Source organism: Rheinheimera oceanensis (assembly GCF_018831085.1).
Taxonomy (GTDB): domain Bacteria; phylum Pseudomonadota; class Gammaproteobacteria; order Enterobacterales; family Alteromonadaceae; genus Alishewanella; species Alishewanella oceanensis.
This window is the reverse complement of sequence record NZ_JAGPNM010000005.1, coordinates 1-115343: the sequence shown is the minus strand read 5'-3', so window position 1 is coordinate 115343 and position 115343 is coordinate 1. Positions and strand designations below refer to the sequence as shown.

General features: G+C 48.0%; 99 protein-coding genes and 2 tRNA genes (1 of these 101 running past the window's edge). 24 read left to right on the top strand and 77 right to left on the bottom strand.

Going from position 1 to position 115343, the window contains the following annotated elements:
* From J3B89_RS12400 to J3B89_RS12285, 24 genes are all read right to left on the bottom strand, one after another.
* Positions 1-805, bottom strand: the start of a protein-coding gene (locus J3B89_RS12400; RefSeq protein ID WP_215397884.1) for a hypothetical protein. Its footprint begins 1109 nt before the window's first position; the window shows 805 of its 1914 coding nt (coding positions 1-805); it begins with the start codon at positions 803-805; its stop codon lies off the left edge, out of view.
* Positions 806-961: 156 nt separating this feature from the next.
* On the bottom strand, positions 962-3778 hold the full coding sequence (locus J3B89_RS12395) for a motility associated factor glycosyltransferase family protein (protein ID WP_215397883.1): 2817 nt from the start codon (positions 3776-3778) through the stop codon (positions 962-964).
* A gap of 21 nt (positions 3779-3799) precedes the next feature.
* Entirely contained in the window at positions 3800-4108 is a 309-nt protein-coding gene (locus J3B89_RS12390) for a hypothetical protein (protein ID WP_215397881.1), read from the bottom strand.
* Positions 4108-4542 (bottom strand): flagellar export chaperone FliS, encoded by a 435-nt coding sequence (gene fliS / locus J3B89_RS12385; protein ID WP_065954835.1) that lies wholly within the window; start codon positions 4540-4542, stop codon positions 4108-4110. Before fliS ends, J3B89_RS12390 begins: the two co-directional genes overlap by 1 nt.
* An 11-nt stretch (positions 4543-4553) precedes the next feature.
* Positions 4554-6017 carry a flagellar filament capping protein FliD gene (gene fliD, locus J3B89_RS12380; protein WP_215397880.1) on the bottom strand — a complete coding sequence of 488 codons (1464 nt, stop codon included), beginning with the start codon at positions 6015-6017 and terminating at the stop codon, positions 4554-4556.
* A gap of 9 nt (positions 6018-6026) precedes the next feature.
* Positions 6027-6413, bottom strand: a complete 387-nt coding sequence (locus J3B89_RS12375; protein WP_215397879.1) for a flagellar protein FlaG — start codon at positions 6411-6413, stop codon at positions 6027-6029.
* Between the two features lie 71 nt (positions 6414-6484).
* A complete protein-coding gene (locus J3B89_RS12370) occupies positions 6485-7309 on the bottom strand; it encodes a flagellin N-terminal helical domain-containing protein (protein WP_215397878.1) in 825 nt (274 codons plus the stop codon).
* Between the two features lie 221 nt (positions 7310-7530).
* The gene (locus J3B89_RS12365; protein ID WP_215397877.1) at positions 7531-8358 is read right to left on the bottom strand and encodes a flagellin N-terminal helical domain-containing protein; all 828 of its coding nucleotides are present in this window, start codon (positions 8356-8358) and stop codon (positions 7531-7533) included.
* A gap of 148 nt (positions 8359-8506) precedes the next feature.
* Positions 8507-9331 carry a flagellin N-terminal helical domain-containing protein gene (locus J3B89_RS12360; protein WP_215397876.1) on the bottom strand — a complete coding sequence of 275 codons (825 nt, stop codon included), beginning with the start codon at positions 9329-9331 and terminating at the stop codon, positions 8507-8509.
* 196 nt (positions 9332-9527) lie between these two features.
* Positions 9528-10355 (bottom strand): flagellin N-terminal helical domain-containing protein, encoded by an 828-nt coding sequence (locus tag J3B89_RS12355; protein ID WP_215397875.1) that lies wholly within the window; start codon positions 10353-10355, stop codon positions 9528-9530.
* A 163-nt stretch (positions 10356-10518) separates the two neighbouring features.
* Positions 10519-11754 (bottom strand): flagellar hook-associated protein FlgL, encoded by a 1236-nt coding sequence (gene flgL, locus J3B89_RS12350; protein WP_215397874.1) that lies wholly within the window; start codon positions 11752-11754, stop codon positions 10519-10521.
* 2 nt (positions 11755-11756) lie between these two features.
* Positions 11757-13775: a flagellar hook-associated protein FlgK gene (gene flgK, locus J3B89_RS12345; protein ID WP_215397873.1), complete on the bottom strand. Its 2019-nt coding sequence runs from the start codon at positions 13773-13775 to the stop codon at positions 11757-11759.
* A gap of 38 nt (positions 13776-13813) precedes the next feature.
* Complete coding sequence (gene flgJ, locus J3B89_RS12340; RefSeq protein ID WP_215397872.1) at positions 13814-14845, bottom strand: flagellar assembly peptidoglycan hydrolase FlgJ; 1032 nt, start codon at positions 14843-14845, stop codon at positions 13814-13816.
* 1 nt (position 14846) lies between these two features.
* Positions 14847-15944, bottom strand: coding sequence for a flagellar basal body P-ring protein FlgI (locus tag J3B89_RS12335; protein ID WP_251372397.1), 1098 nt, complete (start codon positions 15942-15944; stop codon positions 14847-14849).
* A 10-nt stretch (positions 15945-15954) separates the two neighbouring features.
* The gene (gene flgH / locus J3B89_RS12330; protein ID WP_215397871.1) at positions 15955-16632 is read right to left on the bottom strand and encodes a flagellar basal body L-ring protein FlgH; all 678 of its coding nucleotides are present in this window, start codon (positions 16630-16632) and stop codon (positions 15955-15957) included.
* A gap of 12 nt (positions 16633-16644) precedes the next feature.
* Positions 16645-17433 carry a flagellar basal-body rod protein FlgG gene (gene flgG, locus J3B89_RS12325; protein WP_215397870.1) on the bottom strand — a complete coding sequence of 263 codons (789 nt, stop codon included), beginning with the start codon at positions 17431-17433 and terminating at the stop codon, positions 16645-16647.
* A 40-nt stretch (positions 17434-17473) separates the two neighbouring features.
* Entirely contained in the window at positions 17474-18220 is a 747-nt protein-coding gene (locus J3B89_RS12320) for a flagellar basal body rod protein FlgF (RefSeq protein ID WP_215397869.1), read from the bottom strand.
* A gap of 116 nt (positions 18221-18336) precedes the next feature.
* Positions 18337-19368, bottom strand: coding sequence for a thrombospondin type 3 repeat-containing protein (locus J3B89_RS12315; RefSeq protein WP_215397868.1), 1032 nt, complete (start codon positions 19366-19368; stop codon positions 18337-18339).
* A gap of 76 nt (positions 19369-19444) precedes the next feature.
* Positions 19445-20746 carry a flagellar hook protein FlgE gene (gene flgE, locus J3B89_RS12310; RefSeq protein ID WP_215397867.1) on the bottom strand — a complete coding sequence of 434 codons (1302 nt, stop codon included), beginning with the start codon at positions 20744-20746 and terminating at the stop codon, positions 19445-19447.
* Between the two features lie 19 nt (positions 20747-20765).
* Positions 20766-21494 carry a flagellar hook assembly protein FlgD gene (locus J3B89_RS12305; protein WP_215397866.1) on the bottom strand — a complete coding sequence of 243 codons (729 nt, stop codon included), beginning with the start codon at positions 21492-21494 and terminating at the stop codon, positions 20766-20768.
* An 11-nt stretch (positions 21495-21505) separates the two neighbouring features.
* Positions 21506-21931, bottom strand: a complete 426-nt coding sequence (flgC, locus tag J3B89_RS12300) for a flagellar basal body rod protein FlgC (protein ID WP_092794261.1) — start codon at positions 21929-21931, stop codon at positions 21506-21508.
* A gap of 2 nt (positions 21932-21933) precedes the next feature.
* Entirely contained in the window at positions 21934-22335 is a 402-nt protein-coding gene (gene flgB, locus J3B89_RS12295) for a flagellar basal body rod protein FlgB (protein ID WP_068234463.1), read from the bottom strand.
* Positions 22336-22407: 72 nt separating this feature from the next.
* A complete protein-coding gene (locus tag J3B89_RS12290) occupies positions 22408-23241 on the bottom strand; it encodes a CheR family methyltransferase (protein WP_349814218.1) in 834 nt (277 codons plus the stop codon).
* Between the two features lie 14 nt (positions 23242-23255).
* The gene (locus J3B89_RS12285; RefSeq protein WP_215397865.1) at positions 23256-24185 is read right to left on the bottom strand and encodes a chemotaxis protein CheV; all 930 of its coding nucleotides are present in this window, start codon (positions 24183-24185) and stop codon (positions 23256-23258) included.
* Positions 24186-24313: 128 nt separating this feature from the next.
* On the opposite strand from J3B89_RS12285, the gene flgA reads away from it, so the two are divergent.
* The 3 genes from flgA (at position 24314) to flgN (ending at position 25852) form a co-directional block, all read left to right on the top strand.
* Complete coding sequence (gene flgA, locus J3B89_RS12280; protein WP_215397864.1) at positions 24314-25024, top strand: flagellar basal body P-ring formation chaperone FlgA; 711 nt, start codon at positions 24314-24316, stop codon at positions 25022-25024.
* 76 nt (positions 25025-25100) lie between these two features.
* The gene (flgM, locus tag J3B89_RS12275) at positions 25101-25421 is read left to right on the top strand and encodes a flagellar biosynthesis anti-sigma factor FlgM (RefSeq protein ID WP_215397863.1); all 321 of its coding nucleotides are present in this window, start codon (positions 25101-25103) and stop codon (positions 25419-25421) included.
* A complete protein-coding gene (gene flgN, locus J3B89_RS12270) occupies positions 25418-25852 on the top strand; it encodes a flagellar export chaperone FlgN (protein WP_215397862.1) in 435 nt (144 codons plus the stop codon). The genes flgM and flgN overlap by 4 nt, the downstream gene beginning before the upstream one ends.
* A gap of 76 nt (positions 25853-25928) precedes the next feature.
* On the opposite strand, the gene J3B89_RS12265 is transcribed toward flgN, so the two are convergent.
* Positions 25929-26387, bottom strand: coding sequence for an LPP20 family lipoprotein (locus tag J3B89_RS12265; RefSeq protein ID WP_215397861.1), 459 nt, complete (start codon positions 26385-26387; stop codon positions 25929-25931).
* A 155-nt stretch (positions 26388-26542) separates the two neighbouring features.
* Here J3B89_RS12265 and J3B89_RS12260 point away from each other — a divergent pair, with 155 nt between their 5' ends.
* The 3 genes from J3B89_RS12260 to J3B89_RS12250 all read left to right on the top strand — a co-directional run bounded on the left by J3B89_RS12260 (position 26543) and on the right by J3B89_RS12250 (position 28839).
* Positions 26543-27682: a flagellar assembly protein T N-terminal domain-containing protein gene (locus tag J3B89_RS12260; protein ID WP_215397860.1), complete on the top strand. Its 1140-nt coding sequence runs from the start codon at positions 26543-26545 to the stop codon at positions 27680-27682.
* Between the two features lie 48 nt (positions 27683-27730).
* A tRNA-Arg gene (locus tag J3B89_RS12255) sits at positions 27731-27805 on the top strand.
* A gap of 119 nt (positions 27806-27924) precedes the next feature.
* A complete protein-coding gene (locus J3B89_RS12250; protein WP_215397859.1) occupies positions 27925-28839 on the top strand; it encodes a pirin family protein in 915 nt (304 codons plus the stop codon).
* A 67-nt stretch (positions 28840-28906) separates the two neighbouring features.
* Here the strand turns inward: J3B89_RS12250 and J3B89_RS12245 are convergent, their stop codons facing one another.
* The 9 genes from J3B89_RS12245 to rppH all read right to left on the bottom strand — a co-directional run bounded on the left by J3B89_RS12245 (position 28907) and on the right by rppH (position 38338).
* Positions 28907-30937, bottom strand: a complete 2031-nt coding sequence (locus J3B89_RS12245) for a site-specific recombinase (protein ID WP_215397858.1) — start codon at positions 30935-30937, stop codon at positions 28907-28909.
* Positions 30938-31012: 75 nt separating this feature from the next.
* Positions 31013-31636 (bottom strand): FlgO family outer membrane protein, encoded by a 624-nt coding sequence (locus J3B89_RS12240; RefSeq protein WP_215397857.1) that lies wholly within the window; start codon positions 31634-31636, stop codon positions 31013-31015.
* A 70-nt stretch (positions 31637-31706) separates the two neighbouring features.
* Positions 31707-32345, bottom strand: coding sequence for a FlgO family outer membrane protein (locus tag J3B89_RS12235; RefSeq protein ID WP_215397856.1), 639 nt, complete (start codon positions 32343-32345; stop codon positions 31707-31709).
* Positions 32342-32953, bottom strand: a complete 612-nt coding sequence (locus tag J3B89_RS12230; protein ID WP_215397855.1) for a FlgO family outer membrane protein — start codon at positions 32951-32953, stop codon at positions 32342-32344. Before J3B89_RS12230 ends, J3B89_RS12235 begins: the two co-directional genes overlap by 4 nt.
* A gap of 72 nt (positions 32954-33025) precedes the next feature.
* Positions 33026-33859 (bottom strand): thymidylate synthase, encoded by an 834-nt coding sequence (locus J3B89_RS12225; protein WP_215397854.1) that lies wholly within the window; start codon positions 33857-33859, stop codon positions 33026-33028.
* Positions 33856-34674: a prolipoprotein diacylglyceryl transferase gene (gene lgt / locus J3B89_RS12220; protein WP_215397853.1), complete on the bottom strand. Its 819-nt coding sequence runs from the start codon at positions 34672-34674 to the stop codon at positions 33856-33858. Before lgt ends, J3B89_RS12225 begins: the two co-directional genes overlap by 4 nt.
* Before the next feature lie 8 nt (positions 34675-34682).
* Positions 34683-35477 carry a sulfite exporter TauE/SafE family protein gene (locus J3B89_RS12215; protein ID WP_215397852.1) on the bottom strand — a complete coding sequence of 265 codons (795 nt, stop codon included), beginning with the start codon at positions 35475-35477 and terminating at the stop codon, positions 34683-34685.
* A gap of 63 nt (positions 35478-35540) precedes the next feature.
* On the bottom strand, positions 35541-37799 hold the full coding sequence (gene ptsP, locus J3B89_RS12210) for a phosphoenolpyruvate--protein phosphotransferase (RefSeq protein WP_215397851.1): 2259 nt from the start codon (positions 37797-37799) through the stop codon (positions 35541-35543).
* A gap of 35 nt (positions 37800-37834) precedes the next feature.
* The gene (gene rppH / locus J3B89_RS12205; RefSeq protein ID WP_215397850.1) at positions 37835-38338 is read right to left on the bottom strand and encodes an RNA pyrophosphohydrolase; all 504 of its coding nucleotides are present in this window, start codon (positions 38336-38338) and stop codon (positions 37835-37837) included.
* Positions 38339-38718: 380 nt separating this feature from the next.
* Here rppH and mutH point away from each other — a divergent pair, with 380 nt between their 5' ends.
* Positions 38719-39396 carry a DNA mismatch repair endonuclease MutH gene (mutH, locus tag J3B89_RS12200; protein ID WP_215397849.1) on the top strand — a complete coding sequence of 226 codons (678 nt, stop codon included), beginning with the start codon at positions 38719-38721 and terminating at the stop codon, positions 39394-39396.
* On the opposite strand, the gene J3B89_RS12195 is transcribed toward mutH, so the two are convergent.
* The gene (locus J3B89_RS12195; protein WP_215397848.1) at positions 39393-40202 is read right to left on the bottom strand and encodes a substrate-binding periplasmic protein; all 810 of its coding nucleotides are present in this window, start codon (positions 40200-40202) and stop codon (positions 39393-39395) included. The genes mutH and J3B89_RS12195 overlap by 4 nt on opposite strands.
* Before the next feature lie 184 nt (positions 40203-40386).
* Positions 40387-41364 carry an HTH-type transcriptional regulator CysB gene (cysB, locus tag J3B89_RS12190; RefSeq protein ID WP_092795461.1) on the bottom strand — a complete coding sequence of 326 codons (978 nt, stop codon included), beginning with the start codon at positions 41362-41364 and terminating at the stop codon, positions 40387-40389.
* Positions 41365-41514: 150 nt separating this feature from the next.
* Between cysB and J3B89_RS12185 the strand changes: the two genes are divergently transcribed.
* Together J3B89_RS12185 and J3B89_RS12180 are read left to right on the top strand one after the other, a co-directional pair.
* A complete protein-coding gene (locus tag J3B89_RS12185; RefSeq protein ID WP_215397847.1) occupies positions 41515-42207 on the top strand; it encodes a sensor histidine kinase in 693 nt (230 codons plus the stop codon).
* A 75-nt stretch (positions 42208-42282) separates the two neighbouring features.
* Positions 42283-43050 (top strand): hypothetical protein, encoded by a 768-nt coding sequence (locus tag J3B89_RS12180; RefSeq protein WP_215397846.1) that lies wholly within the window; start codon positions 42283-42285, stop codon positions 43048-43050.
* Between the two features lie 82 nt (positions 43051-43132).
* Here J3B89_RS12180 and topA read toward each other — a convergent pair whose 3' ends face one another.
* The gene (gene topA / locus J3B89_RS12175) at positions 43133-45715 is read right to left on the bottom strand and encodes a type I DNA topoisomerase (protein ID WP_215397845.1); all 2583 of its coding nucleotides are present in this window, start codon (positions 45713-45715) and stop codon (positions 43133-43135) included.
* A gap of 224 nt (positions 45716-45939) precedes the next feature.
* Between topA and astB the strand changes: the two genes are divergently transcribed.
* The gene (astB, locus tag J3B89_RS12170; RefSeq protein ID WP_215397844.1) at positions 45940-47283 is read left to right on the top strand and encodes an N-succinylarginine dihydrolase; all 1344 of its coding nucleotides are present in this window, start codon (positions 45940-45942) and stop codon (positions 47281-47283) included.
* 53 nt (positions 47284-47336) lie between these two features.
* Here astB and J3B89_RS12165 read toward each other — a convergent pair whose 3' ends face one another.
* Positions 47337-49703 (bottom strand): beta strand repeat-containing protein, encoded by a 2367-nt coding sequence (locus J3B89_RS12165; protein ID WP_251372395.1) that lies wholly within the window; start codon positions 49701-49703, stop codon positions 47337-47339.
* A 66-nt stretch (positions 49704-49769) separates the two neighbouring features.
* On the opposite strand from J3B89_RS12165, the gene J3B89_RS12160 reads away from it, so the two are divergent.
* On the top strand, positions 49770-51104 hold the full coding sequence (locus J3B89_RS12160; protein WP_215397843.1) for a dicarboxylate/amino acid:cation symporter: 1335 nt from the start codon (positions 49770-49772) through the stop codon (positions 51102-51104).
* Between the two features lie 52 nt (positions 51105-51156).
* Here the strand turns inward: J3B89_RS12160 and sohB are convergent, their stop codons facing one another.
* Both sohB and J3B89_RS12150 read right to left on the bottom strand, forming a co-directional pair.
* Positions 51157-52152 carry a protease SohB gene (sohB, locus tag J3B89_RS12155; RefSeq protein WP_215397842.1) on the bottom strand — a complete coding sequence of 332 codons (996 nt, stop codon included), beginning with the start codon at positions 52150-52152 and terminating at the stop codon, positions 51157-51159.
* Between the two features lie 95 nt (positions 52153-52247).
* A complete protein-coding gene (locus J3B89_RS12150) occupies positions 52248-54728 on the bottom strand; it encodes a VolA/Pla-1 family phospholipase (protein WP_215397841.1) in 2481 nt (826 codons plus the stop codon).
* Between the two features lie 225 nt (positions 54729-54953).
* On the opposite strand from J3B89_RS12150, the gene J3B89_RS12145 reads away from it, so the two are divergent.
* Positions 54954-55697 carry a YciK family oxidoreductase gene (locus tag J3B89_RS12145; RefSeq protein ID WP_215397840.1) on the top strand — a complete coding sequence of 248 codons (744 nt, stop codon included), beginning with the start codon at positions 54954-54956 and terminating at the stop codon, positions 55695-55697.
* Positions 55698-55768: 71 nt separating this feature from the next.
* Here the strand turns inward: J3B89_RS12145 and J3B89_RS12140 are convergent, their stop codons facing one another.
* Both J3B89_RS12140 and J3B89_RS12135 read right to left on the bottom strand, forming a co-directional pair.
* Positions 55769-56965 (bottom strand): amino acid aminotransferase, encoded by a 1197-nt coding sequence (locus J3B89_RS12140; RefSeq protein ID WP_215397839.1) that lies wholly within the window; start codon positions 56963-56965, stop codon positions 55769-55771.
* A 41-nt stretch (positions 56966-57006) separates the two neighbouring features.
* A complete protein-coding gene (locus J3B89_RS12135) occupies positions 57007-57717 on the bottom strand; it encodes a GAF domain-containing protein (RefSeq protein ID WP_215397837.1) in 711 nt (236 codons plus the stop codon).
* Between the two features lie 162 nt (positions 57718-57879).
* Here J3B89_RS12135 and J3B89_RS12130 point away from each other — a divergent pair, with 162 nt between their 5' ends.
* Positions 57880-58278 carry an SUI1 family translation initiation factor gene (locus J3B89_RS12130; RefSeq protein WP_215397836.1) on the top strand — a complete coding sequence of 133 codons (399 nt, stop codon included), beginning with the start codon at positions 57880-57882 and terminating at the stop codon, positions 58276-58278.
* A 167-nt stretch (positions 58279-58445) separates the two neighbouring features.
* Here J3B89_RS12130 and J3B89_RS12125 read toward each other — a convergent pair whose 3' ends face one another.
* The 4 genes from J3B89_RS12125 to J3B89_RS12110 all read right to left on the bottom strand — a co-directional run bounded on the left by J3B89_RS12125 (position 58446) and on the right by J3B89_RS12110 (position 67594).
* Positions 58446-60125: a M28 family metallopeptidase gene (locus J3B89_RS12125; protein ID WP_215397835.1), complete on the bottom strand. Its 1680-nt coding sequence runs from the start codon at positions 60123-60125 to the stop codon at positions 58446-58448.
* Positions 60126-60191: 66 nt separating this feature from the next.
* Positions 60192-61496 carry an amidohydrolase family protein gene (locus tag J3B89_RS12120; RefSeq protein WP_215397834.1) on the bottom strand — a complete coding sequence of 435 codons (1305 nt, stop codon included), beginning with the start codon at positions 61494-61496 and terminating at the stop codon, positions 60192-60194.
* An 11-nt stretch (positions 61497-61507) separates the two neighbouring features.
* Positions 61508-64621, bottom strand: coding sequence for an amidohydrolase family protein (locus J3B89_RS12115; protein ID WP_215397832.1), 3114 nt, complete (start codon positions 64619-64621; stop codon positions 61508-61510).
* Positions 64622-64642: 21 nt separating this feature from the next.
* The gene (locus J3B89_RS12110; protein ID WP_215397830.1) at positions 64643-67594 is read right to left on the bottom strand and encodes a bifunctional diguanylate cyclase/phosphodiesterase; all 2952 of its coding nucleotides are present in this window, start codon (positions 67592-67594) and stop codon (positions 64643-64645) included.
* Between the two features lie 110 nt (positions 67595-67704).
* On the opposite strand from J3B89_RS12110, the gene J3B89_RS12105 reads away from it, so the two are divergent.
* The gene (locus tag J3B89_RS12105) at positions 67705-68157 is read left to right on the top strand and encodes a c-type cytochrome (protein ID WP_215397827.1); all 453 of its coding nucleotides are present in this window, start codon (positions 67705-67707) and stop codon (positions 68155-68157) included.
* 17 nt (positions 68158-68174) lie between these two features.
* On the opposite strand, the gene J3B89_RS12100 is transcribed toward J3B89_RS12105, so the two are convergent.
* Entirely contained in the window at positions 68175-68825 is a 651-nt protein-coding gene (locus J3B89_RS12100) for a cytochrome b/b6 domain-containing protein (RefSeq protein WP_215397826.1), read from the bottom strand.
* 55 nt (positions 68826-68880) lie between these two features.
* Between J3B89_RS12100 and J3B89_RS12095 the strand changes: the two genes are divergently transcribed.
* From J3B89_RS12095 to J3B89_RS12085, 3 genes are all read left to right on the top strand, one after another.
* Positions 68881-71232 (top strand): penicillin acylase family protein, encoded by a 2352-nt coding sequence (locus tag J3B89_RS12095; protein ID WP_215397824.1) that lies wholly within the window; start codon positions 68881-68883, stop codon positions 71230-71232.
* A 183-nt stretch (positions 71233-71415) separates the two neighbouring features.
* The gene (locus J3B89_RS12090) at positions 71416-72570 is read left to right on the top strand and encodes a chorismate mutase (RefSeq protein WP_092795497.1); all 1155 of its coding nucleotides are present in this window, start codon (positions 71416-71418) and stop codon (positions 72568-72570) included.
* A gap of 114 nt (positions 72571-72684) precedes the next feature.
* A complete protein-coding gene (locus J3B89_RS12085; protein WP_251372393.1) occupies positions 72685-73404 on the top strand; it encodes a substrate-binding periplasmic protein in 720 nt (239 codons plus the stop codon).
* A gap of 15 nt (positions 73405-73419) precedes the next feature.
* Here J3B89_RS12085 and J3B89_RS21495 read toward each other — a convergent pair whose 3' ends face one another.
* From J3B89_RS21495 to J3B89_RS12060, 5 genes are all read right to left on the bottom strand, one after another.
* The gene (locus J3B89_RS21495) at positions 73420-75468 is read right to left on the bottom strand and encodes a tetratricopeptide repeat-containing diguanylate cyclase (RefSeq protein ID WP_215397823.1); all 2049 of its coding nucleotides are present in this window, start codon (positions 75466-75468) and stop codon (positions 73420-73422) included.
* 177 nt (positions 75469-75645) lie between these two features.
* Positions 75646-76041 (bottom strand): SMU1112c/YaeR family gloxylase I-like metalloprotein, encoded by a 396-nt coding sequence (gene gloA2 / locus J3B89_RS12075; RefSeq protein ID WP_215397821.1) that lies wholly within the window; start codon positions 76039-76041, stop codon positions 75646-75648.
* A 48-nt stretch (positions 76042-76089) separates the two neighbouring features.
* Positions 76090-77070, bottom strand: a complete 981-nt coding sequence (locus J3B89_RS12070; RefSeq protein ID WP_215397820.1) for a tetratricopeptide repeat protein — start codon at positions 77068-77070, stop codon at positions 76090-76092.
* Between the two features lie 104 nt (positions 77071-77174).
* Positions 77175-78581 (bottom strand): MBL fold metallo-hydrolase RNA specificity domain-containing protein, encoded by a 1407-nt coding sequence (locus tag J3B89_RS12065; protein WP_215397819.1) that lies wholly within the window; start codon positions 78579-78581, stop codon positions 77175-77177.
* Positions 78571-80166 (bottom strand): Na/Pi cotransporter family protein, encoded by a 1596-nt coding sequence (locus tag J3B89_RS12060; RefSeq protein WP_215397817.1) that lies wholly within the window; start codon positions 80164-80166, stop codon positions 78571-78573. The genes J3B89_RS12065 and J3B89_RS12060 overlap by 11 nt, the downstream gene beginning before the upstream one ends.
* Positions 80167-80297: 131 nt before the next feature.
* On the opposite strand from J3B89_RS12060, the gene J3B89_RS12055 reads away from it, so the two are divergent.
* Positions 80298-81179, top strand: a complete 882-nt coding sequence (locus J3B89_RS12055; protein ID WP_215397816.1) for an LOG family protein — start codon at positions 80298-80300, stop codon at positions 81177-81179.
* Between the two features lie 24 nt (positions 81180-81203).
* Here the strand turns inward: J3B89_RS12055 and tyrA are convergent, their stop codons facing one another.
* The 8 genes from tyrA to ffh form a co-directional block, all read right to left on the bottom strand.
* Positions 81204-82337, bottom strand: a complete 1134-nt coding sequence (gene tyrA / locus J3B89_RS12050; protein WP_215397815.1) for a bifunctional chorismate mutase/prephenate dehydrogenase — start codon at positions 82335-82337, stop codon at positions 81204-81206.
* Position 82338: 1 nt separating this feature from the next.
* Positions 82339-83397, bottom strand: a complete 1059-nt coding sequence (locus J3B89_RS12045) for a 3-deoxy-7-phosphoheptulonate synthase (RefSeq protein WP_215397813.1) — start codon at positions 83395-83397, stop codon at positions 82339-82341.
* A gap of 234 nt (positions 83398-83631) precedes the next feature.
* Entirely contained in the window at positions 83632-84246 is a 615-nt protein-coding gene (locus J3B89_RS12040; protein ID WP_251372392.1) for a DNA-J related domain-containing protein, read from the bottom strand.
* A gap of 60 nt (positions 84247-84306) precedes the next feature.
* Positions 84307-84666 (bottom strand): 50S ribosomal protein L19, encoded by a 360-nt coding sequence (rplS, locus tag J3B89_RS12035; RefSeq protein ID WP_068234280.1) that lies wholly within the window; start codon positions 84664-84666, stop codon positions 84307-84309.
* 22 nt (positions 84667-84688) lie between these two features.
* Positions 84689-85477 (bottom strand): tRNA (guanosine(37)-N1)-methyltransferase TrmD, encoded by a 789-nt coding sequence (gene trmD / locus J3B89_RS12030; protein ID WP_433915368.1) that lies wholly within the window; start codon positions 85475-85477, stop codon positions 84689-84691.
* Positions 85477-86004: a ribosome maturation factor RimM gene (gene rimM / locus J3B89_RS12025; RefSeq protein ID WP_215397811.1), complete on the bottom strand. Its 528-nt coding sequence runs from the start codon at positions 86002-86004 to the stop codon at positions 85477-85479. Before rimM ends, trmD begins: the two co-directional genes overlap by 1 nt.
* A 29-nt stretch (positions 86005-86033) precedes the next feature.
* Positions 86034-86285, bottom strand: coding sequence for a 30S ribosomal protein S16 (rpsP, locus tag J3B89_RS12020; protein WP_166835971.1), 252 nt, complete (start codon positions 86283-86285; stop codon positions 86034-86036).
* A gap of 192 nt (positions 86286-86477) precedes the next feature.
* Entirely contained in the window at positions 86478-87845 is a 1368-nt protein-coding gene (ffh, locus tag J3B89_RS12015; RefSeq protein ID WP_215397810.1) for a signal recognition particle protein, read from the bottom strand.
* A 149-nt stretch (positions 87846-87994) separates the two neighbouring features.
* Here ffh and J3B89_RS12010 point away from each other — a divergent pair, with 149 nt between their 5' ends.
* Both J3B89_RS12010 and J3B89_RS12005 read left to right on the top strand, forming a co-directional pair.
* Entirely contained in the window at positions 87995-88801 is an 807-nt protein-coding gene (locus J3B89_RS12010) for a cytochrome C assembly family protein (RefSeq protein WP_215397808.1), read from the top strand.
* A gap of 65 nt (positions 88802-88866) precedes the next feature.
* Positions 88867-90135: an HlyC/CorC family transporter gene (locus tag J3B89_RS12005; RefSeq protein WP_215397804.1), complete on the top strand. Its 1269-nt coding sequence runs from the start codon at positions 88867-88869 to the stop codon at positions 90133-90135.
* 54 nt (positions 90136-90189) lie between these two features.
* Here the strand turns inward: J3B89_RS12005 and J3B89_RS12000 are convergent, their stop codons facing one another.
* Positions 90190-90822, bottom strand: coding sequence for a transglycosylase SLT domain-containing protein (locus J3B89_RS12000; RefSeq protein WP_215397803.1), 633 nt, complete (start codon positions 90820-90822; stop codon positions 90190-90192).
* A gap of 70 nt (positions 90823-90892) precedes the next feature.
* Positions 90893-92497 (bottom strand): glutamate--cysteine ligase, encoded by a 1605-nt coding sequence (gene gshA / locus J3B89_RS11995; RefSeq protein ID WP_215397801.1) that lies wholly within the window; start codon positions 92495-92497, stop codon positions 90893-90895.
* Positions 92498-92723: 226 nt separating this feature from the next.
* Between gshA and J3B89_RS11990 the strand changes: the two genes are divergently transcribed.
* Positions 92724-94358: a methyl-accepting chemotaxis protein gene (locus tag J3B89_RS11990; protein WP_215397800.1), complete on the top strand. Its 1635-nt coding sequence runs from the start codon at positions 92724-92726 to the stop codon at positions 94356-94358.
* On the opposite strand, the gene pssA is transcribed toward J3B89_RS11990, so the two are convergent.
* The 4 genes from pssA to rluD all read right to left on the bottom strand — a co-directional run bounded on the left by pssA (position 94327) and on the right by rluD (position 99661).
* Positions 94327-95166, bottom strand: a complete 840-nt coding sequence (pssA, locus tag J3B89_RS11985) for a CDP-diacylglycerol--serine O-phosphatidyltransferase (RefSeq protein WP_251372390.1) — start codon at positions 95164-95166, stop codon at positions 94327-94329. The two genes, J3B89_RS11990 and pssA, sit on opposite strands and share 32 nt — an antisense overlap.
* Positions 95167-95283: 117 nt before the next feature.
* A complete protein-coding gene (gene clpB, locus J3B89_RS11980; protein WP_215397799.1) occupies positions 95284-97863 on the bottom strand; it encodes an ATP-dependent chaperone ClpB in 2580 nt (859 codons plus the stop codon).
* Positions 97864-97956: 93 nt separating this feature from the next.
* Entirely contained in the window at positions 97957-98694 is a 738-nt protein-coding gene (gene pgeF, locus J3B89_RS11975) for a peptidoglycan editing factor PgeF (RefSeq protein ID WP_215397797.1), read from the bottom strand.
* Positions 98687-99661, bottom strand: a complete 975-nt coding sequence (rluD, locus tag J3B89_RS11970; protein ID WP_215397796.1) for a 23S rRNA pseudouridine(1911/1915/1917) synthase RluD — start codon at positions 99659-99661, stop codon at positions 98687-98689. The genes pgeF and rluD overlap by 8 nt, the downstream gene beginning before the upstream one ends.
* Before the next feature lie 123 nt (positions 99662-99784).
* Here rluD and J3B89_RS11965 point away from each other — a divergent pair, with 123 nt between their 5' ends.
* On the top strand, positions 99785-100534 hold the full coding sequence (locus J3B89_RS11965; RefSeq protein WP_215397795.1) for an outer membrane protein assembly factor BamD: 750 nt from the start codon (positions 99785-99787) through the stop codon (positions 100532-100534).
* Positions 100535-100570: 36 nt separating this feature from the next.
* Here the strand turns inward: J3B89_RS11965 and radA are convergent, their stop codons facing one another.
* Positions 100571-101932 (bottom strand): DNA repair protein RadA, encoded by a 1362-nt coding sequence (gene radA, locus J3B89_RS11960; RefSeq protein ID WP_215397794.1) that lies wholly within the window; start codon positions 101930-101932, stop codon positions 100571-100573.
* A 120-nt stretch (positions 101933-102052) separates the two neighbouring features.
* On the opposite strand from radA, the gene J3B89_RS11955 reads away from it, so the two are divergent.
* Positions 102053-104572: a PilZ domain-containing protein gene (locus J3B89_RS11955; RefSeq protein WP_215397793.1), complete on the top strand. Its 2520-nt coding sequence runs from the start codon at positions 102053-102055 to the stop codon at positions 104570-104572.
* Here J3B89_RS11955 and J3B89_RS11950 read toward each other — a convergent pair.
* Both J3B89_RS11950 and serB read right to left on the bottom strand, forming a co-directional pair.
* A complete protein-coding gene (locus tag J3B89_RS11950) occupies positions 104540-105436 on the bottom strand; it encodes an alpha/beta fold hydrolase (RefSeq protein WP_215397792.1) in 897 nt (298 codons plus the stop codon). The genes J3B89_RS11955 and J3B89_RS11950 overlap by 33 nt on opposite strands.
* A 4-nt stretch (positions 105437-105440) precedes the next feature.
* Positions 105441-106484, bottom strand: coding sequence for a phosphoserine phosphatase SerB (gene serB, locus J3B89_RS21215; RefSeq protein WP_349814217.1), 1044 nt, complete (start codon positions 106482-106484; stop codon positions 105441-105443).
* 71 nt (positions 106485-106555) lie between these two features.
* Here serB and J3B89_RS11940 point away from each other — a divergent pair, with 71 nt between their 5' ends.
* Entirely contained in the window at positions 106556-107158 is a 603-nt protein-coding gene (locus J3B89_RS11940) for an AhpA/YtjB family protein (protein ID WP_215397791.1), read from the top strand.
* On the opposite strand, the gene J3B89_RS11935 is transcribed toward J3B89_RS11940, so the two are convergent.
* The 8 genes from J3B89_RS11935 to J3B89_RS11900 all read right to left on the bottom strand — a co-directional run bounded on the left by J3B89_RS11935 (position 107138) and on the right by J3B89_RS11900 (position 115118).
* Complete coding sequence (locus tag J3B89_RS11935) at positions 107138-107947, bottom strand: TatD family hydrolase (protein ID WP_215397790.1); 810 nt, start codon at positions 107945-107947, stop codon at positions 107138-107140. The two genes, J3B89_RS11940 and J3B89_RS11935, sit on opposite strands and share 21 nt — an antisense overlap.
* The gene (pdxH, locus tag J3B89_RS11930; RefSeq protein ID WP_215397789.1) at positions 107938-108576 is read right to left on the bottom strand and encodes a pyridoxamine 5'-phosphate oxidase; all 639 of its coding nucleotides are present in this window, start codon (positions 108574-108576) and stop codon (positions 107938-107940) included. The genes J3B89_RS11935 and pdxH overlap by 10 nt, the downstream gene beginning before the upstream one ends.
* Positions 108577-108578: 2 nt before the next feature.
* Positions 108579-110318 carry an arginine--tRNA ligase gene (argS, locus tag J3B89_RS11925; protein ID WP_215397788.1) on the bottom strand — a complete coding sequence of 580 codons (1740 nt, stop codon included), beginning with the start codon at positions 110316-110318 and terminating at the stop codon, positions 108579-108581.
* 12 nt (positions 110319-110330) lie between these two features.
* A complete protein-coding gene (gene prfC, locus J3B89_RS11920; protein WP_215397787.1) occupies positions 110331-111917 on the bottom strand; it encodes a peptide chain release factor 3 in 1587 nt (528 codons plus the stop codon).
* 128 nt (positions 111918-112045) lie between these two features.
* Positions 112046-112489 (bottom strand): ribosomal protein S18-alanine N-acetyltransferase, encoded by a 444-nt coding sequence (gene rimI / locus J3B89_RS11915; protein WP_215397786.1) that lies wholly within the window; start codon positions 112487-112489, stop codon positions 112046-112048.
* On the bottom strand, positions 112476-112841 hold the full coding sequence (locus J3B89_RS11910; RefSeq protein WP_215397785.1) for a hypothetical protein: 366 nt from the start codon (positions 112839-112841) through the stop codon (positions 112476-112478). Before J3B89_RS11910 ends, rimI begins: the two co-directional genes overlap by 14 nt.
* Positions 112842-112850: 9 nt before the next feature.
* Positions 112851-112927: transfer RNA gene (locus J3B89_RS11905), tRNA-Trp, on the bottom strand.
* 154 nt (positions 112928-113081) lie between these two features.
* The gene (locus J3B89_RS11900; protein WP_215397784.1) at positions 113082-115118 is read right to left on the bottom strand and encodes an alpha/beta hydrolase family protein; all 2037 of its coding nucleotides are present in this window, start codon (positions 115116-115118) and stop codon (positions 113082-113084) included.
* Positions 115119-115343 lie beyond the last annotated feature (225 nt).

Here is a 115343-nt window from a genome sequence, read left to right as displayed (position 1 = left end):
TAAAAGGTTGTTGCAAATTAATAGCATGGCACATCGCACGTACTATGCTCTGATAGCCCGCCAGGCGCATGGCAAAATCAGATTTGTCTTTGGTTTTACCGTTAAAATCCAGCGACGCTATCTGGTTGTAGATAAAGAACTGCTCTGTGACTGAGAATCGCCGGTCAGACACCAGCGCCCACAGCGCCTGAAGATCACAATGTTGGTCGCCAAGGCCCAATGCCAGGCTTTTAAAATAAGCATTGCCGTAATGATTTAGCTGCTCTGAGTAGTAACTTAACAACCTTATCTGTACAAAAGCCGAAAACGCACACTGCTGTACCGACAGCTGCTGTATCAGTTCATCGGTTAAGCTGCTGATGGTATCAATATCGGCAATATCAGTAATACGGGCATCAAGCATAAAGTAGTCTTTGAACCGCGCTAATGCCGGGCTAAGCAGCGGCTCCTGCAGTGCAATGGCAAAAGCCGGCAACGCTGTGCCACAGGCCGCCAGCTGCGCGGCATCAGTCACAGTTAACTGCTGCGGGTTCTGTTCGCTGTATTGTACCCTGCGGCATAACTCAGGAAAGAATTGCTCCAATTGCGTTTTAACCAGCATGCTGTTGGTGGCAATACTTAAGCTGGTAAAACTCTGATAATGCTGGCGTAACGCGCTAAGTACAGGTTCAATGTAGTTATCAAGCTGCAACTGCAGCCATATTACTGTCCGGGCGGGGAAAACGATTTCTGTTTCAACGCAGGGTAACTCTTGCTGTTGAATGTCGATAAAAAAAATACCATGCGTTACATTTGCTGCGACCATCTGTCGGATCCCGTTTAATCAACCGGCTAAAATATCCTGTAGCTATGCAAAGATAGAGCCACAATTAGCACTGGCTGTAGACACTTAGCAAACCGGAGTCCACATTATTATCAGGCCGGCGTGATGTTGCCGGCGTCAAAAAAATAGCACCCGCAGCTATTTAAATAAATGCTGTACATCCACATCGTCAAACTTTAACGGTTGCTGTGCAAACTGCTCGCCGGCGTTTTGCACATAATCACGCCATACCTGCATAACCTGGTTAAACACCGGCAAGATCTCCGGCGTATCATCGCTGATGCAGGAAGCGATTTTTGTCATCAGGCCGCCAAAGTAATTGGTGCTGCCGTAAAACAAATAAAAGGTTGGGTCTGACGGGTCGCGCGCAGCAGTTTGCAACAAGCGCCATTGTCCGGCAATAAAGGCTTTGGCCTGTTCTTGTGTGGTGATCTCTTCGTCAAACAGTGCCAGCCAGGCAGCAATAGTACGGCGAAAAGCAGCAAAGTCGATTTGGGCAAATATCGGCTTGGCATAGGGTGATAAATCGGCGTAGTACGCCGTATCGATCAGCTGTTGCAGCACCTGGTCTTTGTGCTTGGGTAAGTCACTGAATAAAATGTTATCCGGCTGCAGCGGCACGGCACCATCAATCTTCACGCCGTTACTGCAGTTGTAGATCTCGACTTTGCGTCCGGCTTTACTGATAGCCTGTTCCAGCAGTTTGCGCGACATATCAAATTCAGGTTTGGTAAACACATAAGGCAAAAAGTTACCCTTTGCCGGCATGCCGCCACCATGAGCTTTCTGGTAGTCATACACTTCTGAGCCGTCGTTGCGGTAATAGGCCGATGCCTGAGAATGATGCTGGCGTACATCGGCGTAACCCAGGTCGACACCAAACAGATAAAATACTTTAAAGCCCAGCCTTAGCGCGTAATTAAGCACCAGATTGGTTACCGTAGGATAGGCATAACTCAGCGACGCTACCTGCACGCCCTGCTTTTTCAGCCGGACATCAAAGAAATTCGTCGATGACTCGCCGTCTTTAAAACACAGCAAGGTTTCTTTAAACAGATCTGCCGTATCAGGATGAATACCGTTAACACTGATCAGCCGGATATCCTTTAAATAATCCGCATCTTTCACTTGCCCTATCCAGCAGAAAGTAGAGCGGTTTTGCTCCACCTCTGCATGAAAGTCCGGCTTAATGCCTTTTTTATACAATGAATATAAAGCGGTACCGCAACTGATTAACACCACTTTGTCGCGATGTTCCTGCAAATAGCTAAAGCTGTTGTCTAACGACGGCCCATTACCCACCACAAATACCGGCAGGTTCAGTGCCGGCAAATTACGGTAACTGCTGTTGTCGTACTGTAAAAACTTATGCTGCTTTGCCACACTGTTGTAGGTATGCGCAATACCGTAACGGCAATGATCATAGTATTCGCCCAGCGCCAGCACGACCTTTAATTCGGCGCGTAAATCGGCAATCGCCTTATGCATTTTCTGGTTGAAGTAAGAGCAAAACATATAGGTATTGGCGATGGAATAAGCACCGACCTGGTAAAATTGTGCCATCAGATCATAAAAATAGGTTGAGCCATCGCCGCCCAGGTTCAGGTATATCCGCAGGCCATTTTGCTCGGCGCGGTCAAATATAGCGGCCCAATCAGTCACCTTAAGGCTGGCAGCAAAAAAATCTAAATTAGGCTCACAAATGTACAGGTTGCTGATCTGATACTGTTCGGTCAGTAACTGAATATGTTTACCCAAACCCACACCGAAGATAATCAGTGAATCGACTTCCTGCGGCAGCTGAATTTTTTGCTGCAGTTGTTTATTAATCAGCGGCTGGGTTTGCGCAATATGCGAGTAATGAATGTAGTGGCTGAATTTATCAACAGAGGTCTGGCCTAACAACACATCATCTTTATACGGCTGCCGGGTAAAATGCTCCAGCAAACGGGCAGACTCTGCATCAAGATCCTGATAAAAAAACGCTTTGCGCTGCGGATGATATAAATTGCTTTTGCCATTGTCATCGGTTACCGCTTGCCAATGCCGGCTTTGGTGCTTGTCAATTTCAGCATGTACTTTGGGGTAAAACTTTTGCAGTGCCGCCATATTACGCCGGTATAACTCATCAGCCGGCGCCGCGGCATGCGGCTGTTGGTTACCCAACACGTTAACGCTGCGCTCAGCGACATAATCATTAAAATCTTCGTAGGCCAAAAACTGTGCCGTACTACCCAGCAACTGCTCCGGCTGGCCGCTGTGAGCAAATAAATATTCGGCTACTTTATCCATCACCGGATGGCAGTAATGCCGGTATACATAAACACGGCTAAAACCTGCTACGCTGCGCAGTTCTGCCAGGTCTTCTGCCACTGAGCTGCCGTCATTTTCCAATTGCAGAAAAATCTGCGTACCTGCCGCTTCTGCCGCAGCAAATAACTGCTGCCAATCATTAGCCTGCACTGAGCAAATCAACGTATCTACATTGGGCTCGTACACAATAAGGTACTTAACCCTGGCTTTTTGCAACAAAGCATTTATCTGATAACCCAGCCCCAAGCCCAGCATAACCACCACATCAGGCTGTTGCGGTAAAGCCTCTACCGGCCATGGTTGATCTGCCTGCGTTGGTAAGGCTGCAGTATCAAATTCAACATAAGGCGCGTTGCGGCAAAAGCTGTCGACTTCGTGCGAGACTTCGGCAGCGGGCGTCTCGCTGTACCAGACACGGCCGGTAGCAAAATCGACAATATTCAGCTCTGCAGCACGGGTACAAAATACCGAATACTGCTGCATACTGTGTTGCTGAATTATCGGCACCAGGGAGGGAATATACTGAGATAGCGCCTGAAGATTGTTGTTAAAACGCTGTCTGATGCCGGCAGCGACTTTTTGTTCAGATGCCGCCTGAGCAGCATCATCGGAGTCCAGCTGGTAATTAATGTACTTCAGCATGCAAGTGCCTGATATTAATTGTTAGTTATGTTGGCCGTAGCTATGCCGGGCGCGTTGGCCCTTTTTTATTTCTAACATATTGCCAGCTACAGCATTTTTATCTGCTGACAGTTTTGCCATTGTTGCCTGTAGCCAGTCAAGGTTTTGCTGCAGAAACAAGGCAAAAGACTCAATATTGTCCTGCGGGGGAACACTTTGGCATAAGTGTTGATTTAATTGCTCAACTAAATCAGCAACCCTGGCTACATCGTAGTCGGGTTGCTGTATCAGGCTATCGATGTCGGCGCGCAGGGCTGCGCACTGTTGTTTAACGGTTTGGGTTGCCGGCATCAGGCACCAACAGCTAACTGCTGATTTTTCTGCGCCTGCAACTGGTAACCCTTCTCACGATCACTTACCGGAATTTGATCCCAGGCACTTTTAATGGTTAGTAAAATTTCCATGACTTCATCCAGCTTGCTGATGCTTTTATCCCGGCTGGCCTGAATAAGGTGATTGAGCATAAAGTCGTACAGGGAAAACAGGTTGTCTGAGATTTCACCGGCGCTCATATCCAAACACCCCTGCAAGGCAGAAATAATATTGATAGCTTTAGAAATGGCTTCTGACTTACCGGCGAAGTCTTTGCGATCAATACAGCCTTTCGCTTTGGCCATATTTTCCAGCGCACCTTGCATTAGCAGTTGAATAACACGATGTGGATCGGCTACCGCCAGATCATCTTTAATTCCCACTGCTTTATAGGCTTTAATTCCGTAACTCATAAGATGCTCCACTAATTCGATTTATTGGTTCCAAATCCAGGCAAACTTGCCAGTTGCGAAGTTACTGTTGATGCCATGTTCTGCATCGAGCCCAATAACGAATCCAGGGCGGTGTACCTTTTACGCAGCGTTTGCTCGAAGCTTTCTATATATCGGTTAGCAGCTTCCAAATCTTTAGTGTTTTTATCTAATTGTATTTTCAGTGAACTCTCTTTGCCGGCAATAATACCGCCGGCTTCGGTAAATTGAGACACAAATTGGTCCAATTTAGCGCTCAGGCCAGTGTCGCCGCCAAAAATAGCTGCAACACCGTCATAATTCTCAGCTAAAGCTCTGTCAAACCGGACTCGGCCGGAATCGGCACCAAAGGCGGATGTTGCCGCAATCTCCAGCTTGCCGTCTTTATCAAAGGTTATACCCATAGAATAGAGGGTAGCCAGTTCAGAGCCAGACTCACCTACCACGCCACCCAGCATGCCTTTGAGCTGATTCATAATAGAGCGCGGTAACGAGTCGGCCGCCAGCGCCCCACCCTCTGCCGTTACGGTTTTACCGTCAGAGCCTAAGGTGCGCATTTTGGTTAGATCAGCGATTTGGTCAACCAGCACATTGTAATTATTAATAAAATTCTGAATATTCTCTTCAGCCGCTTCTCGATCAGTGGCGATATCGACAGTGGCATTATTGCCATCCGGCGTAACGGCTTTTACCGTCAAGCTGACATCCTGAATAACGTTGGTAAAGGTATTACTGCTGTTAGTAGCAATAATGCCGTCAATTTCTATGATGGCATCCTGCGCTACCTGGCTTGCTGTCAGGCCCGCTGTAGCACCGGTAGGCACCGTTGAGATGGCATCCAGCTCAGCATTGTTATTGGTAATCACTAAGTCATTACCGGCACCGGTTTCATTGGAGGTTAACACCAGCTTAGTGCCCACTGTGCCACCGGCATTAATAATATTGGCGTTAATGCCGAAGTTATCACTTTGGGCATTAATTTGTTGGCGCAATTCATTAAGGGTCATACCTGCAGTTACTGCAACTTCAAAACTTTTGCTGCCAGCAGTGAATGTTAAAGTGCCGTCGGAGGTTGAGATAACATCATTCGCAGAGCTATAAGCCAAATTAGCGCTTTCAAGCCGGCTACCTGTTGCCAGCTGGTTTACCTTTATATCAAAACTGCCGGCCACAGCAGAGTTAGATGCCGACGCTTCAAGATAGGTTTTATTCTCAGTGGGTTGCGTTACCGTGGCAACGCGGGCGTTTAAATTGTTACCGCCAAGCTTTTTTATCGCATCCTGAAACGCTGATAGCGCAGATTTAAGCTGCCCTACACCAGACAGCGAGGCATCCAGTGTCTTTTTAGTCGTATTAATCCGGTTAAGCTTACTGTCACGCTCTACCTTTACCAGCGTACTGACAAGTTCTTCGAGCGGTAAACCTGAGGCCGAACCTAAGAAATTAATACCCGACATAATAAACCTCTAAACTTTGTTATCAATTAACAGGCCAATAGACTGCCCCATTTCTTCCTGCAACCGCTTAATATCCTGTGCAACCTTTAACAGCTCTTCTGAGGGGATCTGTTTTATCAGTTCGTCTGTTTCATAGTCTATCACTTTAATAACAGAACGACCTGATACTTCATCTATTGAGAAACTTAACGACCGCTGCTCCAGTGCTACAGCCTGATTCACCACATCAACTGCCTGTTGTAATTCAGTATTACTAATCTCAGCAATGGGCTTAACCGCCTCTGCTGGCTCTACTGGTTTCACCAGCTCAGGCTCAGCCTGTGCAGGCCGCGCTGATTTATCGGCAGCGGGTGCATAGCCAGCTACTGACACATTACTTACACTAATGCTGCTCATCTTCTTCAGCCTCCTTATCGGCACGCAGGGTGAGAACTTTATCGTAAATTCTCACCACTACGTGTATTAGTTTAACCCAATAAAGATAAAGCTGCCTGTGGCCGCTGATTTGCCTGCGCCAATACCGTAGTACTGGTTTGTTGCAGGATCTGCTGACGCGTCAGCTCTGCAGTTTCACGGGCGAAATCAGTATCACGGATCCGGCTGCGGGCGCCTGATACGTTCTCTGAAATATTGGTTAAGTTACGGATAGTTGACTGGAAGCGGTTTTGGATCGCACCCAGATCAGCACGGGTACCGTCAATTACACCAATAGCGGTATCGATCAGTGCCAGAGCCGCTGAAGCGCCACCAACAGAAGATACACTCAGAGCACTTAAGCCCAGTGCATTAGTGCCATAACCACCGGTACGGGATAATCTGATCTCAATGTTCTGACCAGCATTAGCACCTACCAGGAAAGACGCAGAGTAAGTACCGTTCAACAGGTTTTGCGTACCAAACTGCGTTACAGAAGCAACCCGGCTCATTTCCGCTTTTAATGCTGTTACCTCTTTTTGCAGTGCAGCGCGGTCAGTTGAGCTGTTGATACCATTTTGTGATTGAATTGCCAGAGTACGGATACGCTGTAAAGAGTTAGTGATCTCTTCCATTGCACCTTCAGCCACCTGAGCTACTGAAATACCATCATTGGCATTACGTGCAGCTTGATCAAGACCATTTACCTGGCTGGTCAAGCGGTTTGAAATTTGTAAACCAGCAGCATCGTCAGCTGCGCTGTTAATACGAAAACCTGAAGATAAACGCTTAAAAGCGGTATCCAGATTATTGCCCGAGTTAAACAGCTGACGCTGAGCATTCAGCGACGAGGTGTTGGTATTTACGTATAAAGCCATGAGTCACTCCTTAGTTGGCGGTAGCTTTGCTACGTTCAACTGATGTTTAAAATACGGTTATCCCGTTAACTGAGCCAAGCTGCAACTTGGCTTAACCAGTATTTCGGCCGCGACTTCATATACTTTAGAAAAAAAATCACTTTTTTCATATATTTGTATATATTCAAAAAAAGTCTATATATATCATAAAGATAAAAACCACCTGAATGGTGGTTTTTATCTTAGGCAGTTAATACACTTAAGGCAGCTTGTGGCCTCTGGTTGGCTTGCGCCAGCACTGTGGTGCTACTTTGCTGAATAATCTGTGTCCGGGTCAGCTCTGTTGTTTCTCTGGCATAATCTGTATCCCGTATGCGGCCCCGTGATGATGACACATTTTCACTAACATTAGTCAGGTTACGAATAGTAGAACCCAGTGCATTCTGCCAGGCACCAAGTTCTGTACGCCCCACATCAATAGCTAAAATAGCCTGGTCCAACGCTAATAGAGAGTCAGCAACATCATCGACACCCAGTTGCACTGCTGCAACATTTAACCCGGCCGCACCACTGCCATAACCGGCAGATAAATCAATTTCAATCTTCTGCCCAGCGTTGGCACCAATCTGAAACACCACTGCAGGTGTACTACCATCAAGCAACTTAATGCCGCCAAATTCGGTGTTATCTGCAATATTTTGAATGGAAGCAGCCAACTGATTATATTCCTGCTGAATCGCCGCAATATCGGCGGCGGTATGAATGCCATTTTCAGATTGAATGGTCAGTACACGCATACGTTGCAGGCTGGTGGCAATTTCGTCCATGGCACCTTCAGTAACCTGCACCAGTGACACCGCATCATTGGCATTACGCACCGCCTGATCCAGGCCATTAACCTGACCGGTTAACACATTAGAAATAACTAAACCTGCAGCGTCATCTGCAGCTCGGTTAATCCGAAACCCTGATGACAGGCGTTCAAAGCTGGTGCTCAGACCGACAGTCGCATTTCCCAGTAACCGCTGCGAGGTTAACGACGATTGATTAGTATTAACAACTAAAGGCATGCAGCAATTCCTTCCACGTTTAACACCATTATTGCGGTGCTTACTTACTGTTAGTTATATATCGGCACACTGGTGAAACTCTTGACTATTTTCTTTCTTTTCAAAAAGATAAGCCGCCAAAAAGGCGGCTTATCTTTTAACGTGGGATTTACTGTAATAAGCTCAGTGCTGCCTGCGGCCGCTGATTCGCCTGTGCCAGTACAGTAGTACTGGTTTGCTGCAGAATTTGCGTACGGGTTAGCTCTGCGGTTTCTTTGGCAAAGTCGGTATCGCGAATACGGCTGCGCGCACCGGACACGTTCTCGGAAATATTGGTTAAGTTACGGATAGTCGCCTGAAACCGGTTTTGAATCGCACCCAAATCGGCACGGGTGCCGTCAATTATACCGATTGCGGTATCAATCAGTGCCAAGGCAGCTGATGCACCACCTACTGAGGAGACACTCAGCGCACTTAAACCCAATGCATTGGTACCGTAGCCACCGGTACGTGACAGTTTAATGTCGATATTCTGCCCGGCATTAGCGCCCACCAAAAATGACGCAGAGAAGCCGCCGGCTAACAGATTTGTTACGCCAAACTGAGTAGTTGAAGCCACCCGGCTCATTTCGGCTTTTAACGCCGTCACTTCTTTTTGCAGTGCAGCACGATCGGTTGAACTGTTGATGCCGTTTTGTGACTGAATAGCCAGAGTACGGATACGCTGCAAGGAGTTGGTGATCTCTTCCATCGCGCCTTCTGCTACCTGCGCCAGTGAGATACCATCGTTGGCATTACGTGCAGCCTGATCCAGACCGTTAATCTGGCTGGTTAAGCGGTTAGAAATTTGTAAGCCGGCGGCATCATCAGCAGCGCTGTTAATACGAAAACCGGATGATAAACGTTTAAATGCCGTATCCAGCGAGTTGCCGGAATTAAACAGCTGGCGCTGGGCATTTAATGATGAAGTATTGGTATTTACATATAAAGCCATGTTAACTCTCCTGATACCTGATTAAACACTAACAGCAGCCATCTCAATGATGATTTTTGCTATATCTTCGTGCTATTTATGTATCGGAAAATAAACAGAAAACTTTAGATAATTTATACAAATAAATTCTTAATGACAAAAAATGATTGAAAACAAGAAAAGCCACCATAAGGTGGCTTTTTCAAACTCTGCTTTATTAACCTTGCAGTAAACTTAATGCTGCCTGTGGCCGCTGATTCGCCTGCGCCAACACTGTGGTACTGGTTTGTTGCAATATCTGCGTGCGGGTTAACTCTGCGGTTTCTTTGGCAAAGTCGGTATCGCGAATACGGCTGCGCGCACCGGACACGTTCTCGGAAATATTGGTTAAGTTACGGATAGTCGCCTGAAACCGGTTTTGAATCGCACCCAAATCGGCACGGGTGCCGTCAATTACACCGATTGCGGTATCAATCAGTGCCAAAGCAGCTGATGCACCACCTACTGAGGAGACACTCAGTGCACTTAAACCCAATGCATTGGTACCGTAGCCACCGGTACGTGACAGTTTAATGTCGATATTCTGCCCGGCATTGGCGCCTACCAGGAAAGTAGCTGAGAAGCCACCAGCCAGCAGATTCTGTGTGCCAAACTGAGTGGTTGAAGCCACCCGGCTCATTTCGGCTTTTAACGCCGTCACTTCTTTTTGCAGTGCAGCACGATCGGCTGAACTGTTGATGCCGTTTTGTGACTGAATAGCCAGAGTACGGATACGCTGTAAGGAGTTGGTGATCTCTTCCATCGCGCCTTCTGCTACCTGCGCCAGTGAGATACCATCGTTGGCATTACGTGCAGCCTGGTCCAGGCCGTTAATCTGGCTGGTTAAGCGGTTAGAAATCTGCAAACCTGCGGCATCGTCAGCGGCACTGTTAATACGAAAGCCCGATGATAATCGTTTAAATGCAGTATCCAGGGCATTACCAGAGTTAAATAACTGACGCTGTGCATTCAGTGATGAAATATTGGTATTAACGTATAAAGACATAGCATTGCTCCTGCTGATTTAATCGTATCTGAAACAACAGCTTTATAATTTGCTGTATTTCGTCTGATACTTATTTATCGGAGCAACGGATAAAAACTTGAGGATTTTTTTGCTAATACTAAAAATATCATACAAGCCAGACATTTAATGCCTGGCTTGGGTTTTAACGCACATAATCAAACAGGCTAACACCTGACACTTTGACAAAAGTGCTGGAAATAGCCTGAAGTGCAATTTCCTGTTTGGTGATTTCTGTCAGCGCAGCTGCATAGTCAACCTCAGACAAGTCTGCACGATAGGCTTTATTATTAATCGTTAAATCTTCATTGGTACCAAACACACTATCAAGGACATTCACCCTACCGCCAATGGAAGATAAAAAGCTGTCAATATTAGATGCTGCAGAAGTAATCTGAGTAAGCGCATCGCTAATAGCGTCGTCAAACTCAAAACTTGGCAAACCCGGATTTTCTAACGCAGTAATAAACTCGCCTATCGTTGTCAGTATATTTTTCTTTTCCGGCGCCTGTAAGGAAAAATCAACCTGCCCAGGCACAGCAGCGGCACCGCTTACTGTAATGGTTAAACCATTAAACTGAATAGGAGCATCAGGCGTAAAAGCACCTGTTACCGGGGGCACTAAAGCAGCACCGTTTTGCAGGATTTCATAGGTTGATGGTGCTGTCAGCACTACGCTGAAATCATTGTTTGCCGGCGTCAGACTGTCATAAGTTTGCTTGTAATATGCATCAAACTGACTCTGATCTGTCACTGATACCGTAGCCCCGGTTGCACCTCCGGCATTAATCACTGCAGGTGTGGTTTTAAAGCGGGCATCAACATTTTCAAACACAAACTTACCGCTATCATTACCTGCCAGGGCGATGGAGGGTGAAATTTGCAGAGCCTTTTTACCATCATCGCCCTGAAACTCATAAATACCAGTCGCGTTATTCAGGCTGTAAGCTTGTTTTTTGTCCTGATAACCAGAAAAGATGTAACCACCTTCGGCATTACGGGTATTCATCAGGTCCAGCAATTCAACCTGAATATTTCGAAGTTCCTGCGCCACCGCTTTTTTATCATTTTCCGTATAAGCACCATTACCTGATGCAACAGCCAACACCCGCGCTTTATCTATAGACAGACGCATATTGGTAAGGACCGTTTCTTCCAGCGCCAAGTTATTTTTCAATAACACGCTGTTATTCTGAAACTGCGCCACTTGCTCAAGATTCTGATCAAGCCCCAGCACTTTTGCTGATGCGGCAGGGTCATCAGCCGGTGTCAGAATACGGGTCTGCTTGGTTAACTGATCCTGCGCCCGGTTCATTTTTTGCTGAGTATTTAAAATGCCGTCTAAGCCGGCATTAAATTTCATATTAAAAGATAATCTCATCACTACCTCACTGCCGCTAACAGGGTGTCAAATACGGTTTGCGATGTGGAAATAATTTGTGCCGCTGCCGCATAGGTTTGCTGGAACCGGATCAGGTTAGATGCTTCTTCATCCAGACTGACACCGGATAACGATTCATACCAGGCGGTGGTTTGTTCTAATAAAGCTTTACCTGCCGCTTCGTTGTTACGCCCCTGGCTGGTGCGCTCACCAATCAGACTAACCATATCGGCATAAGACTGATTAAAGTTTACAGCATTCGCGCTATCAGGAGCTGACAACGGGTTTAATCTGGTTGTTTGTGCAGTTTGTAATGCAGATAAAGCCAGGCCGTTACGGTTGTCGCTAAAACCACCATCATTAAAGCTGATGCTAAAGGTATCACCCACACTTGGGATACCTGTAACGGAAAAGTCAAAGCCAACGTCAACACCGGCCTGAGCAAAAATATCCTGATACTGGCTTGAGCCAAAAGCTGCCGTTGCCACCGGGTTACCGAAGTTATCTACAATTTCAAAGGTATCCCCGCCGACATACGTCATCGTCCAGGGGCCATTGATTAAGCCAGAAGGTGTATCAAAGCCATAGTCCGGCAACGTAGCCGGGGTAGTATCGCTCACCTTCAACGCTTCTATCTGGGCATTACCTAAATTATTTACGGTAAAACCGGTGCGCACTGGCGATGCCAGAGCAATATCTTCCGGCCGGGTAGTTGCCAGCGTCAGGGTTCTTGATGCGGTACTCAGAGGCTTCAGTTCAAATCTGTCCCCCACGGCGGGCGCACCGGTCAGCGTAATTTCCAAACCGTATAAATCACCACCGGCATCGGCAGAGCTGATCGTTGCCGGAAAGCCGCCTACAGGCACCACTTTGTCGGAGCCAATTATCACTTCGCCCTTTGCATCCAAAGCCTGGATCCGCACGGCACCTGCTTCAACTGTCAGCAGAAAATCATTGGGCGGCAAGTTTTTGCCTTGCCCTGCCTCTATAGTCACATTAACAGCACCGGCTCCGGTATTGCCCGGAAAGGCAAAACCGCTGCTGGTTGGCAGGTTGAATAAGTCACCACCAATTTCACCGTTTAAATTCATGCCCAAACGGTTTTGTGTGTTCATCGCGTCGGTCATTGATAACGCTAACTGCCCAAGCCGGTTTTGCGTGGGGATCAGAATTTCTTCACGAAAGGCCAGCAAACCGCCAATTTTCCCACCAAGCTTTTCAATATCAATATCACGCTCCACAGTGGTTCGGCCGGATAGCTGCAGCTTTAAGTCACGCTCGGATGGGTCCGGGCTGCCGCGCAGTGCTACCAGATTAAACTCACCACGCTCAACCACTAACGATTGGCCGGTAGCCAGAAACACCATTTTTTCACCGTTGTCTGAGTCCAGTGTGCGGATTTCAACCATTTCAGACAGTTTTTGAATAGCAAGATCACGTTTATCCAGTAAATCCAGTGGCACAGGCCGGCTGTTGCCGGTACCGTAGGAAGCAATTTCCTGATTCAGACTCGCGATTTGTTTAATGTAAGCATTGGTTTCGCTGGTGTAGATATCCAGTTGCTGATTAACAAAGTTATCCTGATCCAACACCAGGCTGGATAAGGTATTAAATTTATCCAGCAAAGCCTGCGAACTGCCGATGATCAACTGACGGTTTGCCAGTGTGGCAGGCTCGTTGTTTGCCACCTGAAACTGTTTGAATAAGTCATTAATACCGGTAGCGATACTATTGGCGGGGTTTGAGAACAACGCATCTACCCGGTTGGCTTCGGCAACATATTGCTGGGCAAAGCTGTAGTTAGAGGTATCACGGCGCAATTGCTTCAGCGTAAACTCACTGATTAAACGCTCTGTTGTGCCTTTGCCTACGCCCAACCCCAGCATCTGCGACTGAAACTCTGTACGCTGACGCACATAGCCTTCAGTATTAATATTAGCAATGTTATTACTGGTTGTACTGAGCAAAGTACTGCTGGCAAGTACTGCCGAGGTACCAATCTTAAGTAAGTTATCTGACATTGCTCTCTCCACCAACGCTACCGACAGCGCTTAGTTTGTTATTCATCGGCGCTATCGCCAAAATCTTGAGTAGCGCCTTGCTCCTGACGCACCTTGTCAAAGGCAGTGCTTTGATATACCGCCATAATTTTTTGTGCATAGGCAGGATCTGTGGCATAACCCGCCGCCTGTAACTGTTCAAAATACGCTTTAGTGTCCCCGGTAGCCTGCACCGCATCCTGATAACGCGGATTTTGCTTAATAAAATTGGCATAATCCTGCAGGCTATGTTCCGCTGAACTATAAGAACGGAATTTTGCCTGTTCTTTTTTGGCAATACCGCCCCGGTATTCCAGGGTATCTACTACTGCAGTTTCCCCCTGCCAGCCATTGTTGGCTTTAATGCCAAATAAATTAAAGCTGCTGTCACCTTTCGCGGTTTTTATCACCCGCTGGCCCCAGCCAGTTTCCAGTGCCGCTTGTGCTATCAGGGCTAATGGGTCTAACCCCAGAGTTTTGGCGGTTTCGCGTGCTGCCGGTAACAAAGTACGGACAAACTGCTCGGGGGTTGCCACCTGCCATGCTGGTTTTACCGTCTCTGGCTGCGCAGTTGCAATATTATTACCAGCGGCTAATCCAGTTGCTGAAGCCGTTACAATGGCAGCATCTGCTTGCGCTGCGGCCGGCATTGCAACCTTAACGGCCGGTAAAATATAACGCGGCATTTGCAGCGCTTTGGACTCACTAAACGTTGAAGTGTTATCTGGTGAGGATTTTTTGCCCAGTGCCGGGCTGAGTTGCTCAACCAACAAATCAGCCAGCCCCAGCGCACCTTTTTGTGCCAGTTCTGTTGCCATTTGGCTGTCGTGCATGTCGCGGTAGAACTTGGTGGTCTGGCTGTTCATCATGCCATCCACTTCAAACGCTTCATTGGCTTTGCGCATACTGCTTAACAACATGCCAAAGAAAATTGACTCAAACTGCTCAGCAGCCTGACGCAGCGCTGCCTTTTCGTCCTTACCGGAATTACTGCGAATTTGCTGCAGGCTGGTAAGGTCATGATAAGACACATTGTTTGGCGTCAGGCTCATGTCAGATCACCACCAGTTCGCCATGAATGGCACCGGCTTCTTTTAATGCTTCAAGAATCGCCATTAAGTCACCGGGAGCAGCGCCCACCGCATTGACGGTGCGCACCAGGTCATCCAGCGTTACGCCGGGGTCAAATTTAAACATGCGGGATTGCTCAGGGCGCACGTCAATAATGGTATTTTCCTCAATTGCAGTCTGGCCTTCACCAAACGGATTGGGCTGCACTACTCTGGGGTTTTCAGCAATGGTTACCGTTAAACCGCCATGGGTCACGGCCGCCGGAAATAAACGCACGTCTTTACCAATAACAATAGTGCCGGTACGGGAGTTAATAATAATTTTTGCCGCATAGTCACCTGGCTCAAAGCTGAGGTTTTCCAATGTTGATAAGTAAGATACCCGCTGGCTGATATCACGTGGCGCACGTACCTGTACTGACGTTGCATCCAGCGAGTGCGCAGTATCCGGGCCCATAAAGTTATTAATGGCTTCAGCTAAACGCTTTGATGTCGTAAAATCAGAGCGTTTCAGATTAAAGGTAATAAAATCGCCCTGAGCAAAGGGGGTAATAACTTCGCGCTCAACAACAGCCCCGTTGGGAATACTGCCTACTGTGGGTGTATTAACTAATATACGTGAGCCATCCAGGCCTTCAGCACCAAGACCACTGACAATTAAACTGCCTTGCGCTACGGCATAAACGTTGCCGTCCAGCCCGACCAGAAACGTTTGCATCAGGGTACCACCGCGCAAGCTCTTGGCACTGCCAACTGACGATACCGTGATATTAAGTGACTGCCCCGGTTTGGCAAAGGCTGGCAACTCCGCATGCACGGCCACCGCAGCGACATTTTTAATTTGCGCTTTCATATTGGCCGGTAAAGTAATACCAAAATTACTTAACATGGTGCGAAAGCTCTGCTCGGTAAACGGGCTTTGCTCTCCGGTACCGGGCAAGCCCACCACCAAACCATAACCCACCAGTTGGTTAGAACGCACCCCTTCCACATCAGCAACATCTTTAATACGGGCAGCACTGGCTGTCGCGCTTAGCAACAACAGCGCTATTAGCAGGCTGGTGTGTAAAATACGGCTCATAGCTGTGCTCCTAGAAAGGCCATAACGGGCCATTAAAGAACCGGCTTAACCAGCCCGGAGACTGACCATTGTGATGCGCGCCTGTGCCACTGTACTCAATACGGGCATTGGCAATTTTGGTCGATTCAACAGTGTTGTTGACATCAACATCCTGTGAGCGGATAACCCCTGTTAAACGGATATATTCTTTACCGGTATTCAGTGTCAGCCACTTTTCACCGCGGATCACCAGGTTGCCATTATTCAGCACCTGCAACACGTTAACCGAAATATCCCCCACCAAACTGTTGCTTTGGTCTGCTTTTGAATCGCCTTTGTAGTCAGATGTTGAATCAGCGCCAAACTGCAACACATTACCGGCAACCGACACATTGCGTCCGCCCAACCCAATCATCGGCTCAAACGAAGTAGAGCTGTCTTTTTGCATCTCAGTTTTAGCTTTTTTACTGGCCTGAGTCCGCTCTTTTAATACCACAGTAATAATATCGCCTTCGTGGCGGGCCTTATTATCTGAATACAGCGAGTTCGAGTAGTACTGCGCAAATAGCGAGCCGTTTTGTACCAGCGGCCGTGACGCAGGCTCCGGTGCCAGCGGCGCAAAGTATGGATCGTCAGCCTGAGGTACTTCAAGTGAGGCACAGCCGCCAAACAACAACACACAAGCGGAAACAAAAATAAGCCGTTGCATAAATACCTCCGCTTACAGTTGCTGAATGGCAAAGCCAAGCATCTGATCTACCGAAGAAATAACTTTAGAGTTCATCTCGTAGACCCGCTGGCTTTCAATCAGGCTTACCAGTTCTTCAGTAACGTTAACGTTGGATGTTTCCAGCGCGCCCTGCACTATAATGCCAAGACCTTCCAGGCCGGGAATACCCTGCACCGGATCGCCACTTGCGCCAGTCTCGCGGAACAAATTCTGGCCAATAGGCTCCAGGCCAGCCGGGTTGATAAAGTTAGTTACTGTTAACTGCCCAAGCACAGCAGGCTCCCCTTCGCCGGGCAACTGCACCGACACCTGGCCATCCTGCGACACGGTAATACTTTGCGCATCCGGCGGTATCACTATATTGGGTTGTACCTGATAACCGGCACCAGACGTTACCAGGTTGCCTTCATCATCAACAGTAAACTGGCCATTTCGGCTGTAGGAAATCGTGCCATCCGGCATCAGAATTTCAAAAAAACCATGGCCCTGGATCATCATATCCAGGCTATTGTCGGTGGTGATCATATTGCCCTGAGTAAAGTTTTTCTGCGTTGCAACCACTTTAGTACCGGCACCTATCATCAGACCATTTGGCAATTCAGAGTTTTGCGACGAAGCGCCACCAGGCTGATTAATATTCTGATATAGCAAGTCTTCAAAAATAGCCCGGCTTTTTTTAAAGCCTACAGTGCTAGCATTAGCCAGGTTATTTGAGATCACCGAAATATCGCGCTGCTTAGCGTCTAAACCGGTTTTACTGATCCATAAAGCTGGATGCATTTGTGCCTCCCGGGCCTCAGCCCATTATTGATTCAGGCCCTTAGCCCATTATTCTCAGTAACTGATTTTGCTGCTGATCCATCTCTTCAGCACTTTTCATCATTTTCACCTGCAGCTCAAACTGGCGCTGCAAACTAATCATATAAGTCATCTCGCCGACGGCATTAACGTTGCTGGTTTCGGTTGCACCTTTAAGCAGGCTGACATTAATATCCGCTTCTGCCAGTTGGCCATCCTTACGGCGGAATAAGCCATCATTGCCTTTTTCCATCTCGCTGTTCAGCGGCCGTACCAGCTTGATTCTGCCAGCTGCCACCATGGCGTCGGCAGGAGCCCCTTGCGGCAATACACTGACAGTACCATCCTGCGCAATTTCGACTTTAGCCAGGGGTATTGGCAGTTGAATAGGGCCATCGTCTCCCATTACTGCTAAGCCATTTGCTGTCTCAAGCATGCCAAAAGCATTAATCTGCAAATTGCCGGCTCTGGTGTAAGCTTCGTTACCATCCGGTGCCTGAACCGCTAACCAGCCCTCACCCTGAATAGCAACATCAAGCTCACGCTCTGTCATGATGATCGCGCCGGCGTCAAAGTTTTGACCTGGCCGTTCAGTTAATGAAAATACCCGGGTGGGTAAACCTTCACCAAAAGCCTGCATAGCACGGGCTTGCTCAAAATCGGCTTTAAAGCCAACAGTGCCGGTATTAGCCAGATTGTTTGCCCGCACGGCAATGCCATTCATATTTTCTTTGGCACCGCTCATAGCGATATATAACAAGTGATCCATAACAAGCTCCGCTTACTTTACTTTCGATTACTTAAGCAAAATTGATGCCACAAGATAAATTAAAAACAAAAAAGCCAGCTAAGTCAGCAGCTGGCTTTTTTAGAGAGTAAAGGGAATTAGCTTCCCGGGAAGCTTGTTGGATCTGTAGGATCGGTGCCGCCTAAATATTCATCAATATTACTGAATCCGTCACCATCGCTATCTATAGATGCATCGTTATAATCATTATCGGATAAATTGAAATATTCTTCATACCAAGCAGGCAAGCCGTCAGCATCTGAATCGTCAATAGCGCCTTTTATAAGCTCAAACGTACTTTGCGTAAAAGCAGAGTTTCTTACATGCCGGTTCTGGAATCTCACCCTTACATTGATTTGCTCAAAATCTGTCGGATTATCAGGTGTTTTTACCAAAAATAATTTGCGATTATGGTTAATGCAATTGTCCGATAATAGCGCCTCTCCAACCCGGATACCATCAACTGTTTTGTAACCTATAACCTGAAGCGAACAAGTAACCACAGTAGAGGTATAACTACTTGATAGTTTAAACCCAACTAAAGCTGGGTAGGCTTCATCGCGCCGGAACATAAAGGTCTGGTCCGCATAGCTGCTTGGTCCTATAGAACTACTTTTTAGCTGAGCGTCTGTCAGAAAAGCAGGAGGAGTAGGTTCCACCGGCTCTTCAGGCTCCTCAGGCTCAACAACTTCTCCGGGATCTACGGTATCGGAAAAACGAAACCGGCTTCTGAAGCTGTAATTTTTTGTCACGTTAGCCGGCAGCTCACTATCAAGGTACTTGAGTGCAACTTCTACCCTTAATCCGCTACTGGCATCAACAGACGGCGATAAAATACGGGTATCATCGCCCTCGCCCTGGCAGAATAAATCTTTAATCCGCCGACCATCGGGATGAAAAACCCGTATTTCACAGATAATAAACTTACTATCTGACCACGGTGTAGCACTGGCAATAGTGAGGTTAGCAAACCCCGGCTGCGGGGCAATATTAAACTCTCTGGTTATCGTAGCAGCCTTATTGTATAAGGTGTAACTATGAGTATTAACAATGTCAATAATCTCTTCAGATTTAACTACTGAAACAATAAAAAAAGAAACAACTAATATTAAGTATCTAATAAATTGCATAAAACCCCCCATTTAAAGAAACAGGAGGTTAACCAAAAAAGAAACAAATAACAATTAAATAAATATTAAAATTTAATTATCGGATCTGTAGTACAGTTTGCTGCAAGGTACTGTTAACTTCCAACGCCCGTGAGTTAGCCTGGAAGTTACGCTGCGCACTGATCAAATCAACCAGCTCGGTAGTCAGGTTAACGTTAGATTGCTCCAGTGCCGACGAGTTTATGGCACCAAAGGTAGTAGTATTCGCCTGCCCGGCGATAGGTTCACCAGATGCTATGGTCTGCTTCCATGAGGTATTACCAACCTGCTTTAAACCCTGCACATTGGCAAAACGCACTAAAGCTACCTGTGCCAGATAAGCAGAATCACCATTGCTGTAACTGGCCAGCACCCGGCCAAAGGCGTCAATATCTACCCCTGTCAAACTACCAACATAAGTACCATCCTGGTTTAAAGCCGAAGGAGCAAAAATATCAGCAACTTGTGTTGGTGTTTTAGTACCGGCAGCATCACGGAAGTTAACCACAACATCCGCCTGATATTGGGCACCATTATTCAGATAACCGTTAGCCGGGTCATTCAAAACGGCAAAAGGTATTCTTAATGTCGGCTCGGGCGTAGTAATCATATTACCACTGGAGTCAAATTCTAAATTGTCGCCCTGAAACGGCGCTGCGGTTACATTATCCCATACCACAAAAGTTTCCCACTCAGAGTTTGCCGGCGGTGTGGTGGATGTACGGCGGAAATACATGCTTACAGTATGCGGTGACCCCAAACTATCATATACCGTTATTGAGGTAGAATGGTTATAGGTTGCCCTATTAGTTGCATCAAATGGCAAGGCATCCGTTGCAACTTCACGCGAGTCCAGGTTCATATTAATAAAGACATTACTTGTTGCCCGCGGTGCACCGGCCGTAGTCGGTATATTAATCGGTGCTGATGTGTTTAAACTGATTGACTGGTTTTCACCATCAATCGGATTTACTGCAAAACCCTGCAAAAAATTGCCGTTATTATCAACAATAAAATTGTCTTTATTTAACTTAAATGCACCGGCACGGGTATAGGTTAAATCCCGCGATTGCATATCCGGCGTTAAAGCAAAAAAACCTTCACCGGTAATCGCTAAATCAAGGGAGTTATTGGTAAATTGCAGTGAGCCCTGGCTAAACTGCTGCGCCACCATTGAAGTTGTTACACCATCACCCACTTTAGTGCGGCCAGAGGCAAAAATAGATGTCGCATATACATCAGCAAATTCGGCCCGCGACTCTTTAAAACCCGTAGTATTAACGTTAGCGATGTTATTCGCTGTTACATCCAAATCTTTTTGTGCTGCGGCAAGGCCGCTTAGTGCGATATTAAAACTCATAATTCACCTCAGCTCACTGTTAACCGTAAGAAACTTCTAACACATCACCTAATTTCACGGCGCCAAGGCCAATCAGGTTTAACATAATTCCACCACCTTTACCGTTCATACTGACACTGGCCACCGGGGTATAAACATTAACCGGCAAGCTGGCAGTTTTACCGTCGTTGTAGCTAACGTCCACTTTTACCTTGTATACACCCGCTTTCACCCGCTCAGATAACTCACCGTCAACTATCGCCGCACTGCCAGAGCCAGACTCGCGATAAGTGCCATCCCAGATAAATTCGTTTTTACCAATTTTGGGATTATCGACACTAAAAGATTGCACCAGCTCACCTTTGTCATTCTCAATCCGCACTTCCATTCTGGTCGCTGCTTTATCCAGCTCAATATTACCGCGCGCTAAGGTGTCACCGGTAAAGACAATTTCATCCGATTGCGTCAACACACTGCGGCCAACAAGAGACGATGCCTGCAAGGCCTGGTTTGACGACATACTTTCGGCAAAGCCTTTAAAGCTTTCATTTAACTGCCCAATACCGTCTGCCATAGTAAAATTGGTCATTTGAGCAATCATCTGGTCGTTTTCTACCGGCTTGGTTGGGTCCTGATATGCCAGTTGCTGGGTAAGCAAAGCAAAGAAATCAGATTGCGTTAAAGCACCGTTATTTCTTTCCGGTGTTTTACCGGTGTTATCCCAATACATGCCATCCAGTGCAGTGTTGTTATTTACATTAGTTGTCATTTGCTAAGCCCCTATTGCTGCTGGCCCAGTCTGAGCGTGCGCATAACCATTTGTTTTGCCGCCTCAGCTGTCTGCACATTCGTTTCATAAGAGCGCGACGCCGAAATCATGTTCGCCATCTCTTCCATAATATTGACATTGGGTTTGTATATATAACCGTTCTCATCTGCCAAAGGATGGTTAGGCGAATACTCCACGTTCAGTGGTGCATCAGACTCAACAATGCCAAGCACTTTGACCCCGACACTGTCATCACCCTGCTGGCGCTTTGCCTCTGATAGCTCAGCAGCGAATACCGCATGCCTGCCACGATAAGTTTGCTCTACACTGCTGCTGACACTGTTAGCATTGGCAATATTGCTGGCGGTGGTGTTCATTCGCACAGCCTGAGCGGTCATACCACTGCCGGTAATATCAAAAATTTTGTATGAACTCATGGTTATTGCCCTCCGCCGGTAATAGCTTTTTTCAAACCACTGATCCGTGAATTCAAAAATGTCATGCTGGCCTGATATTCCAGGCTGTTTTGCATAAACGCATTACGTTCACGGTGAATATCGACACTGTTACCGTCGCCGGTATCAGGCTGATCCGGATTACGAAACTTAGTTTCATGCCGGGCTGCAGTAGAAATAGTAAAGTGCTGCTCGTGGGTGCGGGCCATAGCGCCAGACTGGCGGGACTTTGCGTTATTCAAAGCCTGTTGGAAATCCAAGTCACGGGCTTTATAGCCCGGTGTATCAGCATTAGCGATATTTTCGGCCAGCACCTGAGCACGCTGATCGCGGACCAGCATGGCTTCAGGGTGCATACCAAATGCTTTTTCAAAACTGATTGCCATTTTTTTGCCACCTCTGATTAAGCGATAGCAAATGAAATGCAAAACTCAGGCCAAATATTAATTTTCTGTGGGTTAAGTTTTCTTGCGGTAGATAATACCGGGGTTGCAGCGGATCATTTCAAAATCAGCATTAAGGCTGGACAAAGATTCCGACGCGCCAAGAAATAAATAGCCGCGAGGGTTAAGAGATTGGGCAAACTGGCGGATAATTTTTGCCTTCACATCGGCAGAAAAATAAATCAGCACATTGCGACAAAAAATAATGTCGAATTTACCAAGTAACGTATAGCTATCCAGCAGGTTGAGGTGGCGAAAGCTAACATTTTTGCGCACATTGTCTTTCACACGCATCATACCTTTGCCGCTGTCTTCAAAAAACTTGCTGCGCCGCTCCGGCGATAGCCCCCGTGACAAAGCTAAACCGTCATACTCTGCGCGCTGGCAGTGCTCCAGCATGGTGTTAGAGATATCCGTACCCATTATATGCACGCCCAGACTAAAGGCACCGGGCCGGCTTTGTTGATATTCTAATGCTGTCATAGCGATAGAGTATGGCTCCTGCCCACTTGAGCTAGCAGCTGACCATATTTTGACAGTGCGGCAAGTTTTTTCCAGCTCAGGGAAAATCTGCTTTTTTAACAGCTCATAAGGGTAGGTGTCACGAAACCACAAGGTTTCGTTTGTTGTCATAGCGTCTATTACCGCAGAACGTAACTGCCGTTCAAACGGACTGAGGGTTTTATTTACCAACTCAGACAATGTAGCCAAACCAAAGCGTTGCATTAACGGCGCTAAGCGGCTTTTTACCAGATATTGTTTATTGTCGCCCAGCACAATGCCACACTGCTGCTCAAGGAAATCCCTGAACAGCATATACTCTTTGTCGTGTAAGTCTTTATTTGGCACTATTAATCCTTAACTCAGTCGGTATGCAGCCATTTCTGTACAGACTCTGCCAGCTCATCCGGATTAAATTTCGCAATAAAATCATCTGCCCCCACTTTTTGTACCATCTGTTGGTTAAAAACGCCGCTAAGTGAAGTATGCAATATTACGTGCAGCTTTTTCAGTTTAGGATCAAGTTTAATTTCTGCCGTCAGGGTATAGCCATCCATTTCAGGCATTTCAATATCAGAAATCAGTAACCCAATTTTTTCAGTAACTGACTCATTACAACTTTTTGCTACATCCTGCAAATATTGCAGGGCTTCGCGCCCATTCATTACCAGGTGCATCTTAACACCCAATCCTTCCAGGGCCCGCTTTACCTGATTACGCGCAACGGCTGAATCATCGGCAATCAGAATAAGCCGCTCGCCCAAATCTGCACTGATACTATGAGTGTTAATATCTGCACTGATCGAGGTTGGCGAAGGCGATATCTCTTCCAGAATTTTTTCTACATCCAGAATTTCTACCAACTCTTTATCAATTTCAGTTACTGCGGTCAGATAGCTTTGTTTACCACTGGTGCCTTTGGGCGGCGGCATTATCGCTTCCCAGTTGATATTGATAATGCGTTCAACTGAATCTACCAAAAACCCCTGCACCGAGCGGTTATACTCGGCAATAATAATAAAACTGTTTTTGGTATCTTCGATCGGTTTACCGCCGGTAGCCAGGCTAAGATCAATAACCGAAATAGTTTGACCACGGATATGCGCAATACCCCGGACAAACTTATTGCGCTTGGGAATGGCTGTAAGTGGCGGGCATTGCAATACTTCACGCACTTTAAATACGTTAATGCCGTAACGCTGGCGCCCTCTTAGCTTAAACAGCAGTAATTCCAGTCTGTTCTGGCCAACTAATTGTGTGCGCTGATTTACCGAGTCTAAAATACCGGCCATCTGCCGCTCCTCTGTAATACTATCCGGATCGATTCTTGCTTTAGTACCTGTCACAGACGGTTATTTGACACCGCCAAGTCTGGCCCTGATGTTATAACCCTTAGCGTGTAAAGCATAGCCGAAACCTTATGAAAAAGTACGAAAATTTATTTAAACAAATACTTACCTGCATTACGCTGCTGTGTGCAAGCCCTTTAGCTGCACAAGATGTCGTTAGCAGCTATTCGCCTGCGCAGTTAACTGAGCAGGCCTCTGCATGGTTGCAGCAAGAGCTGGCTGTAACACCGGATAGCAGTATACAACTACAGGTAAGCCCGCTGGACGACAGAATAGGTTACAAATATTGCAACGAACCGCTGCAATTTTCACTGTCTCAGCCACTTACCCAGCGCCAGAATACAATACAAATACGTTGCGGTGCAGAACAAAGCTGGCAACTGTATGTTCCAGCACGGATAGAAGAAATTGTACAAACCGTAGTCCTGACACAAAATATTGCTACCGGCAGCCTGGTCACTGCCGATATGCTGGATATAGCCAACCGTGAACGCCGTTTTTTACGCGGCAGCCTGGTTAGTGACCCCAGACAAATTATCGGCGCAAAAACCCGGCGGGCCATGTCCATAGGACAAATTATCACCTTGCAGGATCTTTGCCTTGTCTGTAAAGGAGATGTTGTTACAATATCAGTTAGCAATAATGGCTTAAATGTGGCAGCAACCGGAATAGCACAAAGTGATGGCAGTTTAGGTGATGTCATCAGTGTACTTAACCGCCAGTCAAAGCGGGCTATTACCGCAGAGGTAATAGCAGTGAACCAGGTTAGTATTAAATTTTAAATATTAACTAAAGTTTTGCAGTTTAACGCCGTTAACCTGTGCATAAGGAACTGTATTAAGGTGATGAGGTACAAGCATGGCTATTAATATCAATAACTTGCAGAATAGTCCGCAAGTAAAAACTGACAAAGTTGAGCAAAATGCCCAACGTCAGCAAGCTGCTGTGCAGCAAAATGCCAACCAGGCAGCCGCGCAAAAGCAAGACTCTGTGTCTATTACGCCACAGGCGCAACAATTTTCTAAGCTGACTGAAAAAGCCAGTAACAGCAGCGGTATCGATCAGGAAAAGGTTGATAAAATCAGACAGGCTATTACTGAGGGTAAGTATAAAGTAAATGTTGAACAACTGGCACGACGCATAGTGCAGTTTGAAAGCGAGCTATTTGGTAAAAAATGACCACAGCCAGCAACGACATCATCACCTTATTAGACCAGCAAAAGCAGCTACTGGATGAGCTGCTTTTGTCTTTGCGGCAGGAAATTGCCGCCTTAGCCAGCCGCGACATCTCTGCGCTGGAAAACATTCTCACGCAAAAAACGGCCCAGCTGCAACAACTGCAACAGAATGACGCCTTACTGGCGGCCTGTGCAGACATTGCTGAGCAAAAACAACAAACCTGGTTTAAACAAAAAGTGGCCGGGCTTGATGCCCAGTTGGAAGAGTGTAAACGGCAAAATAACATTAACCAACAAACACTGGAACAAAGCCAGCTCACTCTGGCAAGGTTTAAAACTGAACTGTTGGCCAGCCGCGGTAAATCGGGTCTGACCTACACCAGTAAAGGCAAACCCGCAGTAGAAAATAAAGGTAAAGGCATTAAAGCCTAAGCTGATAAATACCCTAACTGACACAAACAAATATTTGCCAGTTAATACTAACTGGCACACTAATTAATACCCCTAGCTAATAGTACCGCACACTTTTAATCGTTTGTCTTGGCTGGGTATTCTGATACAAATGGTATACCTGCTCAAAATCCAGTTCCAGCTCTGTCACATATACATCATCAATAGCATAGGTTTTTATTACTCTGGCCCCGGTTATTACGCCCTTTACTGACGATGACAAGTGCTCATTATCAAGCACCATAGCACGCAGTTGATTAGTCGCGTCAATTTTTTGTCCATACACCACTTCGGTCAGTTCACGATAAGCATCCAGCTTCGACGCCTTCATCGCCTGCAACATCTTGTGTTCATTACTGTCGCCATGCTGCACACTGATCGGTGCATAACCTACCGCTGTTAATACCGGAAAGGCATCCGGTTTTACCGGCGCATATTCTACATGCCGGCTTAGTAACGAAGAGCACCCTGCTGCCCAAACCACAGTTAACACCACTAAAGTGCGCCAAGCTGTCATTTTTGTTCTCCTGCGGCACAATACACTTACTGTGCACTCAATTGTTAGTTGTCAGGTAGAATTAGCAATATTCACGCCATAATTTAACTACAGTGCCAGCTTAAGGCATAGATTTTGCTTAGTGATCTGCAGTGCCAATTTTTTGCAGGGCTTATATGAAACTTTATCCATTTATCGGAGTGCTTGTTGCCAGCCTGTTCAGTGTAAACAGCATGGCCGACTGGTATGAAGCTACCGGCCAGGCAGTGATAGAACAGGGCGATACAGACTCAGCCCGCCAGGCGGCTATTGAAGATGCGCTAAAAAGAGCAGCATTGTTTGCCGGTGCCAGCCTTAGCAGCACCCAACAACTGATTAATGGCATTTTGCAGCAAGAGCAACTCGGTGTTGTGAGTAATGCACAGATCGATAAACTGCAACTATTATCCGAGAGCCGGCACAATAATATACTAACAGTAACCCTACGCGCCGATATCACCCCGCAATTAAGCAGTTGCAGCGGTAACCCATACCGTAAACCCGTATTACTGAGCCAAATTCAATTGCAGGCCCGCAAAGACGCTATCTACGGCGATTTATTTACCATAGGCGAACATAGCACTATACAACTGGAGCGCCACTTACGCGATTACAGCCCGACTGCCACAGTAAGCAGCCTGCCGCAGGAAATGCCGCTGCATTATCTGGTATATCCAGCCACCGAGCAGTTGTTTAGCCAGGGATATCAGTATGTTATCAGTGCCCGTATCAACGATATGTCGCTTGGTGAAAAAACCAGCCACTTCTGGCAAAAAGATTTAAAGCAACGCTATTTTGCTATTGATGTAACACTGTTTGATCTGTTTGAACAAAATATAGTGTACCAACAGGAATACCGCACCAGCGCCGGCTGGCCTTATAAAAGCCATAGCACGCCAGCCAGCCACAGCCAGGCATTCTGGACAATGCCTTATGGCAGTAAAGTTGACAAGTTGCTACAAATTATTGCCGCTGACATGCAACAACAAATGCAATGCAAGCCATTGCTCAGTGCAATAAAACAGGTAAGAAAAAACGAAGTGATGCTCGATCTTGGTAAAATGCACGGCTTACAGCAGGGTGACGAGCTGCAGCTATTCCAGTTACAACGTCACCCCACTACACCGGGCGTGAAACGGCTGCTGCAAAGCCAGCTGAACCTTACCATCACCGAACTGACAGAGCGAAATGCCTGGGCCAGTACCAATAAACAAGAATTATTGCAGCATATTCAGCCCGGCGACGTAGTAAGTGTACGTAAAAGCAGCGGTTACTAAGTATGCAGGTTCCCAACTCTGGCGCACTCTGTTAGAATTTCGCGCCGTTGCCCCATAGTTAAATGGATATAACGGCCCCCTCCTAAGGGGCAGTTACAGGTTCGATTCCTGTTGGGGCAGCCATATAAAGCTTCATTTCAAATTCTAATTCACCTACCGGCAAACTTGATTTTAAAACCTTTAGTGTCCATTCTGAGCCAAGTAATCTTTAACTTAAGATTGGCAACTAAAAGGCATTACAGATGAGCATTGAAACAGAAAACACTGAACTTGAATGCGATATCAATCAGGGTTGTGACGCTATTGAGTTGATCATACAACCACGTGAAACCGATTTAGGTGAGTTTAAAGTTAAGCGCACTTTACCTACCCGGCAGCGTAAAATGGTAGGGCCATGGATATTTTTTGACCACATAGGTCCGGCTGATTTTGCCCCCGGCAGCGGCATTAATGTGCGGCCTCACCCGCATATTAATCTGGCAACTGTCACCTATCTGCTTGAAGGTGAAATACTGCACCGCGACTCGCTGGGCAGTTACCAGACTATTACGCCTGGTGATATTAATTTGATGGTGGCGGGCCGCGGTATTACGCACTCAGAGCGTGAGCGGCCAGAAGTGCGCAGCAGTGCACACCGCCTGCACGGTTTTCAGCTATGGTTAGCCCTGCCGGTAAAAGATGAAGAAATTGCCCCGGCGTTTTACCACTACCCAGGGCGCGATATTCCGGCAAAAACAGTTGATGGCGTAGCACTAAGGGTGCTGATGGGCGAAGCTTATGGCGTGAAATCACCGGTAAAAACCTATGCCCATACGCTGTATATTGAAGCGCATCTGCAACCTGGCCAATCACTTACCCTGCCCGAATGTGAAGAGCGTGCTGTGTATGTTGCCCAAGGCCAGCTGCAGGTGAAAGACACCTTGGTGCCAGAGTTTAGTATGGTGATGTTTTCTGCTGCCAAAGGGGTAACTATTACCGCTAATCAGGAAAGCAGAATCGCCATTATTGGCGGCGAAAATGTCGGCCCGCGTTTTATCAACTGGAATTTTATCTCCAGCCGTAAAGAGCGCATTGAACAAGCACGGCAAGATTGGGCTGCTGGGCGCTTTGCTAAAGTAGTGGGTGACGAAGAAGAGTTTATTCCATTGCCTGATTAACACCGGCTTAAGGCTGTGTTACCGCCAGACACAAAGCGCCTGGCGGGTATTTAATTAAAAGTTTGTGTCAGTGCTTATTTGCGGCTTTGCTGTCAGTTTTATCAGCCTCAGCCAGTGTCTGGCGTATTATATCGACCGGAAAAAACACCTGCAAAGGCTGCTGCTTTGCGTGCTCCCAAATACTTTTCAGCAGTAAACGAAACCGGCTTATTTTAGTACCACGCGCCCGCAGGGCAATAGTCAGCGCCAGCGTAAAGCTTACCCATAAGTTCACAAAACCAATCATCAGTACAAACAGCAGATGCAGCAAAAAATTCAGTATACCGATTTCACCACTGACAGCACTGTAACCTAAATTAGCCGACGAAAAGGCCACATGGCGGATATCTAACGGCAAACCGGTTAAATATCCCAGATAACCGGTCATACCTAATAACACACCAAAGAAAAAATTCCCGGCCAGTGCGCCATAGTTATCATGCAGGTAATCGGCAAAACGCTGGCGACGGCTGTCAGACAGCAACCGTTTTAGTAGCGGATGATGGTATAAACGCAATCTCAACTCAAGGCAGTTGGCACGGTTATCAAAAAAACCGGCAATAATACCGGCACAAAACAGCCAGACACCGGCAATAGCGGCATAAAACAATGCCAGCCCGCTAACCGGCGACAATGATTTAAGCTGATATGCCACCATTTCAGTATTCAATAATGGTGTGCCGGTTATTACTACTGTAAGCAACGCTATACTGCTGGCCAGCAGAACGGCGCTACTGACATTGCCCCACACAGCAGCCCATTGCGAGCGGTTTACGTCGATCAGTAAGCCGGCTAATTTGCGGTTTACTGCCCTGCCGTTTTCTCCCCGCTCTACTTCCTGTGCAAAGCTGGCGGCTGTCATTGCTGGTTGTTTAGTGGCAATGGTAAAGTGCAGCATATGTACCAGCACAAAGCCCAAGCCATAGTTCAGACTAACCAGTAACGATTTATGTAACGGGCTAAAGCCCTGGCTTTCAATATAAATTTTGATCAGTGCCATCAGCGCAATTATAACGCCAGCACCGGCTGCTGAGCGCATCAGGCTGAAAAACTCTGCCCTGGTACGGGTAATATAATGCTCTCCATGGCCACTTTTATTAATGGTGATACTTTTTGACAGCATTTGGGTACTGCTACGCCATAAGGCAGAAATACTGTTGTGCTCACCACTGGCTTCAACCAGTATCATTAGCATCACCTGTACTTTAACCGGCTGGGTATCAGTATCACTGGTAAGCACGTCCAGCAGCATATCGATACGATCGAGCGTTTGCTCCAGCCGCTCCAGCAAATGCGCTACCGACACTGAACTGCCGACACCGGCGCCACGACGCCGTAAGCGCTCAACCTGCTCGCGTGATTGCTGCATCATTACCTGTAAATGTGCGGTGTCGTGTAATGCCACATCCGGCTCAATCAACCGGCGCCGGCCGCTTTCCACAAACAAATTCATCTCACGGCTTAGCGCAATAAAGGGCGAGTCAATACTGCTGAGGCGCCGGTCCAGCCGCATCAGATCAGGTTCAATTTCCTCGGCAGCAACCCAGATAGCCAGCATTTCCAGCGCGTACAAACTTTCCTCGCGAAAATGCGCCGTCATTTTCTGCAATGCACCAGTACTGCAATGCTGGGCAATTAAACTAAAGCAGGCCAGCACATCTTCTTTATTAAGCTTATGCAGCCAGCGGGCGTCACTTTTGCCGTCGCACATTTGCACCAGTACATCAGCAAAATCATTCTGATCCCGTGGAGCCGGATTAAAGCGCTCGTAAAGCCGGGAGGCCATTTCACGTAAAAAGCCCGAACGGGAAAACAGGCCCAGGTTAACCAGTGCCGGGTAAATATTTACCTCACCCAGCCAGTTAAACAGTACGTTGCCAATCTCTGCGCTATGGCGGGGGTTATTTTGCAAAGCGTCACGTAATTTTGCCGCCCGTTGTGCCGGCTCAGTACCAAACTCGTTGTAACTTAGCCAGTCGATTAAGGTGCTAAGTAAGGTAACAGGACACGGCTGCGCCGACAGGCTTCTTACCAGCGCCACTGCGCTCAGTGTATCCATGTATATTCTCCGCAGCTTAAAGATCCGGCGCTGATAATACCCGTATCAGGGTGTAAAATGCCAGTTTAGCTAAACCTATGGTGAGGCAATATACTGCACTGTGGCAGTGGCAGGGTTTAGTACAGCATCAGGAATATGTACCTGGCCGGTAGCAATAACTGTTTTATGCTGTAAGTGTACAACACGCACATTTACCACTGTACCACCGGCATCCTGCAGTAAGGTGCCTGTCAGTACGTAACGCACATCCTGCGCCGCATCCAGATAGCGGCCACGGCTTAAGGCAAAATCGCCCTGCGCTGTAACACGGATTTGGCGGCCTACTTTAATATCAGCCACAAATACACCCAGACGTTGCAAATGCACATAAAGATGCTCAGCTAACTGATTACCCAGCGCATTGCTGTTGGTAAGCTGATGATCAAACCAAACCAGTGAACTGATTGCTATCGCCTGCTGCGGTGGCGTGTAATGCATTGACATCATCAGCTGTAACGCCAGATCAGCGGCATAATCGGTCAACGGTTTGGTATTTACTGGTGCGGCAACTGCCGGTAAATAATTGCCGTTATTGCCAGGCAGTATAACATGCTCCGGCAATAGCTCTGCCGGTGAAGCCGTTTTGCTGCCCGTATCAGCTAATTGGAACTGACAACCCGATAACAGAACAACTGCACTGCATACAACTGATAATTTCATTGCAACCCCAGCCTGATAAACTATTGATTAAACAGATATCGGCCACGATACAGGTTTTCTTTAACACTACTTAACCTTGTTTTAGCTGCAGTTTATCGTTACCGCTGTGCTTAATAATGGCCTGCACTACAGGTTGCGGCATAAAAGTACGGGCAGCTGAAATAACCCGCTTAGAACCAATGTGGATTAAGCGGGCATTTACCAGTACACCTTGCTTATGGGACGTCATGGTACCCGTTACTACATATCGTATAGGCAATTCGCCGCTTAACTCGGTAAAGTCACGACTCAGGGCAAAATCGCCACTGGGTGTAACCCGGATAAAATCAGTAGCTTTATAATCCAGTACCGCTACACCAAATTTATGCAGATCATAAATCATGGCTTCACTCATGTGGTTACTTAACAGGCTACCCTGATCCAGGCCGGTATCTACAAAGGCAAAGTCAGTAACACCTACCATACCGCCTTCTTCCATCTGGCGCTGGCCGGACATAAGCTCATGCACCAGCGCGCGGGAATATTCGTTCGCGGTCAGCATCGGCTGGTTCTCTGCAGGTGACGCCACGACAGAAGCCAATTGGTAACTCGCTGCCGCGTTTAACCGAGCGCCACGTTCAGAGGTAGTAATCACACTGCTTGGCTGCTCCTGTTGTCTGGCACAGCCAGCCAGCAGTATCAAACCAACGATAGTTAAAAAGGCTTTCATTTTTGTTCTCCTGTAAGGTCCTGGCGGTAGAGTTTGTCACCGCGTTTACCTACCCGCTGCTGGCTCCACAACACGTTATTGGGCACATAACCGCTGGCCGCTGCCAGTACCTGTTTATCTGTAATGCTGATCAGTCTGGCATTAACCAGATAACCGTCTTCCATTGAGCTGTAAGTACCCACTAACAGCGTATCGGCATCACTGGCACTTTCTATATCACTAAGCTGGCGTGACAAAGCCTGCTCATGATCACCGCCCAGCAATACTTGCGCACGTAAATGGTAGTCATATACTTTAAGGCCTCGCTGACGGGCATGGGCCAGCATGCTCTCGCTAAGCTGATTTGCCAGCTGCTTTTCACCTGCATCCGCATCTGTCAGCGACAGTGTGTTCACCGGCAAAAAGGATGCTACAGCAATTTGCGGGGCAACATAGAAAATACCCTGCGGCTTTGGCAACTGGGCGAATAAACTGTCGGCCAGTTGCTGAGTGTAGTAATGCAACGGGTATTCGCTCAGCGCAGGCTGATTTCTGGATTTAGCAACCGGCACCGCGCTGCTGCAACTTAGCAGCAGACAGGCCAGTACAGGATAAAGTATCGCTTTCATATGCAACCTCGGCAAAATGTCTGCAGAAGTTAAGCAAAATACGCGCCATAAAAAATGGCAACCTTTTGGCACTTAGATCGCAACGGGCGCTTTAATATGCGGATGCGCCTGATAATTGTGCAACGTAAAATCAGCAATAGTAAAAGCAAAAATATCTTTTACCGCCGGATTAAGCTGCATTTGCGGCAACGGATGAGGCTGGCGCGCCAGTTGGGTGTTCACTTGCTCTAAATGGTTCAGGTACAAATGGGCATCACCAAAGGTATGCACAAAGTCTCCCGGCTGCAAATCACATACCTGTGCCACCATTAGCGTTAACAGCGCATAACTGGCAATATTAAACGGCACCCCCAGGAAAATATCAGCGCTGCGCTGGTATAGCTGGCATGACAGCTTACCGTCATTAACGTAAAACTGAAACAATGTATGGCAAGGTGGTAACGCCTGCTTTCCCATGGCGGCATTTTCTTTTGGCGATACCGAGGTGTCAGGCAGCAGTGCCGGGTTCCAGGCGCTGACTATCAGGCGGCGCGAGTCCGGAGTGCGTTTAATATCGGCAATTAGCTGGCTTATCTGATCAATTACCCGGCCATCTGCGGCTTGCCAGCTGCGCCACTGCGCACCATACACCGGCCCCAGCTCGCCTTCTGCCGTGGCCCATTCGTCCCATATCGACACACCATTAGCTTTGAGGTATTCGATATTCGTTTCACCTTTTAAAAACCACAGTAACTCGTGAATAATAGAGCGCAGATGACATTTTTTAGTGGTTACCAGCGGAAAGCCCTGCTGCAGATCAAACCGCATCTGATAACCAAATACACTGATGGTGCCGGTACCGGTGCGATCAGTTTTTTTGTGGCCATGCTCCAGTACATGGCGCATTAAATCAAGGTACTGTTTCATACTTTTACAACCTGTTTAGCCGCTTTGTTGTTATGCACGTAAGCAAAAATAATCAGCCCTATACCGGCAATAATCATCGGTAATGACAGCCACTGCCCCATCGACATCCCCGCAGACAACACGCCCAGGTGTGCATCCGGTTCACGGTAAAACTCAACAAAAAATCGCGCACTGCCATAACCGGCAAGAAATAACCCACCCAAAGCCCCTACCGGTGGAGAAAAGCGCCGGTACAGCATAATCAGCACAAACAACACCACACCTTCCAGCGCAAACTCATACAACTGTGATGGATGGCGCGGTGCAGGCCCGGCCCCCGGGAACAATACACCCCATGGCACGTCGGTAGTGCGGCCCCACAATTCAGCATTAATAAAATTACCTAAGCGGCCAGCCGCCAGGCCAAGTGGAATAAGCGGGGCAACAAAATCGCCTAACTGCAGATAAGGCTTGTTATTTTTACGGCCAAACCAGGCCATCGCGACCAATACCCCAAGCAGGCCACCATGAAATGACATACCGCCGGCCCATATTTTAAATAAATACAACGGCTCATGCATAAACAGCTCGAACTGATAAAACAGCACATAACCAATACGCCCGCCGAGGATCACGCCCAAAAAGCCAATAAATAATAAGTCGCTTACCTGCTGCTCGGTCCAACCGGAACCCGGCTTTTTAGCTGCCCGGTTAGCCAGCCACCAGGCAATAGCAAAAGCAATAAGGTACATTAAACCGTACCAGCGCAGGCTTACCGGGCCAACAGAAAAGATCACCGGATCTATTTGTGGAAATGTAATATAACTTGCAGACATAGCTACCCTTAACTAAAAATCATTTTTGCGGATACCAACAATAAAAACACACCAAATACCCGCTTCATTGCCAGTACCGGTAAGCGCTGGGTCAAACGGGCACCAACAGGCGCTGTAAATACCGATGTCAGTACTATGCCAAATAGCACCGGCAGGTAAATATAACCAATAAAGCCTTGTGACAATTCATAGTGCTGCCAGCCAGCGATAACATAGCCCAGAGTACCAAAAACGGCGATAGCAATACCACTGGCAGCAGCACAGCCTATAGCGCGGCGCATATCAACCGAAAAGTAGTTCAATACCGGTACAAACAGAGCCCCGCCACCAATACCCAGCAAACTGGCAATGCCGCCCAAAACCGACGAAATCATCACAACAATACCATTATGAGGCAAGGCTCTTTTACCCACAGCCGAGCGGGACCCAAGCATACGTAAGGCCAGCAGCAATACCGCAATACCAAAAATAAGCTGCAATACATCGCCGCTGATATTATGAGCCATATAACCGACAAGCCAGGCCCCCACTGCAGAACCCAGCATAACGGTACCCGCCAGCGACCAGGGCACATTGCCCCAGCGGTGATGCTCAAACACAGATGCACTTGCGGTAACAATAATGGAAGCCAACGAGGTAGCAATAGCAACCAGCATGGCATGTTGTGGTGTAACAATTTCGAAAGCCGGTAACAACATCACCAGTACCGGTACAACGATAAGGCCTCCGCCAATACCCAGTAAACCGGCAAAAAAGCCAACCACAGCTCCCAGCACAATTGAGATCAGAACAACAGTAAGCACAGGTTTCTCTTTATGTTTAATGACGCAGCAGTATAACAGGCTGGCCGGGTAAAAAGATGGATATCAGGCACGTAACTGGCTTAACAACTGTTTTTGCTCTAAAAAGCGTTGCACCTGTAACCGTACCTGTCTGGCCGATTGGCAGGCCAGCACCTGCGGCAGTAATAATGCCAGTTCAGATAACTCTACCCGGCGCAGCAGCCATTTAATTTTTGCCAGATTACTGCTGTTCATACTGAAGCTGTTGTATCCCATTGCAGCCAGCAACAGAATACCGGCGGGTTCACCCGCAAGCTCGCCACAAACGCTGGTAGGAAACTGCAGCCCCTGTGCCTGTAAGCTAAACTGATGCAAAGCCCTGAGTACTGCCGGGTGCATAGCATCGTACAGGCTGGCAACACGTGGATTGTTACGATCTACTGCTAACAGATACTGGGTTAAATCATTAGTACCAATAGAGCAAAAATCTACCTTACGGGCCAACTCTGGCAACTGATACATAATTGATGGCACTTCAATCATCACGCCGATTTTAGGCTTAAGCAGCTCAATAGCCAGCTCATCACTTACCTCAAAGCTGGCTTGCTTGATCAGCCGTATAGATTCATCTACTTCAGCCAGATCAGAAATCATTGGCAGTAAGATATGCAGATTATCCAGCGCCAGATTAGCTTTTAACATAGCGCGAATTTGCACCAGAAAAATTTCCGGATGATCCAGCGTCAGGCGGATGCCGCGCCAGCCCAAAAACGGGTTTTCTTCATCAATGCTAAAGTACGGTAAAGCTTTGTCGCCGCCAACATCCAGTGTGCGCATTACAACCGGCTTGGTCGGATAGTTTTCCAGCACCTTACGGTACAGTTCAATCTGCTCCTGCTCAGTTGGAAAACGGTTGCGCATAATAAACGGAAACTCAGTACGGTACAGGCCAACACCGTCGGTATACGCCGGGTTAGTGGTTTCCAATTCAATTGCCAGCCCTGAGTTGACCATCAGGTTAAACTGTTTACCGCATAACGATTGTGACGGCTGCGCTATTTCAGCCAGATATCGGGCATTTAGCGCTACATCTTCACTGATTAAACGCTGATATTCAGCACAAATGGCCTCAACCGGCGACAATAAAATATGGCCCTGATAGCCATCTACGATCAGCCGCTGCCCTTGCCAGTGTAATAACGGCAGCTCGCTAACGCCCATAACGGCAGGAATACCCAGCGCCCTTGCCATAATAGCTGCATGCGAGTTTACCGAGCCTTTTAGTGACACTATAGCAACAAGTTGCTCGCGTGGTACTTCTGCCAGCATCGTGGCGGTAACGTTGTCAGCTACTAATACGACTTTTTCCGGCAGTTTAATTTTGCGCTGTTCAGTATCCAGCAAATTGTTCAGTACCCGCTGCCCCAAATCGCGGATATCAGTGCCACGTTCACGTAAATAAGCATCGTCCATGTCATCAAACTGGCGGGCAAACTTTTCTACCACCCGCTTAAGTGCACTTTTGGCACACCAGCCTTCCGCAATTTGCAGCTCAATTTCATTACCCAAACTGGCCGCGTCCAGCAGTTGATGATAAACATCAAAGATAGCCAGAGCGTCAGCCGGTAAATGGCCGCTCATTCGCTCGGCTAAACGGTTAAATTCTGCTTTGGTAATTTTTACCGCCCGATAAAAGTGCGCCAGCTCTTTTTCCGGATCATCTGCGCGTTTTAACGAGATGGCGTTAAAATCATTCGCTGGCTCCAGTACAAAAGCTTCGCCAATAGCAATGCCAGGCGCGCCGGGCAAACCTTTTAACTGGCCACTTTGTGTCTGGCTGGGGCTGCTTTCACTGGCTGCCTGGCGCATTTCAGCATTGGCCAGCACAGAGGCTAACTGCGCCCCAAGTGTTACCAGAAAAGATTCTTCGTCTTCGTTAAATACCCGCTCTGCCGCTTGCTGAATTGTCAGCACACCAAGCACTTTACGGTGATGGATAATAGGACAACCCAGAAACGCAGAGAAACGGTCTTCGCTTACCTCAGGGGTAACTTTAAAGCGGGGATGTAAATGGGCTTTGGCCAGATTAATAGGCTCTTCACGCTGGCCTACCCAGCCAATCAAACCTTCAGAAAAACCGATAGCAATATTGCCGATGGCATCCGGGTTCAAACCATCAGTGGCCATCAGCATAAAGTGTTGCTGCTCATAATCAGCCAGATACACTGAACAACACTCCGTTGTCAGTGCCTGTTTTACACTTGTCACTAAGCCAGCTAATGCATTTTGAAGCACTGGCTCTTGTGCTACATCCTGAACAATTCGCCGTAACTGGCCTAACATAAGAGCCTCGTTGTCACAGGTGCTATCCTGCTGAATTAACCTTTTTTCTTACCTTCGCGGCGTATAAACGGCAAAGCGACCGGAGCAAACTCTTTCATGACTTTTCGGTAAACTTCCCGCTTAAATGCCACCACCTGCCGTACAGGGTACCAGTAACTGACCCAGCGCCAGCTATCAAACTCCGGATGAGTGGTTTTAAGTAAGTTCACATCTTCGTCAGCGCAGGTCAGGCGTAGCAAAAACCACTTTTGCTTCTGGCCAATACACACCGGATTACTGTCTTTGCGAATTAAACGTTTGGGTAGTTTATATCTTAACCAGTGCTTGGTTGTGGCAATAATTTCCACATCATCTGCGCTAAGACCTACTTCTTCATTTAATTCGCGAAACATGGCTTGTTCCGGTGTTTCACCGTCATCAATGCCACCCTGTGGATACTGCCAGGAATGCTGACCATACCGTTTTGCCCAAAACACCTGTCCCTGGTGGTTACAAATCACTATGCCGACATTGGCCCGAAAACCTTCGGCATCGATCACACAAACCTCTGGCGGATCACAAATCACTATGCCAAAGATTCTTTCATAAAGTCGCTACTTCGGCAAACGGTATTTTTGTCACACCTTTTACATAGTTATCCACAGTTGCACTATTATGGCACCAGGGAATGTGCACTTCTTCACAGGCTCTGTTGATAAAACTGTGCATAGCCACAGATTAGCCATTGCATAACTTAATGCAATAAAAAAACACCTGTCGGAACTACCAGGCATTAGTTAGTAAATTCAATTAGTTAAGCATCTCACAATGCTAATAATTTTATACCTCTATTGTGTGTAAGTTGGTTTGCTGTGTTTTTAAGCAGCCAAAAGCTGTAAAAAATGCTAGCGTTATCCGGTATTTGCTACAGGCGATAATCATGTTTACACCACCGGCCTCATTAGAAGAATTACTGGCACGCTGCCAGGCACTGGCAGGGCTGACTCTGGGACAAATTGCCGCACAGGCACAGTTGCAGGTTCCGGCTAACCTGAAAAAAGACAAAGGCTGGGTTGGCCAGTTACTGGAGCAAGTACTGGGTGCCAGCGCGGGTTCTAAAGCTGAACCGGATTTTCCGCAATTGGGGGTGGAATTAAAAACGCTGCCAATAGACCGCAACGGCAAACCGCTGGAAAGTACTTATGTTTGTGTGGCGCCACTAACCGGCGTTGCCGGGCAACAGTGGCATGAATCCTGGGTTTGCCAGAAACTGCAAAAAGTGCTGTGGTTACCGGTATTAGCAGAGCGGCAAATTCCGTTACCGGACAGAATGGCCGGTAGCGCATTTTTATGGCAGCCAGACCCACAGCAGCAACTGGCACTGCAGCAGGACTGGGAAGAGCTGATGGAGCTTATCAGCCTCGGCGGTATACATAATATCAGAGGCGCCACCGGCAAAGTATTGCAACTGCGCCCTAAAGCAGCCAACAGCAAGGCGCTGACCGATGCCATAGGCGCTGATGGCGAGCCAATACGCACTTTACCGCGCGGCTTTTACCTTAAAGCAAGTTTTACAGCCAACCTGCTGCAACAGCAGTTTGCCCTGCCGAGTAGCTAGTTACGGTATTTTTCGATGATCTGGTTATACCGGCCATTGTCACGCAGTTGGGCTAAACCGGCATTAAACTGTGCAACCTGATCTGCTGATACCGACATCTGACTGAACATAACATAGACATCAGAACTGCCAAGGCTGATATTATGCGGCTGAATATACTTATCCAGGCCTTTACGGCGTAAAATTGCCGCGCCGACGAAGCTGTCTTCCAACAGGCCATCTATTTCTTCATCCAGTAAGCGCGCCATGTTCAGCTCACTGATAATGGCACCAACAAACAGTGGCCGCAGCTTATCGTCGGCATATAACTCTGCTACTTCATCGCCATAATAGTATTCATTTACTACACCCACCTTATGCCCGGCAGCAACAAACTCTTTTAAGCCAGAGTAAGGTAAACCAATTTGCTCTTTGCGGACATACAACTGAAAACGTTCCTGACGGTATGGCTCAGAGAAAAAAGCAAACTCTTCCCGCTCTGCTGTTTTAGATGCTCCCAGCACAAAGTCCACATCACCGGTTTTCAGTAATGTTAAAAGTTCAAGCCAGCTGCCCTGCACAACATCCAGCGTGCACCCCATATCAGCAACCACCTGTTGCACCAGCTCAACATCAAGCCCGGTAACAGTGTTGCCTACCGTCATATACTGGTACGGCTCCCAGGCGTCTAAACCCATAGTAAAACGGCATGGTGTAGCTTGCAGGGGTGTTTCAGTGGCAGCAACTGGCATACCCGGCTCAGAGGCAGGTTTACAGCCCGCTAACAGTAAAAATACGACAACGACCAACAGCATGTAAGTTTTCATATTACACCTCAAGGCGTTATGTGACGCCCTAAGCGTAGTGTATAAGCCAGACTTATGCACACCTGATCAAAGGATGTTATTGCTAAGCTTTGGCTTATTACTGATATTGATATAGGCAGGAAGCGAGCGCGCCGGACAAAACTCAGCAATGCTGATTAATGCCCGGGCCGGCGATAACAGTAAACTAGCGTACCGGTAACTCAAAGCGGGCAAACATGCGATCGATTTCTTCCTGATTGCGCAGCATATTGGCTTTTTCTACCACGTCTTTTGTCAGATGCGGTGCAAAACGCTCAATAAAATCGTACATATAGGTACGTAAAAACGCGCCTTTGCGAAAACCGATTTTAGTGGTGGAGGCATCAAATAAATGGCTGGCATCTATAGCAACTAAATCTTTGTCCAGCGTTTTATCCATAGCCATAGAGGCAATAACCCCAACGCCAAGGCCTAGCCTGACATAAGTTTTAATTACGTCAGCATCGGTAGCAGTAAACACAATTTTCGGCTCCAGCCCTTTAGCAGCAAAAGCCCTGTCCAGCTCAGAGCGGCCGGTAAAACCGAATACGTAGGTTACTATCGGATGTTGTGCAACATCTTCTACGGTAATTTTGCCACCAAGTTGCAGTAACGGGTGATCCTGCCGCACGATAACACTGCGGTTCCAGTGATAACACGGCAACATCACCAGATCACTGTATAAATGCAAGGCCTCGGTAGCAATAGCAAAATCGGCATCGCCGCGTGAAGCCGCTTCAGAAATTTGTTGTGGTGTGCCCTGATGCATATGCAACGATACCTTAGGGTATTTATGCATAAAGCCACTGATCACCGGCGGCAGGGCATATCGTGCCTGGGTATGAGTGGTAGCAATATTCAGCTTGCCCTGATCCGGCAGTGTATGTTCTTTGGCAACCGCCTTGATACTTTCAACTTTTGCCAGAATTTGCTGAGCTATATCAATAACATCACGCCCGGCTGGGGTAACATGGGTAAGGTGCTTGCCACTGCGGCCAAATACCTGAATACCCAGTTCATCTTCCAGCATACGCACCTGTTTACTGATCCCGGGCTGTGAGGTATACAGGCTTTCAGCGGTAGAGGAAACGTTAAGATTGTGGTTCAGCACTTCAACTATATAACGCAGCTGCTGCAATTTCATGTGTCACCGGTCCGGTAATGGCATATCATTGCTCAATATACATATATGGCAGGATATTCCAACTAATTTTTATTTATCTACTTACTATAACTAATGGTAGCTAAAAACAGGTTACACACGCATATTGCCAGTGCCCTTATCGGAGGTTACATGACACCAGATGTTCAGGCCATAGACTTTGCTTCTGTATTGGCCTCTACCGTGCATGATATGAAAAATTCACTTTGCATGCTGATACAGTCTACAGAGTTTATTCAACAGGAAAGTCAGCAATTGTCAGAGCCGGCAAAAGATGAACTGGCCCGGCTGAATTATGAAGCAAACCGGCTAAACTCCAACCTGTTGCAGTTGCTGTCGCTGTACCGGCTGGAACGCCATCAGTTGCCGGTACAAATTGATCAGCACTATATTGCTGATCTTGTTGAAGAGATTTTACTAAAAAATCAGTTTTATACTGAACAGCGTGGCTTTTCTATTCAGGTAGAACAAGCGGATGATCTGCAATGGTTTTTTGACTACGATTTGATGTCAAACCTGCTGAACGATGCCGTTGCCAATGCACTACGCTATGGTAATAAACACATACTACTCAGGTTCGGACAACTGGCAGACAGATTACAGATAGAAGTGCATGATGATGGCCCGGGTTTTCCTGAGTTTATGCTAAATACCGACATTCTTGATATGAATACGCCTGATTTAACCAATAACCACACCGGGCTCGGAATATTTTTTGCTAAGCTTATTGCCAAAGCCCATGGCAATAAAGGCCAGTATGGTGCCATTGAATTGTTCAATGGCGGTGTTTATCACGGTGGCGTATTCCGGGTTACTTTACCCTGAGTAAGACAGATAGCTGTTATTTCAGTTGTTTTGTGATTAATATGAGCTGTAGAACCTGTCCATAATGAGGTTGGAATGCTGGTAACCTTGATCATTACACTGATAATTGCATTGGTAATTATTGCCGTTATTGTCAGTGCTATTCAACAGCATAAGGAACGGCTGGCAACGCTAAAACGGGCAGAATACAGCAAATTACGTGCTGTATTGGAAGACAGTGAAGAACTGTTAGTAAATTCTGCCAATGTGCCGTTATCGCCTGCTATCAGCCAGATGCTGCTAAAACGTATCGCTTTTACGCTACGGGCCATGGTAGAACTTGAACCCGGCGCGCGCGATCTTAAGCAACGCCTGCAGGAAACTGAAAGTCAGTTAAATAACAGCAATACTGACAGCAGCAGTAATTCTGCTGAGTCCGTTACACTGCCAGATAACGACCAGCAACTGATTGGTATGATTAAAGGCATAAAACGCCTGCGTACTGTGCTGCGTGGTGAGCACGCCAGAGGCAATATTGATACCCAGATGGTGATCCAGGAAGATCGGCGGCTGGAAGTATTGCAACTGCGTATTAATGTTGAAAGCCAGATTAAGCGCGGTAATCAGGCCCGCACCAATAATATGCTTGGCTCAGCCCGGCAATATTTTGAAAAAGCCTTAACAGCGCTTACCAATACCCCTCATCAGGATGATTACACCAGCACCCGTAAATCTGAAGTAATGCAAGCACTGGAAGACATTGCCACTCAGTTAAAAGAGGGTAATGTACGCGATCGCGAGAAAAAAGAAGAAAAAGAAAACAAAGATTTAGACGAGCTGTTTGCGCCTAAACGCAAATGGTAACGTTATAAAGTTATATGAAACAGGCCGCGAATGCGGCCTGTTTTTTTTACGGCTGGAATGTCGCAACTTAGTGGCTGGCCACTTATTTGGCAACCACCCATTTGCCATTTTCATACCAGGCAGACCAGCCGGTAGCTTTGCCGTCTTTTTCTGACATCACATACTGCTGCTTGGTTTTACGGCTCCAGCGCACTATAGCCGGATTGCCATCAGGGTCTTTTACCGGCGCATCGGCCAGATAATAAAACTTTGGTGATAACTGAGAGCGGTATTTGGCTAACTCTGCTACTAACGGCGCACGGGTTTCGCGTGACTTAGGAAACGTAGATGCCGCCATAAACAAACCGGCAGCGCCATCACGCAGTACAAAGTAAGCATCTGACTTTTCACATTTCAGCTCAGGTAAATGCACCGGATCTTCTTTTGGTGGTGCCGCTTCGCCATTTCGCAGCAGCTTGCGGGTGTTTTTACAGTCACTGTTAGTGCAGCCAAAATACTTGCCAAAACGGCCTGATTTCAGCTGCATATCGCTGCCACACTTATCACACTCAATCAGCGGGCCATCATAGCCTTTAATCTTAAAACTGCCCTGCTCAACCTGATAACCATCACAGGCAGGGTTATTACCACAAACATGCAATTTACGCTGCTCGTCAATCAGATAACTGTCCATAGCAGTACCGCACTTGGCGCAGCGTTTTTTCTGCCGCAGCGCCTCGGTTTCCATTTCATCTTCGTCGCTGACATTAACCGCCACGTCACCGGAAACCAGGTTCATCGTAGTAGTACAGCGCTCTTTTGGCGGCAGGTTGTAACCTGAGCAACCTAAAAATACCCCGGTAGAAGCCGTACGAATGCCCATAGGCCTGCCACAGGTTGGGCAGGCAATATCGGTAAGCACAAACTGATTAGCACGCATACCGCCGTGCTCCGGGTCGTTTTCAGCTGTTTTCAGTTTTTGATAAAAATCACCATAGAAGCTATCAAGCTCTTTACGCCACTGTGCCTGACCATTAGCGATATCATCAAGCTTCAGTTCCATATTGGCGGTAAAATCGTAATTCATCAGGTCGTTAAAGTTCTCAACCAGACGATCAGTAACAATTTCACCCATTTTCTCAGCATAAAAGCGCTTGTTTTCAACACGTACGTAGCCACGCTCCTGAATAGTTGAAATAATGGCGGCATAAGTAGAAGGCCGGCCAATACCCCGTTTTTCCAACTCTTTTACTAAGCTTGCTTCGCTAAAGCGGGCAGCTGGCTTGGTAAAGTGCTGAGCACTTGTCAGCTGTTCAAGGCTCAGCGCTTCGCCGGGTTTAACATCAGGTAATACGTTGTCTTCTTCATCTTTACGCTTCACTGCCGGCTGTACTTTAGTCCAGCCGTCAAAACGTAATACCCGGCCTTTGGCTTTGAGCTCAAAATCACCGGCCTGTACAATAATATTGCTTACATCATAAAGCGCAGGCGGCATCTGGCAGGCCACAAACTGACGCCAGATCAGCTCATATAATTTGCGGGCGTCAGCTTCCATATCCGCCAGGCTGGATGCCAATACGTTAACGTCAGACGGCCTGATAGCTTCGTGCGCTTCCTGCGCATTGGCTTTACTGCCGTAACTCAACGGTTGCTCCGGCAGATACTTTTTACCAAATTTCCCGGCAATATAATCGCGACAAGCGGCAACCGCATCAGCACTTAGATTGGTAGAATCGGTACGCATATAAGTAATGTGGCCCGCTTCATATAAACGCTGCGCCAGCATCATGGTTTTCTTTACACCGTAGCCCAGCCGGGTGCTGGCAGCCTGTTGCAGGGTTGAGGTAATAAAAGGCGCCTGCGGTTTACTGCTGCTGGGCTTATCTTCACGCTCCTGCACGGTATAACTGGCTTTATTTAACAGCGCCAGAGCCGCATCAGCCTGGGCTTTATTTACCGGCTTAAACGCTTTACCCTGCTGCTTAATGACATCCAGTTGTAATGCCTGCTTAGCTGCCGTTTGCGTATCGGCAGCTATGGTCCAGTATTCTTCCGGCACAAAGGCCTTAATTTCACGCTCACGCTCTACCACCAGGCGCACAGCAACCGACTGCACACGGCCAGCTGATAACCCCCTGGCAACTTTTTTCCATAACAAAGGCGATACCATAAAGCCCACAACGCGATCTAAAAAGCGGCGGGCCTGTTGCGCGTTTACCCGGTCAGTGTTAACTTCGCCGGGCTCTTTAAAGGCATTCTGAATGGCATTTTTGGTAATTTCGTTAAACACTACCCGTTTAAACTTGTGCTCATCGCCACCGATAATTTGCTGCAAATGCCAGGCAATAGCTTCTCCTTCGCGGTCTAAGTCCGTTGCCAGATAAACGGTATCAGCTTTTTCTGCCAGCGCCTTTAGCTCTTTCACCACTTTTTCTTTGCCGGGTAAAATTTCGTAGCGCGCTTTCCAGCCATGTGCAGGGTCTATACCCATGCGATCTACCAGAGCCTGATATTCTTTCTCTTCTTTACTCAGTGTTTTACTGGCAGCAGATTTTTCTTTACTACTGCTGGTGGGTAAATCACGAATATGACCTACGCTGGACTTTACGACAAAGTCATTACCGAGGTATTTGTTAATTGTTTTCGCTTTTGCCGGTGATTCGACTATAACCAGTGATTTCGCCATCTTAATCCCGAGATCCCTAACATTTTATGCATGCCAACTATGCTGCTTTTTTAACGTATATCCGTAAACCGCAGTTGTGACAAGTGAATAAACTCATTATTATGCAAACCAGCTCACTTTCAGAGCTGTCTGGCGAAACCTTCGCCAATCCAAATGAAGCATCCTCTAGCGGCCGCAAAAATAATAAAAACAGTGCCCTTTCCAAACAAGGATATAAAGCAAAAATGAAATACTTTGAAGCAAACTTCGATGGGTTGGTAGGACCAACCCATAACTATGCCGGTTTATCTATCGGCAATGTTGCCTCACTATCTAACGCTAAAAACAGCTCCAGCCCGCGTCAGGCGGCAAAACAGGGCTTAAGCAAAATGAAGGCCCTGCATGACCTGGGTTTAGTACAAGGTGTGCTGGCACCACAAGAACGGCCCGATGTATACACACTACGCCGCCTTGGTTTTACCGGCACAGATGCCCAGGTAATTGAAAAAGCCGCCAAACAAGCCCCTGCGGTGTTTAAAGCCGTTTGTTCGGCCTCCAGCATGTGGACAGCCAACGCCGCCACCATATCGCCCTCTGCTGATACTGCTGATGGCAAGGTGCATTTTACCCCTGCCAATCTTACCAACAAATTTCACCGTTCACTTGAGCCTGTAACTACAGGCAAAATTTTGCAGGCAATGTTCCGTAACCCTCAACATTTTGCGCATCATACACATTTACCGGACAATGATCACTTTGGTGATGAAGGCGCCGCGAATCATACCAGACTTTGCAGCGCTTATGGCAAGCGGGGGGTTGAACTCTTTGTATTCGGCCGTTATGCGTTCGATAGCAGTAAGCCAGCACCCAAGCGCTTTCCGGCCCGCCACACGCTGGAAGCCTGCGAGGCAGTAGCAAGGTTACATGGTTTAAGTACAGAGCATGTGGTGTATATGCAACAAAACCCCGATGTAATTGATCAGGGCGTATTTCACAATGATGTTATCGCTGTGGGTAACCAGAATGTACTGTTTTATCACCAGCAAGCCTTTATCGACAGCCAGCAAAAGCTAACCGAGTTACAGCGTAAGTTTGGCCATGACACAGAGCTACACCTGATAGAAGTTAAAGACAGCGAGGTTTCTGTAGCCGAAGCGATTAAAACTTACTTGTTTAATACTCAGGTGGTGACATTACCCGGCGGTGAAATGGCTATTATTGCGCCAACTGAATGCCAGGATAACCCTGCCGTATCGGCCTATCTGGCAGCACTGACAGAGCGCAATACGCCAATAAAACAGATCCACTACTATGATGTTAAACAAAGCATGCGTAACGGCGGCGGCCCGGCCTGTTTACGCCTGCGCGTAGCGATGAGTGAGCAGGAAAAACAAGCTGTAAACCCGAATGTGCTGATAAACGATGCATTGTTTACCCGGTTAAATCAGTGGGTAGATAAGCATTATCGTGATGAGATTTCCGAAGCCGATCTGGCCGATCCACAGTTGTTGCTGGAGTCACGTACAGCGCTGGATGAGCTAACCCAAATTCTCGATCTGGGGTCGGTGTATCAGTTCCAGCAAGAATAAGTTATTAAATTTAAGTGTAAAAAAGGGAGCTGATTTAGCTCCCTTTTTTATCATCAATTGCTGGATGTACAAAGCTGTACAACGCCGAACGGATTGTCAGCTGGACGCGATGTTTCTGTCGTCAAATCGTCAGCAGCCGTAGGCAAGCTATATTCTCTGTAGCTGATGTTTTCAGTGCCTGCGGCAAAACCAGACACCTGAATACGTACATCTAACCAGCTACCAACATCTTGAGGATAAATAATATTGAAAGTAACAATGCCACTACCATCAGATGGCTCAATGTCGGAAACCACAGCAAAATTTCCGGGCGTTAATTGACCATCGGCATTAATATCCTCTCCAGAATCTAATACTCCGTTGAAGTTTGCATCTTCTGATACGCAATTGATAGGATCACTTATAGCAGGTGCAGAGCCAGATGCTCTCCAATTCTTAAATGCTGCTGGAGCCTCAGGAAACGCCGCCCAGGAACCTTTTCGGTAGTTGATAGAAGCAACTGCAACATTCAGCTGCTGGCCTACTACTGCATTCCCTGAACTATCAGTAACGATAATTGAAAACTCTTTTGAGTAGGTACTAATACTCGGCTTAGTAATAACATTACCAGTACCAAAGCGGAAAAATAATGTCCTTGCCCCTACAGCTAAGTCAGTTTCATCGAAAATAGTGTTGTCACGCGCTAAACTAGCTTTTACGATAAGGTTTGTTCCATTCACACCGCTACCAGTAGAAGAATCAGCAGTAAATACTGTAGACGCTACGCCTTGAGAGTTAGTCTTCGCGGTGCCATTACTGATAGTACCACCAGCCGCATTATCTAATGTAAATACTACTGTTTCATTTTTTACTGGATTATTATTTGCATCTCGCACTATTGCCCGAATTGCGCTGGATTCACCCACCCCTACTTGCGCAGGAAATGCTTGGGTTTCAACCTTTGAAGGATTATTAGCAACAAACTCGACTAGTTTCTTAGCACTTACCGCATTTCCAGCGGAGCCCCCGACTGCGCTAAGTGTAACTAAGCCGGCATATTCAGACTGAATATATGCTACAGCTACGCCATCATTATCTGTCGTACCAGTTACTGAAACTGTATTATTCAACAGTTCTGCCTCAGTATTAGCTATAACACCCCGGGTTGTGCTAAATGCAACATCTTCACCACCGTTAGGGGTATCGTTAATCAGCCACTCCACTGATATTTGTTGAGCTGTATTCAAATTAACTTCTTGAACTGGACTTCCGGGAAGTGCAGCACCGTCACCGCCAACGATTGTTAAAAACGCAAAAGCATCGGCGCTAATACTAATAGTAACACTGTTTGTAACACCTAACGCCGTTACCGTCAGCGTATCAACACCACTGTTGGTAGCGGTATAAGTAAAGCTCGCCTTACCCGCATTACCTGACGTTGCCGGGCTGGTATCACTTAATGTATTACCCAGTGCTGAAACAACTTCAATATCAACACCCTGAATGCCATTGCCGTTTGCATCAGTAAGGAATAAGTCAATCGTAGCTGTATCTGACAACACCACAGAATCTGGTGCGGCAATTTCAATACTGGTGCCAACTACGGCAACCGTTAACTGCGAGCTTTGCTGTTGAACTCTTGCCGTCACCACAATGTCGCGATTGTTTTTATCAATTTGCGTGGTTAGTGTCGCTCTGGCTACGCCGTTGTTCGCTGTTGTGCTATCAATTTGTACCAGCTCGCCTGAATCTGAAGAAAAGCTTACTGGTACACCGGCTAACACAACGTTATTGGTATCGCGAACTAAGGCAGATAACTCTACCTTGCCTGAAGCACCGGAACCAAGCTGTAAAGTATCCGCAATAAGGGCAACAGAGCCAACAGTGATATCTACTGTACCGCCGCCATCACCCGCAGAGTTAAAAGCAACATCCGCAGAAGCTCCAGAATACGTAGCAGTAACTGTACCTGCACCACTGCTGCCCCCTGCAAGTAACGATATAGTTGCCACACCCTGTGCATTGGTCACTGCACTGCCAGTTGTATTACCAAAAGTCGCCAAAGCAGTGTTACTGAGTTCAAACTGTACTACACGCCCAGCCACAACACCGCTATTTGTCGCAGTTAACGTTGCCGTTATTGTTAAAGGAGTTGCCTGGGCTAATGCTGTTGAAGCTGAGCCTGCAGAGTTAGTTAATGTTACGGCTAAGCTGTAAACCGGTGTAGTGTTGCCACCGCCTGTACCGCCGTCAGAGTCAAGAGTACCACCGCCACCGCAGGCTGCTAACATGGTTAAAAGCAGCGCAACGATAAGTTGCTGAACGTTTCGCATTAAAACTCTCCCAAGCTGTTTTTTTATTATATAGTTTTTGTTAATTCTGCATCTTAAACCAATAATCTGGCAAGCGTGATAGCAATTTATAAAAAAAAACCAGCACAATCTGCCTTTCCAGAGGCCAACCTGTTAGGCTTAGCGCTACTGCTTAATTAAAACTAGTCTGATGTTATGACAGGAAATAAAAAACTTGGGTTAACTGCCCGTATTGTAATTGGTATGGCGGCAGGTATTTTGGTCGGCTTTTTCTTCAAATGGCTGCTTGCAGGCCAGGATGAGCGGATACTGTATATTCTTGGCATGGAACTGCCACTTAAAATGTTCTTTATTGACGGTATTTTCCATATTGGTGGCGAAATCTTTATCGCCAGTTTGAAAATGCTGGTGGTACCGTTGGTATTTGTCTCTCTGGTGTGTGGCACCTGCTCACTGTCTGACACCTCAAGCCTGGGCAGGCTTGGTGGTAAAACTATCGGCCTTTACATGGTGACAACAGCTATAGCCATTACTCTGGCTATTTTTGCTGCCTTGCTGATAAATCCCGGAAAAGGCGTCGAAATGCACTCTGATGCCAGCTTTGATGTTAGCGAAGCGCCGCCGTTATCTCAGGTGTTTATTAATATTTTCCCCAGTAACCCTATTGAATCTATGGCTTCGGGCAATATGCTGCAAATCATTGTTTTTGCTGTATTGTTTGGCCTGGCAATGGCATTAAGCGGCAAAGCCGGTGAACGGCTGGCGTCGGTTTTTAATGATCTTAGCGAAGTCATTATGAAGCTGGTAACCCTGCTGATGAATCTGGCGCCTTATGGCGTATTCTTTCTGATGGCTAAACTGTTTACCACGCTGGGTTTTGAAACCATTGCCAGCCTGATAAAGTACTTTGGCGTGGTAATGACTGTACTGATACTGCATGGTCTGGTCACTTACGGCGTAATATTAAAACTGCTTACCGGCCTTAACCCGTTTATTTTCTTCCGCAAAATGCGTGACGCAGCGCTGTTTGGTTTTAGCACTTCCAGCAGCAATGCCACTATGCCGGTAACTATGGAAGCGGTAACCAAAAAGCTGGGCGTTAAAAACAGCATTGCCTCTTTTACCGTGCCGCTTGGCGCCACAATTAATATGGACGGTACAGCAATAATGCAGGGCGTAGCGACGGTATTTATTGCCCAGGTATTTGTGGTAGACCTGACATTAACCGACTATTTAATGGTAATAATTACCGCCACGCTGGCCTCTATCGGCACCGCAGGCGTACCTGGTGTCGGCCTGATTATGCTGGCTATGGTGTTGCAGCAGGTTGGTTTACCGGTAGAAGGAATTGCACTGATTATTGGCGTTGACCGCTTGCTGGATATGACCCGCACCGCAGTGAACATTACCGGTGATGCAATGGTGTCGTGTATTGTCGGTAAAAGTGAAAATGAGTTCGACGTTAATGTGTTTAACGACATTAACGCCGGAAGCAAAGAAGAAAATGTCGATTTTCATCATTTGCGCTAACCGCTAAACTGCCCTTTTCGCAAGTGACTAAGCAGGCAGTGTACGCTGCCTGCTACCCAATCCTTGATTGCTGCATCAGTTTTTGCCACCAAACCGATAAAATATTTGCCGAACCCATACCGACTTTTTCGGCAATGCCTTTGCGCAGCTGATACCGCACCTGAAACAGATCCCGCTGTGACATTTGCGACATTAAATAAGCGTCGCTTGTCTGAATTTCATCCACCAGTTTAAGCGGCAAAGCCTGATAGCCAAACCAGTGCTCACCGGTGGCAACCTGCTCTATATCCAGCTGTGGCCGGTGATCCTGCACAAACTGTTTAAACAACTGATGTGTTTGCTCCAGTTCCTGCTGAAATTTCTGCCGCCCTTTGTCGTTGTTTTCACCAAACAGGGTTACGGTACGCTTATATTCTCCGGCGGTAAATTGCTCAAAATCAATGTGGCCTTTTTTCAATAACTTATTAAAGTTAGGCAATTGTGCAATAACCCCGATAGAGCCAACGATAGCAAAAGGTGCCGCCAGGATCTTGTGGCCAATACACGCCATCATATAGCCGCCGCTGGCAGCAACTTTATCAATGGCAACTGTCAGGCTTACATCAGCTTTGCGCAAACGGTCAAGCTGCGATGCAGCCAGGCCATAGCCATGCACTACGCCACCACCGCTTTCCAGGCGCAGTAATACTTCATCTTCCTTATTGGCAACCGCTAGTATTGCAGTTACTTCTTCGCGCAGAGACTCGGCCTCGCGTGCGTCCATACTGCCATGAAAATCAACCACAAACAGTCTGGGTTTGGTTTCTGCCTTTTTGCTGTGCTGTGTTTTTTGCCATTGCTTAAACTGCTTTTTATCCAGCAACTGCTGCTGCATATCTTCAGTGACGGCTTTGTACTGCGCCGTTAAATCAGTAAATTGCAACTGGCCTTTTTTCGGCCTGGCTTTACCCGCGGCAGCACCGGCGATTAAACCAATAATTAAAGCTACAGCCGCTACCAGCGTTACCGCTTTGGCCAGAAACATCCCATATTCGTATATAAACTCCAAGACAGGCTCCTTAATAACGTTTTGCTGCATTGTAACGGCTTTAACAAAAAGAAAAAGCCCGGCGAACCGGGCTTTACATGCCAGAACAGTATAACTTAGTTAGCTGGTGCTAATACAGCAGGGTTAGTTACTAAAACTGCGGTGCCTCCTGACTGAATAAAGCTTACAGTTTGCGTTTGCATTTCAACAGTAGCTGCTGCACTGGCTTCCGGGTTCAATATCGAGCTGTGGTCACCCACTGTAAACTGAGCCAATGCATTAGCACCGTCTGTAGGGAACCAACCAGCAATATTATCAACTTTTTGAACACCAAGCAGCCTGGCCAGCGGCAGTGTGCCTGCCAAAGGCATTTTTTGTGCTGCTACAGCCAGTATTGGCTGCTCAATACCATTAGGAATAACTTGATCCGGCAAATTCTCATCGCCATCACCTACTACAGCAATAACATAGGCCGGTGTTTCACTAACAACCAGATGTTGGGCATAGTTATTTGGATCGCCACTGTCTATTACAGTTTGAGCAGCAAAAGCAAACTGATTATAACCAGCATATAAGGCTGCTATTGTTGCATTCTGCCCTTGCTGCATTAAATATTGCTCAAAAGCGTTATAACAAGCAGCAAAAGGAGGCACTAACGCCTGCCCACAACCACTTTGAGCTGTTGCAAACTGCGCAAATGCAGTGCTTATTTCTTCTCCCCCCACCGCAAATAACACAGACGCTTTAATCAACGGGCCAAAACTACCTGATTCAAGCAGGAAATTAGCAATAGCACCACCAGGCATAGCCAGTGTTGCGGTGTTAACCTGATAAAGTGAATCAATCAGTGCTTTCTCATCTTCATCTAACTCTGTACTTTCAACCGGCATATTTGCCATAGCAATTGCTGAGGTACCTGCTATCGCACCTAATGAGTGACCAATAAATTGCACATTGGCAGGGTTAATAGTGCCACTCTGCGCCAGATTACTGAAGTTAAGTCCTAATCTCACGCCAAGAATATCCGCAATGCTCTGCCGCACATTATCCCTTGTTGTTAACAAGCTCTGCAAATTCATATAGTCAGTTGCATTGTGGGTAGATGCATTAATGACGACAGTTTCTATTCCATCCTCTGTCTCTACATCAACAGTGAAACCACGATCTCCATGTAATACATGGTCTATCGCTACCATTGCATAGCCGGAAATCGCCAGACTGCCAGCGATAGCCAAGGCATTACTCTTATTGCCGGTAATACCATGCTGGAATATTACCACCGGCCAACCATTTGCAGGTGCAGCTATTGGATCCTGGCCTTGTAAGCCCCTTAAAAAGTTAATCTGTGCCAAGTCCGGCACCGTCATCAATACAGGTACATTGCTAATTTGATTTACTTTAGGAACCGGGTTAAATTTTGTTATATGCCTCGATTTATCAATACCTAAATCAAATCCCAGAAGATTTAGAGGGTTCATTGCTTCTTCCGGCGTTAGTCCTAAATCAGCAGGGTTTAACAGACCGGCTTCAATCGCTCCCATCAACGTTACCGGGCTGTCAGATCTGGCTAACCAACGACCTGATAACGGCGCTAGTGGCTCTTCATCTGTGGGAACGGCGCTGAAATAAGGTAATGTAACAACACCGCCATATACTTGGGCCGTTGTTGCAGCAGCATAAGCCGGATTTGCTAAATTAGCCTGTGATGCAGGTATAGCCCCAGCAATGACAAGTGCGTCCGCTGCGGTATAGTTTTGCGCAGCAACCATAAGTGAAGGGCGTAGCCCATCTTGCATAATCATCTGCTTAATAGCATTAAAAACCACATCGGTAGACTGCGTGGTTATAGCAGCTGTATATATAATGCTACTGCGATTGACGCCCGAGGCTTCAACAACATCTTCAAAACTGTTAATCAGTTTCTGCAATGATATCTGGGAAGGGGTAGACAAAGGTAATTCATCATCATCCTGACTTACCAATTCATAACTTGAAGAGGGGGCAATAGAGTTACCTGCGCTATCCTTCAGCACGTTCGTTAAAACAAGCATATAGGTAGTTGCTGATTTTAGCGGACGAAGTGGAATGATGGCCACATTATTACCACTGGCGCCTGATACAAAATCAACGCCAAAAGTTAACTCTCCAACGACCTTACAGGCATGTCCCTGATCAAGCAGGCGGCAGTCTGCATCAGTAGCTAACCGCCCCCCTGATACAATTTCAAAAACTCTGACCGCACCTTGCTGAGAAGCACTTTCAGCATCCAACGTAATACCGGCGGAAAAATCAATAGCAATTGTAAAAGGGTTTTGAGTAGACCAGCCATCAAGGGCACCTAATGCAACCTGCGGGTTAGTATAATCAGGCTCTGCGCCAGAATCGGTGGTTAAAGTACCATCAGTTGTGCCTTGAAATAATAAATCATTTGGCACAGACAGCCTTGGTGTGGTGGCACCCGGATCGAATACTACTCTGGAATATGGTTTAACCGTGTTGTTGCCGGTATCTTGCTTAATATCATCTAAAGAATCACCGCCACATCCGGTTAAACCTAATGCAACAGCAACAGCCACACTCAGTGTCAGCTTATTCATAGTTTCTCCCCTATCCTGTCTCTTATTTTTTATATGCAAAGCAAAAACTTACCTTGCTTATTGGAAGCCTGTTGTACATATAGCCTGTAACAGCTACGACCAGTTAAAGTTAACTCAAACCAGGCAAAATCGCTAGCTGAAAAATACAGAATAAACGAAGAAAGGTGCAAATAGCCCGGTTTGAGCGTATGCTTTCGCCGTTTTTGCAGCAACAGGTGATATTTTATGCACAATTATCAAGCAGCTACAGATGCACTAAAGGACAAAGTAATTTTAGTTACCGGTGCCGGTGATGGCATTGGTAAAGAAGCGGCGTTAACCTATGCCCGTTTCGGCGCCAGCGTTATTCTGCTGGGCAAAACAGTAAGCAAGCTAACTGCGGTTTATGACGAAATAGTAGCCAGTGGCGGTAAAGAGCCTGCCATAGTGCCACTTGATTTAAAAGGTGCCACCGCAAAGCATTATCGCGATATGGCCGCTACTATTACTGCTGAATTCGGTAGACTGGACGGCGTACTGCACAACGCCGGCATTTTAGGTGTCTTAAGCCCGTTTGAACATATCGACTTACCCACCTGGCAAGACATTATGCAGGTTAACGTTACCGCACCAATGTTGATGACACAGGCTTTAATGCCGGTACTAAAATTATCTGCTCAGGCATCTGTTGTTTTTACCTCTTCCGGTGTTGGCCGTAAAGGCCGTGCGTTCTGGGGGCCTTATGCAGTATCTAAGTTTGCCACTGAAGGGCTGATGCAGGTTATTGCAGATGAGTACGACAACAGCACCATACGGGTAAACTGTATAAACCCGGGCGCTACCCGCACCAAAATGCGCAGCCGTGCCTATCCGGGCGAGGATGTTAACCTGTTAAAAACACCGGCAGATTTAATGTGGCTTTATGTTTATCTGATGAGTGATGACAGTATTGCTGTTAACGGCCAGACTATAGATGCGCAGATAAAATAGCAAAACAGCCTCTTGCTCACTAATGTGCAAGAGGCCGTTTTTAGTTTACTTACTTTGCTGCGTAAACCAGCCTAGCCTTTTAATACCGTTGCCACTGATTTAGCAAAGTAATTAATGTTGCTGTGGTTTAGGCCCGCAATGCTCACCCGGCTTGAACCCACCATATAAATGCTGAACTCACTGCGCAGGCGGTCAATTTGTGCTTTGTTAATGCCCAAAAAGCTGAACATACCGTGCTGACGGGTGATAAAGCTGAAATCCTGCTGCACACCTTCAGCTGCCAGAGTGTCGATAATCAACTGGCGGTAGTTATTAATGCGATCACGCATTTCAGCCAGTTCCTGATGCCACAAGCTGGTTAGCTCGGCGCTATCCAGAATATTGGCAACAATAATGGCACCATGTGCCGGTGGCATAGAGTAAATACTGCGCACTACACTTAACAGGTTTACTTTGGCAACCTCGGCCACGTTACTGTTTACAGCAACAATAGATACTGCACCGATACGCTCGCGGTACAAGCCAAAGTTTTTTGAACACGAGCTGCACAGAATCATCTCATCAACGTTATCTGCCAGATAACGTAAGCCTTTGGCGTCTTCATCCAGGCCAGTGCCGAATCCCTGATAGGCCATATCAACTAAAGGCGTAAAACCTCGCTCTTTAGCAATATCGGTAAAACGCTGCCACTGGGCGAAGGTTAAATCCATCCCACTGGGGTTATGGCAGCAAGCATGCACCAGCACCACATCACCGGCAGGCACAGTAGCAAGTTCAGCAAACATCGCTTCTTCATTCAGGCCTTTGGTGTCGTAATCATAGTAAGTGTATTCTTTTACATTCAGGCCAGCAGCCTTAAACATAGAGATATGGTTAGCCCAGGTAGGGCTGGTTACCCAAATAGTGGCATTCGGGTTAGCTTTTTTAATAAACTCAGCCGCTACGCGCAGTGCACCGGTACCACCCGGCGTATGTGCCGTGGTAACCCGATTAGCCAGCAATACTTTATGGCCAATGCCAAACGCCAGTTTTTCGATATGGGCATTAAAGCCCAAATCACCGGCCATACCGATATAGGTTTTGCTGTCTTCCTGCTTCAGGCGCAGTGCTTCAGCTTCTTTTACGCACTTCAGTACTGCCGTATGGCCTTGCTCGTCTTTATATACACCTACCCCGAGGTCTACTTTGTTCGGGTTTGGGTCTTCTTTATAGGCTGCCATTAAACCTAGAATTGGATCGGTTGCCACCGGTTGTAACTGAGCAAACATAGTGTTCTACCTGAGTTAAAGTTGCATGAAAAAAGCTACGGTTAGGGTAAATACGCCGGTACGGTTAAACATACCGCTACCAACAACGCCAGAGCATCTGCCGTAAATACGTTTTTATTAAAATCTTCGGCATCGATAATGCCGGCTATTTTGCCTGATTGGTCAAACAGAGGCAAACAGGCTTCAGCCTGCACTTTAGGATCGCAGGTGTAATATTCCCCGCCTTTGCCCAGGTAAGCCGCCACATCATTAATCACTTTGGCTTTACCGCTTAAACCTACCGTGCTGTTATTACTGATTTTGGCAAATTCGCTGTTTAACGGAAATTCAGCACGCGATGGCGCACCATAATAAGCCAGTTTTACCAGCACCGGCTCACCGCTAAGGTTGGTACGGGCCTGATAAATACCAAACCAGTCCAGTGCAGAATGTTCGCGGTAAAACGCGGTAATAAGGCTTAGCTGGGCAACTGCATGCTGATTAGCCGCATTTTGCCCGCCCAGAATTGCCGTTAAATCATAAGGCTCGTCGGCCAGTTGCCCAAACAGTGAGCAAGCTCCGCCTTCACCAAGCTCCGGCACTTTGTACTGCCATTGCACCGCTGGCGCGGCGGCTGAGGTTAAAAAAGCCTGCAGTTCCGTCTGGCGCTGTTGTACTTTTTCAGTAAAAGCCGCCAGTGAAGTATCACCCAGATACGCCTTTATACCGGCGCGTTCAACATAGTCGGGCACAGAGACTGCATCTCGCAACATTATAGCCATCCAGATTTCTAAAAATTGATAAGCATTCTACCAGAAGCGGCTAAAAAACCAAGCCAGGCGGTAACAAGTTCAGGAATTTGTTGCCGCCACATCCGTGGATGTTTAAGCTGACAGCTCTGTAAAGTAAGCGAAGCAAAGTAAGCGAACCCTCTTATGGCAGGCAATAAAATTTCTCTGGCCGACTGGCAGGCCAAAATGAACCCGGCAGGTGCAACTGCTGCAGTGAAAGACGATCCGAATCTGGTGTACAGCACCGACAGCGGCAAAATAAACGCTAAGAGCGCCGCCAAACCGGTGGCAGAAGCTTTTGCCGATGGCGCAGTGCGCATAAGGCGCGAAACCAAAGGCCGTGGTGGCAAAGCAGTGCTGACTATTAGTGGTATTGCCAAACCGCATGACGAACTGGTGTTGCTGGCAGCGAAACTGAAAAAGAAATGTGCCTGTGGTGGCGCGGTAAAAGATGGTGTGATTGAAATTCAGGGCGATAAGCGCGAACTGGTAGAGCAGTTATTACAGGCCGAGGGTTTTAAAACTAAATGGGCCGGTGGTTGATAGACGCAAAAGTGCCGGTTCATTATCTCTCAGCGAGAAGAGAACCGGCTTGCTCTAAGCTAACCGTTGAAGGCATGGATGCCTGAGTCGAGCCCCCACGGACGGGTTTACGGCGCGTTAGCGTGAGCAAACCGGTTCGAGTCCGGAGCACAAAACGTTGTGCTGCCTTACTTCACCGCTTCACGATTATACGACTGGCCAACGGCGCCGTTAAAAAAGCTGTCTTTTAACCAGTAAGGTCGCTGGGTGGTGTTGGCAATATCCAGCGCAATATTAAAGTTAATATTGGCAAACACCGCACCAGCGTCATAGCGGATTGCTCCGTAATCTTTAATCAGGCTTGGAATATCATCTGATGGCTTATGATAGTGTTTGGCAAAAAAACTGGCCCAGATTTTACCGCCGTCCTGCTTGGGATCCTGCGATTTAAAACCGGTCATTAAGAACACCGCCGGTACGCCTTTTTTCACCAGTGTATAGTGATCTGAGCGGGTAAAAATAGCCTGCTCCGGCATAGGATCTGCACTTAGCGCTATGCCTTCTTTCGCTGCGGCGTTTTCTACCACTTTACCCAGCGACGAATGGTTTGCACCAAAGGCTATCATATCGGCAAACGGATACAACAACACCGGCATATCCAGGTTAACGTTAGCCACCAATTTATCTATTGGCCGGATGGGAAAGTGCGCGAAGTAATCGGCGCCGAGCAGGCCTTTTTCTTCACCGGTTACCACCACAAACAAAATTGACCGCTTTGGTTTTACCGGTAACTGAGCAAATAAACGCGCGGTTTCCAATAAAATAGACACACCCGCAGCATTGTCCATGGCGCCATTGTTAATTTTATCCTCGTTACGTAAGTCGTTGCTGTAGCCAATATGATCAGAGTGTGCCGTTATTACCACGTACTCGTCTTTTAGTACCGGATCGGCCCCTGGTAATACGGCAATAACGTTAGGGCTGGAAATATCTTCATGGCTGCTGCTACGGCTTAAGGTAGCCGATACACCGAGCTCAAACCCCACCGGGTTTTGCTTATTGTCCAGTTGCGTAAAAATATCAGCCAGTGATTGCGGCGCTTTGGCAAACAATGCTGCCGCAGCTTCATGGTGTACGTAGGCTCCGCCTTTTAAGTCCGGGAAGCTGTCAGCCGGTGTGCCATCATCTTGTAACCACTCCATGCCTGGCGTGTTTAAATACAGTAAGCTGCTGGCATATGGCCGCACTTTTTCCTGTACCGGGGTATGCACGGTAATAATACCTACAGCGCCACGCTCTGCCGCTAAACGGGTTTTCTGGCTGCTTAAGTGTGCGGCTTCTTCGCTTGGCAGGCTGTCCGGCCGGCCAGTCAGCAGCACGACTATCTTGCCTTTTACATCCAGATTAGCGTAGTCATTTAAACCAAATTCTTCCGATACCATGCCATAACCGGCAAATACCAAAGGTGCGGTAATATCGGTTTGGGTGTACTGCAAACTCGGGCCGGTAAAAAAAGCTTTGGGGTAACTAAGCTGGGTATCTTTGCCATCGGTATGCAGGGTAAATTTTGCGCTTTCCTGTGCTAACCGCGCCTGGCGCAGCGGCACACGCTGGTAATAGCTGCCATTGTCACCGGCAGGCTCCAGGCCCAAAGCCTGTAATTGCGTGGCAATATACAAAGAGGCAATTTCATGCTCTTTGCTGCCGGTTTCACGCCCGGCCAGCTGATCTGCGGCCAAAAACTGCATATGGGCTTCAATGGCTTTAGCATTCGCCGCACCGGCAGGTGCTGACACTGACGACTGCGTTGCAGCGCAACCGGCTACTACTGCCAATAGCAAGGCAGCAGGTATAAATTTGTTTATCATAGAGTTTTCCTTAAAAACAACAGTGCCAGCATGAGCTGGCACTGACTTTACGGCAACAGACTCAGCTTAGTTTATCCGTTGCTTGTATTTGTTATGTAACTGCTTATGGCGGTTGTTTAAGTCAACTTCCCGGCCGTCAATCCACAGGTGGGTAACCTTGTGGCTAAGATAGTCGAAAATATCACCTTCAGATACCACCAGGCTGGCTGCCTTGCCCACTTCAATGCTGCCAATTTTATCGGCAACACCGGCAATTTGCGCGGCATTAATAGTAACAGAACGTAACGCCTGCTCCGGTGTTAAACCAAAGCTTATGGCCTGGCCGGCGGCAAATACCAGATTGCGGGTATCCCAGTAACCATCCAATGACAGCGCGTAGTTAACACCGGCATCCTGCAAAGTTTTCGGCACGGTAAAAGCCTGGCTGTAGTTTTCATCAGCACGGCTGGGTAAACCGTAAGGTGCAGTGTAAATAACCGCCACTTTGGCAGCTGCCAGCTCATCAGCCAGGCGCCAGCTGTCACGGCCGCCAACAATAGTCAGCTTAAGGTTGTACTCTTTGGCCAGCAACATGGCCTGGCGAATTTGTCGCTCGTCATCGGCATGCACAAATAGTGGCCGTTCACCGTTAAACACGGCCAGCATTTCATGCCAGCGCGAGTCTACACCTCTATTTAGCCCGGCCTGCTCAGCATCATAATAAGCTTTTGCAGCCTGAAAATACTGCTGCAGTTTCGCCAGTTGTTCAGCATTAGCTTTACGCACTTCGTCGGCCGGCTTTGGGTTCCAGCGTGAACCCAGCGTGCTGGCATTAGGCCAGCGCACATGCAGGCCGGTGCCGTCAGCCACTAAGGCGTCCTGGTAATTCCAGGCATCTAACTGCATCAGGCTGGATTGCCCCATCAGCATACTGCCGTCTGGGTAAATCATGCTGTAGGCAAAACCGTTGCTGCGAATGGTAGGAATAACCTCTGAATCGGCGTTGTAGCCCACTTTAGCTTTAATATCCGGGTTAGTCTGGGTTACTTCACGCGAATCGTCGGTAGAGCGCACAGCCTCTATTTCAATTAAGCCCAGCTGATTAGCCAGAGCTATCAGGCCCGGATACAGGTGCTTACCGTCCAGCGCCAGCACTGTTGCACCTTGTGGCGCAGTCAGGTTTTGGCCAACGGCCGCAATTTTACCGTCCACAATTAACACATCACTGTCGGCCTTTATACCGTCGGTTACGGTATGAATTGTCAGGCCGGTTAACAGTAACGGGCCTTCGGCGGCTTTGCCCGGCACCATATCGTGTGCCAGCATTTGTGCGCTGCTCAGGCTGCCAGCTAAGGCAACAAACAGGCTTAAACAGGTTTTAGAAAGTTTCATGCTGCTGCTCCTTAGTGTTTATGGCCGTGGCTGTGAATATAACTGCCGATGTTCCACCAGTCGCCCTGATCTTCACAGTGCCATTCCGGTTCATCCTGCTTGTAAGCATCTTTACTGCCTGCTTTAGCGCTGTCGCCGGCATTCAGCACTTTTTGGATCAATGCTGTTTTTTCAGCCTCCAGTTGCTGTTGCAGTTGTTTGTCTGTGTTGATATCGAAGTACTTGGTGCCTTCAATCCAGGTTTGTTGTGCCTGGCTGTATACCGATAGCGGATGGGTGTTCCACAGCACAAAATCGGCCTGCTTACCGGCTTTAACTGAACCGGTAACCTTGTCTATTTTCAGCTGCATCGCCGGATTAATAGTGACCATTTTCAGCGCTTCGTGCTCGTCCATACCGCAGTACATCACCGACTTAGCCGCTTCCTGGTTCAGGCGGCGCTGTAAACCGGCGTCGTCCGAGTTAATGCTGACATTTACCCCTTGCTCGGCCATTAAGCAGGCGTTGGTTGGAATAGCATCCTGCACTTCCATTTTATACGCCCACCAGTCGGCAAAGGTAGAAGCGCTGGCACCGTGGGCCTGCATTTCTTTGGCAGTTTTATAACCTTCCAGAATGTGGGTAAAGGTAGTGATGTTAAAGCCCATTTCATCGGCCAGCTCAATCAGCATCAGAATTTCAGATGCTACATAAGAGTGGGTATGAATAAAGCGCTGCTTATCCAGAATTTCTACCAGGGCTTCTAAGCGGTAATCAATACGTGGCGGTGCTACCTGCTCGCGCTGGCGTTTAGACAGTTTGTCGTAAGCGGCCAGTTTGGCTTTGTACTCTTTGGCGGCAACAAAAGCATCACGAATGGCGGTTTCAACACCAACACGGGTTTGCGGATAGCGCTCGGTAAACGCATCGCCCCAGTTAGATTGTTTAACGTTTTCACCCAGGGCAAACTTAATGCTTGGAGGTGCAGCTTTCATTTTCAGCCCCTCGGCATTTTCGCCCCAACGGAACTGAATAACCTGCGCCTGGCCACCAATAGGGTTGGCACTGCCATGCAGCAGTTGCGCGGTAGTGGTGCCACCGGCTAAACCACGGTAAAGGTTAATATCCTCCGGGTTTATTACATCAGCAATACGCACCTCCGAAGTTACCGCATCGGTACCTTCGTTTACACCGGCTTCAATAGCCACATGTGAGTGCTCATCAATAATACCGGGGGTAAGGTGCATGCCAGTGCCGTCGATAACATCAAAACCACGCGGTGTGGCAAGGTTTTTACCAATTTTATCAAACTTACCGTCGCGCACTATTACGTCGGTGTTTTCAAGAATACCCTCTTTCTCTGCCGTCCAAACCGTAACATTTTTAATATGCACATTTTGCTGCTTAGCTAAGGCCGGCAAGCCATATGCCCGGTTGGGAAACGTTAACTTAGACAGCATCACAGTGTCAGGCTTGCTGGCTGCCGCTTTTGCCGGGCTTTCTGCCAGTGTCTGACGCTGTGCCGTAACCAACTCGGTGTTGCTGCCCAGCTGCCATTTACCCGTCAGGCGGTTATCGGTTAACTGGCCGCTAAACTGCGCTATCTGCTTATCGCCGGTAAGCTCAGCCAGGTTCAGGTTAAACTGCAGCAGTTGCTGTTGGCTGTGAATATGTTCTAACTTAACGCTTTTTGCTTCAGCGCCGCCAGCCTGTAACACCGCAGAACCACTGAGTTTATCTGCCGGGCCGGTTAAGCTAACCTTAACAGCCTTGCCCGCAACAGACAGCTGGTAATCACCGGCAAAGTCTACCGGAGTAATGGCTTTAATACTGTGCTGCTGGCCACGCACCCAGGTAGCTACAATTTCGCCATCGGCAAATAAATCGCCGCTGGCCAGCACTAAGTCGGCCTGATAGCCGGGGGCAATTTTACCCAGCTTGTCGGCAACACCACTCAAACGCGCCGGTACAGTAGTTAATGCCGCCAAAGCGGTGTCGGCAGATAAACCATACTGCACGGCTTTGCGTAAATTAGGCCAGAAATCCTTGGTATCTTTTAACTTGTAGGTAGTTAACGCAAAAGGCACGCCTGCCTGCGCCAGTGCCGCAGCATTAGCCGGAGCCCGCTCCCAGTGGCGTAAATCAGCCAGGTTCACATCCAGTTGATCAGCCACCTGCTCTACTGCAGGTGCTGCGGGAAAGTTAAGCGGCAAAATAAGGCTGCGCCCGCTGGCTTTAATTTCATCCAGCCGCACATATTCAAAACCAGAGCCAACCATAGCAGCGTTGTTCAGCTTAAACTCGTTTAACAACAGGTGGGCACGCAGCAACGATCTGTCATCACCAGTTTCAAACACTGCGCCCTGCTGGTTAATATTGGCCAGGCTTTGCAGTGCAACATTAAATTCAACCGGCTGGTTAAAATAACGCACATCGGTTTTACCATAAGCCTGGCTGTACCAGTTGGCATCACTTAATGTCTGACGGATAAGCGCTATACTACCCATCAGCGATGACGGATAACTTTGCTTTGATGTACCTTTGCTAAAGGCCATAAATTGCGGACCATCGGCTTTTAACACCAACTGATTGGGCAAGCCTTCGCCTAAAGAGCTGACAAAAGCCTGGCCACGAAAGATACCATCAAAGCGGGCAGACTGCGCTGCAGTAAAACCAAGCTTGCGTAAAGCTTCTGCAGCTTTGGCATCAGGTTTAAATTCACTTACCCAACGCTGCTGGGCATGGATGGCGTCATTACTGGCATTGCCGCCTTTGCGCTCATTTTTATACACCGGCGCATCCCGGTAGCTGCCTGGCTTGGCTGGCTTGGCCGCTTCAATACCATATTGGGTATAAGGGTCGATAAAGCCCGGATACAGTGTATAGCGGCTGGCATCAATTTGCTGATAACCAGCGGGTACCTTAACGCTGGTGCCTACCGCACTGATACGGCCATCGGCTATTAATACAGTGGCTTTTTCCAGTTTTTTACCGGGTTCGGTGTATACCGTGGCACCGGTCAGGGCGATTAAATTGGGAGTTTTATCCTGGATACCTTGCAAGGGGCTGGTCTGGTCGGCGTGGCTACTGGCGGCAAATACCGTTAGCAGCGCGGCGCTTAACAGCGACAAACGCTCTGAAGTCATAACATGTTCCTGAATTAAGGGTTAACTGTTAACAACGTAGTTCAGGCGGCTAAGCTCCTGCTCAGCCAGTGGCATACTGAAGTAATAGCCCTGAACCTGGTAGCAAGCATTTTTTCTTAGAAATTCAACTTGTTCGGCAGTTTCCACCCCTTCTGCTACCACGCGAAGATTCATCTTTTGCGCCATAGCGATAATCGCAGCAACAATATCCATATCGTTACGATCATCTGGAATATCTTTGACGAACGAGCGATCTATTTTCAGCTCGTCTACCGGAAAACGCTTTAAATAACTAAGCGAAGAATAGCCTGTACCAAAGTCATCGATAGATAAAGACACCCCGAGCCGCTTTAACTGATTTAACTGGTTAATAGCCGCATCGGTGTCACCCATCAGCATACTTTCAGTAATTTCAAAGATTAAAAACCCCGGGTTGGCACCGGTACGCAGTAAAATCCGCTCAACAATTTCCGGCAGGTTGTCGTCTTTAAACTGCCGTACAGACAAATTAACCGACAAGGTAACATTATGGCCACGGCTATGCTGGCGTGATAAAAACCGGCAGGCTTCCCATATAATCCACTCGCCAATCTGCACAATCAGCCCGGTACTTTCGGCCACAGCAATGAATCGCAGAGGCGGCACCAGGGTATTGTCCGGCCGTAACCAGCGCAATAAGGTTTCATAGCCCACAATGCTGTTATCGCGAATATCAATTTTTGGCTGGTAATACAGCAAAAATTGGTGCTCACGGATGGCTTCACGCAGTTGGTTTTCAATGAGCAGCCGTTCATTGGCCGCTTCGTTTAAGTCATGGCTGAAAAAATGAAAGGTATTTTTACCACGGGCTTTAGCTTCGTACATGGCTAAGTCTGCATGTTTGAGCAGCAACTCTTCTTCTGAAGCATCTTCCGGCGCTACGGTAATACCTATACTGGCACTGATAGACACTTCATGGTTGCCCAGTTTTACCGGCGCAGCAAAAGCCTGTTGTAAATTAGCCGCAATGCCGGACGCCTGGCCCCGGTCGGCAATACCGCTTAAAATAACGGCAAATTCATCACCGCCCAGCCGGGCAATAGTGTCTTCTTCGCGCAAACGGCTGATCAGCCGCTTGGCCACTTCTTTTAATAATTCGTCACCGGCATCATGGCCCAGAGTGTCATTAATACGTTTAAATTCATCCAAATCAAAATATAACAGCGCAAAGCTGTAGTAACCCCGGTGTGACATAGCAATGGCTTTACGCAACTGGTCGCGGAAATAACTACGGTTAGCCAGCCCGGTCAGCATGTCGTAGTATGCCAGTTGCTCCATCTTTTTCTGGCTTTGTTTAATAAACGAAATGTCCTGCATGGCGCAAACATAGTTACTGATACCGCCTTTTTCATCGCGGATAGGCGCTATTGCCAGCGACACCCATAACTGACGTTCTGCATGTTGCAACAACATGTCGCCGCGCCAATGTTGGCGCTCAACCAGCGTATGCTGAATTTCCTCTGCCACATGGTGCATTTCTTCGGCAAATAAGGTGCTAAGCGGCTGTAACTGTATTTGCTCTGCGGTGATGCCAATCATCTCGGTTAAAAACGGGTTAGCATATTCAATACGCAGCAACTGATCCGTTAGCACTATACCTGAGCTGGAAAAAGACACCGCTTTACTCAATTTTCTGGCTGAGCGCTCTGCCTGTTCTTTTTCTTCAATACGGGCATTCAAACCGCTAACTAAGGTAGAAATTTCATCAGACATACGGCCAAATGCCTGGTTAAGCAAACCTATTTCATCGTTTTGGGTATCCAGTTGCACCTGCTCCAGATCGCCACGGGATAAACGGCTGATAGCCCCGGACAAGCGATTTATCCGCTTTAATATAAAATGGTAAATAACCAGCTGTAAAAACAATGCCACCAGCAGTGCTACAGCGGTAAATATCAACACCAGGCGGGAACGCACTGAACTAAAAGCAGTAGAAATATCGGCTTTATCAACATAAACGCTTAAATACCAGTCGGCGCGCTCTATCACATCTGTCGCGATAAGCTTTTCCGGCGCCAGAGCCTGAGCCTGCATAACTTGCCGCGGGTTGGCCGCATACTGGCGCGCGTACTGGCTAAGACTGTCGGCACTGGTTTTATCTGCCTGCAGAGGGGTATTCATTGGTGGATCTGTACGCAAAAACTGCCGGGTTGAGCTGATAATCTGGCCCTGGCTATCAAAAATCATACTATGACGGCCTTCCTGACGCGGCAACATGGCCAGTATATCCTGCAAAATAAAATCTGTACCGGTAATACCGATAAACTCATCATTGACATAAACCGGAATGATCAGGCTGGTCATCCATTTTTTCCAGATATTGTCGTAATAAAGCGGTGTCCAGCGCGGCTGGCGTGCCGGGTTTTGCTCTGGTGTGGCAATGCTGTAAAACAGATCCCGGTTAAAATCGTGCTGGCTGCTTACCTGCAACGCCCAGTCAGCCGGAGAGATACGGATAAAGTGCTCTTTGGAAATAAAATAGAAGTTGTAAAATTCCTGCAGCATCAATGGCGAAAGCTGCTGCCACAACAAGCCGGTTTTATCAAACAACGCGGCAACACGGGCATTGTAGTTTTGCCCGGCGACAAAAGCCCCAGAGTAATCATCCTGCACGCGGATACTGCCGTCGGCAGCGGCTTGCATAGTAGCTGCACCTGAAAGCGACGCCTGACTAAGGCTGCGGCTTATCACCTGATTAGCAGCAATAGCTTTTTGCTCTTTTTGCAGAAAATTTTTGTTCAGCTGCAAAGCATGGTTTGTTGCGCTGTGTTTAAGAGCAGCCTGCTGTTGCTCAAATTCATTAGCTTCCTGCAACAAAATAACTGCATAGCCTATAGCGAAACCGGCAGTAACGATGGCAAGAAATACCACCAGCGCAAATTTGCGCCCCAGCGAGTCCATTCCTGTTGGTTTAATAAAGTTTACGTCCTTCACTACTCTGCCTGATTTTGAAAAAACTATTGATTATTGGCAAGATATCGCTTTTTATAGCGACATAATGTAAGTCATTATTGCATGTTAATTCATCAAAAGAGAATGAAACAATGAAAAAACCCCTGTTAACTGTCGTTTTAGTATCCCTGCTATCTGCCTCTGCTTATGCCGGCAGCGCCTTTACTGAAGCCAAAGATAGCGTGAAATACCGCCAATCCGCATTCCAGCTGATCCGCCATAATATGGCCGATATTGCAGATATGCTAAAAGGCGACGCCAGTTACGATGCAGAGCGTGTCAACAAGCGTGCTACAGCACTGGCTACACTGACAACCCTGCCATGGGAAGCCTTTACTGTGCCGGGTGCCGAGAAAGGCGGCGGCGATGCCAAGGCTGCGGTATGGAAAAACCTCAGTGATTTTCAAAGCCGGGGCGAAAAGCTGGCAACTGATGCGCTGGCATTAAAAACAGCAGCTGACAGCATGGACCAGGCCGAGGTGCGTAAAGCTTTTGGCAGCTTTGCCCGCAACTGTAAAGCCTGCCACGACGAATACAAAAACTAATAGCAGCCTGGCGCTGCTTACAGCAGCGCCAGCAATTTATGCCCCTGCCAGAAATACAAGGCTACTAATAACAGCCCAAACAGAATAAAGTAAACCGCACTGTGTTTTACACCGCCGGTATAGCTGCTTGTTGCATGATCTTTGCCGCTTACCATAACCCACAGCACATTATGTACCCGCACACTGTGCCAGACAGCCGCAATAATATGCACAGCAACTGCCGCCAGCAGAATATTTATATTGATTTTATGAATATCCGAAGCCATATCAACCCAGCTTGCCGGTAACAAACTTACCAGCGGGCCGTCACTCATATAACTGTTATCAAAGGTAGCCAGCCCGGTAAGTAATTGTACCAGCATCAATACAATCAGCAGCGCTATCATATAAAAAGACGCCGGATTATGGCCGTTAACCGCATAAGGCTTGCGCAGGTAACGCACAGCCACCGCAGGAGTAGCAGCAAACTGACTAAAACGCGCTGTTTTACTGCCCATAAAGCCCCAAACCAGCCGTGACACTACCAAGGCCAGCAGTGTGTAGGCCAATAACTGATGTTGCGCCATTAACCCTTCTTCACCGGTATACCACAGCCCCGCCAGTAACAGTACCTGGCTCCAGTGGAAAAACCGCACGGCAAAATCCCAGACTTTTACTTTTTGTGACATTGTGCGTAGTCTCCGTTATGCTAAGTTTTTGATTTTATACCAGAGACACAAAAAGATGAATTGGTGGAAATGGATCCTTGCCATACTAACCTTATTGCTGGCCGTCACTGCTGCTGCAATCTATACCGTGCTATACCTGAGTTTACCAAGCTATGACGGCACCCGGCCAAGCAGTATCAGTAACACAGCCCGGCTGGAGCGCGATGCGCTCGGCTATCTTAGCATTCATGCTGCAAACCGTAATGACGCCGCCTTTGCGCTGGGCTTTGCCCATGCACAGGAGCGCTTCTTTCAAATGGATCTTCTGCGCCGTAATGCCGCAGGCGAACTGGCAGAGTTATTTGGCAAGCGCGCACTACAGGCAGACCAGGCGTTGCGCCAACATCGCTTTCGCAGCCGGGCTGCACAGGCGCTGGCGGCCCTGCCTGCAGAAGAAAAACAGTTGCTGGGCAACTACAGCCGCGGTGTTAATGAAGGCCTTGCTGCCCTTAGCATGCCCCCGTTTGAATACACCGTGCTGCAACAAACGCCGGCTCCCTGGCAAGAGACAGATTCGTTTTTAGTTATTTACAGCATGTATCTGGATTTACAAGGCAAATTAGGCCGCGACGACTACGCAATGACCCTGTTAAAACAAACCGTGCCGGATGAATGGTACCGTTTTCTGCAGCAGCATTCTGATATTTGGCAGGCCGCGATAGACAACAGCCAGATTGACGCTGTACCTATGCCCGCCTCAACCTACCCACAGCAGTTAACTGACAACCAGACGGCCTGTAACCAATGTGCGGTAAAAGATGCCACCGACATTGGCAGCAATAACTTTGCTGTAGCCGGCAGTTTAACCAGCCACGGCAGCGCTATGCTGGCAGATGATATGCACCTGAGCATCCGCGTACCCGGCACCTGGTATAAAGCTCAGCTAAACTGGCGCGATGGCACCAGGCTACGTACCGTTAGCGGCCTTACGCTGCCTGGCACACCCGCTGTTGTGGTAGGCTCTAACGGTAATATTGCCTGGGGCTTTACCAACAGCACCGCCGACTGGCACGATTTGGTGGCCCTGCAGCTGTCAGATGATGGCAAACGTTACTTAACGCCGGATGGCTGGCAAGCACTGGAGTATGTATACGACACCATTAAAGTTGCCAATGGGCCTGATCAGCCTTTACAACTGCCACAAACCCAGTGGGGGCCGCTGGTACGCTTTGGTGACAGCCCTGCCTATGCTTTGCGTTGGGTTGCTTATGATATTGAGGCAGTTAATTTTAACCTGCTACAACTGGAAACCTCAGCAACCGCACAAGATGCCCTGCAACTGGCGCCACAGGTAGGTATACCCACGCAGAACCTGCTGGTAGCCGACAATAAAGGCAATATTGGCTGGAGCCTGATGGGCCGCATACCCAAACGCAACCTGCCGGATCTGGATACCGCACAAGACTGGAGCAATCCAGAGTATGGCTGGTTTGGTTATATGCCGCCTGATGCCCAGCCACAGTTATTAAACCCTGCCAGCCAGCGGTTATGGACAGCAAATTCTCGGGTTATCGGCGCAGTTGATTATCAGTTAATTGGCAACGGAGGCTACGACTTAGGCGCCAGAGGCTGGCAAATACAACAAGGCCTTAACCAGTTGCACAGTGCCGATGAACAGGCACTGCATAAAATTCAGCTGGACAACCGTGCATTAATGCTGGAACGCTGGCAGCAGTTATTGTTAGACGTGCTGGACACCGGCACGGTGCAGCAGCATCAGTTACAATCGTACCGCCAGCATGTATTAACCAGCTCACACAGCGCCAGCGTTGATGCCGTGGGTTACAGCCTGGTACGGGCGTTTCGCCAGCAGTTACTTGAGCTGCAGTTTGCTCCGCTGTCAGCCTATCTGGAGCAGCATGGTGCCCGCAGCCAGGATCTGAAGTACTCGCTGGAAACACCGCTCTGGGCCATGTTGCAGCAACGCCGTACCGATACGCTACCGGCAAACTTCAGCAGTTGGGACGAGTTATTGCTAACTGCGGTGCTGCAAAGCAAGCAACAACTGGAGCAGGACAACGGCAGCCTTAGCCAGAGTAACTGGGGCTATATTAATCAGGCCCGCATCAACCACCCGCTATCCGGCGCCATACCACTATTGGGCGGCTGGCTTAATATGCCCGCCACAGCACTTAACGGCGACAGCCATATGCCAAGAGTACAACGGCCCGGTTTTGGGCAGTCGCAGCGTATGGTCGTGGCGCCGGGGCAAGAGCATAAAGGCATTCTAACCATACCAGCCGGGCAGTCTGGCCATCCGCTTTCGCCGTTTTACCGCGGCGACCACCAGTATTGGCTAAACGAAGTAGCCTTACCTTTTTTACCCGGTGAGAAAAAATATCAGTTGCTGCTGACACCCCAGGGTTGACTTTAGCCATCCAGACGGACTATGTTAGACGCCATGAAAATACTTAATACCGCGCTCAGCTTTTTTCGCTTTACCACCTTACACGGGAGGCGGTAAGCTGCGCGCGCAGTAATACCAGAAACCTCCCACGCCGGGAGGTTTTTTTTTGCCACTTTATCAGCACTAAACAAAGAGATAATTAACATGGAACTGGATGAAATACGCCACGCAATATCTGATACCGACAAACAACTGCTGGCTTTATTGTCAAAACGGCGGCAACTGGCACTGGCTGTAGCCGACGCCAAACTGGCACAAAACAAACCGATACGTGACCAAAAGCGCGAGCAAGAGCTGCTGCTGTCGCTAATTGAACAAGGTAAGCCATTGGCGCTGGATGCCCAATATGTCACCCGGCTGTACCACGTGATTATTGAAGACTCTGTGCTGCAACAGCAGGCTAAAATTCAGGGCCAGCTAAACGGCACCAATAGCCCGGCAGTGCGGGTGGCTTTTTTAGGTGGCCAGGGTTCATACAGTTACTGGGCAACACAAAAGTATTTTACCCGCCGCGCCGAGCGTATTATTGAACAAGGCTGCGACAGCTTTAACGAAATAGTACAAGCGGTTGAAACCGGCCACGCCGATTATGCCTTGCTGCCGATTGAAAACACTTCATCGGGCAGCATTAACGAGGTGTACGACTTGCTGCAGCATACCCGGTTATCTATTGTTGGCGAGCTGACCCACCCTATCGCCCACTGCCTGCTCGGTTTACCAGGCACCGATTTAAGTAAAATCCGCCAGGTGTGCGCCCACCCGCAGGTTATTGCCCAGTGCAGCCAGTACCTGCAAGGGTTATCGCAAGTAAAAATTGAATACTGCGACAGCTCATCCGACGCCTTTAACCGCATTAAACAGCAACAAGACCCAACCGTAGTAGCTATTGGTGGCGAAGAAGGCGGCCAGCTATACGGTTTGCAAGTGCTTACCCGGGATCTGGCTAACCAGAAAGACAATGTCAGCCGTTTTATTGTCGTAGCGCGTAAACCGGTAACCGTAGCCAAAGCCATACCGGCAAAAACCACCTTTATTATGTACACCGGCCAGCAACCCGGCGCTCTGGTAGATGCCTTACTGGTGTTAAAGCAACATGGTATCAGTATGGGCAAACTGGAATCCCGCCCTATTAATGGCAACCCGTGGGAAGAGATGTTTTATGTTGACGTATTTGCCAACCTGAATGACTACGCCATGACCCGCGCCTTAGAAGAGTTAAATAAAATCACTAAATTTATTAAGGTATTAGGTTGCTACCCCAGTGAGGATATTGAGCCAACTCAGGTTACTGCCGGCTGATCAAATGTGTTCAGGGGCTTCAGGTTTCAGGATCAGGCCCCTGCCGCACTACGCAAACTTATGTTAATAAACTAGACTTGAGCGGTCATAAGTAAGCATAAGGTTTAGCATTTAATGCGGCATTTACTGTGTTTTTGTTGTTTTATTGCCGGGTTCACCGCAGCCGCGTCAGACAAAGCCGTATTGCGTATGGCAATGCCTGACTACCCTCCCTATACCTATGTTGAAGACGGCCAGTATAAAGGCGAAGGCTATGACGCTTTTGTGTTTATTATGCAGCAGTTGCAGCGTGATTTTCATATTTCGCTGGTGCCCAATTATGGCCGCGCAGTACTGGATTTGCAGAATGAGGTAATCGACGGTTTATTTTTAGCCTCAGAAAATGCCGAGCGCAATAGCATGGCAGTATTCTCAGATCCGGTAAGTATTACCCGCTGGACCTGGGTATGGTTAACGCAGGAGCAAACATTGACACCCGACAGCAGTAACTTTGCCAGCCGCGCTATTGTATCGGCGCAAATTAACAGCAATATTTATCTTTGGTTAAAAGCGCAAGGCTACCGCGTAGCTGGTGGGCCAAACAATATTCGGGATCTGTTCCGCTTGTTAAATAATCGCCGGGTAGATGCCATTATGCTACCGGAGCAAACCGCGTTAACCGTAATTAGAGAGCATAACTATCCGTTGCAGGACTATCAGTTTAAAACTATGCGGGAGTTACCCTTTGCCATTTATATCAGTAAACGTTTTTTGGAAAAAGAACCTGATTTTATGGCGCAGTTAAATAGCGCCATTGCAGTGTACCAGCAAAACAGGCAGGCTTTGTTGCAATAAGCCGGAGTAGTGCAGCTAAGCCGGGCCGTTAATAGTAAGCGTAGTACATTGCCCTGATACCAGGCGTTGCAGCAGTTGTTGGTCAGATAACCGTGGCATTTCATTACCGATATTTAAAGATACTACACCGATAATTTGATTACGCCCTTTTGTCTTGGCCTGATACAGCAGGTGATCAGCCAGTTTCAAGGCTGTTTCCCAGTACAGACTTTGCTGCTCTAAGTGTTTAACCGGCAAACAGATATAACCGCCACTCATGGTTACTCTGACAGGGTTACCGTCGATATACAGTGGCTGGGCGCCGATATCATGCAAAATACGTTTTGCCAGTTTCGGCAAAACCTCGGCCTGGCTGTGGTGCAACACCAGTAAAAACTCTTCACCGCCCCATCGGATAGCTAAATCATCCGCACGGCACAGCGCTTTGAGCTTTTTAGCGACTGTGACCAATATTTCATCTCCGCCGCCGTGGCCGGATACATCATTAATATGTTTAAAGTGGTCTACATCAAGCAGAAAAATAGCGTGGCTATCTGTTAGTTGGCGCCGATCTTCCGGCATATAGTTCTGCAGTGCGCGGCGGTTCAATAGCCCTGTCAGAGGGTCATGCAAAGATTGCTGTTGCAGCATTTCGTTGTTTTTACTAAGTAACTGGTTAACTTTTCGGCTGCTGATATAGGCAAAAAATAACAAGGCAGCTATTAAAAGTACCAGTAATACCGCGAGCAGGATCAATCGTTGGGTCAGTGTACGGTTGTCCAGTTCCTTGCGCTGCAACTCGGTTTGCTGCTCCAATAGTTTAATTTGCAGGGCATTTTCTTCCGCCTGATAACGAATTTGCAGTTCACTGAATACTTTATCGCGTTCAGATTGGAAAAATTCATCTTTCAGCCGAATTTGCTCCTTTAATGCCTGTGCTTGCAGCTCATAGCGGCCGGCAACTTCATAAGCATCAGCTAACAGCCCCTGGATCTGGGCAACCTGGCTTGCCGGTGCAAAAGAGCTGAATACTCCGGCAGCACTTCGCATCTCATTGAGCCCGGTATCATGGTTACCACGTAATACCTTGATATAACCCAGGTTAAAATCAATAACAGTGCCTTCGGTAATATTATTTGTTGATACGGCTATATCCCTGGCGCGCTGCAAATATTGCTCGGCTTTATCATAGTGCTTCAACAACAATAACGCTGCGCCGGCATTGTTATAGCTGGCAAGCTCTACCCGCTGATTTCCCTGTTCTTTGCCAATCTGCGCCGCCTGCAGAAAAGCGTCAATAATTTCAAGCGACAGGCCATTCAGTTCACGCGCGGCATAAGCCCGGTTCAGATAAAGCTCTGGCAGACGCTGTCGCAGGTCATGCTTTAAAGAGTCTTCAATGGTTTTATCCAGTAACTCCAGCGCAGCTTTAAAATTTTGCAGCGATAACTGAACTCTGGCAATTTGCAGGTTAAGAAATTGTCTGCGCCGCTGTGTGTTGACATCATCAGTATTGCTGATAGCAGCATGAGCTTGCAGAAAATGCTCCAATGCAGCAGCAAACTGCCTGCTATTTTGCAATACCTGACCAATAACACTATGGGTGTAGTAGCGTGTACGGCTGCTGCTTACCATTTCCAGCTGTTGCTCAATAGCAGGTATAAGCTCCAGACTTTTATCTGCGTTGTTATTTTGTAAGTAAATCTCGGCTTTTACTGCCAGTAGCTCTGCAGTAGCGGCCGGCGAGGATTGTATTCTTGGTAAACTGAGAAAACTGTCAGCTAATGCCAGTGCTGCAGTAGTATCCTTATCGCCAAGCGCCAACGACAAAACCTGATAACCTCTCGCTCTGGCATAGCTTTCAACCGGGGTAGATTCATTTAGCGCTGCAATAATTTTGCTAAGTGTAACCTTATCTTCCGGGTAGTTGGCAAAACCAATAAGCTTGTCTAACTGCTGCTCAAGTGCAGCATCTGTTTCCTGCTCCGCAGCATAGCTGTAGCCAATACTAAGCAGCAGGCAAATACAGCAAAAATGTACTACCCGACGAGAAAGAGAGAATGGTTCAGGGCTGACAATTTTCACTTTAAAATTCCTGCGTAGTAACCTGTCTAAGCTGTCTGATAAGTATCAGACAATAACAACTTTAGTTTATAAGCCATTGAGCAAGTACAGAAAAGTTGTTTTATACAAAGTAACCTTTAAAAATGCTTTTATAAGCAATACATTTTCATGTTCAAATTTTTATTAACCTTGATGTAATCAGCGCTGATACAACTCCAGCGGCAGGCCGTCTGGGTCTTGAAAGAAGGTAAAGGCTTTGCCGGTAAATTCGTCAATGCGGATTGGCTCTACCGCTACGCCGTTTTGCGTTAAGTAATCGGCAAACTCTGCAACGCTATCTACCACAAACGCCAGATGGCGCAGGCCTTGCGCTTCAGGTTTACTTGGCCTGGGTGGCGGATTGGGAAAGCTGAACAGCTCGATTTGGTTACCGTTTGGCAGGGCTAAATCCAGCTTCCAGGAATCGCGCTCGCGGCGGTAATTTTCGGCAATAACAGTTAAGCCCAGCAACCCGGTGTAAAACTGCTTTGAACGGGGGTAATCGCTGCAAATTATCGCCACATGATGAATGGCGCTAAGCGTTGGTCGTGGCATAAAAAAGGCCCTGATACTCTGCTACAGTTAGCTAAGGCCTTAAGTGTATCAGAGCAGCTTTTGCAGCTCACCTTTTAACTCTTTGTCCTGTGTTGATGCCAACAGTGGTTTTAAAATTTCTTCTGCTTTAGCCTGTTGTTGCTGCGCTATATATAACTGACCTAAACGCAACTTTGCCCAGTCGATATTATCTGCCGCTGGCTGCTGCGCAATAAACTGCTGCAAAGCGCTAATACCTTTATCAACAGCCAGCCCACCTTTTACTGCCGAGCGGCCAATTTGATACAGTGCCTGAGCTTGCGCAGCGGCGGCTTCATCATCGCTTGCAGGCATGGCCAGCGCCTGATCAAACAATGCCATTGCTTTAACATGTTCATCAGCGCGGGAAAAGGCAACACCACGCTGCAGGTAGGTTTCCGGCCGCTGCGTCAGCAGCTCATCTTTGGCTAAAAGCGCATTAAAAGCAGCGTCATCCTGCAAGTCAGACGCATTCAGCTGTAACAGGGCCCCTTGTAAGGGATCAATCTGCTTTAACTGCTCTGCAAGTTGTAAAGCTTTGTCTTTATCACCACCGGCAATACCGGGTGCCTGGGCAAGAAAACTACCCAGCGCAATATAGCTGCGCGGGTTTTCCGGTGCCAGTTTAAGGGCGGTTTCGTAGGCTTTTTTGCAGCGCTTGGCATACCCCAGCGCACTTAACATACTGGCAGAAGATGCCAGATTACAGCTTACCGTAGCATACCAATGCTGATAGTCTGCGTTTTTACTGTCAAGCTTTACGGCTTTTTCCAGCAAGTCTTCTGCTTTGTCTGCGTTGTTTAATAGTGCCTCGGTTTGCCCCAGCAAGGCCAGCAACTGGGCATCTTTGGTTTTTTTAGTGACCAAAGGCGTTAATAATGCTTGTGCCGCCTGAGCATCTTTGGCTTGCCATAGGGCTTTAACCTGTGCGGTCAATGCCTGCGGATCAGGAGAATTAGCCAGCACGCTACTGCTGAGTATCAGGCCGGAAAAAAAGAGGATGCTACGCATTGTGCTACTCCGTATCACGCTGCTGTCATTGAAGTAGCAAACACTATAAGGCACCGCACGCGCCCCTGACCATAGCCCAAAAGTAACAAAATGTATGTTAACGCTTATAGCTCAACAACATCGCCTTTAGCCGGAATTTTTGCCGCTATACCAAGCTGTGCAAACTCCTGTTGCAGCACGGTTTGTGCCTCTGGCTCGCCATGTACTAAATAAAACTGTGGCTGCCCGCCGATGGCCTGCGCCCAGTCTAACAGTTCACTCTGGCCGGCATGAGCCGAAAAACCGCCAATAGTGTGCACTTTGGCTTTTACTACTATTTCCTGACCAAACAGTTTTACCCGCCGCTCGCCATCCACCAGTCGCCGGCCTAAAGTACCCTGCGCCTGAAAGCCGACAAAAATCAGGTGGTTCGAGCTTTTCCATAAGTTGTGTTTTAAATGATGCACAATACGGCCGCCATTACACATACCGCTACCGGCAATAATAATAGCTCCGCCGCTAACACGGTTTATCGCCATTGATTCTTCCACGCTTTCGGTTAAGCGCAGCATTGGCAGTAAGTCCTGCAGTTGCATGCCTTTCTTAAAGCCAATCGCCGCTAAGTCTTTTTGCTCCAGACTGTGCAGGTAGTCGTTATATATATTGGTGATACTAATAGCCATAGGGCTGTCAAGAAACACCATCCGCTGCTTTAACCTGCCCTGATTATGCAGCAGTGCCAGGTAGTACAAAATTTCCTGCGAGCGACCAAGAGCAAAAGCCGGAATAAACACATTGCCACCGTCTTTATTGGCGTGTTCCAGCGCGGTAGCCAGCTCTTCAAGTGAGTTATCGATATTCTGATGGTTACGGTTACCGTAAGTACTCTCCATCAGGACAATATCAGCCTGACCAATGTCTGTGGGGTCGTGCATCAGCACTGTTGCCGGGTTACCTAAATCACCGGAAAACACCAGTTTTCGCATGGCTTTACTGCCTTTAAGCCACAATTGCACTATGGCCGAGCCCAGAATATGCCCGGCATCGGCAAACTCCAGCTCTACCCCCGGCAAAGGAGTAACACGCTTTTTGTAGCTTAGTGTTTCACACAACTGCGCTACGCGCTCGGCGTCAGCTATTGATAACACCGGGTCTTGCAGCTTTTTACCCGAGCGTGCCGCTTTTTTGTTTTGCCACTCTAAATCTTTTAAATACAAATGCACTGAGTCTTTCAGCAGTATTGGCAGCAGCTCAGCAGTGCCGGGGGTGCAAAGTATTTTGCCGTCAAAACCGCGCGCAACCAGCAGCGGCAGCAGGCCGCTATGGTCGATATGGGCGTGGGATAAAATAACTAAATCAATATCTTTGGGCCTAAAGGCAAAATGAAATTTATGCCATTCACGAATTTGATCAGCGCCCTGCACCATGCCGCAATCCAGCAAAATTTGCTGATTATTAACGCGTATAAGATAGCACGAGCCGGTAACCTGCTGAGCAGCACCGACAAAAGTTAAACTGGCATTAAGCGGCATCAGTTGCCTCCTTGTTGTCTGTTAAAGGTTCAAACCGGCTTTGCAACGCGCCAAGCGATAGCAAAGCACGGGTCAGTTGCCGGGTAAAACGTTTGGTTTCCGCTAAGCGCAGCAATTGTTCACCTCCGGCGTCTTTACTTACCCGCTCTTGTAATACTAAGGTGTATAACTGCTTCTTATTTTGCTCACGCTGGCGTAGCAATTCACGGTAACTACTGCGGATCTGCCCAGCATCATCCGGCCAGGTTGCCCGGCTTAACAGTTCCCAAAGCTCTGCTTCGTTATGAAATACTGCAATATCAGCAGCCAAATGCTGTGTCAGCACCGGTAACAGTTGCAGTGTCATTTCCAGTTGCAACTGGCTTTTTACCAGCTCATTCAGCAGCATCGCCTCTTCTGCAGGCAAAGGCTCCCTGCCCAACCGGTGCATATAGCTGTTGATCTCTGCCTGTAAACTGCGGATATCATCAATGCTATCCGCTTCAGTGGGCTGGGCCTGTGCCAACCGCACTGCCTGAGCAGCAATAAGCTGGCCAACCCGAAGCAGCTCGGCGCCAAGACCATTAATGGCCAGTGCCGGTATAGCCAGGCTGGATGCGTCCAGGTAGCGTAAACCGGCGCTATTCTGCCGCCGGAACCTCTTATTCAGCCACAGTACCAGCCGGCCGGTTACCGGCCACATCAGCAACACGCCAAGAACGTTAAACAAGGTATGAAACAACGCCAGGCTTACCGCCGGCTGTGGCGTGCTAAACAACCACTGCTGTAACAGGTTTATGCCCCACAGCAATGGCGATAACAGTAATAAAGCCACCAGCCCGGTTAGCACATTAAAAATAACATGCAGCCAGGCCAGACGTTTCGCTTTAGCTGTGGCCGCCAGAGTGGACATTAGCGCAGTAGAGGTAGTACCAAGGTTGGCACCGATAACAAAAGCTGCAGCTAACGATAGCGGAATAATGCCTGTCGACACCGCTGTAATAACCAGTGCGATTACTGCAATGGAGGCCTGCATAAGGGTGCTGAGTAAAGTGCCCAGCAGCACGCCGGCTAAAATGCCCCATACGCCCAACTGTGCCAGGCCACTAAAATTAATATCGACAAAGGCGGTATCAAAACTTTGCTTTAAAAACGCTAAGCCGAGAAACAGCAAACCAAAACCCAGCAAGCCTTCACCCATGCCTTTATTTCGGCTACTACGGCCAAACAGCTTTAACAACGCGCCTAAACCTATAATGGGCAGCGCCAGCGCATCTATTTTAAACTGCAATCCCACCAAAGCGATAAACCAGCCGGTCAGCGAAGTACCTACATTACTGCCATAAATAACAAAAGCGGCGTTTTGCAGTGATAAAATGCCGGCATTAACAAAACCGATGGTAGTAACCGTAATAGCACTGGAAGATTGCACTGCCACGGTAGCCACAGTACCAAAGGCCACGCCCTGCAGCGGTGTATTAGTCCAGCGCTGCAAAAACTGCAGCAGGTTTGGGCCAGCGGCCACTTTTAACCCCTGGCTCATCCAATCCATACCAAGTAAAATTAAGCCCAGCGCCCCAAAGGCCATTAACATATCAGTCCACATTTTTCATCCTTCAAAAGGGTGGCCTAACCTAACAGTGAAACAAATAGAAAACATTAATCTTAGTCAAACAATAGCTTAGTTTGTTACCTTGCCATAGTATGAAGTTTGTTTCAGTGCCCTGGGAGGACAATATGTCAGGCGACCCACATCAGTTACACGAGCGCCATCTGGCGTCGGCACAGCAATCATTGGACGCAATAGCCAGGTTGCAGGACCATAGCTCTTACCGTCTGGCGTTTGCCGACAATGAATTTTTAATGCAGGACGAGTTGCGCCATGTGCGCCTGCAACTGGAGTATTTAAAACCACAACTGGTGCTGGAGCAGTACAATATTACGGCTACCATAGTAGTCTTTGGCAGCGCGCGGTTTTTATCGCCGGAACAGGCCAAAACTGCCGTAGCGCTTGCAGAACAACAATGTGCAGAAAACAATACCCCTGACAACCAGCAGGCGCTGGTACGGGCAAAAAAGCAGCAGGCTAACAGTAAGTATTATGCCGCAGCTCAGCATTTTTCTGCCTTGGCAGCCCGCTACAGCTGTTGTAATCCCGACTGCGCCATGACTATTATCAGCGGCGGCGGTCCGGGCGTGATGGAAGCGGCCAATCGCGGCGCAATGGACGCCGGCGGCGAAAGCATAGGCTTAAACATTGTGCTGCCAAGAGAACAGCAACCCAACCCTTACATTACCCCGCAGTTTTGTTTTCAGTTTCACTATTTTGCGATTCGTAAAATGCACTTTTTACAACGCGCCCGTGCTTTAGTCGCCTTTCCCGGTGGTTTTGGTACTTTAGATGAGCTGTTTGAAACACTAACGCTTATTCAAACCAAAAAGGCCGAACGGGTACCGGTAATTTTATATGACAAAGCCTTTTGGCAAAAATTGATTAACTTTGACATGCTGGTAGAAGAAGGCGTGATCAGCGCTTCAGATCTGGAGCTGATCCAGTACGCTGATACACCCGAGCAAGCCTGGCAGCTGATACTGGACTTTTACCAACTGCCCGGCTGACGCGCCGCGATCAGCTGTCTGCTATTAGCTGCGGCTGTCGGCAGCTTTTTGCAGTAGCTGTTTGCTCTCTTGCAAAAACTGCCCGGCAAGATCACCAAAAAACTGCTGGCCTTTACCAAACTGCGCCATTAAACCAGCTTTGTCTTTAGCTTTAAGTAGCTGCAGCAGTGTAGCAAAGCGCTGTTGATAGCGCTCCAGCAAAGCAGCGACCTCACCGGATGACAACATAATATCGGCATATAGCTCAGCATTTTGCGCAAATAAGCGCCCTACCATCGCCAGCTCTAACCGGTAAATTGGCGAGCTTAGCTGCAATAGCTCATTCAGATCGGCATTCTCGTCAGCCAAATGCACACCATACACCAGAGAAGAAAAGTGCCGCATGGCCTGAATAAGCTGCATGGCGCTATCGTGCTCTGCGGCCTGCTTTACCGCCAGCTCAGCACCCCAGACATTAAGCTGTTTTAGCAGCCACTTGTATTGGCTTTCATCCCGGCCATGGCATACCACTACCACCTGTTTTACCAGGTTAGTTATATCGGGGCCAAACATCGGGTGTAACCCTACCACCGGGCCGCCATGCTTTGCCATCATGGCTGATAATGGCTGCTGCTTAATACTGGTTATATCAGCCAGTACGCAGTCAGCCGGTAATGCTGGTAATTGATTGATTAACCGCTCAGTTAAGGTAATAGGCGCAGCCAGTAACACCAGGGCGGCATTGGCACACAGCATCTCTGAACGCGGCCAGTCTTGTGGCTCCAGCACTGCAACCTCGTAGCCGGAGCGCTGAAAAAGACTAACAAAACGGGCACCAAGCGCACCGGCGCCGCCAACTACAACCACCTTGCCGCCACCCTCGCGGCAACACACAAAGCCGCTTTCCTGAGTTTGGTATGACTCGCGCATAATGCGGCGCAGCACATCTTCAGTTAAGTCTGCCGATACACCAAGCACTTGCGCCTGTTCACGCCTGGCCGCCAACAGCGCCTGCTCGCGCTCTGGCACATATACCGGTAAGGCAAATTGCTGCTTTATTTTACCCACCTGTGCGGTCACTTTAGCGCGCTCGGCAAGCAGCGCCACTAACTGGCTGTCAATGCTGTCTATTTGCTGACGCAGTGGTGCAAGAGCCTGCTGTGCTGTCAAATTTGTCATGTCAGGCAGCTACCACGGCCGGCTGCATTTGCTGGTGTAATGCTGCCAGTAGCTGGGCGGTAGTATCCCAATCAATGCAGGCATCCGTTACCGACACACCATACTTTTCGGCTTTACCGTCAATTAAATCCTGGCGTCCGGCAAATAAATGGCTTTCCAGCATAATGCCGATAATGGCGTCGTTACCGGCCAGGCGCTGCGCCAGCACGTTGTGCGCCACTTCACCCTGACGGTTATGATCTTTATTGGAGTTACCGTGGCTGCAATCAACCACTATACCGCGCGGCAATTTCAGTTTATCCAGCTTGGCCAGCGCTTCGCCAATGCTTTGCTCGTCATAGTTAGGCTTGGCACCACCACGCAAAATAATATGACCATCCGGATTACCGGCAGTTTGTACTAAGCTGACTTCGCCGCGCTGATTAATACCAATAAAGCTGTGGCCGCTGGCGGCTGATTGCAGCGCGTTCAGGGCGATATTTAAATTACCGTCGGTGCCGTTTTTAAAGCCTACCGGCATCGACAGGCCGCTGGCCATTTCACGGTGAGTTTGTGACTCTACCGTACGGGCACCGATGGCAGACCAGCTGATTAAATCCGACATATATTGCGGGCTGATAGGATCAAGCGCTTCCGTCGCTGTAGGTAACGCCATCTCAACCATCTTTAGCAGTAATTCACGCCCCCAGGTTAAGCCGGTTTCCAGATCGAACGAGTCGTCCAGATGCGGGTCATTAATAAAGCCTTTCCAGCCCACTGTAGTGCGCGGTTTTTCAAAATAAACCCGCATCACTATGTACAGGCTATCGGCGTATTGCAGCTGCAGCTGTTTTAACTTTTGCGCATATTCAATTGCGGCCACAGGGTCGTGAATGGAACAGGGTCCTGTTACCACTAAAAGCCGTTTATCACGGCCGTGTACAATATCAGCAATGGTATTACGCGCCTGTTGTACAAACTGGGCACCCTGCTCTGACAATGGCAGTACTTTTTTTAATACTGCCGGTGGGCTTAATGGCTTTTCTGCCACTATGCGCAGGTCGTCTACTATTTTACTCATGCTAAAACTCCGGTGTGCGGTGTTATAAGCCGTAAGCATAGGTAAAAACGCTAAATTTGCTAAGCTGCGCCCTTACGTAAACTTTAACTTACAACACGTAATCATTTAAATACGATTTACGAATAGTAAAGATCATAAAGCAGCGCGTCAACCCATTGCAGGCCAATAAAATCAACATAGCAGCAAATAATTGCACCATAGAAAATATGTATATTTAAGTGTACAAAAAAACTATCAGCCGGGTAACTGTAGTTGCTGATAAGCCTGTTGCAGTAAAATAAATTGCTGTTGCTCGCCGCCGCGATCCGGGTGCAGTTGTAACGCCTTGCTACGATAGGCCTTTTTCAACTGCTGCGGCGTAAACGTTGCAGACAGGCCAAGTAAAGCCAGTGCCTCGCCGTGTGGCATAGTATTTACCGGCACAACCGGACGCTGTAGTTGTTGCCAGAAAGCATCCAGATGCTGATCAAGTAATTGCTCTGTCATGGCGTAAAAATTCTGCCAGTTAAGATAATAGTCTTGCCGGCCGGTGTCGGAGTTTGGCGGTAATGCTTCAGTAAACGGTAGCAACTGCAGTTTGGCCAGGCCAATGGCTAAATAGCCGTGGCGCTGAGCCAGCCAGTGCTGCTGAATGCGGTATAGCAGGTGGTACAGCACAAAGTGTTGTTGAAAGCGGGCAAGATCGGCGCTTTGCAGCGTATCGCTGTGTAGCTTTAACCCAAGGCGCGATAACAAATACTGCTCTTCTATCGGGCTGTGCTGTGGTGTAAACGCCAGGATCAGGCTTTCCAGCTGGCCTTGCAACAAGTTAAGAATGGGTGCAGCCAGTGGTGCTTTCATGTTGGTCATAGAGTGCACTATGCCAAAAAGAAAAAAGGCCGACAAGAGTGTCGGCCTTTTAAGGGTAGCTTAGTTAAGCTTTTCGCGGATACGCGCTGATTTACCTGAACGATCGCGTAAGTAGTAAAGCTTAGCACGGCGTACTGCACCACGACGTTTCACGGTGATGCTGTCTACCATTGGGCTGTGCGTCTGGAATACACGCTCAACACCTTCGCCATTAGAGATTTTACGTACTGTGAATGCTGAGTGCAGACCACGGTTACGTTTTGCGATAACTACGCCTTCAAAAGCCTGCAGACGGGTTTTATCGCCTTCAGTTACTTTTACCTGAACTACGACAGTGTCGCCCGGCGCAAACGCAGGAACGTCTTTCTTTAACTGCTCGTCTTCAAGCATTTTGATGATGTTTTGGCTAACTTTGCTCATAACAATCTCACTTTACCTGGAATTAACTGTCTTCTTGCTGCCCCGCCCGGCACTCTTGCTGATGTTCACGTTGGAACTCAGCCAGTAACCGTCGTTGCTCCTCAGTCAGAGCCAGGAGATTTAACATATCCGGTCGTCTAAGCCAGGTTCTCCCAAGAGACTGCTTTAAACGCCAGCGTCGTATATTTTCATGGTTACCACTCAGTAATACTGCGGGAACCTGTTTGTCTGATAACACTTCCGGCCTTGTGTAGTGTGGACAATCCAGCAAACCGGATGCAAAAGAATCCTGCTCTGCTGACTGCTCATGCCCAAGTACACCAGGTACTAAGCGCGACACAGCATCTATCAGTGTCATCGCCGGCAATTCACCGCCACTTAACACGTAATCACCAATTGACCATTCTGAATCAATTTCGCTTTCTATTACGCGCTCATCAATGCCTTCATACCGGCCAGCTACTAACAGCAGCTTAGAATACGTCGCCAGTTCAGTGACACCTTGTTGGTCTAACTTGCGGCCTTGCGGCGACAAATACACCGTGTGTACACCTTCACCTGCAGCTTGCTTGGCAGCGCGTATAGCGTCACGCAGCGGCTGCACCATCATCAGCATACCGGGGCCACCACCATAAGGCCGGTCATCTACAGTGCGATGTTTGTCCGTTGTAAAATCACGCGGGTTCCAACATTGCAGTTGCATAATACCTTGCTTTACAGCACGGCCGGTTACCCCATATTGCGTTATTGCCTGAAACATTTCCGGGAATAAGGATACAACCCCTACCCACAGTTTAGTGTCATCCGGCATTAAAACGCGGGATCCCAGTCTACGATAATGCGACGCTCGGTTAAATCGACGCTTTTAATCACGCTATCGGTTAAAAACGGCAACAACCTTTCTTTCTGACCAAATGCATCGGTACGGTTGGCTTTAACAACTAATACGTCGTTAGAACCGGTTTCCATCATGTCGGTTACTTCACCTAAGTGGTAGCCCGCCTCGTTTATTACTGCTAAGCCCATCAGGTCTTTCCAGTAATATTCACCGTCTTCCAAAGAAGGCAGCGCCTGGCTTGCTACGGCAATTTCAGCATTGACATACTGCTGTGCCAGATCCCGATCATTGACGCCGTCCAGTTTCGCTATCAGGCCATTGCTATGGCGCTTCCAGCTGGAAACCTGCACTGGTTGCCAGTTACCCTGAAATTTTATTTGCCAGGGTGTGTAATCAAAAATCCCTTCCGGGGAGTCGGTGTAAGCGTTAACTTTCAGCCAGCCATTGATGCCGTAAACTGCACCAAATTTGCCAAGAACGACTAAATCTTTCTCACTCAAGCTGACTACTCCACACGACCTTTCGCTAATTAAGCAGCTGCTTTCTTAGCGTTTTTTACCAAAGTAGCCACGCGATCACTCAGTGAAGCACCTTGTGCTACCCAGTGATTAACGCGGTCCAGGTCCAGACGCAGTTTCTCTTCAGTACCGCCGGCGATTGGGTTAAAGAAACCCACGCGCTCAATAAAACGGCCATCACGAGCAAAACGGCTGTCCGCTACCACAACTTGGTAAAATGGACGCTTTTTCGCGCCACCACGTTGTAAACGAATAGTTACCATAAGGCCCTCTAATTTTATCGTTCAGGTTTTATCAAAAATAACAAAGCCCTCCAGTCAGACCGAAGGGCTGCAGCATTTTACTGATTTGAGGCTCAATTGCAAGGTATTTCGCGGTTTGGCTGCTATTACAGCATTAGTGTGCGGCTAAATAAAACCCCGCATCACAGCGGGGTTACGTAAGCAGTTTGCCACTTAACGCGGTGGCAGCATACCCGGCGGCAGCTTACCACCCATACTACGCATCATCTTCATTAAGCCACCTTTACCCGACATCTGCTTCATCATCTTCTGCATCTGGGTAAACTGTTTCAGCAGTTGGTTAATATCCTGCACCTGAGTACCGGAACCGGCAGCAATACGTTTTTTACGTGAGCCTTTAAGCAAATCCGGGAATTCACGCTCTTTTGGTGTCATTGAATTGATAATAGCTTCCATTTTAACAAACTGTTTGTCGCCCATCTGATTCATCGCACCAGCGGGCAGGTTTTTCATACCAGGCAATTTGTCCAGCATTGACATCATGCCGCCCATACCGCGCATCTGCACCAGCTGCTCACGAAAATCTTCTAATGAAAAGCCTTTGCCTTTCATCATCTTCTGCGCCATTTTGGCAGATTTTTCTTTATCTACTTTTTGCTCAAGCTCTTCAATTAAGCTCAGCACATCGCCCATACCGAGAATACGTGATGCCACCCTGTCCGGATGGAACGGCTCTAGTGCATCGGTTTTTTCACCTGTACCTAAAAACTTAATCGGCTTGCCGGTAATATGGCGGATAGACAGCGCCGCTCCGCCCCGTGCATCGCCATCGGTTTTGGTTAAAATAACCCCGGTAAGTGGTAAAGCATCGTTAAAAGCTTTGGCAGTATTCGCTGCATCCTGGCCTGTCATGGCATCTACCACAAACAGGGTTTCAATAGGCTTTACTGCCGCATGAAGCGCTTTAATTTCATCCATCATGTCGCTGTCGACATGCAAACGACCGGCAGTATCAACTAACAACACATCAAAAATGCGGGTACGGGCATGCGCAATAGCAGCATTAACAATATCTATTGGTTTTTGTGAAATGTCGCTTGGGAAAAACTCTATACCAATATCTTTGGCCAGGGTTTCCAGTTGTTTAATCGCCGCCGGGCGATACACGTCGGCTGATACTACCAGTACTTTTTTCTTTTTACGCTCAGTTAAAAACTTGGCCAGTTTACCTACCGATGTCGTTTTACCGGCGCCCTGCAGGCCAGCCATTAAAACTACCGCCGGCGGTTGCGTATTCAGGGCCAACTCTTCATTAGCATCGCCCATTGCCTCTTCTAAGGCTTTACGGACAATTTTCAGAAACTCCTGGCCGGGAGTCAGGCTTTTGCTTACTTCCAGCCCAACTGAGCGCTCTTTCACATTAGCAACAAAATCACGCACTACCGGCAGCGCTACGTCTGCTTCAAGCAGTGCCATGCGTACTTCGCGCAGCGTATCTTTAACGTTGTCTTCAGTTAAACGACCCCGGCCGGTAATGTTCTTTAGCGTGGCGCTTAAACGATCAGAAAGATTTTCAAACATGGTTTTTCACTCGACAGCCATAATACGACCGATTATACCAAACTCAAGCGGCATAAGCAGCCGTTAAGAAACTGTTGATCGCAGCTATGGGCATCCGGCAAAAGTTGCAATACAATGGTTAGCCATTAAAACAAAAGGAAATGCTGCTAATGTCTACGGTGCTGTTAACTGCACTTGCGTTAATTGCCTACCTGGTTGCTACCGGCTCGGTATTGCTGCGTATTTTTCACCCAAACGGGCCGCATTTTAAAACCACCTTCAGCGCAGCGATTATCGGCCTGGTGCTGCATATGCTGGTACTGGCAGCCATGTTGTTTACTGAACAAGGGCAAAACTTCAGTTTGCTTAATGTCAGCTCGCTGGTGTGTTGGCTGATTACCGTGGCAATAACACTTACAGCCCTGCGAACCCCAACTATATTGCTGTTACCGGTAGTGTATGGCTTTGCCAGCCTGGTGCAGCTGGCGGTATTAACCCTGCCTCACAACGTACAACTACAACACTTTGAGCAAAACATTATTTTGCTGCTGCATATTATGCTGGCTTTTATTGCCTACGCTATTTTAATTATGGCAATGCTGTATTCGTTTCAGGTCAGCTATATCAGCAACCGGCTGAAGCAAAAAGACTTTGCCGCCATGACACGGCATATGCCACCCTTAGTGCAGGCGGAAGTGCTGCAGTTCCGTATTTTACTGGCGGGCACAGTGCTACTTGGCCTGGCGCTATTGATAGCTGCCGTATTTATGGATAACTGGCTTGCCAAAGAAAACCTGCATAAAAATGTGTTCAGTTTAATTGGTTTTGGCGTCTTTGTGGTGCTGTGCTGGGGCCATGCCCGTAAAGGCTGGCGTGGTAAAACTGCTAATATTTTAACTATCACCGGTGCCGCCTTATTAACTCTTGGCTACTTTGGCAGCCGTTTTGTGCGCGAAGTGCTGCTAAATACACTTTAATTCTTGACTCACCTGCTACTTCGTAATATCAAGTACAGGTGTTTGGCAATACAGGTATTTGACTCTTGGACGACATATCGACGGGTACGCTATTTATCATTCTTGGCGTGCTCTTATTTTTATCTGCCTATTTCTCAGGATCAGAAACGGGCATGATGTCTGTTAACCCTTATCGTTTGAAGCATTTAACAAACGAAAATCATAAGGGTGCTATCCGCGTAAGCGAACTGTTAAAACGGCCTGACCGCTTAATTGGCCTTATTTTAATTGGTAATAACCTGGTAAATATTGCCGCTTCTGCTATTGCCACTATTATTGGTATGCGTTTGTATGGCGATGTCGGTATCGCTATTGCGACAGTGGCGTTAACGATGGTAGTGCTGGTGTTTGCTGAAGTAACACCAAAAACCATTGCTGCACTGCATCCCGAGCGTATAGCCTTTCCCAGCTCTGCTGTGCTAAAACTACTGCTTAAAATATTCTATCCGCTGGTCTGGCTGGTTAATTTTATTACTAACGGCATTTTGGCGCTTATGGGTATCAGCCCGGAAAAGCATCAGGGTAACAGCTTAAGCGCTGAAGAACTACGTACCGTAGTGCATGAAGCCGGCGCCCTGATACCGGAGCAACATCAGAACATGCTGGTGGGTGTACTGGATCTGGAAAACGCTACAGTTGAAGATATTATGGTACCGCGCAATGAAATTGTTGGTATCGATATTAACGACGACTGGAAAGATATAGAACGCCAGCTGGCTAATATGCAGTACAGCCGCATCTTGTTATTCCGGGACAACATTGATGATGCTATTGGCTTTGTTCACCCGCGTGAGCTAATGCGTCTGCTGATTAAAGAACAACTGACAAAATCAACTCTGATGCGTGCAGCAAGCGACATCTACTTTATTCCTGAAGGCACCCAGCTAAATACGCAACTGTTAAAATTTAAGCGCACCAAAGACCGCGTTGGGTTGGTTGTAGACGAATATGGCGATATTCAGGGGCTGGTAACTCTGGCCGATATTCTGGAAGAGGTGGTGGGTGAATTTACTACTGATATCGCCAGCAACGATAACGAAGATATTATTGCCCAGCCCGATGGTTCATACCTGATTGATGGTGGCATTAATTTACGCGACCTGAACCGTGAAATGCACCTTGAGCTGCCCACTGATGGCCCGAAAACCTTAAATGGCCTGATTTTAGAATATCTGGAAGAAATACCTCAGGGCAAGCTAAGTATAAAGCTGGCCGGTTACCCGCTTGAAGTGGTAGATGTACAGGACAATATGATTAAAACCGTCCGCCTGCTGCCACACCTGAAAAAGTCCTGAAACCACAGTTAAAAAAACCGGCAATACCGGTTTTTTTAACTGTTTTATGCCTTCTTAACCAAAAAACAACCGCCATAACCAGCCACGTTTCAGATCATCCTCACACCGGTTTAACTGTGCGGCATAAGTTTTGGCACGGTTGTCTACCTGTTTGGCAACGTTAACAAGCCAAGTTTTATTTTTGTAAGTGCCGCGCCGATAGCCACCCCAGCCTTCATGATAATTCAGGTAAAGGTTGTAACCGTCCCATTTAGATATTTTATTTACGCGGTGGGTTTTATCCAGATACCAGCCCATAAAATCCATGGCATCGGAAAAATTGTCACGGCTGGCCCAGAAGCGATCAGCCTCCTTCACATATTCGTCCCATGTAACTGTTTTTGCTTGTGAATAACCATAAGCACTGCTGGCACGGCCATAAGGAATAAAACCTAAAAACCAGCGCATTGGCGGCCGGGCATTATGTCGGAAGCTACTTTCCTGATACATGATGCTCATTGGTATATGAATTGGCACACCCCACTTGTCACGCATTTTCGCTGCTGCGTCGTACCAGTCGCGGTGTTCATAGAAAATCTCACACAGATTGGAGCTGTTCTGTGGCGGCGGTGTGCTACAACCACTGATAAACAGCACGGCTACAGTAGCAAAGATAAATGGTTTTATTTGTATATGAACTTTTTTCATCCGGCCGATTCTAACAAGGTGCACGGATGCAACCAAGTTTTATTCTCCCTGGATACTGTTACGGCTACCTTTAGGTAGCCGCTTTTTTATCCTCACATTGCGGTACTTCAGCAAAATACTGCGCAATATACTGATCGAAGCTCACGTTATCCAACTGCTCAACCTGCTGTTGTGCCAGAATTGACTGTGTAGCGGCCTCAGTAAACTGCTCAGCAGAATAATACTGGTAAGGCTCCTGCAGCAGCTGTTGACGGTAGGTTGCCGATAACTGCAAGATATAGCTGCTGTTATCCTGTTGTTTCGCCAGTAGCTGATTAAGTAATTTGCCGGAAAATGTCTGGGACGGGTCCAGCAGGCCCAGATAAAATTGTTTTAAAGCGCCGCTATAGCCCTGCGTTACATAGGCAGAATCCAGATACTGCGCCAGTGGCATCAGATCGGCAAACAACTCTTCCGCCCAATCCAGCATTAAACGGGGCTGGCCATTTTGCTGGATCTCCAGATTAGTACGCCGGCCGTCCGTCACCACTTTTTTCAGATTTTGTTCGGTAATACTCTGCTCGGCGGCAGACATTGACGGGCTGTCCTGCAACAGGCAATACAGCAGGAAAACATCGAGAAAACGCATCTGCTCTGCACTAATACCCACACTACTGAACGGATTAACATCCAGCGCCCGCACTTCGATATATTCAACACCACGCTTAGCCAGCGCACAGGTTGGCCGCTCACCAGACTGGGTGGTACGTTTGGGGCGGATGGTAGAATAAAACTCATTTTCTATTTGCAGTACATTAGCGTTAAGTTGCTGGTACTCACCGTTAACCCTGACACCAATATTTTTATATTCCTCAGACGGCATACTAATCGCCTGATGCAGGCCGGCAATATACTCAGGCAGGCTGTTGTAAGTAATATTCAGGCTGGATTGCGCGCTGTTGGTATAACCCAAATCACTCATACGCAATGAAGTGGCATAAGGCAGATACAAGGACCCTTTACCCAGCGCCTGGAAGTTATAACGGCTGCTGCGCCCTTCCAGAAACGACTTACACATCGCCGGTGAAGCACCAAACAAATATACAATCAGCCAGACATAACGTTTATAGTTACGTATTAACGCCAGATACTGCTCAGAGATAAACGCCTGTAAGTCACCACTTTGACCCAGAATTTGCTGGTACTGCTGCCAGAAATCCTGTGAAAAAGAAAAGTTAAAATGCACACCACTAATAGCCTGCATCATACTGCCATAGCGGTTATGCAAGCCTTTGCGGTACAGCGTTTTCATTCTGCCGATATTAGAACTGCCATACTGCGCAAACGGAATTTGCTTCTGATCGTCAATAAAACACGGCATGCTGCCAGCCCAGAACTGTTCTTCACCAATGTTCTTAATGGTAAAACGGTGAATATCTGCCAGTTGCGCTAACGTGGTATCAATGCTGTCACTGACCGGGGTAATAAACTCAAGCAAGGATTCAGAAAAATCGGTCGTGATCCAGGGGTGGGTTAACGCTGCACCAAGGGCTTGCGGATGAGGAGTTAATGCCAGTGTGCCATCCGGCTTAACCCGCAACGTCTCCCGCTCTATCCCGCGCTGAATACCTGTGATGGCATGTTTATCAGGCACTGCATTCAGCTTAGCCAGACGTTGTTGTAAAGTTGAGCCCAAGATAATTCCTTAAATGGTGTCTGATTGTGCAGAAATTGGGGCGCTAAGGCCAATCTCAAGACCGCTGCTTAATTTAGCCTGCAATTTCATTTTCAACAATCGAAGATTTGGTCGCTTAACCCTCTTACGGGTTAAACCGCCACAGCTATGGCTGCAATTATTACTTTAATACATTATACTTGCCGGATCAGGCACAAAATAACAACTACTTAAATAAGCAGGTGAGATGAACCGTCGCAACATAAGCACTATTAATGAAGAAGTTAAATTTAATGCTGAGCAGGAGCTGGTTTCTACCACAGATTTGCGCGGCGTTATCACCTATGCCAACCCGGCTTTTTGCAAGGTTGCAGGCTACAGCGAAGAAGAATTAGTGGGTAATAACCATAATCTTGTACGTCATCCTGACATGCCGGCAGCAGCTTTTGCTGATCTGTGGCACAAACTTAAGCAAGGCCAATCATGGCGTGGCCTGGTTAAAAACCGCTGTAAAGATGGCCGCTATTACTGGGTAGATGCCTTTGTTACACCAATTTACCAACAGGGCAAACTGGTGGGCTATCAGTCGGTACGGGTAAAACCCGATGCCGCCATGATAGAACGGGCCAATAAAAGTTATCCGGCCATAGCAGCCGGTAAAATTCCGTCAGACTGGCGCAGCCGCTTTGGCTTAAAGCGCCTGCTGGCAGCAACGTTTAGCCTGCTGCTGGCCGCTATTGGTGTTGCCAGCTTTGGCTGGCATTTTTTGCTGGCGTTACTGCTACCGCTGGTGTGGTTGCTTTGTTGTTACGACGAACTCTTTATCATTCCGGCGCAGTTACAACGGGCCAAAGCAAAATTCGACAGTGTATCGCGCTGGATATACTCCGGTTTTGGCCCTTACGGCATTGCTGATTTTCAGCAAAAAATGTCCCAGGCCAGGCTGCGTACGGTTTTAGGCCGCGCCACAGACAGTACAGCAGCACTGAGCATTATTGCTGAAACACAGGCTGAAGCTGTGCATATGACAGAACAAGGCATTCACCAACAACATGACCGCTTAAGCAGTATTGTTGCCGCCACGTCTCAGCTTTACGGCACAGTGCAGGATATTGCTGAGCGCACTCAGGACACACATCAACAGGTAAACGAAACGCACAAAATCTGTGAAGCCGCAAAAACCACCATGCAACACACAGCTAAAACAGTACAGCAACTGGCGACCGAAGTTCAGGGCGCCGCAGCAACAGCAGATGGCCTGGCTGTTGAAGCTGAGCGGATTGGTGTAGTAATGACGGAAATTCAGGGCATTGCTGATCAAACCAACCTGCTGGCATTAAATGCCGCCATTGAAGCGGCCCGTGCCGGTGAGCATGGCCGGGGCTTTGCAGTGGTGGCCGACGAAGTAAGGGCATTATCTTCGCGCACGCACAAAGCGACAGAGCAAATTAAACAATCGATAGGTGAAATTCAGCAAACCTTACTAAGCTGGGGCAAGGTTATGTTGCACAGCCGCCAACAAGTGGATATCTGCGTAACAGAAACCCAGCACAGCGAGCAGCAACTGGCCGAAATTTCACGCATGATTGATCATATTGCCCAACTGTCGTCGCAAATTACCACAGCCGCAACCCAGCAAGGTGTCGTGGCCAACGACGTGCAACAAAGCGTTGAACATATACAGCAAATTGCCCAAACTAACCTGAACAATATTCAGATAGTATCTGACAACAGTTCAGCCTTGCAGCAGCAAGCCGGCAAAATTGCAGATATGAATAAAAGCTTTGGTAAAAACAAAAACTCCGCCGCGGCGGAGTTTTTTAATGCATACGTTTTAACGTATTACTGGTTTACAGGCTCTTATTGTCGTCTTTGGCAGTAGCAGCAGAGTCTGTTGTCTTAGGCTCTTTGTCTGCATCGGCAAAGTCAGCGTCGTCAGAGTCCCCCAATACGTGCTCAAGTTTAAGTTTGCGCACACTGCGAATTGTCGTTACCGGGCCCGAGCAGGCATAAATAAAGAAAATACCAAACAGCATTTCTGCCGGGCGGGCGGCAATGACGACAAAAATCAGTACGACCATCAAAATGGTTAAAAAGGATACCCTGTCACGCCAGTTAAGATCTTTAAACGAGTTATAACGGAAATTACTAACCATCAGTAAACCGGTAACAATCGTCAGCAAGCCCACCAGATAACCTATATTGTCACCATCAACCTGATAAATACTGCCGCTCCATACCATACCGGCAATAATAGCTGCCGCAGCCGGACTGGCTAAGCCCTGAAAAAAGCGACCGTCGGTAACACCCAGATTGGCGTTAAAACGTGCAAGACGCAGTGCTGCGCAGGCAACATAAATAAAGGCCGCCAGCCAGCCGAACTTGCCGTACTCTGCAAGACCCCAATTGTAGGCAACCAGTGCAGGCGCAATACCAAACGACAACATATCAGACATACTGTCGTACTGGGCACCAAATTCACTTTGGGTATTGGTTAGCCGCGCCACCCTCCCATCCAGACCATCAAAAATCATCGCAATAAAAATGGCTACAGCGGCAGCTTCAAAGCGGCCGTTCATTGACGACACTATGGCAAAAAAACCAGAGAATAAGCCGCCCGTTGTCAGTAAATTAGGCAACAGGTAAATGCCCTTACGCGGGCTGGTATCATGTGTTTTTGACTCAGGCATAAAGCAACTTCTACGTTGTGGATTTACAAAGGATTATAAGGGACATACCTTAACATGGATAGCCTGAAGGCAAAAGTGGCCGCTTCTGCGGCCACTTTTATTCCGGCAAATACCAGATTAAACCTTACTGCTGACAACAAAACCGGTGCCGTTATGATCCAACAGTACTGTGCTTCCTGGCACTACATCGCCTTGCAGCAACGCTTGCGCCAGCGGGTTTTCCAGATACTGCTGAATAGCACGCTTCAGCGGCCGGGCACCATATAACGGGTCAAAACCTATTTCGGCCAGTTTATCCAGTGCCGCCTCAGTAATGCTAAAACGATACTGCCGTTCGGCCAGCCGCTGCTCCAGCCGCGCCAGCTGAATTTTGGCAATACTGCGAATTTGCACGTTATCCAGCGGATGAAACACTACGGTTTCGTCCAGCCGGTTTAAAAACTCCGGCCGGAACTGCTTACTTAGCACGCCCATCAGCATATCTTTCATCTGGCCGTAACTGTATTCACGGTAATGCTCCTGAATAAGATCCGATCCAAGATTCGACGTCATAATAATAACCGTGTTTTTAAAATCGACAGTACGGCCCTGGCTGTCGGTTAAGCGGCCATCATCAAGCACCTGCAGCAAAATATTAAATACATCCGGGTGCGCTTTCTCTACCTCGTCCAGCAGCACTACCGAATAGGGTTTACGCCGCACAGCTTCAGTTAAATAACCACCTTCTTCATAGCCGACATAGCCCGGCGGCGCACCAACCAAACGTGATACGGCATGTTTTTCCATAAACTCTGACATATCTATGCGCACCATCGCATCGGGGCTGTCAAACAAAAAGTTGGCCAGCGATTTGGTCAGCTCGGTTTTACCTACGCCGGTAGGGCCTAAAAACAGGAAAGAGCCTATCGGTTTATTTGGATCTGCCAGGCCAGCCCGCGAGCGGCGGATAGCATGTGACACGGCTGTCACGGCCTCATCCTGGCCGATAACTTTCTCATGCAGTGCCTGCTCCATACGCAGCAGTTTGTCGCGCTCGCCTTCGAGCATTTTACTCACCGGTATGCCGGTGGCTTTAGACAATACATCTGCAATTTCCTGCTCAGTCACTTTATTACGCAGCAAAGTATTTTCGTGCATTTCTGCCTGTGAGGCTAAATCGAGCTTTTTCTCCAGCTCCGGAATACGGCCATATTGCAGCTCAGACATGCGCTGTAAATCGCTGGCACGGCGGGCAACTTCTAAATCCAGCCGGGCTTGTTCAAGCTCGGTTTTTATATTTTGCGTACCTTGCAGCGCAGCCTTTTCCGACTCCCACACCTCGTCAAGTTCGTTGTAGTGGGCATCAAGCTCAACAATTTGCTCCTGAATAGCATCCCGGCGTTTTTTACTGCCTTCATCAGACTCTTTTGCCAACGCATTGTCTTCCAGCTTTAACTGAATAATACGCCGCTCCAGCCGATCTAATTCTTCTGGTTTAGAGTCCATTTGCATACGGATGCTGGATGCCGCTTCATCAATTAAATCAATAGCTTTATCTGGTAGTTGCCGGTCCGACACATAACGGTGCGACAAGGTAGCCGCTGCAACTATTGCCGGATCGGTAATTTCCACCGCGTGGTGAATTTCATAGCGCTCTTTTAAGCCCCGTAAAATAGCTATGGTATCTTCCACTGAAGGCTCTTCTACCAGCACTTTTTGAAAACGCCGTTCCAGTGCTGCATCTTTTTCAATATATTTGCGGTATTCATCCAAAGTAGTAGCGCCCAAGCAGTGCAGCTCGCCGCGCGCCAGTGCCGGTTTTAACATATTGCCGGCATCCATGGCGCCCTCTGCTTTACCGGCGCCCACCATGGTATGAATTTCATCAATAAATAAAATTACCTGGCCTTCTTCTTTTGCCAGTTCATTCAGTACCGCTTTTAGCCGCTCTTCAAACTCACCGCGGTATTTGGCACCGGCCAGTAAAGAGCCCATGTCCAGCGACAGTACGCGTTTATCTTTTAAGCCTTCGGGTACTTCTTTGTTGATAATACGCAGCGCCAAGCCTTCAACAATAGCGGTTTTACCCACGCCAGGTTCACCAATTAATACCGGATTATTTTTAGTGCGCCGTTGTAGTACCTGAATACAGCGGCGAATTTCCTCATCCCGGCCTATTACCGGATCCAGTTTACCGGCCTCAGCGCGGGCGGTTAAATCTATGGTGTATTTAGTTAATGCCTGGCGGGTATCTTCGGCATTAACATCGTCAACCTTCTGGCCACCGCGCATTTGTGTAATGGCGGTTTCTACATTTTCTTTGCTAACGCCGATTAAACGTAAAATTTTGCCCAGATCAGATTTATCTTCAGTTGCCGCTAACACGAACAGCTCACTGGAAATAAACTGGTCTTTGCGTTTTTGTGCCAGCTTATCGCACTGTTGCAACAATTGTGCAGTGGCTGATGATAGCTGCAGGTTAGCGCCCTCGCCTTCAACCCGCGGTAGCTTATCTATCGCCTGGCTGACCTTAGAGCGCAGTTCATTAAAATTAATCGCCAGCTTGTTTAACAGCTCACGTACCGTGCCACCTTCCTGATTTAACAGGGCAAACATCAGATGCACCGGCTCAATAAACTGCTGATCACGGCCAAGCGCCAGCGACTGCGCATCGGCTATCGCTTCCTGGAACTTACTGGTAAATTTTTCAAGACGCATTTCAGGCTCCTACAAGCACAACACTGTTGCGTTATAAGATTGGGCGTTATTGCTGCAAATTCAAGCAGACAAACGTCAAAAATTTGACTTAGATCAGACTAACCAGATTGAGCTGGCCATACGGCCGGTTTGGCCGTTACGCCGGTAGGAAAAAAACAACTCACTTTGCTGATAAGTGCAGTACCGGCCACCGTAAATATGCTGCACGCCACAGGCGTGCAACCGCTGTTTTGCCAGCAGATATAAATCAGCTTGCCACCTGTTATTATTGCCGCTGATAAAAGCCTGCTCCGCCTGCGCACTGTGATTAATAAAAGCAGCCCGTACCTCTGGCCCTACTTCAAATGCACTTTGGCTGATAGCCGGGCCAAGATACACCAGCACCTCATCCGGTTTACTAAAGTGTGCCAGTGTGGCTTCAATAACGCCATCACACAAGCCGCGCCAGCCAGCATGTACTGCGGCTACCTGAGTACCGGCGTTATCACACAATAATAACGGCAGGCAATCTGCTGTCATAACCGTGGCCACAACACCTTGCTCACAGGTTACACTGGCATCGGCGGTATCATCCGGTGCAGACACGCTACTAAGCACAGATACTGCTGTACCATGCACCTGATTTAACCAGACCGGTGCAGCTGGCATCTTTGCCAGCTGTTGGTAACGCCGGCGGTTTTCAGCAACCTGTTCTGCGTTATCGGCCACATGATTACCAAGATTTAAACTGGCATACACACCCGTTGAACAACCGCCGTTACGGGTGCTGCATACTGCCCGTACATTGGCAGGGGCTGGCCAGTCAGGCAGCAACAGCGGGCTGTCAGACATAATCCAGGCCGTGCTCAGCGGTATCGGCCCGCAGCGCTGCAGTTAACTGCACCATGTCATCCGGAATAGGCGCATGCCATTCCAGAAGCTCCAGCGTAATGGGGTGCGCCAGGCGCAACATTGCGGCGTGTAAAGCCTGGCGTCTGAAGTTGCGTAAAATACCCAGCAGATGTTCGTCAGCTTTGCGCGGCGGCCGTGGCCGGCCTGCATAAACAGGATCACCCACCAATGGATGATTTACGTAAGTCATATGCACACGGATTTGATGCGTACGGCCGGTTTCAAGCCGCAGGCGCAAACGGGTATGGGCCCGGTATTTTTCCATCACGCGAAAATGGGTAGTTGCAGGTTTACCTGACTGGCTTACCGCCATATGAGTACGTTTGGTGGGGTGGCGGCCTATCGGCTCGTCAATAGTTCCACCGCCTGTCATAGCACCATGGCATACGGCTTCATACTCACGGGTAATTTCACGCGCCTGCATGGCTTCTACTAAATGAGTTTGCGCCGGTATGGTTTTCGCTACCACCATTAAACCGGTGGTGTCTTTGTCCAGCCGATGGATAATACCGGCCCGCGGCACTTCCGCAATACCAGGGCAATGGTGCAGCAATGCATTTAACAAGGTGCCGTCAGCGTTACCGGCACCGGGATGAACTACCAGGCCAGCCGGTTTATTTAACACCAGAATATGTTCATCTTCGTAAACAATATTCAGGTCAATGGCTTCTGCTTCAAAACGCTCGTCTTCTGGTAGTTCAGCCAGAATATCGATAAGCTCTCCACCCAGCATTTTTTCGCGTGGCTTATTTTGCACTATGCCGTTAACCTTAACTGCGTCCGCCAGGATCCATTCTTTTATTCTGGAGCGGGAATAATCAGGGAACATTTCGGCCAGGACCTGATCTAATCGCTTACCAAAAAGATGGTCTGGTACAATTTCTGAAAGTTTTAGCTGTTTTGTCATAACGGAAGCAGTTATCCTGTGTGCAACCCCGGCAGGTCTGGGGTAGAATCGCAATAGCGTGTATTTTAGCGATTTTACGCCAGACTAGACAGCCATTTAGCTCAAGTAGTAACGGATTTTTAAATGAAAGCGAATTTTTTACTGATTTCTTTACTGGCATTAACCCTTACGGCCTGTGCCGGTAAACCGAAGGAAGCGGATACCAGTAATACGCAAACCGCACAAACTATGTATCAGCAAGCCAAAGAAGTATTAGATAACGGCTTGTACAACCGCGCTATCGAACTGTTAATGGCAGTAGAAAGCCGTTACCCGTTCGGGCCGCTGGCCAGGCAGGTACAGCTGGATTTGATCTATGCCCATTATCAGGCTGGCGATGTACAAAAAGCACTGGCAGGCATTGACCGTTTTATCCGCTTAAATCCGAACCATCCTGAGCTGGACTACGTTTACTACATGCGTGGCCTGAGCAATATGAAAGCGGATGAAAATGCACTGCATAATCTGCTGGGCATTGACCGCGCAGACCGGGATCTGGCCAGTACCCGCCAGGCGTTTGATGATTTTAAGTTACTGGTAAGCAGCTTTCCTAACAGCAAATACGCTGCTGAAGCCAAAAAGCGCATGTTAAGTATTAAAGATGCGCTGGCGCGGCATGAGCTGCTGGTAGCTGATTACTACATGCGCCGTGGCGCTTATCTGGCTGCAGCTAACCGTGGCAAATATATCGTTGAGTTTTACCGTGATTCGCCGTTAGTTGAACAGGCACTTGAAATTATGGTTGAAAGCTACGACAGGCTTGGCCTGAGCAAACTGAAAGACGACACTTATCAGGTGTTAAAGCTTAACTTTCCGCAAAATACCAAATTCTAAACCAGACAGCCCCGCCAGCGCGGGGCTTTTTTTGCACTAAATAGCCTCTAATGCCTCTGCCAGTTTACTAACCCCTATTACTTCCATACCGGCAATGGGTTCTTTCGGGCAGTTTGCCTGCGGCACTATCGCCCGTTTAAAACCATGCTTGGCCGCCTCACGTAAGCGTTCCTGACCACTTGGCACTGGCCTTATTTCGCCCGCCAGCCCTACTTCACCAAACACCACTAAATCGTTTGGTAGTGGCTTATCTCGAAAACTCGACACCAGCGCCAGCAAAGTGGCTAAATCGGCACTGGTCTCGTTTACTTTTACGCCGCCCACCACGTTAACAAACACATCCTGATCAGCCATTTGTATACCGGCGTGACGGTGCATAACAGCCAGTAACATCGATATACGGTTTTGCTCCATGCCCAGTGTTACACGGCGCGGGTTATTCAATGGTGAGTAATCGACCAGCCCTTGTATTTCTACCAACAACGGCCGGGTGCCTTCCCACAGCACCATAACAATACTGCCGGACTGATCTTCCTTACCGCGGGTTAAAAATATAGCAGACGGGTTTTTTACCTCTTTCATGCCCTGGCCGGTCATGGCAAATACGCCCAGCTCATTAACCGGGCCAAAACGGTTTTTGTTGCCACGCATAGTGCGGTAACGGTTATCACTGTCGCCGTCGAGCATTACCGAGCAATCAATGCAGTGTTCTAATACTTTGGGACCAGCCAGCGAGCCATCTTTAGTAACATGGCCTACCATAATAATGGCAATATGATGCTGCTTGGCAAAACGGGTTAAAAAGGCCGCACTTTCGCGCACCTGCGATACACTGCCGGGTGCCGACTGAATATCAGCTAAGTGCATTACCTGAATAGAATCAATAACCATAATGCGCGGCTTTTCCTGCTGCGCCAGCAGACAAATGGTTTCAACATTGGTTTCAGCCAGCATTTTCAGCGCATTGGTTGGTAAACCTAAACGTTGCGCCCGCATGGCAACCTGCTGTAAGGATTCTTCACCGGTAATATAAAGTGCACCGCCCTGCTGCGCCAGGCCGCACATAATTTGCAGCAATAAGGTACTTTTACCGGCACCGGGGTGGCCACCAATTAAAATAGCCGAGCCCGGCACTATGCCACCGCCCAGTACACGGTCAAACTCTGCAAAGCCACTGCTAAAACGTGGTACGTCCTGTAAGTCTACTTCATCCAGCCGCACTACTTTTGCTACCGCAGCCCCGGCATAACCTTCAAAGCGGGCATTTTTGCTGCTGGCGCTACCTAAGCGTACTTCACTAACGGTGTTCCAGGCTCCACATTCCGTACACTGGCCTTGCCAGCGCACAAAGTCAGCGCCGCAGTCACTGCAGACATAAGCGGTTTTTACTTTTGCCATAATTTATTTTCTCAAGCTAAATGAAAGGCATGGATATTGCTTTTCAGTTTGTAACAACGTAGCGTACTACAGATTATAACCCCAAGGTGCCGGTATTATGGCATTTAACCTGACTGAATTATGACAGCAGAAGATTTACAGGAATACGTCGGCATTATTGACCGCATGAAAAGCTTGCTGAACTCGGCAGACTTTGATCAGGTGTTTAGTTTATTGACGTCCGATATTCCTAAATCCAAACAGTTCCTGTTAAAAATGGAACTTAAACGCATGGCGCAGCCCTGCAATTATTTTATTGATTTACGCGGCCATGTTGATGGTGATGTTAAGCCTTACGAATATAAAGGCAAAACTCACTATATGGATAATAACGCCATTAAAGTGTTTGAAAACGGCCTGAAACAATACGGCGGTTATACGCTTGGTTTGTATGAAGAAGTACGTAATACCGAAAACAATTTTCGCGTAATGCACCGCAAAGAAACTGAAGAGCGGGTGAAAAACGCCCTGCAGCAATCTGCAAATGGTAAGCCGCGGGACGACGAGGAAGAACTGCCACCGCAAGTGGCCGATGTCATCGCCTTCGGCAGCTATACCACCCGCCGTGATGAGCGGATGAATTATGCTATTGAAGTTGAAATAGAGCTGAATAAACAGCGCATTACAGCCAGTACATCAGACTTATCGGTATCAGGCTGCAAGGTTAAATTAACCAAACCGCTAAAGGTTAATGCCGGTACCGAATTAAAACTCTATTTTACCGGCCTGGAGCAGGAGTTTATGCTCGGCCTGTCAGACGGTGTAATTTATAAAGTGGTTGATACGGAGTCGCAGAGCCAGAACCACTATTTGCGTCTGCAACGCTTGCAAGATGGTAATGAACAACAATTTGCCGACTTTTTGCAGAAATTTATCACCGGCAACAAACGCCGCTATAAAGTAAATCTCGACAACGTCTGCCACAGCATGCGCACCAAAGGTTATGAGCAATTTTACCTGCCACGCCTTAGCAGCCTGCCGGTCTTTATTGCGGTAAAAGACGGTCAGCCTATTCCTACCTTTGCTCTGACAACAGAGTACAACCGGGCTATCTGGCATTATTTTCTTGATGAGCAACATCAGGCTATTTTCGACAGCCTGCTGTCGGTAAAACGGTTGAAGCAACTGCTGCAACAGAGTAATGAGGAAAAATCGACTATTCTTTACTGCTTTACCCACGCCGCCAAAGGTAAGTTGTTTTTCTATTCTGCAACCAGTGAAGAGCTGGCCGCTTCTGACCAGCTAAAAGAATTATTTCTCGGTTTTGGTGCCAGCAAACCAAGCTGGCGGGTATTACACTGCAACTTACTGCGTACTGCTGCAAGCATGGCAGAAATGCCAGCGACAGTGCCAGAACAGTACGGGGTTAAAAAGCCAGCATCACAAGCGCCGCTGATAAAAGGCCTGCTACAGGACTTACGCTATATTGTTAACCTGACAGATATCAGCAGCACCGACAGCACTTTCTGGTATCAGAGTTATCCGGTGAACCAGCAACAACTTAAGCTGTTGGCTCAGTTTGGCCATAAAAAACGCCCCGGTATTCCTTCCTGTGAGGCCATACCGGTGCAATATGTCAACCTGCGCTCAGAATCACGCTATCTGTATAAAACATCGGTAATGGTAAAAGACCCACAAAACCAGACCGAGCTGAGTGGTCACAGCCGGGATTTTTCATCAAAAGGCCTACAGTTGGAAACCGCCTTACCGGTAAGGTTTAATAAAGGCGATATTGTCATGCTGCGTCTGCCTGATATGCAGAAAATAAGTGCCCGCTACAGCCTCAATGAGCTGCCGTATGAGGTAATGGCAGTAAGTAAAAGCCATACTATTATGAACCTGCGTGCAGCAGAAACAGATGAACCTCATGTCGGGCGTTTGTTTTTTCAGCAACTGATCCAAAGCAACCGCGCTAAACTGACACCGGCAGAAGAAAGCCCTAAGTATCCGGGCCTAGCGACAGCCTTGCGCAATATGTACCTTAATTCACAAAATAGTTTTGCACTGTTTTTACACCGCAAAGGTATTCGCTATGAAATTAATACTGTGGCCAAAGGTGGCACCAGCAACTGTCTGTATCAGTTATTGAATTTACACCACCAGCATAGCGATGCTATTGATTTGAATATGATTCTGCGCAATAACGCCGCCAGTCTGCAGTTTGCGCAACAACTTAAGCAGATGAAACGTTTTGACAACGCCAGAAGCTACGAGCTTTTTATCGCACTACCTGCCGACATTACTACCGGGACTATTGAAGCAAACTGTCACTACGATTACGAATTTAGCTCTGAGCAGAAAAAACAGCAATTTGTGCTGGATGCTTTGCAACAAGGTAGCCTGTTTTGTTTTCGTCTGACGCTATCCCGCACCGGCAGACCAGACACCGACTATATTGCCGCTGAAATGAACTATATAAGCGCTTATGCCATTCATAAAGCCAAACAACTGGAAGAAGAGTTATGGAGTGTGGCAGGTGTAATAGATATTATTGATATTTCAGAAGAAGTACCCTGGCGTTATGGGGCAGCGGTAGATCCTGTCAGCCATAAAGAGCAACAACAGCAATTAGTAATCCAGCTTCAACAACCAGTCACGTAATTGGGGGAAATGATCCTGCACAGCACCGGGGTGCGTCAGCATAGAAATATGGTCGTAATCCTGTTTATAGCCTGCAGAGCGGCCCAGTAAAGTGAAATGTGCCTGCGGTGCGGTTTCAGCAATAAAGGCTTTTACATCGTGCGGATGGCCTAGCAAACGGTCATTCTGCGCAGCAAAGTGCCACACCGGTGGCCACGTTGTGGTTTTACTGCTGTGGCCATAATCAAACTGATCGGTTAAATCAGTAAAAGCTGCACCGGCGATCCATTGCAGCGTATCCTGTAAAAACTGTTGCGGCTCATCATCGGCGCCCAAACGCCATTTGCGTGCCGGGAAATAACCGTACTTTTTACTCAACCAGGGTGCCAGCCTATTCCAGATCAGGTTAATTTTCAGCTTACGCTCCAGGCTTTGTATGCTGATCACCCTTTTACTGCCAAAACACACCTTAGCAGCCACTTTGGCTGTAAGCTGTGGAAAACGCGCCAGGCTGGCAGCGGCAACTACGCCTCCCCACGAGTGGGCAATCAGAATAACTTTTTGTTGATGCAACTGGTACACATGTTCGATTAACGCCGGAATATCGCGGGTGATCATTTGTTGCTGGCTTTGCGCAAACCCCTCTGACACATGCGGCTTTGATAAACCACGGCCGGCAAAATCAGCGCAATACACCATAAAACCATTATCAGCCAGATAACAACCCAGCCCCTTGCCAGACTGGCTGTAAAAAATACGGCCGTTTTCAATAGCGCCGTGCAGCATCAACACCGGTGCTATACCTTGCTGCATCGGCAACAAGCGGCGTAAATGCAGCTGGTATTGCTCTAAATCCAGATAAAGTGAACTCTGCTGGTGCTTCATGCTTTTAATCCAGCAGGTACAACAGCTGTAATAAAGAACCCTGCCGGATAGCTGCTTTAGCCTGTGCCTGTACTTTTGGCTTGGCGTGAAAAGCCACCCCCAACGCAGCAGCTTTAAGCATAGGTATATCGTTAGCTCCATCGCCGATAGCAACGGTTTGGCTTGCAGCAATGTTGTATTCAGCGGCAAGTTCGTTAACCACATGCGCTTTGGTATTAGCATCGACAATATCGCCCAGCACTTTGCCGGTTAACTTACCATTGGCAATGTCCAGCACGTTGGCAAAAGCAGCGGTTAAACCTAAACGCTGTTTTAACTCGTCGGTAAAATAGGTAAAACCTCCGGACGCAATAGCAATATGCCACTGATGTGCTTTTAAATACTGAACCAGCTCAGTTAACCCCGGCATTAAGGGCACGCCGGTTAACACCTGTTGCAAGATACTCTCATCTGCACCTTGCAACGCCGCTACGCGTGCTACCAGGCTTTGAGCAAAGTCCAGCTCGCCATTCATCGCCCGCGCAGTTACGGCTGCTACCTGCTCCCCCACCCCGGCCAGTTTGGCCAACTCGTCAATACATTCTATTTGTATGGCAGTAGAGTCCATGTCCATTACCAGCAAACCGGGTTTTGCCAGCACAGGGGCAGTTGGCAGGTATACCAGTTCAATATCTAACCCGGCTGCCAGCTCATTTAGCTGTTGCAGCTGTGCTGCTGTTAAAGCAGCTGGCAAAGCCAGCTCTACTGCTGCGCTAAGCTCAGGGTGAGGCTGATATAAACGACAAGCCAGTGTGGCTTCTGTAATCATCTGCATTACTTTATGCAGTGCAGCCCAGTTAAGCGCTTCGCCAAACAACCGCAGCACAGCCACCTGGGCTGGCAGCTCAAGCGTAAATTCCGCCGCATCAGGCAGTGCCAGGCTTTGCTTACTGTGTAGTAACAGCGTCTGTTGTTGCCACTTAAGCATGTAACGCTGATTAACCAAAAGCTGTTGTACCGGTGAGGCTACCGCTTGCTGCTGCGCTGGGATCTGATAAAAAAACGACACTGGATTACCTATACTTGGCGCTACAGCCGTGGCATGCTACGCGCATTAACGACTAGCTCAGCTGGCGCTTTATGGAAAATATGCAGAACGATATCCCAATACCGGACAGCACTTCAAGCACTATTAAGCTGTTACAAATTGCTATTGCTATTATTGGTATCTGGCTGTTGCTGCATAGCTGGGTGCTAACCCAACAGCAAGGTAAGCGTTTGTTGCAGCAGCAAAACAGCCAGTTAATGCAGGAAATGCTGACAGCGTTATCGCACACTGCGGCTTATTTAATAGAGAATGATCAACTTGATGGCCTGGAGCAGCTCACACAACACATTGCTGCCAGCCAGTATTTGCATGATGTGGTGGTGTATGACGCCAATGGTGTGCGCATGAGCTGGTCAGAAGGCAGTGCGCCGGCACGGCTGTTATATGGTCCGACGCAAACAGAGCAGTTGCAGGCGATGGTGCAAACCATTACTAAAGATCAGCAATTGTTAGGCTACATTAAACTGAGTTTACGGCTGGACGCATCTTTAACACCAATAAGCTTGTCATGGCAGCAAATGATGCAACAACTGCTGGCTATGTTGGTGTTAGCAGGTATTGTTGGCTTTATGCTACGCCGCGGTTTTTCACGCTTATCGCGTCAGTCGCTACGTTTACGCCGCGCTAAGTCTTAATACGTTAAGGCTGTTTTGCCATAGCACCTCTGCGATCTGCCCGCGTGGCTCCGGCCGCAGTTTGCAGAAGGTTTCAAACACCAGCGCCAGTTGTGCCGGGGTATTAATTTCGCCCTGAAAACCAGCCAGTGGCATCGCCGGTGCATCGGTTTCCAACACAAAGCTTTCAAGTGGCAGTTTTTGCACGGTTTTACGGGTTTTTTCTGCCCGCTCATAGGTAATAGTGCCGCCGATCCCCAGCTTAAAACCCAAATCGACAAAGGCCGTTGCCTGTTGCTGACTACCGGAAAAAGCATGCAAAATGCCGCCCGCTCTAAACTGCTGGCGTTTAAGCTCTGCCAGTAATTGCGGCTGGCTTTTACGATGATGCAGGATCACCGGCTTATTATGCTGTTTAGCCAGTGCCAATTGCGCAGTAAACAACTGTTGCTGCATAGCAAAGCTGTGCTCAGCCAACGCAAAATCCAGCCCAATCTCCCCTACGGCAATAATAGCGCGGCTATGTGCTGTTAGTTGGTTATCTAACGCGGTTACAGCATCAAGCGAGTGCGCGGCTGCCCACCACGGATGTATACCCAGCGCGATATGCCAGTTGGGTTGTTGTAGGTGTAAATCCAACAGGTTTTGCCAGGCAGATTGTTGCACGGCGGGGATAACTAAAGCTGTAACACCGGCTTGTTGTGCCTGTTGCCAGTAAAGAGCTTGCGCTACGGCAAGCTCGGGTAAATCGAGGTGACAATGGGTATCAAACAGCTTAACCCTAGCTGGCATGTCGCGGGTTACGGGCATAACCTGTCGATATTCCAGCGGTTATCCGCAGTTTTGCTGTACATAAAACGATCGTGCAGCCGGTGCTCGCCACCCTGCCAGAATTCAATTTTATGCGGCCGTACTAAAAAGCCCCCCCAGAATGACGGTACAGGCACTTCGCCGTGTGCAAATTTGTGCTTTATTTCAGCAAATTTTTGCATCAGCGCCTGACGGGTAGACACCGGCCGGCTTTGCTCTGACGCCCAGGCAGCCAGCTGGCTTTCTTGAGGCCGGGATAAAAAATACTTCATCACCTGCGTATTCGATACCCGCTCTGCCGTGCCGTACACTATTACCTGCCGCTCCAACGGGTGCCAGGGGAAATGCAAACACACCTTAGCGTTACCGGCAAGCTCAGTGGCTTTGCGGCTGCCCAGGTTAGTGTAAAAGGTAAAGCCTTCAGTATTCACATCTTTTAACAGCACCAAGCGCTGTGATGGCTGGCCGGTGCTGTCAACCGTTGCAACACACATGGCGGTAGGATCGGGCAATTCGGCCGCTATGGCGTCTTTTAACCATAACTCAAACTGGGCTATCGGATCCTGATTTAATTTATCCAGATCCAGCTTATCTTTGGTGTAACTGCGGCGAATTGCGTCGATTTTCATGTTTACATGCGCTCCATAACCTCAATACCCAGCAAGTCCAGGCCTTGTTTAAGCATACGCGAGCTCATAATACTCAGCATTAAACGGCTGTCACGCACGGCCGGTTCAATGCCGTCTTTTAACATCGGGCAAGCTTCATAAAAGGTCATATACAAACTGGCCAGTTCATACAGGTAATTACACAGCAGGTTTGGCTGAGCGTCTTTTATCACCTGTTGCAGTGTTTCTTCAAACCGCAGCAGTTTAACGGCTAACTGCTTTTCCTGTTCTTCAGCCAGACTTAATGTGGCACTAAAACTATCGGTGATCTCAGCCCGGCGTAAAATGCTGCGCACCCGGGTGTAAGCGTATTGCAGATAAGGCGCGGTGGCACCTTCAAAGCTTAGCATCGCATCCCAGCTGAAAATATAGTCGCTGGTACGGTTTTTCGACAAATCGGCGAATTTCACCGCACCAATACCCACTTTACGTGCTACTTCAGCAATCTCTTGCTCTGACAATTCAGAAGCTTTTTCCTGCACCACAGCTTTGGCACGTACCACAGCTTCTTCCAGTAGCTCAGCCAGTTTGACGGTGCCGCCGGTACGGGTTTTAAATGGCTTGCCATCTTCGCCCATCATAGTGCCAAACGGGCAATGATCGTAAGCAGTTGCGTCTCGCAGATAACCAGCTTTACGTGCGACCAGCTCAACCTGTTTAAAGTGCAGTGCCTGGCGCGCATCGGTAAAAATAATCACCCGGTCAGCCTGTAAAGTATGGCTGCGGTATTGGCAAGCGGCTAAATCGGTGGTGGAATACAAAAAGCCACCACCGGTTTTTTGAATAATAAAGGGCGACGGATTGCCTTCTTTATCCGCCAACTCCTGTAAAAACACCACCAGTGCTCCCTGATCCTCCACCGCCAGTGTTTTTGCTTTTAAATCATCCACTATCGTCTGCAGCATGTTGTTATAAGCACTTTCCGGCTTGATATCGGCATCGGTCAGGGTAACATTCAGCTTTTGATACACCTCGTTACTGTGTTTTACCGAGGTATCAATAAACAGCTGCCACAGCTTCTGGCAATGGCTATCACCGCTTTGCAGCTTAACCACATAGTCACGCGATTTATCAGCAAAGCCTGCTTCATCGTCAAAGCGTTTTTTTGCTTCACGGTAGAAGTCTTCCAGATCGGCTAGTGCTACCTGTTCTAAGTCGATGCCAGCAGCCAGTTTATCTTCCAAATGCGCAATCAGCATCCCAAACTGGGTGCCCCAATCGCCCATATGATTTTGCCGGATAACTTTATCGCCCCAGAATTCCAGCGTGCGCACCACGGCATCACCAATAATGGTTGAGCGCAAATGGCCTACGTGCATTTCTTTGGCTAAATTAGGTGCTGAGTAATCAACGACTACCGTTTGCGGTGCAGTATTTGCTGTAACACCGAAACGGGCATCCGCACCAGCATGTTGTAACTGCTTAGCCAACCAGCCTTTGTTTAATGTAACGTTGATAAACCCGGGGCCGGCAATCTCAGCTTTGTCGGCAATACCGGTAAGATCCAGCTTTTGCACTAATTGTTCAGCCAACTGCCGCGGGTTCATCTTCAGCAGCTTGGCGGCGGCCATAGCGCCGTTGATCTGATAATCACCAAACTCCTGCTTGGTGCTTATAGTAACAGCGGCATTGGTGTCGGCAGGTAAGCCCAATGCAACAAAAGCAGCCTGAGTTTTTTCGGTTAATAAATGCTTAATATTCATGCGCCCAGCCTGTTAGTGTTCACGGGTTTTGTGGAATTTAATTTTCGGGTAACGCTCTATCGCCAGATTCAGGTTTACCATGGTGGGTGCGATATAAGTCAAAGCATCACCACCATCCAGCGCTAAATTCTGGCTGGCTTTGTTTTTAAACTCGTCCAGCGCTTTGGCATCATCACTGTATACCCAGCGCGCAGTAGATACGTTAACCGCCTCGTACAAAGCATCAACGTTATATTCCGATTTAAGCCGGTGTACTACCACGTCAAACTGCAGCACACCTACAGCGCCCACAATCAGATCGTTATTATCCAGCGGACGAAATACCTGCACTGCCCCCTCTTCAGATAGTTGCACCAGCCCTTTTAGCAACTGCTTTTGCTTTAACGGGTCACGCAGGCGGATACGGCGGAATAGCTCAGGCGCAAAGTTCGGAATGCCGGTAAACTGCATATTTTCACCGGTGGTAAAAGTATCACCAATCTTAATAGTGCCATGGTTATGCAAGCCAATAATGTCGCCGGGGTAAGCTTCTTCCAGATGCTCACGATCGCCGGCTAAAAAGGTTAAAGCTTGTGGAATTAACACATCTTTACCTATACGCACATGGCGCACCTTCATGCCTTTTTCGTACTTACCCGACACTATGCGCAAAAATGCCACCCGATCGCGATGCTTAGGGTCCATATTCGCCTGAATTTTAAATACAAAGCCGCTAAAACCAGTCTCAACAGGCTCCACAGTACGGCTATCGGTAGCACGCGGTTGCGGTGTTGGCGCCCACTGCGTTAAACCATCCAGCATATGGTCGACACCAAAATTACCCAGGGCAGTACCAAAGAATACCGGTGTTAACTCACCTTTTAAAAACAGCTCGCGGTCAAACTCATGGCTGGCGCCCTGCACCAGTTCCATTTCATCACGCAGCTGCTGGGCATAATAACCAATGCGTTTATCCAGCTCAGGGTTGTCAATACCCTTGATAATATCTACGTCCTGAATGGTATGGCCCATACCGGATTTATAAAAAATCACTTCATCACGCAAAATATGGTACACGCCTTTAAACTCTTTCCCCGACGCAATCGGCCAGGTAATAGGTGCGCACGCAATTTTCAATACGCTTTCGACTTCATCTAACAAATCAACCGGGTCACGGATATCGCGGTCCATTTTGTTCATAAAAGTGATAATAGGCGTATCACGTAAGCGGGTAACTTCCATCAGCTTAATAGTGCGGTCTTCAACACCCTTGGCACCGTCAATCACCATCAGGCAAGAGTCTACCGCGGTTAAAGTACGGTAAGTGTCTTCCGAGAAATCTTCGTGACCGGGCGTATCCAGCAGGTTTACCAGGCAATCGTTATAAGGAAATTGCATTACGGAGGTGGTAACCGAAATACCGCGCTCTTTTTCCATTTCCATCCAGTCGGAGGTGGCATACTGGCCGGACTTTTTACCTTTCACGGTACCGGCTTTTTGGATCAGATGTCCGAATAGCAATACCTTTTCGGTAATGGTGGTTTTACCGGCATCAGGGTGCGAAATAATCGCAAAGGTGCGGCGGCTGTTTACTTCGGCTAAAAAGTTATCTGTGCTCATAATATCCAATAGTGTGTCACCGCAGGCGTCCGGCTACGGTGCAGGGCTAAAACCCAAAAGTAAATGATAATGCGCGCGATTATAGCAGCTTGGATAGCGCGGGCACAGAGTGCAAATGCGCTGCCGTACTACAGAATACAACACATCAGCAGTGCATCTTCTTTACCCTGGCTACTGACATAATAGCCTTTGCGTAAGCCTGTTTGCGTAAAGCCGTAGCGCTGATACAGGGTAATAGCATTTAAATTACTGCTACGTACTTCCAAAAAAACCTCGGTTGCTCCTCTGGCGCGCCCTTCCTGCAAAAAGTGCTGCATCAGACTGCGGCCATAACCTTTGCCCTGCTCTGTTGGTGCAACGCAAATATTAAACAGCTCTAACTGCTCTAAAATTAGCTGGGCAATATAAAACCCGACAATATTGCCGGTGTGGTCCACGAGTTTATAACTGAAGTAACTATCAGCAAAGCTGCTATCAAAGGCAGCTTCAGTCCAGGGGTAAGTGTTGGCTGCCTGTTCAATACGCGAAATTTCTGCGATATCAGCGCGGCTTAACAGCTCAAATTTGTTCATAACTACTTAGCAGTGCCCATAAGGCCTTTTTCTGTTCCGGTTGCTGTAACGCAAGCAACGGTGGGGTTAGCAGCTGATATTGAAGGATCTTGCTTTGCGCAGTGTCAGGGGCAATTTGCCAGTTCAGGCCGTCAGCTAAAGCTGCGGCAATATCCTGTGCTAATAGCTGGCTAAGATCCGGCGCTACGCTCTGTGATTCAATCTTCAGTGAGGTAATATTACTTGACGAGCTTTGCACTGATTCGCTTTCTGCTGCTGGCAATGGCTCAGTAGCAAAAACGTCAGTTAATTTCACCGGTGTTATCTGCAAAACTTTCAGCAGTTGTTGCTGAGAATAGGAATATGTTGTCATAAGGAAAAGTGGCAGGGGCAGAGGGATTCGAACCCCCAACCATCGGTTTTGGAGACCGCTGTTCTACCAATTGGAACTATGCCCCTGTAGCTGGTCGCGCCATTATACAAAAGCGGCTTCAAAGGTAAAGCGAAAAGCTGTGCTATTACATTCAACTGCATATAAAACGAGCATTCAGGGCTTAATCAGGTATTTAGCCTAACATAAAGCCCGGCAGTCTGCCTACCGGGCTGCGTAATACTAGTTGCCGGCTTTTTGCCGGTACTTTTCAAACCAGTGAATAATATACGCTGGCTTGGCCATTAAATTACTGGGCCGGGTATGCAGTGCATGCGATGCGCCAGGCACCCGCACCATAGCCGTATCAATGCCGCGTAATTGCAGCGCCTGATAATATTGCTCAGTTTCCGAGATTGGCGTGCGATGATCGCTCTCACCGGTAAACAGCATTGTTGGCGTTTTTACTTTGCCAACATGCGCAATCGGCGAGTGCTTTAAGTAATGCTCCGGCATCTCCCATGGCAGGCCCGGAAACCAATACTGGCTGAAATAACTGTACATATCTGCATTTAACACAAAGCTAAACCAGTTAATTACCGGGTTTACTGCCACAGCAGCGGCAAAACGATCGGTATGAGCAATACTCCAGGTAGTTAATACACCACCACCGCTACCACCGGTAATAAACAGCTCTTTATCATTGATAAAACCTTTTGCCAATACTGCATCTACTCCATCCATCAGATCATTAAAATCCTGACTGGGGTAATTATGGTGAATAAGGTTAGCAAAATCCTCACCATAGCTGGTGCTACCACGCGGGTTGGTATACAGCACCACATAGCCTTGCGCCGCCATCAGCTGCAGCTCCATGGCAAAATGCGGCCCGTAAGCGGTATGCGGGCCGCCGTGGATCTCAAGAATAAGCGGATACTTTTTACTGGCATCAAATTCTGGTGGATAAATAATCCAGCCATGCAGTTTGCGTTTATCAACCGAAGAGCTGTACCAAAACTCTTCAACTTTACCAATATCGCGGGCAAACAGCAGATCTGCGTTTAAATCAGTTAATCTTTGTTTGTTACGCTTATTAATAACCGCCAATTCAGCCGGGCGCTGCGTACTCATTTGTGTATAAGCAATCAACCCATTGCTGGCTGCGGCAAACTGACCACCGCTATAGGGACGGCTGTAAGAGCCCCCCCCCAGATCATCAGCCAATATAGTTCGTTTGCCAGACAATGGCTGTTCTGCCAATATGCCTTTACCTTCGCTGTCGTAAGAAACATAAAGCGCTTTGCTGTTAGCTAACCACTGAAAATCATCAATGGCCCTATCCAGATCTTCCGTTAGGTTACGGATATTGCTGCCATCAGAATTCATCACATATAGCCGGTTTGCCTGATGGGCCAGCTTACGATCATCATAACCGACATAGGCGATAAGTTTACCGTCAGGCGATACTGCCGGGCGTGAATCAGGTCCGTTACGATCAGTTAATTGCGTCAGTTTGCGATCTGCCAGTGTAAGCCGGAATATCTCGCTGTTAACTGGTTGAGATTGCCAGTTATCATGCCGGTTGGCAGAGAAATACAATGCTTTGCTATCTTTTGACCAACTCAGGGCACCGCCATGATTAAAATCACCTTCGGTCAGCTGAATAGCTGAACCACCATCAGCCGCCATAATATAAATATGCTGATAGCCGGCTTTCAGATAGCCTGCGCCATCAGCACGATACTGTTTATTATCAATATAAATTGGCGATTTGGCCCAGTCAGCGTTTTCCGGCTTACCTGGCAAAGAAACCGGCGCCTTAACCTGCTTAGGAGTAAACATGGTAAATGCCAGCCATTTACCATCCGGTGACCAGCTCAGATTGGCCGGGTTGTGTTGTAACTGGCCTAATTGTGAAGAGCGACCACTATCAAGCCATTTAACATGGATTTGGCCATTGGCGATATACGCCAGCCGGTTATTATCCGGCGCCCAGCGCGGAGATGCTGCGTTTATATCTTTGTCGGTTAACGCCTGTAACATCTTGCCATCGGCAGAGCTTAACCATAACGTCATACGACGCCGATCAGTTTGCCGGTCCATCCAGTTACGCACAAACACAATTTGTTCGCCTTTGGCATCAGGCTGTGGATCTGATACAAACTCCAGCTCAAATACATCGTCATATTGCAGTGCTTTAGCAGCTGCCACGGCACTGCTTGTTGTTAACAGCAATAATGCGGTTAAACACAAACCGTTGGTTATATGCTTTAGATTCATCTTGGTATCCGATTTTATAGTTATAGATGCCATTTGATACTAACCGAATAACAGAGCGGGATTAAACGCTTTCGTCAAAGTGAAAGTTCTGAGAGACAAAAAGCAAAAAGGCCTACCGGTTAGGGTAGGCCTTTTGCTTGAATTGGGCGCCTGGCGGTGAACTACTCTCGCATGGCGAATGCCACACTACCATCGTCGCAGCTGCGTTTCACTTCTGAGTTCGGA

What these genes read in the sequence shown, in the direction of transcription:
- rimI (WP_215397786.1), bottom strand. Translation starts at nt 112,489, where the DNA reads ATGAACAAATTTGAGCTGTTAAGCCGCGCTGATATCGCAGAAATTTCG.
- ptsP (WP_215397851.1), bottom strand. Translation starts at nt 37,799, where the DNA reads ATGTTAGGCCAGTTACGGCGAATTGTTCAGGATGTAGCACAAGAGCCA.
- J3B89_RS12225 (WP_215397854.1), bottom strand. Translation starts at nt 33,859, where the DNA reads ATGAAACAGTACCTTGATTTAATGCGCCATGTACTGGAGCATGGCCAC.
- J3B89_RS12320 (WP_215397869.1), bottom strand. Translation starts at nt 18,220, where the DNA reads ATGGATCACTTGTTATATATCGCTATGAGCGGTGCCAAAGAAAATATG.
- J3B89_RS12355 (WP_215397875.1), bottom strand. Translation starts at nt 10,355, where the DNA reads ATGTCTTTATACGTTAATACCAATATTTCATCACTGAATGCACAGCGT.
- pssA (WP_251372390.1), bottom strand. Translation starts at nt 95,166, where the DNA reads ATGCCTGAGTCAAAAACACATGATACCAGCCCGCGTAAGGGCATTTAC.
- J3B89_RS12285 (WP_215397865.1), bottom strand. Translation starts at nt 24,185, where the DNA reads ATGGCCGGTATTTTAGACTCGGTAAATCAGCGCACACAATTAGTTGGC.
- J3B89_RS12055 (WP_215397816.1), top strand. Translation starts at nt 80,298, where the DNA reads ATGTCAGGCGACCCACATCAGTTACACGAGCGCCATCTGGCGTCGGCA.
- J3B89_RS12185 (WP_215397847.1), top strand. Translation starts at nt 41,515, where the DNA reads ATGACACCAGATGTTCAGGCCATAGACTTTGCTTCTGTATTGGCCTCT.
- J3B89_RS11965 (WP_215397795.1), top strand. Translation starts at nt 99,785, where the DNA reads ATGAAAGCGAATTTTTTACTGATTTCTTTACTGGCATTAACCCTTACG.
- J3B89_RS12120 (WP_215397834.1), bottom strand. Translation starts at nt 61,496, where the DNA reads ATGAAACTTTCTAAAACCTGTTTAAGCCTGTTTGTTGCCTTAGCTGGC.
- J3B89_RS11990 (WP_215397800.1), top strand. Translation starts at nt 92,724, where the DNA reads ATGAACCGTCGCAACATAAGCACTATTAATGAAGAAGTTAAATTTAAT.
- J3B89_RS11900 (WP_215397784.1), bottom strand. Translation starts at nt 115,118, where the DNA reads ATGAATCTAAAGCATATAACCAACGGTTTGTGTTTAACCGCATTATTG.
- J3B89_RS11955 (WP_215397793.1), top strand. Translation starts at nt 102,053, where the DNA reads ATGACAGCAGAAGATTTACAGGAATACGTCGGCATTATTGACCGCATG.
- J3B89_RS12095 (WP_215397824.1), top strand. Translation starts at nt 68,881, where the DNA reads ATGAATTGGTGGAAATGGATCCTTGCCATACTAACCTTATTGCTGGCC.
- gloA2 (WP_215397821.1), bottom strand. Translation starts at nt 76,041, where the DNA reads ATGCCACGACCAACGCTTAGCGCCATTCATCATGTGGCGATAATTTGC.
- J3B89_RS12105 (WP_215397827.1), top strand. Translation starts at nt 67,705, where the DNA reads ATGAAAAAACCCCTGTTAACTGTCGTTTTAGTATCCCTGCTATCTGCC.
- J3B89_RS11935 (WP_215397790.1), bottom strand. Translation starts at nt 107,947, where the DNA reads ATGCCCGTAACCCGCGACATGCCAGCTAGGGTTAAGCTGTTTGATACC.
- clpB (WP_215397799.1), bottom strand. Translation starts at nt 97,863, where the DNA reads ATGCGTCTTGAAAAATTTACCAGTAAGTTCCAGGAAGCGATAGCCGAT.
- J3B89_RS12360 (WP_215397876.1), bottom strand. Translation starts at nt 9,331, where the DNA reads ATGGCTTTATATGTAAATACCAATACTTCATCATTAAATGCCCAGCGC.
- flgM (WP_215397863.1), top strand. Translation starts at nt 25,101, where the DNA reads ATGGCTATTAATATCAATAACTTGCAGAATAGTCCGCAAGTAAAAACT.
- topA (WP_215397845.1), bottom strand. Translation starts at nt 45,715, where the DNA reads ATGGCGAAATCACTGGTTATAGTCGAATCACCGGCAAAAGCGAAAACA.
- J3B89_RS12195 (WP_215397848.1), bottom strand. Translation starts at nt 40,202, where the DNA reads ATGAAAACTTACATGCTGTTGGTCGTTGTCGTATTTTTACTGTTAGCG.
- J3B89_RS12060 (WP_215397817.1), bottom strand. Translation starts at nt 80,166, where the DNA reads ATGTGGACTGATATGTTAATGGCCTTTGGGGCGCTGGGCTTAATTTTA.
- J3B89_RS12115 (WP_215397832.1), bottom strand. Translation starts at nt 64,621, where the DNA reads ATGACTTCAGAGCGTTTGTCGCTGTTAAGCGCCGCGCTGCTAACGGTA.
- argS (WP_215397788.1), bottom strand. Translation starts at nt 110,318, where the DNA reads ATGAATATTAAGCATTTATTAACCGAAAAAACTCAGGCTGCTTTTGTT.
- J3B89_RS12315 (WP_215397868.1), bottom strand. Translation starts at nt 19,368, where the DNA reads ATGCAATTTATTAGATACTTAATATTAGTTGTTTCTTTTTTTATTGTT.
- J3B89_RS12390 (WP_215397881.1), bottom strand. Translation starts at nt 4,108, where the DNA reads ATGCCGGCAACCCAAACCGTTAAACAACAGTGCGCAGCCCTGCGCGCC.
- flgL (WP_215397874.1), bottom strand. Translation starts at nt 11,754, where the DNA reads ATGAGATTATCTTTTAATATGAAATTTAATGCCGGCTTAGACGGCATT.
- flgH (WP_215397871.1), bottom strand. Translation starts at nt 16,632, where the DNA reads ATGCAACGGCTTATTTTTGTTTCCGCTTGTGTGTTGTTGTTTGGCGGC.
- rplS (WP_068234280.1), bottom strand. Translation starts at nt 84,666, where the DNA reads ATGAGCAAAGTTAGCCAAAACATCATCAAAATGCTTGAAGACGAGCAG.
- J3B89_RS12265 (WP_215397861.1), bottom strand. Translation starts at nt 26,387, where the DNA reads ATGACAGCTTGGCGCACTTTAGTGGTGTTAACTGTGGTTTGGGCAGCA.
- J3B89_RS12010 (WP_215397808.1), top strand. Translation starts at nt 87,995, where the DNA reads ATGTCTACGGTGCTGTTAACTGCACTTGCGTTAATTGCCTACCTGGTT.
- prfC (WP_215397787.1), bottom strand. Translation starts at nt 111,917, where the DNA reads ATGAGCACAGATAACTTTTTAGCCGAAGTAAACAGCCGCCGCACCTTT.
- fliS (WP_065954835.1), bottom strand. Translation starts at nt 4,542, where the DNA reads ATGAGTTACGGAATTAAAGCCTATAAAGCAGTGGGAATTAAAGATGAT.
- J3B89_RS12395 (WP_215397883.1), bottom strand. Translation starts at nt 3,778, where the DNA reads ATGCTGAAGTACATTAATTACCAGCTGGACTCCGATGATGCTGCTCAG.
- flgG (WP_215397870.1), bottom strand. Translation starts at nt 17,433, where the DNA reads ATGCATCCAGCTTTATGGATCAGTAAAACCGGTTTAGACGCTAAGCAG.
- J3B89_RS12260 (WP_215397860.1), top strand. Translation starts at nt 26,543, where the DNA reads ATGAAACTTTATCCATTTATCGGAGTGCTTGTTGCCAGCCTGTTCAGT.
- J3B89_RS11940 (WP_215397791.1), top strand. Translation starts at nt 106,556, where the DNA reads ATGGAAAATATGCAGAACGATATCCCAATACCGGACAGCACTTCAAGC.
- J3B89_RS12230 (WP_215397855.1), bottom strand. Translation starts at nt 32,953, where the DNA reads ATGAAAGCGATACTTTATCCTGTACTGGCCTGTCTGCTGCTAAGTTGC.
- pgeF (WP_215397797.1), bottom strand. Translation starts at nt 98,694, where the DNA reads ATGTCTGACAGCCCGCTGTTGCTGCCTGACTGGCCAGCCCCTGCCAAT.
- J3B89_RS12045 (WP_215397813.1), bottom strand. Translation starts at nt 83,397, where the DNA reads ATGAGTAAAATAGTAGACGACCTGCGCATAGTGGCAGAAAAGCCATTA.
- trmD (WP_433915368.1), bottom strand. Translation starts at nt 85,477, where the DNA reads ATGCCGGATGACACTAAACTGTGGGTAGGGGTTGTATCCTTATTCCCG.
- astB (WP_215397844.1), top strand. Translation starts at nt 45,940, where the DNA reads ATGAAATACTTTGAAGCAAACTTCGATGGGTTGGTAGGACCAACCCAT.
- J3B89_RS12370 (WP_215397878.1), bottom strand. Translation starts at nt 7,309, where the DNA reads ATGGCTTTATACGTAAATACCAACACCTCGTCGCTGAATGCTCAGCGT.
- J3B89_RS11950 (WP_215397792.1), bottom strand. Translation starts at nt 105,436, where the DNA reads ATGAAGCACCAGCAGAGTTCACTTTATCTGGATTTAGAGCAATACCAG.
- cysB (WP_092795461.1), bottom strand. Translation starts at nt 41,364, where the DNA reads ATGAAATTGCAGCAGCTGCGTTATATAGTTGAAGTGCTGAACCACAAT.
- lgt (WP_215397853.1), bottom strand. Translation starts at nt 34,674, where the DNA reads ATGTCTGCAAGTTATATTACATTTCCACAAATAGATCCGGTGATCTTT.
- J3B89_RS12125 (WP_215397835.1), bottom strand. Translation starts at nt 60,125, where the DNA reads ATGATAAACAAATTTATACCTGCTGCCTTGCTATTGGCAGTAGTAGCC.
- pdxH (WP_215397789.1), bottom strand. Translation starts at nt 108,576, where the DNA reads ATGAAAATCGACGCAATTCGCCGCAGTTACACCAAAGATAAGCTGGAT.
- J3B89_RS12335 (WP_251372397.1), bottom strand. Translation starts at nt 15,944, where the DNA reads ATGAGCCGTATTTTACACACCAGCCTGCTAATAGCGCTGTTGTTGCTA.
- flgA (WP_215397864.1), top strand. Translation starts at nt 24,314, where the DNA reads ATGAAAAAGTACGAAAATTTATTTAAACAAATACTTACCTGCATTACG.
- J3B89_RS12100 (WP_215397826.1), bottom strand. Translation starts at nt 68,825, where the DNA reads ATGTCACAAAAAGTAAAAGTCTGGGATTTTGCCGTGCGGTTTTTCCAC.
- J3B89_RS12090 (WP_092795497.1), top strand. Translation starts at nt 71,416, where the DNA reads ATGGAACTGGATGAAATACGCCACGCAATATCTGATACCGACAAACAA.
- J3B89_RS12160 (WP_215397843.1), top strand. Translation starts at nt 49,770, where the DNA reads ATGACAGGAAATAAAAAACTTGGGTTAACTGCCCGTATTGTAATTGGT.
- J3B89_RS12040 (WP_251372392.1), bottom strand. Translation starts at nt 84,246, where the DNA reads ATGACCAACATGAAAGCACCACTGGCTGCACCCATTCTTAACTTGTTG.
- J3B89_RS12305 (WP_215397866.1), bottom strand. Translation starts at nt 21,494, where the DNA reads ATGACAACTAATGTAAATAACAACACTGCACTGGATGGCATGTATTGG.
- J3B89_RS12140 (WP_215397839.1), bottom strand. Translation starts at nt 56,965, where the DNA reads ATGTTTGCTCAGTTACAACCGGTGGCAACCGATCCAATTCTAGGTTTA.
- J3B89_RS12070 (WP_215397820.1), bottom strand. Translation starts at nt 77,070, where the DNA reads ATGCGTAGCATCCTCTTTTTTTCCGGCCTGATACTCAGCAGTAGCGTG.
- flgE (WP_215397867.1), bottom strand. Translation starts at nt 20,746, where the DNA reads ATGAGTTTTAATATCGCACTAAGCGGCCTTGCCGCAGCACAAAAAGAT.
- flgC (WP_092794261.1), bottom strand. Translation starts at nt 21,931, where the DNA reads ATGAGTTCATACAAAATTTTTGATATTACCGGCAGTGGTATGACCGCT.
- J3B89_RS12245 (WP_215397858.1), bottom strand. Translation starts at nt 30,937, where the DNA reads ATGGATACACTGAGCGCAGTGGCGCTGGTAAGAAGCCTGTCGGCGCAG.
- J3B89_RS11910 (WP_215397785.1), bottom strand. Translation starts at nt 112,841, where the DNA reads ATGACAACATATTCCTATTCTCAGCAACAACTGCTGAAAGTTTTGCAG.
- J3B89_RS12250 (WP_215397859.1), top strand. Translation starts at nt 27,925, where the DNA reads ATGAGCATTGAAACAGAAAACACTGAACTTGAATGCGATATCAATCAG.
- fliD (WP_215397880.1), bottom strand. Translation starts at nt 6,017, where the DNA reads ATGTCGGGTATTAATTTCTTAGGTTCGGCCTCAGGTTTACCGCTCGAA.
- J3B89_RS12375 (WP_215397879.1), bottom strand. Translation starts at nt 6,413, where the DNA reads ATGAGCAGCATTAGTGTAAGTAATGTGTCAGTAGCTGGCTATGCACCC.
- flgJ (WP_215397872.1), bottom strand. Translation starts at nt 14,845, where the DNA reads ATGAGCCTGACGCCAAACAATGTGTCTTATCATGACCTTACCAGCCTG.
- flgB (WP_068234463.1), bottom strand. Translation starts at nt 22,335, where the DNA reads ATGGCAATCAGTTTTGAAAAAGCATTTGGTATGCACCCTGAAGCCATG.
- flgK (WP_215397873.1), bottom strand. Translation starts at nt 13,775, where the DNA reads ATGTCAGATAACTTACTTAAGATTGGTACCTCGGCAGTACTTGCCAGC.
- J3B89_RS12180 (WP_215397846.1), top strand. Translation starts at nt 42,283, where the DNA reads ATGCTGGTAACCTTGATCATTACACTGATAATTGCATTGGTAATTATT.
- flgN (WP_215397862.1), top strand. Translation starts at nt 25,418, where the DNA reads ATGACCACAGCCAGCAACGACATCATCACCTTATTAGACCAGCAAAAG.
- J3B89_RS12000 (WP_215397803.1), bottom strand. Translation starts at nt 90,822, where the DNA reads ATGAAAAAAGTTCATATACAAATAAAACCATTTATCTTTGCTACTGTA.
- J3B89_RS12240 (WP_215397857.1), bottom strand. Translation starts at nt 31,636, where the DNA reads ATGAAATTATCAGTTGTATGCAGTGCAGTTGTTCTGTTATCGGGTTGT.
- mutH (WP_215397849.1), top strand. Translation starts at nt 38,719, where the DNA reads ATGTTTACACCACCGGCCTCATTAGAAGAATTACTGGCACGCTGCCAG.
- J3B89_RS12235 (WP_215397856.1), bottom strand. Translation starts at nt 32,345, where the DNA reads ATGAAAGCCTTTTTAACTATCGTTGGTTTGATACTGCTGGCTGGCTGT.
- tyrA (WP_215397815.1), bottom strand. Translation starts at nt 82,337, where the DNA reads ATGACAAATTTGACAGCACAGCAGGCTCTTGCACCACTGCGTCAGCAA.
- J3B89_RS12085 (WP_251372393.1), top strand. Translation starts at nt 72,685, where the DNA reads ATGCGGCATTTACTGTGTTTTTGTTGTTTTATTGCCGGGTTCACCGCA.
- J3B89_RS12150 (WP_215397841.1), bottom strand. Translation starts at nt 54,728, where the DNA reads ATGAATAAGCTGACACTGAGTGTGGCTGTTGCTGTTGCATTAGGTTTA.
- J3B89_RS12065 (WP_215397819.1), bottom strand. Translation starts at nt 78,581, where the DNA reads ATGCCGCTTAATGCCAGTTTAACTTTTGTCGGTGCTGCTCAGCAGGTT.
- rluD (WP_215397796.1), bottom strand. Translation starts at nt 99,661, where the DNA reads ATGACAAAACAGCTAAAACTTTCAGAAATTGTACCAGACCATCTTTTT.
- ffh (WP_215397810.1), bottom strand. Translation starts at nt 87,845, where the DNA reads ATGTTTGAAAATCTTTCTGATCGTTTAAGCGCCACGCTAAAGAACATT.
- radA (WP_215397794.1), bottom strand. Translation starts at nt 101,932, where the DNA reads ATGGCAAAAGTAAAAACCGCTTATGTCTGCAGTGACTGCGGCGCTGAC.
- rpsP (WP_166835971.1), bottom strand. Translation starts at nt 86,285, where the DNA reads ATGGTAACTATTCGTTTACAACGTGGTGGCGCGAAAAAGCGTCCATTT.
- J3B89_RS12145 (WP_215397840.1), top strand. Translation starts at nt 54,954, where the DNA reads ATGCACAATTATCAAGCAGCTACAGATGCACTAAAGGACAAAGTAATT.
- J3B89_RS12365 (WP_215397877.1), bottom strand. Translation starts at nt 8,358, where the DNA reads ATGCCTTTAGTTGTTAATACTAATCAATCGTCGTTAACCTCGCAGCGG.
- J3B89_RS12135 (WP_215397837.1), bottom strand. Translation starts at nt 57,717, where the DNA reads ATGTTGCGAGATGCAGTCTCTGTGCCCGACTATGTTGAACGCGCCGGT.
- J3B89_RS12130 (WP_215397836.1), top strand. Translation starts at nt 57,880, where the DNA reads ATGGCAGGCAATAAAATTTCTCTGGCCGACTGGCAGGCCAAAATGAAC.